This is a genomic window from Pauljensenia sp. C0254C2 (genome assembly GCF_056583835.1).
This window is the reverse complement of sequence record NZ_JBWPJO010000001.1, coordinates 57,672-173,014: the sequence shown is the minus strand read 5'-3', so window position 1 is coordinate 173,014 and position 115,343 is coordinate 57,672. Positions and strand designations below refer to the sequence as shown.

Here is a 115,343-nt window from a genome sequence, read left to right as displayed (position 1 = left end):
TAATGGCGATGTCGCAACTATTGCATGGCTCGGCTACGATGCTCCGGACTTGTCAGATGTTGCCTCCACATCTAAAGCACACGCAGGTGCCGACAGGCTCAATTCTTTCGTTGAAGGAATCCAGGCCTCGCGTGAGGCAGGCGAATATGGTGACCCGCATCAGACTGTTCTCGGCCATTCGTATGGCTCGACTACTTCCGGTATGGCAGTGAAGGACACGAGGACAGGAGTAGTTGACGATCTCGTGATGTTTGGCTCCCCTGGATCGGGTGTGCAGGACATCCGTGAATATAACCTGCCCGCTGATTCAGGAGGAGATCCGGGACCGCATGCGCACGTCTCGCACGCCCAATACCGAGATCGAGTGCAAGGGATAGGACCGGACTTTTCCTTCGGCAAGAACCCGAACAAGCTTGACGGCATCGAGCATCTCGCAGATTCCACTGCTAAGCCTGATACCTTCTGGGAATGGGTCGACCCGTTTTCGCAGCACAGTTCTTACTTTGAAGAAGGGTCTGCGACAATGAATGACTTCGGCCGTGTAATCGCGGGAGTGAAGTAGATGGTGTTCGCAGCACGTACAAGACTGCACGCTCCGAGCATTCCCTTTCTATCCGTACTGATAATTGCAGCGTTGACAGCAGCGTCGTGTACCACAAAGGAGCAAACAGTGACTAACGAGTTCTGGGATGGCAGCGCCCCCTTTGAGAAGCGCCAGACAATTGAAAGCGTTCAAACGGAAGTTCTCCCCGCCTTTAAGCAGCTTCTCGACGAACTCTCCGAATCCGGAGCTGGGTCTTTCTCTGAGCTCAAGGGGCCTTCTTTGGACGGACGAACGACAGAGAAAGAAACCGGAGCCATCGTTGGCTTTGAGGTCAGCACTGCAGTCCTGGCCGGCAACGCAATTCCTGCTGACAGCGCGCGTGAAATCGGCGACCGTGTCCTCCCCCCAGCAGGTCTGAGCCACTTCACCGATATCACGCCTCAAGATGCCAAATCGGACACCACATTTAACTGGCACGATGAAGAAAACGGTGGATTCGTCGAACTGACGATTCTTCCCAAAGGCGATCTGACGATCTACTACGTCTCCGGAAATCGCCCCTCTGACGGCTCAACAACACAAGCCGGACAATGGATCGACGGTGCTCAGTCAATTGCGGGCGCCAACTAACCCTGATCCTTGCGGTGAGCTTTTAGACTCGAGATATGAGTGAAAACAACGCCGACTTGGAAGCTCAACTCGCACAGGCTCGCGCTCAGGCGGCCGAAGCTGAAGCACGCGCCGCCCGAGCAGAAGCTGAGGCCGCCGCAGCCCGCCTCGCCGCACTGGAAGCACAGGGCGGATCAGTGCAGGCGCCCGCAGACCCAGCTCAAAACCCCGCCGAGAACGCACAGGACGACAACCCGCCTTCTGACAAGCCCCACGACGTGCAACCGCACGCTGACGAATCTGAGCAGGAGCAAGAATCCGCCGACAAGGACTCAGCAGCAGACAAGGACTCAGCAGCAGACAAGGACTCAGCAGCAGACAAGGACTCAGCAGCCGACGCGCCCCAGCAGGCACCAGAAGGCACGACGGACAACGCGCCCGATAGGCCTCAAGAAGACACGACGCCTCCTGCCTCTTCACCTTTGGCTGACACTATCAGCGCCGCCTACGCATTCGCGGACACCACATCGGCTCCAACCATCACGGTCGGTACGCTGCTAGACGGCGACACTCACCTACCCCAGGCGACCGCCACAATACCGCTGTCCATCCTCAACCGTCACCTACTCGTAGCCGGCGCCACCGGCTCTGGCAAGACTCGCACCCTCCAGCTCCTGGCAGAAGGACTGTCAACAGCGGGAACCCCGGTCGCCCTCGTCGATGTCAAAGGCGATCTGACCGGCCTTGCCGAAAAGGGTACTGCCAACGACAAGCTTGCTGCGCGCACGACCGCCAACGGGCAGGACTGGCAACCGGCTTCCTTCCCCACACAGTTGCTCACACCGGCAGGCTCCAACGCCCCTGTTCCCGGCGCGATGGTGCGCACACGCGTCAGCGATTTCGGGCCGCTGCTTCTGGCCCGCGCGCTCCAGCTCAACACCACGCAGGAGCAGGCACTTCAACTGATTTTCTCGTGGGCCGACACGAACGGTCTGGAACTTGTTGACCTCGGTGACCTGCAATCAGTCATCACATTCCTCACTTCCCCTGAAGGCAAAGAGGAGCTCAGCGGGATCGGCGGCGTGTCCAAAGCGACCGCCGGTGTCATCTTGCGCACGCTGACCGCCCTTGCTTCCCAGGGGGGTGACCAGTTCTTCGGGGAACCCGCATTCGACACGGCTGACCTGATGAAGGCCGACAGTGACGGGCGCGGGATTATCTCCCTGCTGGAAGTAGGCGACATGTCCCGCCAGCCGGCCCTGATCTCCGCGCTGATCATGTGGCTGCTCGCTGACTTGTTCTCCAGCCTCGACGAGGTCGGTGACCTGGACAAGCCACGCCTGACATTCGTCTTTGACGAAGCACACCTGCTGTTCACCGATGCGACCAAGGAGTTCGTGCGTCAGGTGGTCCACACCGTGCGCCTGATCCGTTCCAAGGGCGTCAGCATCGTCTTCGTCACCCAGTCCCCCACGGACATCCCCTCTGACGTGCTCGCACAGCTCGGTTCGCGCATCCAGCATGCGCTGCGTGCCATCACACCGGACGATCAGCGCCGCCTCAAGGATGCCGTCAAGACTTTCCCCACCACTGATCTGGACTTGGCGGAGATCCTGACCACGCTCGGCACAGGTGAAGCGGTGGTGACGGTACTCGACCCGAAAGGCCGCCCCACACCGCCCGCACCGTTTAGCATCTGGGCTCCCGCATCGGTTATGGGAGAGGCGTCCGACGCGACGATCTCTGCGTTGTTGTCGGCCTCGGATCTGGTCGCCCGCTACGCCACACCTGTTGACCCGCGCTCTGCCACCGAAGAGCTTGCTGAGCGCACCCAGAAAGCGATCGACCAGCGGGCCGCAGAAGAAAAGCAGGCCGAGCTGGAAAAGGAACAGGAAAAGGCTCGCAAGAAGGCCGAACGAGAGGCGGAAAAGGAGCGGGCCCGCTGGGAGAAGGAAGCCCAACGTGAGCAGCAACGCGCTCAGAAAGCCCGCGAGCGCCGCCAACGATCCATGGAATCGGCACTGGCCAACGTGATCAAGTCCGCCGGCACTCAGATTGGGCGCGAAATCACCCGCAGTATTTTCGGCACGCGCCGCAAGTAAAGTCACGCCGGTCATGCCGCCCGCTTTGAGTCGCCCTCGTCCGCTGGCAATAATTGACGAGGGCGACGCGCGCACGCGAAGAAGGAGAAGATCATGCGTATAGGTTTCGTTGGATCAGGATCAATGGCAGGAGCAATTGCTCGCGGAGCGGCTCACAGTGAGGCCATCGACTCCCTGATGTTTTCAGATGCCGGCTCCGGCAGGGCAGCCGCACTGGCCGATGAGCTGGGCGGACAGTCTGCGACCAATGAGCGTATCGCCGCCGAATGCGACATCGTCGTCCTGGCCGTCAAACCCTACGCGATTCGTGAGGTGTGCACCGCGCTGGCTCCAACAATCGCCGAACGCGGCGGGGTATGCGTGGCGTCCCTGGCTGCCGGCACGCCGATTGATACGCTCAGTGCAGCGCTGGGTGATGTTCCGATTGTGCGCGTCATGCCGAATGTGAATGCGCAGATCGGCCAGTCCATGAGTGCACTGTGTGCCAACAAGGCTGCCTCGACTACCGCCGCCTCCTTCACCACAAATGGCACCTACCTTGACGCCGTTCGCGCACTGATGAACGCGGTGGGCACCACCCTCGTCATTGACGAAGACAAGTTCGCAGTATTCAGCGCACTGGCAGGATGCTCACCGGCTTGGGTGTTTCAGGTCATTGAGGCGCTCGCGCGCGCCGGTGTGAAATACGGCCTGTCGAAGAGTCAGGCGACCACCATTGCAGCCCAGGCGGTTGCCGGATCTGCCAGTTTGGTCCTTGACCGAGCCGAAGACGGCATCGTGCCTGCTCAGCTGATCGATCAGGTCTGCTCGCCCGGTGGCACCACCATTGCAGGACTGCTCGCAAGTGAAGAAGCAGGCCTGTCGAATGCACTGGTCGCCGCTGTCGATGCGGCAGTCCAGCGCGACGGTGAGTTGAGGTAGACACCACTGGATGCTGGACGTCTTTGGTGGCAAGCGCCTTAACCTCGTAGGCTAAGAGCAGAGTTATACGCGTATCGGATGGAGTCAGACTCTTATGACCACACAGCAACCCCTGTCATCGCGACCGCACCTGGGTCAGGTGCCCGACAAAGTGACAGCAGATGGATTAGAGGACAAGTGGGGCGACCGTTGGGAAGACGCCGGAACGTACTCATTTGATCGCACGGCCACGCGTGAACAGGTCTATTCGATCGACACTCCTCCGCCCACCGTTTCCGGATCCCTGCACGTGGGGCATGTCTTTTCCTACACGCACACTGACGTGGTTGCCCGCTACCAGCGCATGATGGGCAAGGAAGTGTTCTACCCAATGGGGTGGGATGACAACGGCCTGCCAACTGAACGCCGCGTTCAGAATTATTTCGGCGTGCGCGTCGACACGTCACTGCCCTACGACCCCGACTTCCAGCCCCCGCACACCGGTGGCGGAAAATCCATTAAGGCTCGCGACCAGCAGCCGATCAGTCGCCAGAACTTCGTGGAGCTGTGCGAACGCCTGTCCATCGATGACGAGAAGCAGTTCGAAGCGCTGTGGCGTCGCCTCGGCCTGTCGGTCGACTGGAAGCAGCATTACCAAACCATCGGCGCACATGCCCGCAAGGTTGCCCAGGCAGCGTTCCTGCGTAACCTGGCGCGCGGCGAGGCCTACCAACAGGAGGCGCCCGGCCTGTGGGACATCACGTTCCAGACCGCCGTGGCCCAGGCTGAGCTCGAATCACGCGAATACCCAGGGTTCTACCACCGCCTCGCATTCCACATCACTGACGAGGGGGCCGCACGCCAAGCCGCTGAGCAGGGTGCACCGGTTGAAAACGGTCGCGATGTCTACATTGAGACCACGCGACCCGAACTGCTGGCAGCCTGTGTTGCCCTGATCGCTCACCCTGACGATGAGCGCTTCAAGCCGTTGTTCGGCACCACGGTTACCTCGCCCGTCTTCGGTGTGGAAGTGCCTGTCCTTGCCCACCCGGAAGCGGAGATGGATAAGGGCGCGGGCATCGCGATGTGTTGTACGTTCGGTGACACCACTGACATTGACTGGTGGCGCGACCTTGATCTGCCGTTGCGAGCCATTTTGCGCAAAGATGGCCGCATCGCAACCGACGTGCCCGAATGGATCACGGATCCCGCCGGCCGCCAGGCGTATGAGGCGATGGCCGGAAAGACCACGTTCTCAGCGCGTCAGGAAGTGGTTGACCGCCTGCGTGAGTCCGGTGAAATGAGTGGTGAACCCACTCCGACGCAGCGTCAGACAAACTTCTTTGAGCGCGGCGAAAAGCCTCTGGAAATCGTCACGTCCCGCCAGTGGTACATCCGCAACGGTGGGCGCCCATGGACGCATGGATCAACGGGTAAGGACTTCAATGAGGAGCTCATTGAGCGCGGGCGCGCATTGGACTTCCACCCCGAATTCATGCGGGTGCGCTATGAGAACTGGGTGGGTGGCCTCAACAATGACTGGCTCATCTCCCGTCAGCGCTTCTTCGGCGTGCCGTTCCCGCTGTGGTACAGGATCGACGAGGATGGCACAACGCTGTACGACCAGCTGATCATTCCTGATGAAGCTGACCTGCCGATCGATCCGTCCAGCGACACGCCCCACGGATACACGGAGGATCAGCGTGACCAGCCCGGTGGCTTCGCAGCCGAGCTGGACATTATGGACACGTGGGCGACCTCGTCCCTGTCCCCACAGATTGCAGCCGGCTGGCTGGAAGACGAGGACCTGTTCACCCGCGTTTACCCGATGGACCTTCGCCCGCAGGGGCAGGACATCATCCGCACGTGGCTCTTCTCCACGGTGGTGCGTGCCGCACTCGAATTTGGCGAACTGCCCTGGCAGCACACGGCTTTATCCGGCTGGATCGTCGATAAAGACCACAAGAAGATGTCGAAGTCGAAGGGCAACGTCGTCACGCCGATGGGCCTGCTCGAAAAGTACGGGTCGGATGCGGTGCGCTACTGGGCGGCTTCCGCCCGTCTGGGTGTGGACTCAGCTTTCGACGAGTCGCAGATGAAGATCGGTCGCCGCCTGGCTATCAAGGTTCTCAACGCCTCGAAGTTCGCGCTGACGATGGGCGACGATTCCGGTGAGGTGGATCTTGATGCCTCGCATGTGACGCAGCCACTTGACCAGTCTGTTCTGGCACACCTGCGTTCCGTCATCGACACTGCCAGCAGCGCATTTGCCGCCTACGACCATGCGCGTGCCCTCGAGGTCACTGAATCATTCTTCTGGACGTTCTGCGATGATTACGTGGAATTGGTCAAGGAGCGTGCCTACAACCACGACGGCGCATGGTCGGACGAGGAAGCTCAGTCGGCACGCGCGACGTTGGCCCTGGTCATCAACGCTGTTGTGCGTCTGCTCGCGCCCTTCCTGCCCTACGTCACGGAAGAGGTGTGGTCGTGGTATCAGGAAGGCTCCGTTCATCGCGCGTCCTGGCCTACCCTCGATGAGCTGTCCGGCCCCGAGGGTGACCCGACTGTTCTGGATGCTGCGTCGGCAGCGCTGATCGTCATGCGCCGCGTCAAGTCGGAAGCCAAGGTTTCTCCGCGTACGCCGTTCCTGGCTGTGACGGTGCAGGCTCCTGCCGACATGATTCCTGCCCTCGAAATGGTGGAATCCGATCTGCGCTCTGCCACGAAGGTGACGGGTACGCTGACTCTTGAAGAATCCGCGTCAACACCCGACAGCGGCGATGATTCGCATGAGACCCACAGTGTCAAGGTTGCTGACGTGACCCTGGGTGAGCCTCCGGCCAAAAGAAAGAAGTAGTCATGGCGCACAGCTCCAGCGAGCCCGATTCGAATGCCGATGAACAGGTAGTCGTCGAGCCGGCAGGACAGGAGTCTCCCTCGTCAATTGGTGTGGAAGAGGCAACGTCTGCTTTCACGTCGTCTCAGCTCCGCCTGCCGTCAGGAGACTCGATTGACGCGGGCGAGAGCGAGGACGAGAGCGAACCTGTCTCAACCGATGCACTCGAGTGGCGGGCGCCTGTCCTGGTCCGGATCGACGAGCACACCACGATTCCCTACCTGCTGCAGCGCAGGGTGCAACGCTCACCGCGCAAGCCGATTATTGAGCGCAAGCTCTCGATGGGGGACACGTGGCGTCCGATGAGTGCCGCGCACTTCTACGAGGATGTGCAGCGCACATCTGCCGGCCTGATTGCAATGGGGCTCGAACTCGGTGATCGGGTCGCCGTCATGTCGCATACGCGCTACGAGTGGACGCTGTTGGATTTTGCCTGCTGGTGTGCAGGACTGGTGCCCGTTCCGATTTACGAGACGTCGTCGATCGAGCAGATCGCCTTTATCCTCAGAGACACGCAGGCGCGCGTGGCGATCACTGAGACCATCACGATGGCGGAACTGGTGCGTGCCGCGGCCAGCTCGCAATCTCAGGATGTCACCGTGCTGTCGCTGGATTCCGAGGCGATCCAAACCATCCAGGATGGTGGCGCTCAGGTTCGGCGCACAGTGCTGACTGGTCGCATGGCGCAGCTCACCACCGATTCGATTGCCACGATCGTGTACACGTCGGGCACGACGGGACGGCCCAAAGGCACGGTGCTCACGCACGGCAACTTCACTGAGCTGGCGGTGAACTCGCACCGTTGGATGCCGGAGATCGCGGCGGGTGACGATTCACGCCTCTTATTGTTCTTGCCGTTGGCACACGTGTTTGCGCGTTTCCTGCAGGTCTTCCAGATTTCAGGTGGAGGTGTGCTGGGGCACAGCCCTGACACGAAGAACCTGCTGCCGGATCTCGCTTCGTTCAGGCCGTCCTACCTGCTGGTTGTGCCGCGAGTGCTGGAGAAGATCTATAACTCGGCGGACGCTCAGGCGGGCTCGGGCCCTCAGCGCAAAGTATTCCGTTGGGCTGCACATGTGGCGGTGGAATACTCGCGCGCGTTGGATACTCCTGAAGGCCCCTCGCGTTCGCTGCGTTCCCAGCGCATGGTGGCTGACAAGCTGGTGTATCAAAAGCTCCTGAAGCTTGTGGGCGGCAATGCCAGCTACATTGTATCCGGCGGCGCTCCCCTGTCCACGCATCTCGCTCACTTCTATCGCGGTATCGGACTGCCTGTGTTGGAAGGCTACGGCCTGACTGAGACGGTTGGGCCGGTGTCGGTCAATACACCGCGTCTGACCAAGATTGGCACGGTCGGACCGCCGCTTCCGCCGCTGTCGATCAAGATCTCTGATCAGGGAGAAGTCCTCATCAAGGGGTGTTCGGTTTTCCAGGGCTACCACAATATGCCCGACGAGACAGCTCAGGCGTTGACTGAGGACGGTTGGTTCCGCACCGGTGATCTGGGGTCGCTGGATCGTGATGGGTATGTGCGCATCACAGGTCGAGCCAAGGAGCTGATCGTGACGGCAGGCGGCAAGAATGTTTCACCTGCCACGCTGGAAGATCCACTTCGTTCTCATCCGCTGATCAGTCAGGTTGTGGTCGTAGGTGACAAGCGTCCGTTCGTCGCTGCTCTCATCACGTTGGATGAGGAGATGTTGCCGGTGTGGTTGAAAAATCACGGCCTGCCAGCGATGTCCGTTGCTGAAGCCTCGACCAATGTGGAGGTACAGGCGTCGTTGGAGCGAGCAGTTGAACGTGCGAACGCACATGTGTCGCGTGCCGAGTCGATTCGAGCGATCCGCGTGCTGACCTCTGACTTCACGGAAGCTAACGGCATGCTGACGCCCTCGCTCAAGGTCAAGCGTGCGGTTGTGACCAAGCGCTTCGAGGCTGTCATCAACGACATCTACGGCGGACCGCTTGAAGAGGACCAGGATAAGTAGCGTTCGTGTGCTTCTTGCCCGCGCTCTCGTGCAGGGCGCGGGCAAGAAGCCAACCGTTTGCGATGTTCGCGCAGTCGCAGGTCAACGGGTCAAGGTCCTAGTCAACCGGTCAAGGTCAACGCACCGCCGCGCGTCAACCCGTCAAGGTAAGAGGGCCGCTCACTTCGCACAGCCGACCGTTGAACATCGACTTTTCCGCACTACATCAACGTTCTCATATCGTGAGATGTTGAATCCTACGCCTCATACCTTGACTGGTTGACGATTCAGCCCTTCAATTACCTTGACCCGTTGATCAGCAGATCATCCAAGCCGCTTTCGGCTGCACGCAGCCGCGGAATATCACGGCCACAGCCAGATCACGATGCTCAGCCGCCCCCAATTCACGCTGCTGATGGGTTGACCTCTGTCACGTACTCACCCACGCCACGCGACCACCCAATTCACGCAGCTGATGGGTTGGCCAGCCGCCCCACTACCACAGCACGCCCGATGAGGGGCCGGCCGTCTGCATCATGATCGACCGCCACGGCGCGATCGGCCAAACCGCCGCTAAATGGCTTTGAGTGAGAGGTTATCGTTCTTCTTGGCCTTCATCATCATGAACGCCAGTGCACACGCACCTGCCGCGATGCCGATCAGGTCGGTGATCGGCTCAGGCGACATCATGGATAGGCCTGCGCCCAGGAACACTGCTCTCATGAGCAACGGTACCTTTTCCATAAAGAAGCCTTCGACGGCGATCGCCAGCAGGAGCACGCCTGCAACAGCCGTGGCAGTTACCTTCATACCCTCCAGCCAGTTCACGTCCTGGAGCAACAGAACCGGGTTGAACACAAAGATGAACGGAATGACGTATCCGGCCAGGGCGAGTTTCATCGACTGGAAGCCCGTGCGCATCGGGTCAGCCCCCGACAGGCCGGCAGCGGCGAAGGAGGCCAGGGCGACAGGCGGCGTGATGTTGGCGAACAAGCCGAAGTAGAACACGAACATGTGTGCAACCAGCGGAGGCACGCCCAGCTGACCAAGCGCAGGTGCAGCCATCGTTGCGGTGATGATGTAGGTCGGAATCGACGGCAGGCCCATGCCCAGAATGATCGAGGCCACCATCGTCAGCACCAGTGACAGCAAGATTGATCCTGCGCCGAATGCTACGATTGCATTCGCCAGTTTGACACCGAACCCCGTCATCGTCACAACACCGACGATGATGCCAACGGCCGCGCAGGCCACAGCCACGGAGATTGCTGTTTTGGCACCATTTGCCAGCGCTTCGATGATGTCTTTGACTGACATGCGCGTAGCCGGGCGAAGCTCTGCGACCACTATGGTCACCAGAATCGTCAGCAGCGCAGAGAACAAGATGGTGCGTCCTGAGAAGAACAGCATGTAGATCAGGAAGAGCAGCGGGATGACCAGGTGACCGCGTTCTTTCATGACGTCTCGCACCAGAGGCAACGAGTCACGAGAAATACCCTTCAGGCCTTCCTTCGTTGCCCTCAAATGCACCTGCGCGATGATGCCCAGGTAGTACAGCAAGGCGGGGATCAACGCGGCAATCGCGATTTCACTGTATGGCATGCCCAAGGTCTCAGCCATGATGAATGCTGCAGCGCCCATAATCGGCGGCAGGATCTGGCCGCCAACAGATGACGAGGCTTCCACCGCGCCCGCAAACGTCGACTTATAGCCCACGCGTTTCATCAGCGGAATCGTGAAAGCACCGGTTGTTACCACGTTCGCCACGGCGGCACCGTTGATCGACCCAAGGAAGCCGGAGGCAATAACCGACACCTTCGCGGGGCCACCACGGGATTGACCGGCAATAGCCAGCGCGATGTCATTGAAGAACTCACCCATGCCTGACTTCTGCAGGACCGCTCCGAACAGGATGAACAGGAAGATGTAGGTAGCGGACACAGAAATTGCCGTGCCGTAGATTCCTTCGGTCGTCAAATACAGGAAGTTGAACGTGTCGGAAGGATAATACCCGCGGTGACGGAAGATTCCGGGGAACAATCGCCCGTACAGCGCGTATATCACGAACGCGATCGCCAGCAGCGGCATGGCCCAGCCGGTGAGCCGGCGCGCCGCTTCAATGACCAAAACAACCAGAATCATCGCAAAGACAAGGTCTGCAGTCGAGGGCTCACCGAACCGACGCACAATCCCGTCGTAGTTGGTTATCACGTAAACGGCCGTCGACAGCGCAGCCAGGGCCAGGATGATGTCATAAAACGGGACTCGCGAGCGCACGCCCTTTCGGATCGGCGGATACAGCAGGAATGTCAAGAACAAGATGACGCCGACGTGGATCGATCGGTGGATCAGCACCGGCGGCGCACCGAAGTAGGCGGTCCACATGTGATACAGGGACAGGGCGACTGCGACGGCTGTGATGAGAATGGCCATCGGTTTCCACTCGACCTGGCGAACGCGCGATTCCCGGTCAAATTCTTCAAGCACGTCTTCGGCGTGTACATCAATGTCGTGCGTGTCGACACTGACACGTTCGTCGTCACGTTTCGACCGGGTCGGGTGCGTCTGTGAGGGGTGAGCCTGTGTGGTGTGTGAGTGAGACATGGTTCTACTCCTGAATTCGTAGTCGCACGAGGGCATGATGTGGCAGATCCGTCGGGGCGATGACATGAGTTCCGACGGTGAGCGTGGTGTGAGTATCGTGGCTATGCGCCCACGTCAGCTCCGGAATCGTCCGGTTGATTCCTTCGGTGTGGATGACACCGTCTTTGACGGTGGTCACGCCTCCAGGGTCGGCCGGCACCCCCGCTCCGTATGATTTGATGTCGATGGCGTCAAGCTGCAGGTGGTCGCCGTGGACGGTGTAGTACTCGACCCACGGTTCCTTCTCGATGGAATGGATCCATTTCATCGTGATCGGTTCGTCGTCAGTGGCGGCGAATCGGAAATATTCCTGACCGGTTTCCTGATCTTCAATGATTATCGAGGGTGCGGCATGGAGCGCGGCTGCATACGCACCGCACATTGCACCCGTCGCGACGAGGGCGATGCCGACGACGGCTGCCACGATCCGCGGGCTCTTATTCAGACTGTGCAGTGTCTTTGGATGCATCTTTGCTCACCGCCCCCTGTTCTGTGTAATAGCGCAGTGCTCCAGGGTGGATGGGGACTGCTGCGCCTTCATCGAAGCTGTCCAGCGTGATTCCCATTGCAGCCTTGTGAGACGCGTGCAGGGTGTCGAGGTTTTCAAACAGAGCTTTCGTCATTTTGTAGACCTGTTCCTCGTCCAGGTCCGGAGAGACGAGCAGCTGGTTCATAATCGACGCGGTGAGGACGTCCTCTGCCTGCGAGTATGTTCCGCCAGGGATCGCGCTCTGGTCGAAGAAGGGATACTTCTCCTTGAGCCTGGCGAATCCTTCACCCTCGATGGGGACGATGACGACGTCTTCGGTTGTCGCAAGGTCCATGATTGAGGAGTTTGGCAGGCCGGAGGTAACGAACGCTGCGTCAGTCTGGCCGTTCTTGATCTGGTCGATGGCGCCCGAGTATGACAGGAAGTCTTCCTGGATGTCGTCATACGTCATGCCGTATGCATCCAGAATCATCTGCGCGTTCAGTTCCACACCGGAGTTCTTATCTCCCACGCCGACGCGTTTGCCGCGCAGGTCCTCCACCGATCGGATCCCGGTCCTGGCGGTGGTCACGATCTGGACGTAGTTGGGGTACAACGCTGTTAGTGCGGTGAGCTCACTGAGCTGGCGGCGTCCTTCGAATGGGCCGGTTCCCTCGACAGCTTGTCGTGTTGCATCGCCCATGACGAAGGCCAGTTCGGCGCGCCCTGAGGTGATGAGCGAGATGTTTTCCACGGATGCGCCCGTTGCCTGTACGGATGCGTCCGATCCTAGTTCGTTGCGGAAAATCTGAGCCATAGAGGCGCCGATCTGGTAGTACGGTCCAGACGTGCCGCCGGCGGCGATAGTGATGAATTCGACGGATCCGCGTTCGTGCGAAGGACCTGGTGCTATGCAGGCAGTCAGTACCAACGCCGCGGCGGCCATTATGGCTCCAAATCGTTTTCTCATGACGTCCCCTTCCGGGCTTGCTGATGTGTCCGATGAGGTGGCTGTGTGACGGTTGGATTCGCCTGCGCCATGCTGACATACTGGCTCGGTGAATCCTCATGTAGCCAGTTACTTCCCTGTCCTTCAGCTCACATATTTCTTTCGGACAATACCCCTGTTATTATCTTCACGTCAAGAGAAATTTTAGAATTTCATTGCCGTATCTCGAATCGCAGAATTCGAAATACGCAAAAATGCGGCAGATATCGCTGAGGATATCTGCCGCCTTGCGCGTTCCTGGTGCCGCGGATTAGGACATGGACACGGAGGCGCTCGCTGCTACTATCGCAACAATGATGAACCATATGATCATGAGAACAACGAACACGATCAGTGATGCCAGGAAGCCGTTACGCGACATGCGCGAATCGTTCGGACGCTGATCCTTCCAGACCAACCACAAAACCAGGCCGACAATCGGGACGAAGAATCCCAGGACCGCCCATCCGATGCTGCCGGTGTCCACAGGATTTGCTCCCTGCTGATACTGGCTCGCCTGCTGGTACTGCCCCGGCTGGCCGTATGGCGATGGCTGTCCAGCCTGGTACTGCTGAGACTGGGATCCGTACGCATCGGAGCCGGACGAATTGTACTGATTCTCCTGCCCATAATTAGGGTTATCCTGCCCATAATTAGGGGGAGTATTGGTGTTTTGGCTCATTGCCATTGCCCTCATATCCTCGAAAGTGTATGACGTGATTACAGTTCTGACGAACTATCTCTATGATACGGTCACTGGCCCCACTTTGTGAACGATGTCATTTACGTGTTACGCCCCGTTCACTCCTCGTTTCCAAAATTGCGCTTGATGTGTTCATGATGTCGGATAACCTCGCGCACCATAAAGGCCAAGAACTTCTCCGCAAAGTCCGGATCCAGCCCGCTTTCTTCCGCCAAACGCCGCAATCGCGCCACTTGCCGCGCCTCACGCGCCCGATCTTCAGGCGGCATATCGTGCTCCGCCTTGATGAACCCTACGCGCTTCGTGCAGCGAAACCGCTCCGCCAGGATGTGGATGAGCGCAGCATCAATATTGTCGATCGTTTCGCGTGCCTGGCTGAGTTCTACAGGAATAGCGGGCTGCGTGCCGGCACTGGCGGCACTCGGGTCAGATGTTTGGTTCATATCAGCACTCCCCTCGTTGTCTTACGTGCTGCGTCGTCTTCGACGCGTGCATGTCTTCCTGCCGGGCACACCCGCTCCGGCAAAGGCGGCTACGCGCTTTGAGTCTTCGCCTCACCAGGGGCATACAGTTCCGCGTCCCCCTCGCCGGTGACGACATCGCGGGTAATGACGACGGTGCCGACATCGTCGCGACTGGGTAGTTCAAACATCAGGTCGGACAGCGTCTTTTCCATAATGGTGGACAGGCCGCGCGCGCCCGTACCTCGCCTGTTGGCTTCAGAGGCGATCTCCATCAGCGCGTCCTCGGTAAATTCCAGCGTCATGTCGTCCAGCTCAAACAGGTGCTGGTACTGGGCGACGAGGCATGCCTGCGGCTCGGTGAGGACGCGAACCAGGTCCTGCTCGGTGAGCAGTTTCGTTGAGGTGAGGATCGGGAGCCTGCCGATAAATTCCGGAATCATGCCGAACTTGTGCAGATCTTCGGGCGTGACTGATTCGTAAATGTCACCCATTTCGGAAGAGGATTTCAGTGACGAGGCAAAACCTGTGGAGCGCTGTCCAAGGCGCGCCCGCACGATCTCCTCGATACCGGCAAATGCGCCGGCCGCGATGAACAGAATGCCGGATGTGTCGATTTCGAGGAACTGCTGGTGCGGATGCTTGCGACCGCCTTGAGGCGGGACGGATGCGACGGTCCCTTCAATAATCTTGAGCAGTGCCTGTTGGACGCCCTCGCCCGATACGTCTCGCGTGATCGACGCGTTTTCGCCCTTGCGGCCAATCTTGTCGATCTCGTCAATGTAGATGATGCCGCGTTCAGCCTTCTTGATGTCGCCGTCGGCTTCCTGGATAAGTTTGAGCAGGATGTTTTCAACGTCCTCGCCCACATACCCTGCCTCCGTCAGCGCAGTGGCATCCACAATCACGAACGGAACGTGCAGCATGCGGGCAAGTGATCGGGCCAGGTGGGTTTTCCCGGTTCCGGTTGGACCCAGCATGAGAATATTGGACTTGGTGCCCTGCATATCCTCATCGTTTCCGGCTTCCCTGGAGCGCACGCGCTTGTAGTGGTTGTAGACTGCTACGGATAGTGCGCGCTTGGCGCGGTCCTGACCGATGACCCACGAGTCAAGGAAGTCGAAGATTTCGCGCGGTTTGGGTAGCGGGGTCTGCGTGGGCGCGCTGTCAGTCTGCAGCTCTTCTTCGATGATTTCGTTGCACAGTTCGATGCACTCGTTGCAGATGTACACACCGGAGCCGCCGATCAGCTTGCGCACTTGTTTTTGTGTCTTGCCGCAGAACGAACACTTGAGCAGTTCTGCCCCATCCGTCAACCGTGCCATGACGCGCCTCCCATTCGATCCGCACACCTCCATGCGCGTGTTTCTAGCCTAATGGAGCCATCCGCAGTGGGCGAACCGGCGCGCGTGGGAACGCCCTCGCCAATCATGTGAGGTTTCCCGGTCGGGTGTCACATAATTGACGAGGGCGACTTGTTCACGAACAACTCGGCGCGCTGGACAAAGTGACTGGCACCACCTGCTGATACATGCGAGCAGCACCGCGCGTATCTGAGCCAGCGATACTACGCGCCGGCGATCAGTTACTGGGCTTTGCGCGGCTCGAGCACCTGGTCGATCAGACCGTACTCGCGGGCCTGCTCAGCAGTGAGGATCTTGTCGCGTTCAATGTCGCGGCGTACCTGCTCCGAACTGACGCCTGAATGCTTCGACAGGGTGTCTTCGAGCCACTTGCGCATGCGGTCAATCTCATCGGCCACGATCTCGATGTCCGAGGCCTGACCGTGCATGCCTTCCATCGCAGGCTGGTGAATCAGGATACGAGCGTTCGGCAGTGCGAGTCGGCGTTCGGGCGCGCCCGCGGCCAGCAACACGGCGGCAGCCGAGGCGGCCTGCCCCAGGCACACGGTCTGGATCTGAGGCTTGACGTACTGCATGGTGTCGTAGATGGCGGTCATCGCAGTGAACGAGCCGCCGGGGCTGTTGATGTACATCGTGATCATTGAATCGGGATCCTGAGACTCCAGCACGAGCAGCTGAGCCATCACATCGTCAGCCGACGAATCGTCAACCTGAACTCCGAGGAACACGATGCGGTCCTCGAACAGTTTGGCGTACGGATCCTGGCGCTTGTACCCGTAGGCGGTGCGCTCCTCGAAGGTGGGCAGCACGTAGCGGGCCTGCGGCATCTGACGGGCCATTGCGTCAAAGTAAGGAGCAGTGCTGGACATATCAGTTCTCTCCGTTCTGCGCGTCGTTGGCACGGTGGCCGATCTCCTGCGGTGTGGAGACGATCTTGTCGGCAAATCCGTATTCGATTGCTTCCTGAGCGCTGAACCAGTGGTCGCGGTCGGAATCCGCAAGGATCTGCTCGACGGACTTACCGGTGCGCTCAGCGGTGATTTCCGCCAGTTCGCGCTTCATCTTGAGAATCAGTTCGGCGTTGATGCGAATGTCGGTGGCCGAACCACCGGCCCCGCCTGAGGGCTGGTGCATGAGGACACGCGTGTGCGGGGTGATGAAACGCTTGCCGGGTGCGCCTGCGGTGAGCAGGAACTGCCCCATGGACGCTGCAAGACCCATGGCCACGGTGACAACATCCGGCTTGACGTACTGCATGGTGTCGTAGATGGCCATGCCGCCGGTGACCGAGCCGCCGGGGCTGTTGATGTACAGGTAGATGTCGCGGTCGGGATCTTCAGCAGCCAGAAGCAGCATCTGCGCGCAGATTGCGTTCGCATTTTCGTCTTCCACTGCACTTCCCAGCCAGATAATGCGTTCCTTGAGCAGACGCTGGTAGACAGCATCTCCGAACGAGCTTTGAGGCTGCGCGCCGTCGGCGCCTCTCACGCGCTGTTCACTCACTTGACGTCCTTCCATCGGGCATTTTTCATCACTGATGTCCAACCTACCGGTTTCGCACTGTGCCGTCGGCCTGGATTGGCACTTTTCGCTGACGGCGCACGTTCACGCGCACTCATGCACGCTCTTGCTGCTCACTTCATGCAGGCGGGGCAGGAACGCTTCCTGGTTCCTGCCCCGCGTGTCAGTGGTGATCCGCTACTCGATCACTTCTCGTCAGCTTCTGCTGCCTCTGCGTCTTCAGTCTTGGCTGCATCGTCGGCCTCAGCTGCATCCTCAGCCGCTTCGTCTGCACCTTCAGCTGCATCATCGTTAGCTTCTTCATCACCAAAGAACTCAGTCAGGTCGATGGCCTGGCCGTTTGTGTCCTTCACGGTGACCAGACGCAGGGCCTCGATGATGGCCTTGGTGCGGGTCAGTCGTGCAACCACGGTCTGGACTTCCTCGGGCGAAGAGATCAGCTGGTTGATGTCGATGCCGTAGGTCTGCGACATCTGCATCAGGTAGTCGATCAGTTCGCGTTGGGAAACCTGGACTTCCAGTTTCTTGGCCAGTTCGTCGGAGAGGATGTCGCGACGGAACTCGAGTTCGAGCTCTTCGCGGGCTTCCTTCTTTTTCTTGGCGGTGGGCTTGTCACCCAGCTGCTGCTTAACGGCCTCGTCGATGACGGATTCAGGCAGGAGGATCTCAACCTTATCCAGCAGTGCTTCGACCAGACGGTCGCGTGCGTCCAGCGCCTGCTGAGAACGCTTGGTCTGCTCAGCCTGCTTCTTCATGTCCTCCATGAGTTCGTCAGCAGTGTCGAATTCGGATGCCATCTGGGCGAATTCGTCATCAACCTTCGGCATTTCACGCATCTTCACGGAGTGAACATGCAGAGCCACTTCAGCTTCTTCGCCGGCGTGGTCTCCGCCCTTGAGCTTGGACGTGAAGGTCACGTCGTCACCCGAGTGCGTGCCGCGCAGAGCCTTGTCCTGGCCATCCAGCATCGTGCCGGAACCGATTTCGTAGGAAACCTCGGACACCGAATCCACCTCTTCACCGTCGACCGTTGCGGTCAGGTCGATGGTGACGAAGTCGCCGGTCTTAGCCTGGCGCTTGACGGACTTCAGCGTGGCGAATCGGGCGCGCAGGCGGTCCAGCTCGGTCTGCACGTCTTCGTCGGTAACATCCGCCGGGTCAACCTCAACGGTCATGTCATCGGTAATTTCGGGCACTTCGAAGGCGGGAACGATGTCGACCTCGCCGGTGAAGACGAGCTTGCCGCTGATCGGGCCGCTGGTCGCCGGAATTTCGGTGACTTCGATGCTGGGTTGAGCCATGGGGCGCAGTTCGTTTTCCACGACCGCCTGCGAGTACAGGCGAGGCAGAATCTCGTTGACTGCCTGCTCGATGATGGCGGCACGACCAAATCGCTGATCGATAATGCGCGGCGGAACGTGTCCCTTACGGAAACCGGGGATATTCGCCTGCTTCGAAATTTCCTTGTATGCCTTGTCCATCTGAGGCTTGATTTCTTCATGGTCGGCCTCAACGGTCAAGCGCACCTTGGTGGGCTCGAGGGTCTCAACAGTGCTCTTCACGTGTGTGCACTCCAACGTCTTGTTTCGATTTCAGCCCGTATTTCGGGCACATGACAACCCCTCGATTCTACGACAAGTCCCAGGCGTTGTCTGCAAGGGATCCGTCATATGTGGGATGAATCTACCGAATGTGCGACACGCACCACTGAACGTCCCCATCGCAACGTAATCTGCGTCACAGTAAAGGTATGGCTCCAACGACCTTAACTTTCGTGGGCGCAGCTGGAACCGTGACCGGTTCCAAGCATCTTCTAACCGTTGACTCCCCACGAGGCGAGCGACGGATTCTCATCGATTCAGGCCTGTATCAGGGCGAGAAAAAACTCCGCCGCAAGAACTGGTCTGATTTTCCAGTCCCGGCCGATTCCATTTCGGACATTCTCCTCACTCACGCACACCTGGATCACGTGGGATATTTGCCACGCCTGGTCAAGCAGGGCTTCAGCGGCACCATCTGGGCCACACCGTCCACTATCGACCTGGCACATATCGTTCTGCGAGATTCTGCCTACCTGCAGGAACGCGACGCCGAGCATGCACGCACCTACGGGTATTCCAAGCACCGTCGGCCGTTACCGCTGTATACGGTCAACGACGTTGAGGACACGCTGCCACTGATGCGAGCTGTCGATTTCGACGCTGACATTGACGTGGGCGGGCAGGTCAGTGCGCACTGGACGCGCGCCGGCCACATCCTCGGCTCAGCTTCGATCCGCGTCCACACACCTGGCGGTGACGCGCTGTTTTCCGGTGACCTGGGCCGACCCACGCACCCCGTTCTGCGCTCGCGAGAAATTCCCGAGGGTGCCCCGACGGTTCTGCTCGAATCAACATATGGAGATCGTGAACACTTTGAAGCTGATCCAGGACACGAAAAGCACGAAGTGTTCCGTGACGCCATCTGCCGAACCATCGATCGCGGCGGCTCCGTTCTGGTTCCAGCGTTCGCCGTCGACCGCACTGAAGTAGTGCTGAAAGTACTATCCGACATGGTCACTGCCGGCCAGATCCCCTCGGTGCCAATCTACGTGGACTCCCCCATGGCGCTCGCCTCGCTTCGTCTTTACCAGGCTGCCAGTGCGCGCGGCGAACTCAATGATGAAGTGGGAGGCCTGAAGCTGAGCAACCTGAATCTCATTGAGGTGCGAGACCAGGAACAGTCGCAAAAACTCAACGATCCTAAGGAGCCTTCCATCATTGTGTCGGCCTCCGGCATGCTCACCGGCGGCCGCGTCCTGCACCATATCGAGCACATGCTCCCCCAGGCGATTCATACCGTCGTGTTGACCGGCTATCAGGCGGTAGGCACACGTGGGCGCGCGCTCCTGGACGGCGCACGCGAACTGAAAATGCATGGCGCGTGGGTGAGCGTGCAGGCCGAGGTGATTCGCGACGAGGAATTCTCCGTACACGCAGATTGCTCGGAGCTGGTGGACTGGGTACGCGATCTGGTGCCTCAGCCTCGTTCAGTGTGGTGCGTGCATGGCGAAGATAAGGCTGCACAGGCGTTAGTCGATTCGCTCGATCAGGAGCTGGGCGTACGCGCCCGGGTGGCCGTCCCGGAGAAGACCATCGAGTTGAAGAAGTGACAAAGCGTCCACTCCCCCGCTTCTCAGTCGACCAGAACCGACCGGAACAGAACACGCTTTTTTCCTACTTTTGTGTCCTTTTCGTAACTTTTCTCATCGCAATTGACTGACGTGCGTCGTGGCGTGCCATACAATAATGTCTGCGACTAAAGTCCTATATGCGCCAGAGTGCATACAGGTGGCGGACCGACGATGGTACGCCGCGTCGCGCATCTGTTCTGGGATTCTCCGTCGAGGGCGGCGCGTCCTCTGTGTCACGAAAGGTCACCATGAGTATTCCTACCCTTCACACATCGTCATCACATGCAGCAGCTGATGACTACGTAGCGCCATCACGTACCGTCCACCTTGTGCGCATGGCGGGCCTGCTGGGAGGCCCGCTCCTGGCTGTACTGGTGTACTTCATCATGCCCGACAATGCCGCCGACATCGCAGCACAAGGCCTGTCCGACGACAAGCTCAGCACCATGAATCTTGACGGCCTGCCCATCGTGGCCGCGGTCGCGATCCTCATGGGCATCTGGTGGATGACCGAAGCCATCCCGCTCGCCGCCACTGCCCTGATTCCAATGGTCGTCTTCCCTGCCCTACAGGTCGATTCTTTTTCCGGAACAGCCGGACCGTACGCCTCGGACACGATCTACCTGTTCATGGGTGGATTCATCCTGGCGCTCGCCATGCAGCGCTGGAACCTGCACCGACGTATCGCGCTGACCGTGGTCAACATGGTCGGGACGAAACCTCGCCAACTGGTCGCAGGATTCATGATCGCGACTGGCTTCCTGTCAATGTGGGTGTCCAACACCGCGACCGCCGTCATGATGCTGCCCATCGGAATGTCGGTGCTGCAGCTCGTCTCCCAGCTCGAAGGTTCCCGCCAGGCAGATTCTGAGGATCTACCCGCCGACGCTGAATCAGTGTCCGGCACAGCTCGCGACGCCACAAAAGGTGGCGTCGTGGCAGCAATCGTTCAAAAAGGTAAGGATGCCTCGGAAACGATCAGTAAGCAGACGCAGCTATATCACTCGAAGTTCGCCATTTCCCTCATGCTCGGCATCGCCTATTCCGCTTCGATCGGCTCACTGGGAACCATCATCGGCACTCCGCCCAACTCGCTCCTGGTGGCATACCTGAAGGAAAACCACGATATTTCGATCGGTTTCGGACAGTGGATGCTGGTAGGTGTCCCACTGGCGGTGACGTTCCTGGCGATCGGATGGTTCCTGCTGACATATGTTCTGTTCCCACCGGAAATCTCGGAAATCCCCGGAGGTAAGAAGCTCATTCGCAGTGAACTGAAGAAGCTCGGCCCGATGGGCAGCGGCGAGTTACTCGTCGGCATCCTCTTCGTGGCCGCCGCCATCTTGTGGGTGTTCCTGCCCTTTTTCCTGAAGTTTTTCGGCATTCAGATCAAGGGGATCGACACCATTATCGGCATGGGGATCTCCTTGCTGCTCTTCATCATTCCGGCAGACCCGAAGCGAGGGGTGCGTTTGATGAACTGGGAGTCAATGAAGGACCTACCCTGGGATATCATCCTGCTGTTCGGTGGCGGTCTGGCTCTGTCTGGCCAGTTCTCTCACACGGGCCTGTCAAACTGGGTAGGCCACTCAGTTGAGCAGTTGCGCACCCTGCCCATCATCGTGATTTTGTTCGCGATCACGGCGCTCGTCCTGGCTCTGACGGAGCTCACCTCCAACACCGCAACTGCTGCCGCGTTCCTGCCGATTATCGGCGGCGTCGCCATCGGCCTTGGGTACGGCGATATGAACATCCTGCTCTTCGTGATCCCGGCTGCGTTGGCTGCCACGTGTGCGTTCATGCTCCCGGTCGCCACGCCTCCAAACGCCATCGCGTACGGGTCGGGTTACGTGCGCATCGTCGACATGATCAAGGCAGGTTTCTGGTTTAACGTCGTCGGCATCTTCCTGGTGATGGGCACCGTACTGGCTCTGGCGGTCCCGATCTTTGGTCTAGCTTTAACGCCTTCCGTGTAGCACTCCGGTCGCCCTCGGCAATCACGATGAACGAGGGCGACCGCGGCGCCGTGTCGAAACTCCAGCTTGAATCATCGGGCGGATGACCGCGCGCCACTTTAATGACGGTGTGTCATAATCATGGCATGACACCGACCTCCCTGAAAAGTGCGTCCACTGCGCCATCTCAGTCATCAACACTGGCGCACCCCTGGATCGCACTCGTTTTCCTGTCTCTGGCACTGTCACTGATCGTTATGGACGGCACCATCATCAACGTGTCTTTGCCGACAATCATGCGTGACCTCGAGCTCACATTCACGCAGGCTCAATGGCTGACAACGAGCTACGCGCTGATTTTCTCGGCGCTGCTGATCACCGTGGGACGTCTGGCCGATAACTGGGGACGACGCAACATCCTTCTGGCAGGGATCGCCATCTTTGTTATCGCATCAATCATTGCCGGCACGGCGCGTACTTTCACTCCTCTGCTCATCGCACGTTTCCTGCAGGGCACCGGAGCGGCGGCCGTTTCTCCAACAACACTCTCAACTGTCAACGCGACGTTTACAGGCAAGAGGCGCATGATTGCGTTCGCCGTGTGGGGGTCAGTTATTTCAGGGATGGCCGCTGTTGGTCCTCTGCTGGGTGGCTGGATCACGACGAGCACCACCTGGCCGTGGATTTTCCTGATCAATGTTCCGATCGGCATCATCGTTGCGCTCGGCTGCATTTTCTTCGTGCCCAACACTTATGGAGAACGCTCCGAACACGGTTTCGACGCGGGCGGGTTTATCACCTCGTCAATCGGTTTCGCCGCTCTGGTCTACGCACTGATTCAGGGGCGTGACCTGGGCTGGTGGAAGCCGATCAATGAGGACTGGACGTCATGGCCACTCTCGCCTGTGCCGCTGGCGGCTGCTCTGGCCGCCGTCCTGCTCGGCTTTTTCATCTGGTGGGAACGGCGACAGCTGCGAGTGGACGGGCCGCACCTGCTGAATCTGAATCTTTTCAAGCTCCGAAGCTTTTCTGCAGGGAACGTGGCCGCTGCGGCAATCTCAGTGGGAGAATTCGGTCTGCTCTTCGCGTTGCCTTTGTACCTTCAGAACGTCCGCATGCTCACACCGCTCCAATCAGGCGGTGTCCTGGCTGCAATGGCTGCAGGCGCCTTTATCGCAGGTGGCTCAGCATCCCCACTGGGGCGTCTCTTTTCTGCAACGTGGGTGGCGCGCGCCGGACTGGCCATAGAATCCATTGCCGTATTCAGCCTGGCGATCAGCCTGACAGCCCACACGCCCATCGCAGTTATCGTCACAGCACTGGTTGCCTACGGTTTTGGTCTGGGGTTGGCGTCAGCGCAACTCACATCCGTCATTCTGGTTGATGTGCCACCCAGCACGTCGGGGCAGGCATCCGCCACCCAGTCCACGACACGTCAGGTCGGTACAGCGTTGGGAATTGCTCTGGTTGCAACGTTCCTGGCTGCGTCGGTGAATTCACAGGTACAGGGAAGCCTCGACGATGTGCCGCTGCCCGAGCAGGCACGTCACGGCATCGAAGCGTCTGTCGCACCTTCAGCTGGCGCTTCCATTCGGGCGCTGACTGACTCGGACGGTTCAGAAGGCGTTCCAGCGGAACTGACCGATCAGGTGATCGACAAACTGTCGGAGGCTTTCAGCGTCGGAACGTCGCGCGCAATGGGAGTGGCCGGCGCAGCCCTCGGACTGGGATGTGCACTGACGTTCTTCCTGCCTGGCGCCCGCAAGCCCTCAGGCGAATAGGGCACGTGGCACGGGGGGTTACCTCGCGTCACACGGCGGCGCTTCTGCGGATACTTGTTCGACACGCCCGCTTAAATCGCTACACTATATCAAATGCATCCCATCTGACAGCGACGATCGCTGTGGCGTAGAACAAGAAATGAACGGAGTATGTATGACCGATCCCCATTCACGGCCACAGAGCCCGATCCGTCGGATCGCACTGATTACAAACCCTGTTGCAGGTTTGGGATCGTCGATGGATGCGGCACGGCGCGCCACTGAGTTTCTGGCCAATCGCGGCATCGATGTGGTCTCCATTGCCAGCTACCTGCCACTGACGACGAGCCTGCGCACTCGCGAATTTGTCGCTGACCCAACCATTGACGCGATTGTGGTGTGCGGCGGAGACGGGCTGATCAACCTTGCATTGCAGGAGGTGGTCGGCACAGGCAAACTCTTCGGTGTCATACCGGCTGGCACCGGTAACGACCTGGCACGCGAATATTCCATTCCTTTCGATCCCAGAGCAGCCGCATCACTCATTGTGGACGGCCACCACGACAGCGTTGATGTGGGCCTCATGAGCCACGCGAACGGGGAAGAACGCTACTTCGCAACAATTATGTGCGCGGGCGTGGATTCAATGATTAACGATCGTGCCAACCAGATCAGATGGCCGAAGGGTAATTCACGCTACCTGCTGGCACTGGGCATCGAGTTCGCACGCCTACGCCCCCTGCGCACAACGATCCGCATCGACGGCAAAGGCACACATCACGTCCCGACAATTCTCAACGCCATTGCCATTACCAAGACGTATGGCGGCGGCATCATGATGTGTCCGCATGCTAACCCCCGCGACGGCCTGCTGTCGATCAGCCTGGTGGAAACGCTCAATCGCCTCGAAGCGATCAGCAAAGTTCCGAAGGTCTTCCTGCACCGCCTGGAGGAGGTACCGGAGGTCCACATGTACCGTGCCCACAGTGTTGACATCGAAGTCAGCGGCCTCGATGCATTTGCTGACGGCGAGCGTCTCATGCCCATGCCTTTGCACATCGAATGCGTGCCGCGCGCCCTCAACTTGATCATGGCGAGGTAGAGCGGCGCACGCAAGTCGCCCTCGCTCATTGTGACGAACGAGGGCGACTGTGGCAGATCAGTGAGTTTGCGTCGAATCGGTGGGGCTGGCTCACTATGCTGCTGCAGACCAACGGCCAGCCACCGAGAGGCACCCTAGCTTTCAGCCCACGGATCGACGACTATACGGATCGGGCTACCTGTCTTATTGCGCATGATGTCCAGGCCTTCTTCCAGATTCTCCAGCGAGATGATCTGAGAGACCGATTCGGACAGATCCAGTCGCCCAGCCTTGACGAGTTCAGCAAGCAGGAAGATGTCCACTACTTCGTAGCCCAGGTGTCCTATGGCCTGACGGCGCTTGACGCCAAAATCGTACAGGCTCCCGCCGTGGAATTCCTGGCGTGACAGCCCGACCAGCACGGCGCGCCCCCTGTAGTCCAGTGACTGCACTGCCTGCTCGAAGGTCACCTGAAGACCGGCAGCGTCGAACGCAACGTCAATCATGCGCCCGCCCGTCGCTTTCTTGATCTTGTCCATCAGTTCGGGGTCGTCGGATCGGAACGTGAAGTCAGCGCCCAGACGTTTGGCTCGATCAAACACACCCTCGTTGATGTCGATACCAATGACAGGGTACGCACCCGCCAGCCGGGACAGCTGGACGATGTGGGTTCCGACTCCACCCAATCCCCACACGGCAACGGCGTTGCCCATCGAGACCTTGCCGGTGTGCTTGACTGCTCCGAACGGGGTTGCCACGGCATCAGCGAGGATCGCGGCCTGTTCCATCGGCACACCATCGGGCACGCGGGTGAGTCCTTCAGCGTTGGCCACTGTGTACTGCGCCCATGCACCGTCATAGTCAAATGCCATAATGCGCAGGTTTTGGCATGAGCCTCGGTTACCTCGGCGGCATTCGCGACACTTCAGGCAGGGCATACCCGACTGCGGGATGACCTTGTCGCCGATCTCCCAGCCCTGCACATTCGATCCCATCTCTGCGATGGTGCCCGAGCACTCGTGGCCCTGCGTGATTTCCGGCATTTTCATGGGAAAATCACTGTCGATCAGCGCCATATCCGAATGGCAGATTCCACAGTAGGCAACTTTGATGAGGACCTGGTTCGGACCGGGTTTGGGAATCGGAATATCCTCGATCGTTACGGTGCGATCTGAATGCAGACGCTGGGCGCGCATCGTGCCTTCCATTGCTCTCTCCTTTTTGCGCGCAGCGCCGTGCCCTCGTGCGCATAAAAAGACAGGCGTCTGTGCCTGCAGATGCGTTGACAAGGTTGTCGCCAAAGCTCACACGACGTCACGCGGACATTATGTAGGAGGATTTCTCCTATGAGCACAGACTAACCCATGACCTGCGGTTATTGGGTCTTTTGGCCTATATCGCAGATGCGAGTTTCGACGAAGCGATGCGTGAGCCTGCCTCGACAATAACGAAGAAGCCTCCTGCAACCAACGCGATCGTGCCGCCTGCTGACAGGCCACACACGACCGCAAGCCCCAGTCCAACTACGGCAATAATGGTAGACGCGAGCGTGGACAGTGCGACGAAACGCGGCGTCGATGCGACGCGCCCCTTCAAGACGGTGGGTGCGGCGGCGATTAAGGAGATTGACACGACGGTGCCGACCGCCGGAATAATGACCGTCACCGTCGCGATAATCAGACCCAGGGTAATCAGGCGCATCAGGTCAGGCCGCCCTCCGCTGGCTCGGTAGTTCACCGCGTCGAAGCTGACTGCTACCAGCCGCCCGCCCATCAACGCCCACACTCCCCCAGCGACAATAAGGACGAGGGCGGCCGCGATAACGTCGATGCGCGTACATGCCAGCAGGGATCCTGTCAGGAAGCCATCGATTCGCAGCGGCAGGGGCGCGAACCACTTATTGAGGAAGTAGCCAGAGGCAAACCCCACGGTGAGCGTGATTCCGGCGGCCGCCTGCGAGGAAATTCCTTTCAGGGCCGATACGCCATGCATCAACAGCGCGAGGACGAGTGAGGCCAGGCCAGCACCGATGAACAGTCCCAGAGACAAAGCCTCATGGCTGCTCGAGACCAGCGCCGCGCCGACCACGCCGATGACGGCGCCCGGGAACGCGGCATGGGTGATTGATTCAGTGAAGAAGATGCGCTGGCTGAGTACGGCGAGGGATCCGACCAGGCCGCACAGAGCTCCCACAACGATTGCTTCAACCAGCGGCAGGGCGATGATGGTCCACATCGAGATCATGGGCGCACTCCCTGAATCGGGTGGGCGACAGGCTGCGTCGCGTGCCCGGTGTCCAGTGCGCGCATGCACATGCGGTACAACGTGCGCACAGCCAGTACCAGCCCGAACATGGCACACACACTGAGCGAGACAGCAGCCTGCGGTGAGATTGGGCGCGAAACCGGCAAGTTCATAACATGCATCCCCAGGACCGCCCCGCCGACGCCGACCGCAATCCCCACGGGAATCATCCACCCGACGGTGCGGGCGACCAGTCGAGCGCTTGCCCCAGGGATCACCAGATATCCGATCACCAGCAGGACGCCGATGGCGGAAGCGGCTGATACAACAACGGCGGCGATCGCGGTGTTGAGAACAATGTCGACAAGGAGGGTGTTGACTCCCAGAACCGGAGCGGTATCGCGGTCGAAGGCGGTGATTACCTGGCCGCGCCACGTCAGGGCGACGATCACGATGGCGAGCAGGCAGAAGAGGACGGACTGCGCCAGGCGCGCATCGGTCACGTCCAGCAGTCGGCCGAACATGAGCGCTTCCAGCTGGCCGGACATGTCGCCTTTTTTCAGCGAGATCACCACGCCCAGTGCGAAGAAGGTCGTCAGAATCGTTGCGGTGGATCCCTCGGAAATGTGGCTGCGCTGCCCGGCCCACACCAGTGCTGCGATGACTGCGCATGCACATAGCGCAGCTCCGGGCACGATCATGTCGATGCCGCCATAAAGGGCACCTACTACGATGCCAGGGAAGACGCCGTGAACCAGTGCTTCTGCGTTGAACTCCGCACACCGCACGTTGACCAGCACGCCGACCACTCCGCTGGCGCAGGCCAGGATAATCAGCAAGACAAATGGCCTGAACGTGTACGGAGCTGACGCAATAAATCCCCATCCAGGTAGTGGCTGCAGAAACTGCCGTAGACCTTCAAGCCATTCAGCCCACATGCTCGGACTCCTGTGTCGCTATGTGCGCGATGCGAGCACGCCGATCAGCGCGGTGTTCCTCTTTACCTGCGCTGGTCGCTGCGAGTTCGACGGGCACCGACCCGCCGTATGCCGTTGCCACCAGCTCCGGTGTCAGTACCTGTGCGATTGGCCCGAATGCCACTTGCCTGCCTGCCAGCAGCAGTGCCCGTTCACAGGTAGCGTCAGCCAAGATGAGGTCATGCGTGGAGATCACGACGGCTACGCCCTGGTTCTTGGCGTTGGTGATGATGGAGAGCAGGGCACGGCGGTTCGGCTCATCCAACCCGTTGAACGGCTCGTCGAGCAGGATCATCGCCGGCTCAGCGACCAGGGCTCGCGCCAACAGGATGCGCTGACGCTGCCCGCCAGACAGGTCACCGAACCGGACGTCTCCACGATCACTCATCCCGACATTGGCGAGGGCGTCCTCGATGCGCTGTTTGCCGGTCGATCCGAGCCGCCCAAACAGTTTCCGCTGACCTCGGTATCCCATCGCAACTACCTGGCGAGCAGTGATGGGGAATGTGGGGTCCAAGTTGAGCTGTTGCGGGACGTATCCCACTGTTGAGCCTGGCGGCACTCGAAGGTGACCGGCGCTGACGCGGACGGATCCGATGATGCCGCGCAGCAGCGTGGTCTTTCCTGACCCGTTCGGCCCGATCAGTGCCAGCGCTTCACCTGCCTGGATGCTGCCATCCACTCCGGTGAGCACTGTCTTATTGCCGTATGCCAGTGAGCAGTTGTCGAATTCGAGTGCCGCGCCCATAGCCTTTCCTTGCTCCGTTGCCTATTTTTCTGCGAGCGTGTCAGGCAGCTGTGGTACGTTCCCGTTCCACGCCTGGACCAGCGTCGTCACGTTGTGAGTGATGGAGCCGACGTAGGTTTGTCCTGCCGACCCGTCGGGTCCGAGGGAGTCGCCGTATAGTGCGTCGTCTCCGACGATTGCTTTGACACCGGCGGCCTGAGCAACTGCCTCGATTGACTTCGAGTTGTTGGAGTTTTCTGCAAAAAGCGCAACCGCTCCTGAGTCCTTGACCTGTTGGGCGGCTTTCTTGATGTGGTCAGCGGTGGCGTCCTGTTGGCTGTTGAAATCCGACAGGGCTGCGCCGATGAACTTCACGCCGTAGTCTTTGGAGAAGTATCCGAATGCGTCGTGAGAGGTGAAGAGGACGCGGTGCTGAGGCGGAACCGAATCGATCGCTTCACGCACCCATCCGTCCAGGTCGGTCAGGGTCTGCGTGTACTGCGCAACGTGCCGGTCGAAGAGGTCCTTGTTGTCAGGCGAGGCTTTGCCGAGGATTTCACCGATATTGCGCACCTGGATGGCGGCGTTCTTCGGGCTGGTCCACACATGCGGGTCGTACTGAAACTCCGGTGTTGCGGCACCATCTTCAGGCGGGAACGGCCACTTTTGCACATCGACCTTCTGCGAGCCGCGATCAATGGTGTAGGGCAGGTCGCTTTCACGCTTAGTCACCGAGGCAGGGTCGTCGACTTCCGCTGCCGTCAGAACTCCCGATGTCACTCCCATGATCCCGTGGAAGCCAGATGCCTGGATTGCTGAGTCAAGGAAGTGTTCCAGGTCGACGCCAGAAACGAACATGATGTCGGCGTGAGCAAGGGCGTCTGCCTGTGCCGGGGTCATCTCGTGTTCATGTGCCGAGGCATTCGGGGCGAGTAGGCACGTCAGGTTAATCGTGGTGGCGGCTGACTGGGCTGGCGCTCCTAAGGCATGAGTGGCGCCCTGTGCGTCAGTTTTGTTGAGCGCCAGCGTCGAGTGCTCATCGGCGTTGCCGGCGATCTGCGTGACGTAATCGCACACTTGGGTGGTTGTAGCCACCACATTCACTGTGTTGGAGGAGCGTTGTGCGCCGGATTGACCATTCGCGGCGGTCGCTCCTGACATGTTCGCCTGGGTATTGCCACAGCCTGCAAGACTAGCCGCCGCCACGGCGACCATCGCTGCTCGAAGGCACGCAGTTCTCTTCTTCACTCTTTCTCCCCTTATGTGTGATGCCGCTGGTCGTATTCCCTTCCAGCCCTTAACGATAACGGCTCTCACTATACGCCCAAGTTAGGTTTTCGGTCAACCGAATAATATGTTTGGTTCAATACAATATTTGATGGGTGTGGGAGTGTCAACGTGCAGATCAGGAGGCAACACAAGAGCACGGCAGCGTGCTGGGTACAGGGGTCTCACTGCAGTGTGTACAGAGGCACAAAGTGCTGAAGTCAGAGGCCTCGCCGCGATGGATACAAGGGGGTAACCGATGGATTCACAGGAAGAGGCAGTGGCCAGCCACCCTCGAAAATTCGAGAGGAGCGGAACGCAACGGGGACAGCTGAAGAACCCAAGAAGAACGGCACATTCGGAATGAATGACAATAAATCGAAAATGGTCGGGGTGACAGGATTTGAACCTGCGACCCTCTGCTCCCAAAGCAGATGCGCTACCAAGCTGCGCTACACCCCGGTCGGTTTCTCACCGCTTGGAAATGATAATGCATCCGCTGAACGAAAACCAATTCTCGCACTCAATCCGGATTGTGGGATAGATCGTGGTTTTTCGATTTCACTTTTCAGCCCCGGCACGTTACGATCGATTCGTTCACGTGAACAGTCACGCCCATCGGCGCTGGCATCGCGGGCGTAGCTCAATGGTAGAGCCCCAGCCTTCCAAGCTGGTCATGCGGGTTCGATTCCCGTCGCCCGCTCCACTTAGACATCGGATTTGATAAGCACCCCTTTGCGTTAGCGAGTATCGCTTAGGGGGGTGCGAAAAATCGCTTGCGTTAGCGGGTTTGGGTTTTGCGTTACCTAGTATCGTGTTTTCCCTGTTCGAATAGGGTTTTGGGGGTTAACTAGCTAACGGATGGCAGGTGGCGTTCGCTGTAGTGCTTGCGATGGTGGTTCTATTTCTATTTTTAATTGGATCTATTTGCGTCGCCCGTGCTTGGCTCTTAGTCTAGTTCTGCTCTGTTGTATATGTAAGTGGCGATGAAAAGTAGCGCAATGATTAGCAGTAGGCTGCTGGTGATTGGCCAGATCCACGGTGCCTCGAGTGTGTCCTGAGCGAGGTTGTTTATTATGGGGGCGAGGCCAAGGGGAGTTTTGTCGCCCTCCTGGACAAATATCGCTGACATCGTTATTAGTAGGTAGGCTCCGAATCCGGCCGCAAGGGGTATGCCGATGCCTGGTTTAACAGTGGCTGCGGCAGTCTGTATTACGTGAATGAGAATGATTTGTAGCGCCCATACCAAACTAGCCAATATGATCGGGGCGGGATTGGCGCCTGGGAATAACAGTGACGTTCCTGCCCAGGCTAGGGTAGCGCTGAAGACGGCAAGGAATAGGGTAGATAGCCAGCTGCTGATAGCAAAGCTGATGAGGTAGTGTGAGCGCTGCACGCTACCAGGGAAAATAAAAGGAATGTCACCATTGCCGGTAAGCACACTGCAACGAAAAGAGTTCATTGCAACGAGGATTACGGTAAGAATTTGGGTAAGGTTCTTTATCCATCCCGCGTAGGCTTGCAGCCAGGAAGGTTCAGGTAGCGACTCTATTAGCGTGGTTACTTCTGATCCGGCCAGAAATCTGATGATTCGCGGCGTGTATTGGGTAAACAATCCTTGGGTGAGAGCAAGGATAACGAATACCCCACCTATCATCCATGTCCCATAAGAGCGTAGGATCCAGACAGCTTGATAGCGCCAGATCAATCTGAAACTCGAGGTATTCACGATTTTTTACCGCCATCCTTAGTCAGTTTGGTGAAAAGTTCATCTAAGCCGCTAAAGGTGGGGTGAATCTTTGCGGCAGAGTCGAGGCTGTAGATAGCCTCCGCCACGGCGGTGGCAACGTCTGAACGCACCGTGACATCAAGCGTAACGTGTTTAGTTTGCTGATTGACCAGCTCGCCTAACTGTCCTTGAGCTAGCAGGCTACCGCGATGCAAGATCCCCACGTGGGTAGAGACTTTAGCGACATCGCTGAGGATGTGGGAGGAAAATACTATCGTTACCTGCCCGGTTAACTCGCGTAGCAGCCCCAGAACATCTGCTCGCCCGATCGGGTCAAGAGCGCTGGTTGGTTCGTCTATCAGTAGTAGTTTCGGGGCAGTAACGAGTGCTGCTGCTATTCCCATCCGTTGCTTCATGCCTCTAGAAAAGGAGCCAATTCTTCCGGGGGCTTTGTCGAGGTTAACCAGATTGAGTAGTTCGTCGCTTCTTTCGGCTGCAAGGTCTGGGGAGATTCCACCAAGGCAGGCGAGAGTGATGAGCGCATCCTTGGCTCTAAGCCAGGGGCTAATCTGGGGGACATCAGTCAGGTAAGACACGCCAGGGATCGGTTTGACCGGAAGTTTGCCTCGACTAACTCCCAGCACGGTGGCGCTACCACTACTGGCTCCGGCCAGTCCTGCAAGGATCCTCATGGTGGTGGTTTTACCAGCCCCGTTCGCTCCCACAAACCCATAACAGGAGCCGGTAGGAACTCGAAGATTTATGTTGTTTAGTACTTGGTGCTTACCGAAGATTTTGGACAAATCTTTAGTACAGACTGCTAAATCCATGTTCATTCCTTCGGATACAGCTTGCTCACCACTGAACTCGCATCAACCTGGTGATGCTTGGCTGTAGCTTTCTGTTCATATTCACGCTGCACCTTAAGCTGTCTTTGTTCGTGAAAGTACATAACCAAAAAGACGATTGGCCCAATCACTTGGCCAAAGATGATAACCAGGAGCCACACTAGGCGATTTAAACCGGCAATGTGAGTTCGCTTATCACGCAGCAAGCAAATCAAAGACCAGACCACCGCTACCAGTTGCAATCCTATAAGGATGCAAACTCCTATCAATGCTGGGGTCGGCAAATCCAACAGTTTATCTATAGGGTTCATTACTTGTCTCCTGAATTATGTAGCCGGGTTTTTACCCTAGCTAACGCGGTTTTTATATAAGCGAGTTGGCAAGCGCCAGCAACGAGGGGCCATAAAGCAACAATGGGCACCATCGACCGGCGGCTCATTTCCTGCTTGTCACCAGCCCGGCGCATTGCTGCAAGCCAGGCTATGGACAAGGCTTCAACACCCAACAAATCAGCCTGATTGGCCAAACGTACGGCATCTTCGGATTCTGGGTCATCGCGCCGAAAGACCTGTGGCGCTAGTGCTGCAACAGTCGTTAAAACCACTGGAGCTAGCGCAGCCTGCTTGCCGCTAATAAATCTTTCAGACCCTCCGAGTGTTGACCGCTGGAGGAGAACCTGATCTTTGCGACTGAGCAGTACCGCCAAGAACCCAACCCCAATCCCACCGGCAATAGTGGTGAGCTTAATGCCGCGCTTTAGACGTGTGGGGACGTAGCTGGCCAAGTCCGGTAGAGAATCATCGGGTCGAATTAGCCCTAAACGCACACCAACAGCACCCAGATTAACGTCCCAACCCAGTCCGTATTTTCGAGGAATGAACAAGCGCGGATTCTCTGGTTCAAAACCATCCAGCGCAGCATCAGAGCGCCCCAACCACAGCCCGGAGACAGGTATCCCCAAAACTCGCGCCTGCCCTTCTATGTCCTTACCGAACCACTTCATCACCGTATTCCTTTCCGCGTTGTACGCTTCACAGCACAATCAAGCGCCTCCCACTCAGAGCGCATCTGCAATAAGCGATTCTTCCCAGATTTTGCGAGCTTATAAATCTTCCTCGGCGGCCCTACCGGAGACTCCTCCCAAGCCGTAACTACCAACCCTGATTTACGGAGGCGTGCAAGCAGCGGATATAACGTGCCCGTAGAAATCTCCAACCCCGCTTCTTCACGAAAACGCTCTACAAGCTGCCCCCCGTAAGAAGGACGAGACGAAAGTAATCCAAGGACAATCAGTTCAACAGCGCCCTTGCGTAACTGTGACTCAGACACAACCCCTCCTTGCTTAACCATGTTCCTTGTATAACATACTACCGCGTGTCTAAAAGGCTAGCAACTACTTTTCGCTAGGACTTCAGGTCTGATAAGTGCTCTTTTGCGTTACCGAGTATCGTGTTTTCCCTGTTGAGCGTTATGGCGTTTGAAATGTTTCTCTGAATGTGGAGTGTTCTACCTAATTCATCCTAGTGTTCATGTACACTATAAACACTAGGAGGTGTTCGTGGATATCATCGTTAGTAATGCAAGTTCTGATCCGGTTTACGCTCAGATTAAGAATCAGCTCAAGGCGGCAATAATCAACGATCAGGTAGCGCCCGGCGACAAGCTGCCGTCGATCCGGCGTTTGGCATCACAGCTTCGCGTGTCGGTGATTACTACCAAGCGCGCCTATGACGAGCTAGAGCTAGAGGGTTTCATTGATTCCGTACAGGGGCGAGGTAGCTTTGTCGCTTCTAAAAACACTGAATTACTCAAGGAAGAGCAGCGTAAAAAAGTCGAAGACTACTTGAAATCCGCCCTCACCTCGGCTCGGATTGCTGGCTTGTCTGTTTCTGATCTGAAAGAGCTGATTGATTTATTAGGAGAATCCGATGAATGTGATTGAAATCAACGGACTAGTTAAAAAGTATCCGGGATTTACGCTCGGTCCGCTTAACCTTGAAGTTCCCCAGGGGGCAATTGTGGGTTTCGTGGGCGAGAACGGTGCTGGTAAATCTACGACGCTGCGTTTGATTTTAGGTCTTGCTCACCCTGATGCCGGCACAATAGATCTGCTAGGGCAGCCTACAGGTATGGGTAACCCACAAGCGCATGAGCGGGTGGGGGTAGTTTTTGACGATATTAGCCTGCCAGATAGTTTTACTGTTAAGAATGCTGGCGAGCTTGGCAAGCGCCTGTACAAGAGTTGGGAATCAGAAACATACGCTAGTTATCAGCAACGTTTTGATCTCGCTTCGTCTAAGCGAGTTGGTGACCTTTCTCGTGGTATGCGGATGAAGCTGGGGTTAGCGATGGCGCTTTCCCATGCAGCGGATTTGCTGATTTTTGATGAGGCTACCAGTGGTCTAGATCCGGTGATTCGTGATGAAGTGCTTGATATTATGCTCGAATTTATCGAAGATCCAACCCATTCGATCCTGTTTTCGTCCCACATTGTTTCTGATATTGAAAAAGCCGCTGACTACGTGGCTTTTATCCGTGAGGGCAAATTGAAGTTCATGGAACAAAAAGACGAACTTTTAGATTCTTGGCGAATCGCGGCGTTGACCAATGAACAAGCAAACCAGCTTGACTCCGCGCAAGTATTAGGGCGTCGCCGTCATGATTTTGGTCAAGAAGTCATCGTGCGCACCGGGGCCGTTCCTGCTGGTGTACAAGCTACTAGACCGACGATTGAGGACATCATGGTTTACACGATTAAAGGAGAAGATCAGTGAGGGCCGCTTTTTATAAAGATCTTATTGCCAATCGTACGTACATAGCTGTTTTAGGTTTGGTGCTAGTCGTAACCTGCGCTCTAGGAATATATGCGAACCAGTTGATTATCTTTCCGTTCATCTTTGGCATGATTGGAATGCTTTATTTTACGGCCACCTTTGCTCGTGATGCTGAATCCAAGGTGCACCGAACGATTCTTGCCGGACCTATCAGTAGAAACGAACTCGTTAATTTAAATTTTCTGATTACACTCGCTCTTGGGGTAGTGGCTTTCGCGGTTACAGGTGTTCTTGCCTATTTAATGGTTGAGATGCCTTGGAAAAATACTGTTTTGGTGGCCAGCTTTGCCTTTGCGGTCACTTTGTTGTTGACCATTATTCAGCTACCACTGTTTTACAAATTTGGTCCGGAAAAAGCCAAGCTTTTTCTGGTCGCGGTATTCATCGTGGTATTCGCCGGATCATCCTTTGTTGGTTCCAACAAACAAGCAATCTTCGAATGGGTAGCAAAAGCCTTAACCCTACCCCCACTCACAAACGCAGGAATACTACTGACCGCGACGATCGTACTTACCGCAGTATCCCTATGGATAAGTCGAAAGATCATGGCAGGTAAAGAATTCTAAGTTAGTAGAGTCCGATTTTGCATCCAATGTTGACACCCTGCCTTCTTTTCAAAGCCCCACCGTGATTTCTTTCCCGGTTCTAAAGATGAACCGGATCTGGTTTGCGCCAATACAGCGTGGTTGATTAGGGCGTTCCATTGACAGGACTGGAAATGTTCGATGGGTTTGCCGGCTAGCTGGGAGTAGGCGGTTTTTGTGATGTGTCGGGGCATCGTTGACAGTTTGTTGACGGTGTCCCGGTCTTTTTGTGTGTGGGTGTGTCACGTCATTGTTGACAGGTGTGACGGTGCTGGTGTGTTTTTTTGGGCTGGTAGTTGTGTGTGGGGTCGATGGTGTGTTCGGCGATGATTTCTCCGGTGGTGCGGTCGATGGTGATGGTGTCGTTGCCTGCTATGAGGATGAGGACTGGGTGGTGTGCGTAGGGTCTGCCGATGCCGAGGCGGAGGAGTTTTCCTGAGTGGCGCATGGTGACTTTGCCTGCGATGGCGACACTGTCGTGTCATATTCGCCAGATCCTCTCGAATAGCTCGGTGGTGGGGTGTGCGGGTGGTGTGGTTGTGTACACGGTGTGTGGGGTGCGCCTGTTGAAGACTCTGTGGGGGCGTTCGTGGTTATAGATGCGGGTGAATGTGTCGAGTTGGTTGTGCAGGCTGGTGATGGTTGGGGCTGATGGTTGGGCGGCGAGCCATTTTTCGAGCGTGTAGTGGTAACGTTCGATTTTTCCTTATGTGGTGGGATGGCCGAGGAGCCCGTTTTTCTGAATGATGCACAGGTCGTGAAGGAGTTGTTCAAACGCGTTGGGCTGGCGGTTTTGGGCGCGTGCTCCGCGCGCGTGGCGCGTGCTGTAGACCATGGCGTTGTCGGTCAGTGTGGAGCGCGGGTACCCGTAGGTGCGCGTCGTGGTGGTAAAGGTTTCCACCACGACGGGGCCAGTGATGCGCGGGTGTGCGCTTGCGTGCAGGAGGAACGTGAGTGGTCATCAAGCCAGGAGATGATCTCAACTTACTCGGTTTGAATGTGCCAGTGCGTGAAGTCGGATTACCACATTTCATTAGGTGCTGCGGCTTCGAATCGTTTCCATGCTGATCGTGGTTTCTTGTGGGGCTAAGGCACAACGCAGTTGTGCTTTTTGAGATTCTCCAGATCGTGCTCACGCTGGGGCGTTCGTGTTCGTCAAGACGCGCCCATATGCTTTCAGCCCCACCATCAAGACCTTGCTCGATCAGCGTGGCGCGTAAACCCAGCACGTGATCCACCACGTGGAGTGGGCATTGGTGGGGGCGACGGTGGGGTCTACGTGAGCGGGGCTGCAGGCCTGTCAGGCCGTCTTGTTGGTAGCGCCGGATCAGGGTATAGACCCATTGACGTGAAACCCCGAAACACTTCACGGCCTCGCTGATACTCATACCTGCTTCAACATCGCTCAACACGATTACTTCGTTCTTATTTGTTTCAATCATGTGTCAACGATGACGCGACACACCTGTCAACTATGTATTGAAACCAGACAAACAACGAAAAACAGGGTTACCCCCTCGTTCGGTGCGTGAAGGCGTCACTGACGCTGCGGCAAAAACGGAAAGCACGCGGTCTTCTGAAGCGGGCAATTCGCATGCTTCGAGTGGCACTTCACGATATCCTCAAGGCATGTTATTTGCCTTTTCAATTTCCCCGTCCACGACGGACAGCCCTGACGGTTCGATGGCGCATATCGTAGCGCGCGCCGTCAAAGTCATTCGTGACAGCGGCCTACCCCACGAAACCAATTCGATGTTCACCACCATCGAAGGCACATGGGATGAATGCATGCCAGTGATTCGCCGCGCCTGCGAAGCAGTGGGCGAAGTCAGCCCTCGGGTCTCACTGGTGCTGAAAGCAGACCTGCGCCCCGGTCACTCAGATGAGATGAGCGGGAAAGTGCAGCGACTCAACTCCCAGCTCGACAAGATCGACGGACAGTAGCTCCCCAAGGGAGCACCAAAGTGCGCAGTCACGGACGCGCGCGAGCATGAAGCTATGGCCGATACCGTGGGAACATGAGCATCCCTACCGACACGCCCCAGTCCCGGCCATTCACGATCCGCAAGGCCACACGCGCTGACGTTTCCGCACTGCAGGAACTGTCCATCACGACATTTACACAGACCTTCGGTTATCTGTACGCGCCCGATGACCTCCAGGACTTCCTCGAATCGACCTATTCGCCCAACGCGCTCACAACGCTGCTCACTGGCCCCCAATGCGCCGTCTGGCTGGCGTTCGATGCTGGCGATGGTGGAGACACTAATCCCGACGCGCAGGAGACCTCTCAACCGGTCGCGTATGTGCTTGCCGGATCATGCTCATTTCCCCACCCTGATGTGCGCTCCGGCGACGGGGAGATTAAGCGGCTCTATGTCAGGCAAGGCCTGCAGAATTCAGGCCTGGGCACACAGCTCATGTCCATCGCCGTCGACTGGCTTCTTGAGCGTCAGCCGGACGCCTTATGGCTGGGCGTCTGGTCACGCAACGACCGCGCGCAGCGATTCTATGAGCGTTTCGGCTTCACGCACGCGGGGGAATACCGATTCAAAGTCGGCTGCCACCGCGATCATGAATTCATCGTTAAACGGGCGCTGCATGCCTCACTTCGTCAATGAGGCATGAAATGGGCCCACCGCCTTCAACAGCGGTGGGCCCGAGCTCATACTTTCCGCAGACTACATGCGCTGGATCATCTCCAGCTCACCTGCATCAGCCCTCAACTGTCACAGCGCCACTTTCAGCGTCGATGTCAAATTCGGCCAAGTCTCCGCCGGCTTCGTTTTCGAGTTCAACTTCGAAGTAGAACTTGTTGTCGTCATTGTCGTCGAAGTCAGCGGATTCGAGGTAACCATCGGGACGCTCGGCCAGAGCAGCCTTGACCGCATCTGCCAGCGAGATGATTCCAGCATCCGTGACATGCTTGTCATCTTCATCAAAGTCGTCGTCGATCTCGTTTCGCACGACATTGCCGCTTTGATCAATGACGTAGATACGGCCTTCATTACCCTCAACAACCTTCACTTTCCACTCGGAGCGCTGGTGGTTGGTTTCCAGAGAATAGGCGCGGCCACCGTTCACACCCTCAGCAGCCGCCACAGCCGCCAGAGCCTGCTCGTTGGATGAAACACCTGATGCCGCAGAGGCCTGATCGTCATCTCCAGATTCGGCGGTGTCATCAGCATCATCATCACGGTCATCGTCCGAGGAAGACTGAGTTGCCTCGCTCGTCGCAGTAGTTGACGTGGGTTCAGATTCAACTGGTGCGGGGTCATTTTGGGAGCTGCAGGCTCCGAGAGTGAATGCCAACGCGATCGCAGGGACAAATGCCAGTTTTCGTGTGGTTTTCATGCCTTTATCCTGTCAAGTACTCTCCCACTTTTGCAAGCGATCACGCCAGATTCACGGCGCGCGAAGCATTGCTGCCACCCTCAAACGGCGCCAGTGTGCGCAACCCTCGACGTCCGCATGATTATGCATACCTATCAGTAAGTTTCGCTATTTGGATGCCGTTCATCCGACCTTGCGCAAGGTATCCACCATACGAACACTTTTCCACGAGGGCGATTTTTGGCCTAGCGTGTTCACATGCAAGGTGACAGTCGACTTCTTTGCTGATTCTCGACTGACTGCTTACTCAACGAGGGGGAACGTATGTCTGATTCTGCTGCGACGCCAAAAACTGGCAGCCACGGCAAAGCCGATCCACACCTTCGACGCAACCTCAAGGCTCGCCACCTCAACATGATCGCCATCGGAGGCGCAATTGGAACGGGCCTGTTCGTCGCATCAGGTGGCACCATCACCGGCGCAGGGCCAGGTGGCGCACTGCTGGCGTACGGCGCAATCGGCGTCATGGTCTTCTTCCTCATGCAGTCACTGGGCGAGATGGCCACATACTGCCCCTCCTCCGGTGCGTTCGAGGTTTACGCGACGCGCTACGTCTCGAAGTCTTTCGGCTTTGCGCAGGGATGGAACTACTGGTACAACTGGGCGATCACGGTGGCAGCCGAACTCGTTGCCGCCACCATCGTCATGCAGTACTGGTTCCCGCCGGATCAGGTTCCACCGTGGATCTGGTCCGCCATCTTCCTGCTGATTCTGTTCACCCTCAACGCGTTCAGTGTGCGCGGTTTTGGTGAATCTGAATTCTGGTTCGCCGCCATCAAAGTCGTGACCGTCTTGATCTTCCTGGCGCTGGGTGTGCTGATGATCGTCGGTATCTTGGGAGGCGAATCGTCCGGCCTGACTAACTGGCAGATTGGCGAGGCGCCCTTCGTCAACGGCTTCTGGGGAATCATGGGGGTCTTCATGATCGCCGGATTCTCATTCCAGGGAACAGAAATGATCGGCATCGCAGCCGGCGAGACTGAAGATCCGGAGAAGAACGTTCCCAGGGCTACGCGAGCGGTCTTTTTCCGCATCCTGCTGTTCTATATCGGCGCGATCCTGGTGATTGCCTTCCTCATCCCCTACACCGACCCGTCGCTGCTGCAGGGCGCAAGTGCAGACGATTCCACCGCACAAGGCTTCACCGAGGCCGTCACGAAGTCACCTTTCACGTTGCTCTTTGAGCGAGCCGGCATCGCCGGTGCTGCAGGTGTAATGAATGCGGTCATTTTGACCTCGATTCTGTCTGCAGGAAACTCCGGTGTCTACGTCGCCACTCGCATGCTCTACTCAATGGCGAAGGAGCGTAAGGCGCCTCGTCTGTTTGGTCGTGTCACCTCACACGGTGTTCCCCTGGCTGCTCTGGCCGCTACGTGCCTGATCGGCGCAGCATGTTTCGCCACATCTCGCGTCGGTTCCGGCGTTGTCTACAGTTGGCTGGTGAACGCGTCCGGCCTGGCCGGTTTCATCACGTGGATGGGAATCGCATGGTCACACTTCTGTTTCCGTCGCGCATATAAGGCTCAAGGGAAGGACCCGAAGGATCTGCCCTACCGCGCTCTGCTCTATCCTGCAGGTCCGCTCATTGCGTTGGCGATGTGTGCGATCGTCGTGGTAGGTCAGTCCCTCGACGTGATTGCCGGCGAATTCTCCGTCATCAAGTTCATCGGTATCTATATCGGGCTGTTCTTCTTCCTCGCCATTTGGGGCGGACATAAACTGGTGACGCGCTCGCGCGCAGTTGACCCGATGAATGCCGACCTGTCGCGGACAGCGCAGTAGTTCCACCGTTCCCTGTCCTAACAGAATCGGCCTCGCGTTCGACGCGAGGCCGATTCCTTATGCGCTGTTCTGTGTGCGCTGTTCTGTGTGCTCTGTTAGACGCCCCACCCTTTTGAGATTGATTCTCACTATGTTAGTGTTGATACATATTGATAATCGTTCTTAACAGGAGGTCTGATGCGCCATTCACACACGTTCACTCGGCGCCGCGGCGTCAAAGCCCTTGCGGCAGCAGCACTGCTCAGTGTGGTCGCCTCACTCAGCAACGCCATGCCGTCGCCGGCATCCGACACACTCACCCTTGATCACGGTCACGTCGATATTTTTCACCTCAGTGCCGCCTCCTCAGGCGGAATCGACCTCGACGTGAAAGAAGACGTTACGGGCGCAGGCGTCCGTCACGCCCCTGAAGATGTCACATTCGTCGTCAAGGAAGCTGCAAGAACAGCGATTCCATCCGATGCGGGTGTGCCCGGTGCACCAGAGGCGTATGTGCTTCCGCAAAAGCAGGATTTCAACCTGCTGTGGCCGGGATGGGACATTTTGGCGTTGGGAGATTCCTACACGGGCGCGAACTTCGACATTTCGTATTCAGGTCCCCAGGGAGGTCGGATCGCAGCGTGGATGACACCAGCCTTCGGTGCGCCTCAGTCAGTACTGACCGACAAGTCCCTCGCTTTGGATCCTGCCGGCTCCACTATCGAGCAGCCTTATCTGGCGCATGCGCACGTCAACTGGCTGTTTACACATGCCGGTACCTACATGCTCAAGGTCACCGCGCGTGCCACGCGCACCGATGGCTCTCAGGTTCACAGCACCCCACATACGTACACGATCGTCGTAGGACATGCACAGCCTGCCTCAGATTCACAGGGCACTGATGAACCTGGCTCGAAGCCGGGCGAGGGCGAGGCAGCCACGACACCTGCAACCCCTGAAGGGGACGAAAGCACCTCCCCGGCAGGTGACGACGCGCAGACAGGTGACGGCACGCAGACAGGTGACAGCACGCAGTCAGGCGACGGCACGCAAACGGAAAGCAGTTCACAGACGGGCACTGGCTCACAGGCACAGCCTGACTCGCCAGCAGCCGTCTCGAAACCGCACGCAGACTCACCAGCACACAATGGCTCAGCAGCACAACCAACTCCGAAAGCGGAACCGGAGAAGTGCATTGCCACCGAAATCACCCGACCGGCCACCGAAGCGGAGATTGCGCAGGCACAATCTGCTCCCCACGGTGATTCCACAGTCGCCACAACAACCCTGCACTTTTCGGTAGGCCCGAACGCTTCAGGAGATGCGACCGATGGACACTTCGACCTCGGCGTCGGCATCTCCAACGGGCGTGCCGTGGCACTGCTCAAAGACGATCGCAGTCAGCCCGCATCGTGGGTCAATCCGTCGAGCCTGACGTTTGCCGTGGGAGGCGCCGCATATCTCAAAGCACCCTCAGCATTGTCATTTCTCACCACCGCAGGAACGCCCGTGTGGATGATCGGCTCCACACAGCAGCACGGTGTGCCGTGGCTCGGCATGAACTCACAGCGCCCCGAACTGTCAGGCGCCACAACCGGTCAGGTGCGATGGACACTCGAGGATGTGCAAGGTCCTGGCCGTCTGGGCGTCTTCTTCTCCGGAGGACTTGGCGGCGGAGTAGGCGAAAAAATCTTCACCGCTCCCGGTGATTCCTTCACACTGCCAGCCAACACTCACGCGCATCCGAACTGGGTCTTCACAGCTCCTGGCCATTACTCCGTGACCATCAGCCAGACACTCACCCCCACCAATGCCGCAGCTTTCGCAGCCTCAGGCGTCCATGTGGATGAGAACGGCCAGCACGTCGTCACAGAAATCGTGGGCCGCACCCCCTCCGGAAAAGCATGTGAGTTGCCGGAAAACGCCACCAGTCTAGCGTCAACCGGCGCCAACAGCTTTCTGGCTCTTGCCGGCCTCGTGCTCATCGCGGGCCTGGCTGGTCTGGGCATGCACCACGCTGCTCGTCGCACACGCTGCGATCGCTAGATGCCGCTGATCGCCATGTTCCACACATTACGACGAGGGTGGCCAGCCCACCTGCATGCTGCAGCACACACCTTTCGCATCACAGGTCGCGCACTGCTGACACGCACGGTGGTCGCCCTCGTCACTGCGGCATCTGTCGCCACGATAAGCGCGTGCAGCGGCATCGGACGCGCGCAAGCAGGTGCCGATCAAACCGGCACGCTCAAAGTCGTGACAACCACAGGAATCCTGGCTGACCTGGTGCGTCAGGTCGGCGGTGAGCGCGTGTCGGTTAATGCACTGGTGCCCGATGGGGCAGATCCGCATACCTATGAGCCCTCACTGCGCGACATCCGCGACGTCGCCTACGCTGACGTGGCATTTTCGAACTACCTGCTGCTCGAAGAACATGCCATAATCCGCGCGCTCGACGCCAACCTGCCCTCCCAGGCACGCTCGGTGTCCATCGCGGAAGTTGCCGCGGCATACGGTGCGAAAGTACGCCCGCTGGTCGAAGATCGCGCACTGGATACGGTGTGGCTCGGCATGCGGGTAAGCGGCAGCGGGGAGAAATACGGAGCGGATCGAGCATCGGAAATATCCCTGTATTGCACCGGCGCAGACCTACCCGAAGGATCGGTGGCGAGCGCGTGGCTGACCACCACGTTCGGTGCGCCCAGCATCGCCTTTACTGCGGGCGGGCAGACAGAGACTTCACAGACACATGCATGCTCAGATGATCAGATGCGCCTTCCCGCCCAGGCGCACCAGCACATGAGCTGGGGTTTCACAAAGCCAGGGATCTACCGCCTCACGCTGGGAGCGACCATCCGCCCCGGGCGCGGCCTGCCTGACAGCAACCTGCGCAGTGGGACGCTGGTCGTGGCTGTGGGCATTGACCCCGGTGAAATTGCCGCGCGCGAAAGGCGCACCGTCGTCGATTCTGGCCATGCGGATGTGACCGTGGATCTGGAACGCGGTGACGTGACCCTCATGGCTGATTCACACGCGGGCGGGGATTCGAGCCTGGAGCGGATCAACCTGGATCGCGCCGTCGTCTCAGTGCCGCCTTCCACTTTGACCTCTATTCCGGCAGATGGCTTCCGATTCCTCGGCCATCCAGGCGACCCGATTTATCTGCTGCCGCAGGCAGTCCTCGGTAAGCATGTGCACGGCGAGATCGACCCGCACCTGTGGCACGACGTATCGAATGCGCGCGCATACGTGCAGGTCATTCGCGACGAACTGATGCGCGCTGATCCCGAAGGGGCCGCAACCTACCAGCGCCGCAGCGCCGCCTACCTCAACGAGCTGGCTGACCTGGACACCTATATGGCCCAGACGATTGAGCAGATCCCACCCGAACGACGCCACCTGGTCACCACTACTGATGCGTTCGCTTATCTTGCCGACGCGTACGGGTTGGACGTGGCGGGCTTCCTGGCTCCCAATCCGGCCACAGAGCCATCCCTCGCTGACCGCCAAGCACTCCAGGCAGCGCTCAGTGACCTGAAGATTCCCGCCGTTTTCCTGGAGCCGAACCTGGCCCGAGGGCGCTCACCGCTGCGCACGATTGCAGAGGAATCAGGCGTGAAAGTCTGCCCTCTGTACGGCGACACGCTGGATTCACGCGCCCCGACCTACATCGACATGATGCGCGCGAATGCAGATTCGCTGCGCACATGCCTCTGCCCTGCTGATTCAACGAAAGAGTAACCGTGACACAATCCCTGATTTCACGCCTGACCAGTGCCGCCCTGGGGGCCCTCGCCGCCACTGCCTGCCTGGCCCTGCCCGCCTTGTCTGCGCCGATGGACGAGGCTGACCCTGCCCTGGATCAGACGGTTAAGGCAGATGAACCCGTTTCCACTGATCCGACCGTGATTTCGCGCGGACACGTTGACATCGGTCCGCGCGTCATCGACGGCACGTGGCAGATCCTGGCGCGCGATGATTCGGCTGCCACACCACTGTGGCGCACCCTGGATTCGGTTGCCATCCACGTGAGCGATGAGTCCATGATGGATGTGCCGGATACAGACGATTACGCCTTTCTAGAAGGCGCGCAGGGTAAGCGCGCCTGGGTGATCCCGCAAACTCAGCAGGTCGATGTGCCCTGGGTCGGGTGGAACACGCAGGATTCGGAGGCACTGAAGCGCATGGGAACGGGCGCCACGATGACGGTTGAACGTGTCGAGGGGCCGGGCCGCATGTGGCTGTTCCTGCAGGACGGTACGTTCGGAGCGCCGCGTGTGCTGGCGGATTCGGGGGCGAACAGCGCTGACGGATCAGCGGGCAGCACACCTGCCGGTGAGGTATGGATGGAAGCCAATACTCATGTCCATGCCAACTGGGTATTTTCTGAGCCGGGCGTGTACCTGGTTCATCTGCGTGTGGCAGCTGACGACGGTGCAGGAAACGCGTCGTCTGACGCGACGGCCCAGGCTGTCATGCGTGTCGCTGTCGGCAGCCAGACTGATCCGCACGACGCCCTCAGGGCTGTGCCCGCAACTGCAGATCCTGCCGATTCTCAGAATGCTTCCGACCAGTCCAGAGCAGGCGAACAAGCTGGCGACAATTCTGCATCCACTGCCGAATCGGCACCGCCCGGTGTTTCCTCACAGGACCAGTCGGCTCTGAAGGGGCCACGGGACGTGTCTGATTCGAATACGTCCGCTCCCCTGTGGATCACCATCATTGCAGCCGTCGTGCTGATTGGTGCCGGCGTGGCGTGGCTTGTGAGCAGGGCGCACAGGAAGCAGCGCGCAGGCTCATCCCTCGTCAATCCGCAGGATTCAGAAAGGACCACTCGATAGGCATGACTCTCACGGTACCAACTGCTGCGGCGGACAGGTCACCGGCAGGCGATGCGCTGAGCGTGTCGGGCCTGAATGTGTCACTGGCGGGCCGTTCGGTTCTGCACAATGTCTGCTTCACTGTTCCTCCCGGCTGCCTGATCGGTCTCATCGGCCCGAACGGTGCCGGCAAGACCACACTGATGCGCGCATTGCTCGGATTGGTGCCGATCAGCTCCGGCAGCGTTCAAGCCGGAGGGACGCATCTGAGTGCGCCGATGATCGGGTACGTTCCTCAACGCCATGAATTCGCGTGGGAGTACCCCATCAGCGTGCGCCAATGTGTCGATATGGCTGCGCGCCTCCACCCCGGCGAGGGATCGCGCACGCTCCGCATGATGCGGCGTTTCGATTCCATCGCACGCCGCGAGCGCCATGAGCGCGTCTCGCGCGCCCTGGATCGAGTCGAGCTGTCGGATCTGGCTTCCCGTCCAATCGGACAGTTGTCAGGCGGGCAGCGCCAGCGCGTCCTGGTTGCCCGGGCACTAGCCGGTAATCCGCAGTTACTGTTCCTCGATGAGCCGTTCACGGGGTTGGACATGCCCACCCAGGAACTCCTGACTGATCTGTTTCAGCGGCTGACCGGCGAAGGCTGCACCATCATGATGAGTACGCATGACATTGCCTCCGCGCTCCATACGTGCGATCAGCTGCTGCTGCTCAATCGCACGGTGATTGCGCACGGCACTGCCGCTGAGCTTGCTGATCCGACGTTGTGGGTGCAGGCCTTCCACATTCGCTCCGACAACCCGCTGCTGCGCCTGTTGCCGGCAGAACGACTGGAGGACGCATGCTGACGCTCAGCGAGTTTTGGCAGGATCTGCACAATCCCCTGTTGGCTTTCCTGCCTCGGGCGCTTCTGATCTGTGTGTGCTGCGCCGTAGTCTGCGGTGTTGTCGGATCCTACGTTGTGCTGCGAGGGATGGCGTTCATGGGTGATGCAGTTGCCCACTCTGTGTTCCCCGGCCTTGCCATCGCGTTCGTCCTTCAGGGATCTCTGGTACTGGGAGGTGCGATCGCCGGCATCGTCACAGCGGTGCTGGTCGCTCTGCTGTCGGGCAATCGGCGTTTGAAGGAAGATTCTGTCATCGGCGTACTGTTTGCCGGCGCGTTCGCTCTGGGTCTGCTCATCATGTCGAGGGCGCCTGGCTACGCCGGTTCGCTCCAGCAGTTCCTATTCGGTTCCATCACCGGCATACCTGCATCCGATGTTCCCGTTGTTCTGGGTGTGAGCGCTGGGATCATGGTTGTGGTTGCGCTGATGCATCAGCGTTTCCTGGCGGTTGGGCTGGATCGGGAAAGTGCTCGCGCAGCCGGAGTGCAGACGCTGGCTGTGGACGTCTTGCTGGCTGTAGTGATTTCGCTGACGGTTGTCATTTCGGTGCAGACGATCGGAAATGTTCTGGTGCTGGCATTGCTAGTGACGCCGGCAGCCACCGCACGTCTGCTCACTGATCGCCTGGGCGTGATGATGCTTCTTGGCCCTGCCATCGGGGCGCTGTGCTCGCTGATCGGCGTGTATCTGTCGTGGAGCAGTGATCTGCCGACGGGGGCGACGATTGTTGTCACGCTGACAGTTGTTTTTGTCGTGGCGTGGGTTCTTGCTCCGCGACATGGACTGACAGGCCGCCACAGGCCACGCCGCGTAACCGCATCACCTGCCGCCGCCTAAGCGCCCGCGCCAACAAGGCTTCACGGCTTCGAGACTGCTAGGCGCCGCTGAGACCGCACTCGGCACGCGAGTGCGTAAGGGTTAGTCAGACTGCCCGCGTTCCAGTTCACGCAAGGTGTCAGCCAGGGGGAACCCTTCGTCGGGTTCAAAGCAGAAAGTGGCACTGCCATTGGGGTCTACGCCAATGCTCGTGGTAGGTTCCACTCTGATCAGGGTAAAAGTCCCCACGGATTCCAGAGTTGCCGAATCTCCAGCCAGTAGCACTACCTGAATACCGCCCTGCGCGCTTCCGGCATTCAGATATGTCTGCATAAAGTGATCCTGTACCTGCGGCGCAGTGATCGTCGCGGTGTAATTGCCGGCGTTGTCCAGCCACAGCGGCGCATTCTCACCGATCGTCAGTTCAATTCCATTGTCACACACTATAGTCTTGCTCCCGTTTTGTCCGTGATTTCCACCGGTGATTGGCTCTGAGTCTGATTGCGACTGTTGATGGGGGCTCTCGCTTTGTCCTGTTTCTCCATCAGAGCACCCGGCAAGGGCACCCATCGCGACTACGAAAGCGCATGCCAGGAGGGCCTGTCCCCTGCTCCCATGTCTACTTCGCATATCCATCTCCAACCGCGATCGAGCCGTAATACTTTCCAAAGTCTTCCCAGGAAATGGTGATTTCACCGGTGGGAGTTGTTCCTCCACCTTCCAGATAGTTGTGGCCCCATGGATTCACAATCGTGACCGTATCCGCTGTCGCGCTCTTGACCTGATAGGCGTGCTGTCCCACAAGTTCGACGTTGACGTCCCGTCCGCTGGAGTCTGTGGCATGGACCACGGCGGTATTCCTGTCCGGATGGAATTGTCCGCTTGTCGTTGCTGTCTCCGCAGTAACAGGCTTGTCAGCTTCAAGCGCACCTCTGACTTCCATCTGATCCCAGGGCTTATATCCTTCTTTGAAGAACAGGAAGCCGTTCGACTTATCGATGACGTGATAGTCCCCGCCGGACAGTTCCTTCGTGGCAGGGCCAGGCCATCCACCGGTGATGCCGCCATTGTTGCCAGGCATCGTTCCGCCCTGATGCATTTGCCCATAGGCCGACTCAAACAGCGAATACACATTCGCTTTCCCGTCTTTTCCACGGGCTCCACTCGCATATACGTCATCAACGAATTCAGTTCGTTTCCGACTTTCGTCAGGATGAAGCGGATCATCATAGATCGTCACAAAATAGCCGTCGAGTTTTCCATTTTCATCGTAATGGGGCTTGATCATGTTCCGAAGATGCTCACGCCCTTCTGTCGAGTCATTAAGAGCTATTAATGCCGACAGCAGCCCGTTCCCCTGACGCGCAACAGCTACGATCGTTGCCAGTTTCTCCAGGGGCGGAGCCGCATCAATTTGCGCATCGATTGTGAGCGCCTGGTGATGGAGTTCGTCGGCTTTTCGTTGAAGCGCTGAAACCGAGGCTCCATATCCTACGAAGGCATCGCCTGCCTGGCCGATTCCGTCCACCACATGCAACGCCTGTTTTCGAATCTCTTGATGCGCGCTGTCGAACGATTCGCGCGCTTCCCCTTCCCATGCACGTATTCGGCCAGGAATTCCTTCCAGTTCCTGAGTATTCGTTTCCATCACTTGTGCGGTGGTTTCCACACCTGAGGCTGTTGCGTTAATGGCGGCGGCATCTCCCGGAATATCACCGATAAGAAGAGAAAAGAGCGGCATGGCGATCACGACCTGAATTTGTGTTGACGTTCTGGGTCATATCTGAAACTCCGGGCCCATTGCCCGTCCGTCTGTTCACTTTGCTTCCTGGCAGTCGCAACGGCCTCAGATGTCTTGTTACACCATTGCCCGACTTCCCCAACACGTGTCTGTGCGGCTTGGGAAAATGCTTCGTATGCATCGCTCAGCTCCGGCTGACCAAGCACCCCGATCCCAGGGTGAGCTGGCGTCTTGACAGTGGAGAACGCAGAAAACAGCTGGTTCAGATCGTTCGACAGCTGTTTCATTTCTTCGGGGGACATTGAAAAAGTCATCGTCGATCCTGTCCGGTTGCACTGGCTCTACCGTCACGACACTGAGGTGGATCATGTCTCACATCACACTATCATACAAACTCTAGACAATACAAGTGTTTTCGGTGAAAACAACCGGCACACCTGTCGCTTCAGCTATCTCATTCAATACGCAGATGTCCCTCATCTGGACTGCTCTATCACACACAGAGCATTCCAATGACTCGACTGGCTGACACAAAGTCGGCGTATGATCAGTTCACACGTTGTACCCCAAGGATGCGAAACCACCATGGATGTCTTTACCCAAGCAATCACTCCCAGTGCCACAATTACCGGCTATGCTCTGTCCGCAAGCGAGGAGCTGTCCACAGGTCTTCGCCCTGCAGTCCTGATTTTCCCTGGCGGCGGTTACCAGTTCTGCTCGGACCGGGAAGCAGAGCCAGTAGCGCTCGCCTACGCAGCTGAAGGATTCAACGCATTCGTCGCCCGCTACGCAGTGGGTCAGGACGCACCGTGGGAGCAGTCTTTTAACGATGGGCAGGAATGCATGCAATGGGTGCGTCGACACGCACGCAAGTATGGCAGCGACCCTCATCAGATCGCTGCAGTTGGCTTTTCGGCGGGTGGCCACCTGGCGGCATCCATTGCAACGACGCGCGGTGACCGGCCGGACGCCCTCGTCCTTGGTTACCCCGTCACGCGAGCCGAGTTCGGCCCTTTGATGGGTAAGGAGATCCTCGATGTGGTCGATTCAGTTGACGAATCCACTCCTCCCACATTCGTGTTCACCACTCAAAGCGACGGCCTGGTTCCCGCTTCCAATACGACTGATCTGGTCAGCGCGCTGATGGCGCACAACGTGCCCGTGGAGGCGCACATGTACCTTCTGGGTGCTCACGGCCTCAGCCTGGCGAAGGCTCACACGGCTAACGGGCAAGCGGGAAGCACAGATGAGGCGGTTGCGCAGTGGTTCCAAGCTTCCGTTACATTCCTGCGGCGCATTTTCTCCCCCTTCCCGCTCGAGGGTGCTGCGATGACGTGGAAGTCCTATACAGATACACGCCGAGTGGGGATCGACATGCGAGTCGATCGCCTCCTGGCAGTTCCTCAGGCACGCGCGATCCTGCAGAAACTGGCACCTGAGCTTTTGGCATTCGTGGAAGCACATCCGGCGTCAGCGCACATGTCTGCACGCATCCTGTTCGAACAGGCACCCGACCGTTTTCCTGAGGACACGATCCGTCAGGTCGAAAACGAGCTCACCGCTTGCAACAGGTGAAGACTCCGCGTATTCAAGCGAAAGCCCCGTAACCTCAAGGCTACGGGGCTTTCTGTGGGGTGGCTGACGGGGCTCGAACCCGCGACGTCCTGGACCACAACCAGGTGCTCTACCAGCTGAACTACAGCCACCACTGCCGCACCGACCGGTGCAACGAATGCTTACTCTATCAGAGTTCACGCCGGACCTGAAAATTCTCACGCCCCCTCCGATGGTGGCATCGAACACGTCCCGCGCTCCCTGCTGCACGCTCCACCGTTCGCAACATCACCGTCAACAATTCGGAACATGTCAGTGAAAGTCCTGCATCAATTCTGCAGCATCGATCCTGATCGCCGCACGTCCACCTCAGCACCCATGTTTTGCCTAGTATCATGCGGAAAAGACCGCTTCTTAAGCATATGTAAAAGAGACGAGCGATGTCGATCCCACGTCGCGCACGATCAGGTCACCGGAACGCAGGAATCATCACCCTCAGCGCATTGATATCGCTTGGCCTTCTGGTCGGGTGCTCCAGCGGAGGCGGTGCCACTAAGAGTGATGACAATGCCAGTGGCGGCGGCACAGCATCTGCCGATGGTGAAATCCCCACCTATGACCCGATTGCCATCGTCGCTGAAGAAGTTCTGGTGTGCGATAACGGCGAAAAGCAGATCACGGCATACGACCTCGAAACAGGCGAACCCACAATGGACCCCGTGGGCGGCGAAGAAAGCTGGGTTCAGACGTTCAGCGACGGATACATCGTCTACGACTCCTCAGCAGATGACGAGGAAGCCGAACATACAATTTACGCCTACGACGGCACAGAAAAGGGTACCTTCAAGGGATTCAGTGAAGAGCTTGCCGATAGCGTGGTCAGTCATTCTCTGGTTCCGTCCTCGGCGATGTTTGCCCATCGGGAAGATGGCCCTGCCAGCGTCGACGCCAAGGGAAACGTCGTGACGATCAGGCACGACCGCGATAGCCTGTTCGCCACCACTGGCTTTAACTTCGACGATATGGGCGAAGTCAAAGCCGTGGCAGCCGACGGAAGATTCGTTGTGATGAGAACTGATGACGGGTACTTCATCGTCACCCCCGACGGAAAGACTCAGCACGAGATTCCCGGGGAAGATTTCAGGGTCTTTGATGGGCACATCGTCATCGACGAAACCGGTCCTGAGGCTCGCCTGCTGGTCCCCAATAAATAGGCCAAAGCGGGTTGCTTAGCCCCACCCCCACTGGTCGAGCTCTTCGTCGTCAACACCGAAATAGTGAGCGACCTCGTGGATGACCGTTGTTCGTACCTCGTCCTCGACTTCTTCGAGCGTGTCGCACACGGCCAGGGTGGGGCGACGAAATATGAAGATACGATCCGGCAGCATCCCGGCGTAGTCGCTGCGCTCAGTCAGAGGCACGCCATCATACAAACCCAACAGGTGCAGAGAATCTTCGGGTGGGTCGTCCTCGACAATGAATGCAACATTGTCGATTGCTCGCCACAGTCTTTCGGGGATCTCATCGACTGCACGCGCCACCATCTGTTCAAACTCATCAAAGCTGGCGTCAACGCTCACGCCGGCCCGCCCTCACAGGATCTTGCGGGCGCACCTGCCCGCAGCACCACAATGCTCACCAAAACGCGCGCATCGCAATAGCGTCAGCAAAGTTGTTCATGGCGGCAGGTGACGAGGCAAGATACAGGTCCGCATCCACCAGTGACACTTCCATCACCCTGAACGAGCCCTGCCCGTCGGGAACAAGGTCAACCCGGTTGTACAGGAACAGCTCGTCGCGGCCCATCCGATCACGCACATACGAATGCAGGATGGAGCGGATCAACTCGCCCCACTGCCACTGCTCGGCACTCGCGTCACGCGCCTCGACCACTGATTCACGGAACACAGGTGCCGACATGGTGTCCGGGGACAGCATTGCGGTTTTTTCAACCGAGTGCGAAACCAGGCCGTTGAAGAACAGCAGCGAGATCTCACCGTGAATATCGATGTCCTCCAGGTAGCGCTGCACCATGACCGAACGGCCCTCCGACAGCATCGTCATCGCGTGCATGATCGCGGCCTGACGCTGCTTCGTGTCGTTGGCGGAGTACCGACCCACATCGCGCACACCCGAGGACACAGCCGGCTTCACGACGAAGTCACCCGAGGCGGGAAAACGTGCATGCACCTGATGCTTCGACAGGTTCTGTTCCGGCTCCAACCACATCGTGGGAATCACCGGAAGGCCACGCTTCTCCAACTCAATCATGTAGTGCTTATCCGAGTTCCACTCCAGCACATCGGGGTGGTTGAGTAAACGTGGAACCGAGCGGCTCCACTGGATGAAGGCATCACGGTCAGTGGCGTAGTCCGACACTGAGCGGACCACGCTGACACCGGCATCATCCCAGTTCACGTTCGGGTCGTTCCACACTGCAATGTGCGGATCGGTACCTCGCTCGACCAGTGCATCAAGAAGTCCGACATCATTGGTGTACAGGTCAGGCATCTCCGCTGACGTTACGAGCGTTACCTTCGGTTTCGACATGACTCCACATTACCCCGATCGGATCTCAGCGAAGCCCAAGCGGGCGTGCAAGTGCTTCGCGCAGCAAAGTATCGAGCAGCTGACCGTAATCCACTCCGGAGCTCTCCCACATGCGCGGGTACAGCGAAATGGGAGTGAACCCCGGCATGGTGTTGATTTCGTTCACGGTAATGGCGCCGGTTGAGTCGTTGAAGAAGAAGTCAACGCGTGAGAGTCCTTCACCACCCACCGCGGCAAACGCCTGGATCGCAACATCACGGATCCGGTCGGCGTCTGCCTTCTTTAAATCTGCAGGACACTTGAGCGTGGCAGCTTCCGCGTCCACGTACTTGGAGTTGAAATCGTAAAACTCGCCGTCAGGCACGATAATCTCACCCAGAACTGCGGCACGAGCCGGAGCCCGCTCCCCTGTCTCAGCGCGGGTGGCCAAGACGGCGCATTCAACTTCGCGCCCCTGCAACATTGATTCGACGATGACGCGCGGATCGTGTGCGTGTGCTTCTTCGATCGCCTGGTCCAGCTGCTCCCACTGGTCCACACGCGTGATACCGATGGAGGATCCAGCGCGACATGGCTTGACAAACAGAGGCAATCCGAGGGCACGGATCCGCTCGTGCGCATCGTCCTTGTGATGCGACCACTGCTCAGCCGTCACCAACTCCCAGCGCCCTACGTCTACGCCAGCCTGGCTGAGCACTGTCTTAGTCAGGTGCTTATCCATGCACACCGCAGAAGCTGCCACACCGCATCCCACGTAGCGCACGCCAACCATCTCCAGGAGCCCCTGGATTGTGCCGTCCTCACCGTAGGGGCCATGCAGCAGCGGGAACACAACGTCGATTGCTCCCAGATCGCGTGCCGTCCGCAGGCCCTGGCCACCCTCGTCACTGTCTGACAGTTCAAAGAGGTGTCCGTGCGGCCCCCACACCACGTGTGCGCCCGTCGCGGTGACTTCGTGCCCATGCCCGTCGTGGAATTCAAGGTCATCAGGGTTGTCACTGACGCGCACCCACTGGCCATCCTTCGTAATGCCCACCGGCACAATGTCCCACACGTCGCGGTCGATCGCTGAAAGGATCCCTGCGGCAGTGGCGCACGAAATCTCGTGTTCGCTTGATTGTCCTCCAAAAACCATGAGGACACGGGGTCGGGCTTGAGTCATCATGGCGTTAAGCCTACCGCCGTCCGCCGCGTTTATTGACGAGGGCGCCCCCTGATGCCTCGGCTCACAGCAGTTCGATGCGCCACCCGTCCATCTTCTGAGGGCGCGACATGAGCATCTGACCCATGTGCTCAATGGAGTCACCGTCATGGACCACGCGCACCACGCTCTCCGTGATCGGCATATCCACATCGTGAGCGCGAGCCAGCTGCAGGATCGGATGTGCGGAGCGCACACCTTCCACCACGCCGGGAGACAGTTCGAGCGCTTCGTCCAGGGAAGCTCCGCGCCCCATGCGCACACCCAGCGAGTAGTTACGCGACAGTTTCGATGAGCAGGTCGCCACAAGGTCACCGATACCGGCAAGACCGGCGAAGGTGTCGGCACTGGCTCCCAGTGTCGTACCCAGACGGGTCATTTCAGCAAGGCCGCGGGTGATCAGTGTGGCACGCGTGTTGATTCCCAGGCCCATTCCCTCGGCGGCTCCAATGGCAACGGCGATGACGTTCTTGACAGCACCGGCGATTTCGCATCCAAGTACGTCGCCGCTCACGTAGGGGCGGAATGTTGACGTGTGGCAGGTGCGTGCGATCATCGTGGCGCGCTCGATGTCCTCACATGCCACGACCGTTGCCGTCGGCTGACGGTCGGCAATTTCGCGCGACAGGTTCGGACCGGACATGACGGCCACGCTGGTCGGTGCGAAGCCGGTTGCCTCGCAGATCACTGAATGGACTGTGCGCAGCGTGTCCAGTTCAAGACCCTTGGCCAGGGACAGCAATGTGGCATCGGGGTCCAGTGCGGATGTGGCCTGTTCCAAAGTGGCGCGCACCGCCCCCACGGGCACGGCGATGCATACCAGGTTCGAGTCCTGAATGCACTGCCGGATGTCGGTTGTCGCGTTAATCGCATCGGACAGTGTGACACCAGGCAGGTAGGTTGAGTTTTCATGAGAGTTGATGAAGTCGACGACGCCCTCGTTCCTACCCCACATCGACACGGTGAGGCCGGCCTGGCTCAGGATGTGCGCGAAGGTTGTTCCCCATGCTCCGGTGCCCAGCACGCTGGCGTGGGTGAAGCGCTGTTCAGGTGCGCCTGCCCGTTCCTCGGAGCTGTCCGCCGGAGGCGTGTGGGAGTGAGCGTCGTAGCCGGTCGTTGCGTGAGGTGTCATACATCAACTCTACTGCGTGGGCACTCAGATCGCGGTTGAGCCACAAGTACGAAAAATGGGAGATAAGCTTTCGGGTACTGCCACATGCGCACGAGTGCGCATAAGCGACGCCCTGTAAGGAGATTGTGATCATGGTGCTGCCCGGACCGTACAACGAGGGATCAAAACGTGACAGTGCTTTTCTGCCTGCTGTCGCAGCTGGGATTGCCGCAGCCAGCCTCCTTGTCGCCGGTTGTTCATCAACTCCTGACGAGGGTGCCTCAGCATCCGGTGCCAGCGAGCATTCTCAGCAAAGCACACCCGACACGCCGCAGACACCGAATGAATCTGATGTTTCCAGCTCCGACAGCGACACGGATTCATCCGCGACACCCAATGAGCCGGAAGCGAACCTCTCAGACGAAAAAGATGCAACGTTGCCAGTGAACGTCGATCAATGGATTGACGGTCCCACTCATCAGGAATCCGCTCCTGTTGAAGGCAGCCAGCTCATCTTCCATGACATGCGAGTGGGAGAACATGAGAACTTCTACCGGTTCGTCATCGAATTTTCAGGTGAGGGCCTACCCGGCTGGTACGTTGACCGTGCGGCTCAGCCTCTTGAGCAAGGACGCGGATTGCCGCTGAAAATCCGCGGCGCAACCTTCCTGGATGTGGGCATCGAGGGCACTGCCATGCCGCTGGAGGAAGAAGATCAGAACGTGTATTACTCGGGGCCTCCTCTGCTCAATATCGGGCCGCTGTCGATCATTGAGGACGGCACATTTGAAGGGCGCACGCATGTTGTGATCGGCATGGATCAACAGCGCGTCTATCAGATTGGAATTCTTGAAGACCCGATGCGAGTGGTAATCGACATACGCAAATGAGCCGCCTCATCGCTCAGGTGGTCAGCGGGCAGCGGGCGGAAGAGTCATCCTCGTCGATATGAGTACACGGGGCACAGGCGCCGCATTGCAATGAAATCAGCGTCCCTGGACGCCCCTGCGCCAGTGCCCGAACCGTCCCAGCGTCTTCTTGGCTGGCCCCTGCATCTTGTCAGGATCCCACGGCTGTTCAGGAGCCTTCTCTCCGCGCAATTCCTCTACGCCACGAGTGATGGCCTTCTGGATGCGCTCAGTCGCTTCCACCACCGCTTCGCGGTCCTGCGATCCCTGATCGGAATACAGGTCGGAAAGGTCGACCGGTTCCATGATTGTCATGCGCACTTTGCGCCCGGGACGAATGTCCAGCGCCTTCGAGTAACGCTCCAGGATCGCCTGGGGACCCCACTGTGCAATCGGGATGACCGGGCAGCGAGTATCCAGGGCAAGACGCGCAGCACCCGTCTTGCCACGCATCGGCCAGTACTGCGGGTCACGTGTAAGAGTGCCTTCAATATAGATGCCAACGCACTGACCCGCGTCGAGCGCCTTACGGGCCCCTGCCAGCGAGTCCACAGAATGCGAGGAATTACGCAGCACCGGCACCATGCCAAGTTTCTTCATCACAGCGCCCAGCACCGGCACCTTGAACAGCTCGTTCTTGGCCATGAAGCGGGTCGGAATTCCCAGCTCACCCAGGACAAACGCCACGCACACCGGGTCGGTGTTCGAAATATGGTTCGGGGTCACCAGGAAGCCGCCTGATTCGGGCAGGTTTTCTTCCCCCGTGACATCAAAGTTGATCCACGTGTGCATGATCGGTGAAACCGCCGCCACCGCATTCTTGTACAGGCCTTGAATTCTGCTCACAGTTCACCAGCTTAATCACAGGGGTCGGTCAATAAGGCGTCTTCAATCCGAGCTGTCGGTGCCGCTTGGTTCTTGGGCACTGCCGAGGAGTCGCTTCAGTCGTCAACGTACTGGACGCGGGCGTCCAGCTGGCGCAGTTTGGTCAGGAAATGCTCATATCCGCGCGAGATCACGTCGATGCCGGCCACGTGGGACGTTCCCGTCGCAGCCAATGCTGCGATGAGGTGGGAGAAACCGCCACGCAGGTCAGGCACGGTGATGTCAGCTGCCTGCAGCGGCGTCGGTCCCGAAATCACTGCGGAATGGTAGAAGTTACGCTGACCAAAACGGCAGGGAGTCCCACCCAGGCACTCTCGATACACCTGAATATTCGCCTTCATCTGGCGCAGCGCCTGAGTGAACCCGAAGCGGTTTTCGTACACCGTCTCATGGACGATGGACAGCCCGTCGGCCTGCGTCAGGGCGACAACCAGTGGCTGTTGCCAGTCCGTCATGAACCCGGGATGGACAGCCGTTTCCAGCGCGATCGAATGCAGAGAACCACCAGGATGATAGAAGCGGATACCCTCCTTCTCGATGTCGAAGGCGCCGCCGACCTTCCTGAAGGTGTTGAGGAATGTGAGCATGTCGGGTTGGCGCGCACCCTGGACGTACACATCGCCGCCGGTTGCCAGTGCTGCCGCGCCCCACGATGCTGCTTCAATGCGGTCGGGCAGCGAGGTGTGCCGATATCCAACCAGTTCCTTGACACCTTCAATACGGATGGAACGGTCGGTATCCGGTGAGATGATCGCGCCCATTTTCTGCAGCACGTTGATCAGATCCATGATTTCCGGTTCAACGGCCGCGCCGCGCAGGATCGTGACGCCTTCAGCACGAACCGCGGTCAGCAGTGTCTGCTCGGTGGCTCCCACTGATGGGAACGGCAGGTCCACGACTGTTCCGCGCAGCCCTTCGGCTGGCCGTGACATATGGATGCCGTCGGATCGTTTGTCGACAATCGCACCGAACTGGCGCAGGATCTGCAGGTGAAAATCGATGGGGCGTCCCCCAATGTTGCATCCTCCCAGCTGTGGGATGAACGCTTCACCCATGCGGTGCAGCAGCGGGCCGCAAAACAGGATCGGGATGCGTGAGGATCCGCCCAGAGCATCGATGTCAGAGCGTTGAGCCACTTCAACGTTCGAGGGGTCAATTCTCATGATGCCGCGGTCCTGGTCGAAGTCGACGTGCGCGCCATGCAGGCGCATAAGATTCGACACCACATCCACGTCACGGATCAGCGGAACGTTGTACAGCTCAGAGGGTGTGGTCGCAAGGAGGGCTGCAACCATGGCCTTAGGAACAAAGTTCTTTGCCCCTCGCACGGTAATGCTGCCCGTGAGCGGGTGTCCCCCTTCAACTTCAAGTATCGACGTCATCTGAAGCTCCTCGTGGAAGAATCCGTATTGTCTCACTCTATGACAGTCGAGTGCGCAACGGAGTCTCAGGGAGCGCACTGCTAGGAATCTCTCACTGCTCCTGCTCGTCGCTGGGGCGAGCCGACACGACTGTTTCCTTCGGCAGGGTCCGCACCGGCAGGGTGCGCGGCTTGAAAGAGGGGCGGCGCGCCTCGTACGCTTTGATGGCATCTTCGTTGCGCAACGTCAATGAAATGTCGTCCAGGCCTTCGCGCAGACGCCACGCCGTATAATCGTCGATGTCGAACGTGCAGGTGAACGAGCCGCATGTCACGGTGCGGTTCCCCAGTGACACGGTCATCATGACGCCTGGTTCGTTGCGGAGAAGCTTCCACAGTTGCTGGCAGTCGCCTTCGCTGATCTGCCCGGCCAGCAATCCCTGTTTGCCCGCGTTTCCTCTGAAGATGTCCGCGAACGAGGGGGCCAGAACGACTCGGAACCCGTAATCTTTGAGCGCCCACACCGCGTGCTCACGCGAAGAGCCAGTGCCAAAATCAGGGCCTGCCACCAGGATCGTCCCGTGTTCGTAGGCCGGGTTGTTCAACACAAAGTTCGGGTCTGAGCGCCACGCTGAGAACAATGCGTCCTCAAAGCCCGTGCGGGCAACGCGCTTGAGGTGGACGGCCGGAATAATCTGGTCGGTGTCAACATTCGACCGTTCGAGCGGCACGCCCACGCCACTGACGGTGGTGAATTTTTCCATCTCACTCTTCTTCCACAAGTGTTTTTCTACGATTGCTGGTCCGGTACGTAGGCTGCCATCTGCCCGGGGCTCGTGCGCTGCGCGTAAGGGCGGTGCGCGCGTCGTTCCGGTCAGGCCTGCGGTTCCAGGTCGTCCGGGCTGGACAGTGTTCCGCGCACGGCAGTCGCCGCTGCCACCAGTGGCGAGACGAGGTGGGTGCGTCCACCTTTGCCCTGGCGTCCTTCAAAATTGCGGTTCGATGTGGAGGCGGAGCGTTCACCAACCGACAGTTGATCGGGATTCATCCCCAGGCACATCGAGCATCCGGCGTTTCGCCACTCGGCTCCAAAGTCCTTGAAGATCTTGTCCAGGCCTTCATCTTCAGCCTGCAGTCGCACGCGCGCTGATCCTGGGACGACGAGCATTCGCAGGCCGTCAGCTTTGTGGCGCCCGTTGATAATCTTCGCCGCAGCCCGTAGGTCTTCAATACGTCCGTTGGTGCATGATCCCAGGAAAACAGTGTCGATGGGGATCTGCCGCATTGGTGTTCCTGCACGCAGATCCATGTATTCGAGGGCTCGTTCAGCTGCATGCCGCCTGGCTGCGTCACCCATGTTCTCCGGATCGGGCACGCTTGCTGACAGCGGGACGCCCTGACCGGGGTTCGTTCCCCATGTGACGAATGGTTCGATCTCTTCAGCTTCCAGCACCACTTCGGCGTCAAATACGGCGTCGTCATCTGAATACAGTGTGGACCAATATTCCACAGCCTCGTCCCATTGCTCACCCTCGGGCGCGTGGGGGCGACCCTTCAGATAGTCGAATGTGGTCTGGTCGGGAGCAATCATTCCGGCGCGCGCACCGGCCTCAATGGACATGTTGCATATGGTCATGCGGCCTTCCATTGACAGTGCGCGAATGGCTTCGCCTCGGTATTCGAGGACGTATCCCTGCCCGCCACCTGTGCCGATCTTCGCGATGATCGCGAGGATGATGTCCTTGGCTGTCACACTCGGTGACAGCGTGCCGTTGATCGTGATCGCCATTGTCTTGAAAGGGGCCAGCGGTAGTGTCTGGGTAGCCAGGACATGCTCGACTTCAGAGGTTCCGATGCCAAATGCGAGGGCGCCGAATGCACCGTGTGTGGACGTGTGCGAATCGCCGCACACGATTGTCATACCCGGTTGAGTCAGACCCAGCTGCGGGCCGACCACGTGCACGATTCCCTGATCCGAATCTCCCAGTGAATGCAGGCGAATGCCGAATTCTTCGGCGTTGGCTCGCAGCGTGTTGATCTGAGTGCGCGAGGTAAGGTCTGCGATCGGCAGGTCAATGTTGACTGTCGGAGTGTTGTGGTCCTCTGTCGCGATGGTCAGGTCCGGGTGGCGAACCTTGCGCCCGGCCAGGCGCAGCCCTTCGAATGCCTGAGGGCTGGTGACTTCGTGGCACAGCTGCAGGTCGATGTAAAGAAGGTCCGGGGCACCGTTCTCGCCTTTCGTCACAACATGGTCTGCCCACACTTTTTCAGCCAATGTGCCGCTCATGATTCCTCCTTCACGTGTGTCATCACCGTCAGTTCCCTCTGATTCAGCGAATTTTCAGCACCGCCGTCGAACTGGGTGCATAAATACGTCGACAGTGTCTATGGTTAGACACAACACGTGTCTGCAGATTTTGAATCTCAGGACTTGAGATGAGAGGATCACTATATGGACGACGCATCTTCATCAGGCGTCGGGGTTCTCGACAAGGCGACGCTGGTTCTTGACACACTCGAGGCAGGCCCTGCCACTCTTGCCCATCTCGTCGCCGCCACTGGCCTGGCGCGGCCCACTGCCCACCGCCTGGCTGTAGCTCTCGAATTTCACCGTATTGTGGCCCGCGACATGCAGGGTCGATTCGTCCTGGGGCCGCGCCTGAAAGAACTGGCCTCCCAAGCGGGCGAGGATCGTCTGCTGTCAGCCGCTATGCCCGTTTTGATTGCACTGCGCGATCACACCAAAGAATCCACGCAGCTGTATCGCCGCCAGGGCGAATCACGCGTGTGTGTGGCAGCGAGCGAACCGCCGATGGGTCTGCGCGATTCCATTCCTGTCGGCGCAACACTGTCCATGAAAGCCGGATCCGCCGCCCACGTTCTGTTGGCCTGGGAAGAGCCGGACCGCATGCACCGCGGCCTGTACAACGCTTCCTTCAGCGCGACGATGCTGGCACAGGTGCGTCGCCGCGGGTGGGCACAATCTGTAGGTGAGCGCGAAGCCGGCGTCGCGTCGGTGTCCGCTCCGGTGCGTGGACCATCTGGGCGCGTCCTCGCCGCGATCTCCGTGTCCGGCCCGATTGAACGCATGGGACGCCAGCCTGGTCGTCAGCACGGTCCGTCAGTGGTTGCTGCTGCCAACCGCCTGTCCGAGTACCTGCGTTCAGTTGAGGAAATGGAACTGTAGGGCGCTGTGAAAGTCGCCCTCGTCTCTGACTGCTACCCACCGCGACTGGGCGGGATCGAAACGCAGGTGGCGGGGCTGGCTCGAGCGCTCACTGCTGCCGGGCACGACGTCACCGTCATCACTGCCACACCACTTGGATCTGAACGCGGCGATCACACGTCAGTTGAGGACGGGGTACGCGTTCGCCGCCTCACGATGCGTCTTCCGTGGGACATTCCCATTAACCCATTGGCGAGGGTGACTCTCACGCGCGCTCTTCCTACTTTCGACGTGGTACACATCCACACCGGCGTGGTTTCGCCTTTCGCGCGGATGGCAACGAATATCTGCGCGCGCCATGAGATCGCCTGCGTGGTGACGTGGCACTGCATGCTTGACGATCAGCGCCTGTGGTACGGGTGGGCGAATCCGCTGGATGACTGGCAGCGTGCCGGCATTGTTCTGAGCGCCGTGTCGAGCAGCGCAGCTCGGGCCGTTGAACGCTGCGCGCGCGGGCCTGTATCGGTGCGAATTTTGCCCAATTTCATCACCGCTGAACCCTGGGAGACCACCCGAGTGTCCCATGCAGCGCATGCCGGGCTGCTCCAGGCAGAACGGGCACGAGGGCGGGCGGCGATGCCGGTGCCGCTACCGTCCTCACGACCGTCGAGACCGCTGCGAGCGGTGACTGCTACGCGACTGGCGCCACGCAAACGCATCACGCAGCTGGTCGAATGCGTGGTGGCAGCTCACGAGCACGGCGCTGACATTGAACTGCGAGTCTTTGGCGAGGGGCCATTGCGTACCCCGTTGGAAAAGCGCACGGCGGATGCCGATTACATTCACTGGTGCGGACGCAAGTCGCCAGATGAACTGGCCGATGCGTACCGCGAGGCTGACGTGTTCGTCTCCCCTGTTGTTCACGAGGCATTCGGCATTGCTGCATTGGAAGCTCACGCCAGCGGCCTGCCTGTTATTTACCGCAGCGGCAACGGAATCGCTGACTTCTGTACCGACGGTGTGGACGGCGTGATGGCCGGGAGCGATGGTGATATCGCACGCGCACTGTTCGACCTGGCAGTCCAGCCACACAAGTTGGCTGGCCTGCAGCATGCAGCTGCATCTCAGCCGACGCAGCTGACGTGGGAGCGTGGAGCACGAGTCGTCACTGATCTGTACCAGGATGTTCGCTCTAACCATCATTCCTGTCGTTGAGCGCTTCGGTGTTTGTGCGTGCAGACGATGCCTTGAAGGCACAGGCCCGCACATGTGGATCTGCTTGTGAGGTGCTCAGACATTGATCAAATTGATCCGAAGAACAGTTTGAGCAGTACAATCAGGGTTTAAGCCCTTAGTATTCGCTTCTTCCGGGGCACGGATCCTGGAGATTGGAAAAGGGATCCGAGCGTACTCCGTACACCGAAAGTGAGCGGAGGAGGAAATTGGTATCCGGTGAAGGAAGACAAAATGAGCCATGTGCCAGGCGGAAAAATCCGAATGTCTCTTGACGCATTCATAGCTGAATACGGTTGCCATGTGGATCGGATCGGCAAACCACGAGGCACATGGTTGGCTGTAGCACCTGACGGTGTGCCCGTCTCATTCGAGAGCCGTTCGCTGCCGCACAGCGCACTCAAAGAGCCGCACTACTCATACAAGCTCTCCAGTCTGCCGGAAGGCTACTCGATTGAAGTCAGCACAGCGCCGCCATGGTTTGGCTATTCTGGCGGCGCGACACAGTTACAGATCCTTGACGCAGACGGCGAACTGCTGACAGTCTTGGAAGCACTCATCAAAGGGGTCTTGTCGTGATGTCGTTCAACAGCCTTAATGAACCTTTTTTCGAAGAGCTGCAGCAACTGGCGCACTGCAGTAACGCTCATTTCATGCGTAATGCGCTTCACCCATCCTCAATCAGTATCAGCCATTGCGGGGATCCGCTCTATCACCTTGTCCAGCTCAATGAAGGAAAATTCGCATACGGGCTCAGCTCGCGAAACGAACCCATTTCGTTCAGGCTTTTCTCGCCGGACCTCGGCCTCATTACACGCTGGTTCATCTACCAGGCAGGAACGGCGTACCGCTCGGAAAAGCACTATTCGCTGGCTGATCTTCCCTGGTACACGGATCAGCAACGGCCCGGGTACTCTCTGGTGGAAGTAGCTCGAAACACCTACACGCTCAAGACTCCAACCGGCCACGTTCTGCCTATCCGGATGCATGACGACCTCGTCAACAGATATTCACCCACAGTGGAGTTTTCCTACATATGCGATATCCCGGTTCGCGATCTTCTCGACTTCTTCTTGGAGCCAGAGGGTGCCTCCAACCTGGAAGCAATCGTTGCGAATGAAATTGCCCGTAAAGAAAGCACGAAGCGATGCCGTTTCAAAGCCTTGATGAACCTTTTTTCGAAAAGCTGAGGCCGCTGGCGGAAAGTTCGGACGCTCTTTTCATGCGCAATGTGTTCCATCCTCGTTCGATCAGTATCAGTCATGCTGGGGATCCGATCTACCACTTGGCTCAGCTTGAGGATGAGCAGTTCGCATACGGAGAAAGTACGCGAAACGAGGATATCCAATTTACGTTCTTTTCCCCGGATCTTGACCTAGTGACACGCTGGTTCATCTACCAGGCGGGCGAATCATTCCGCTGGGCGCAGCGCGGCTACGCGTCCTTGTACTTTCCGTGTTACACCTATGAACAGCGGCCCGGATACGAACTGGTTGAGGTAGAAAAGTACACGTACACTCTTAAGACGCCAGCTGGCCAGGTCCTGCCTTTCCATATGCATGACGATCTCGTCAACGACTATTCAGAGACTGTGCTGTTTTCTTATATCTGTGATATTCCGGTTCGGGATCTTCTTGACTCTTTCCTAGATCCTGATGGTCGCCCGGCTTTGGAAGCCTTTATCGTCGAGGAATAACGTGTGTGAGGAAGGTTGTAAAGACTGTGTCGTTGATGAGTCTTGATGAGCCGTTTTTCGAGGAGCTGAGGCTGCTGGCGGAATGTCGTAATGCTCTTTTTGTGCGTAATGTGTTTCATCCGAACTCTGTCAGTCTCAGTTACAGTAATGGGGATCCGATTTACCACTTGGCTCAGCTTGAGGATGGGCAGTTCGCGTATGGAGGCAGCTCGCGGAATGAGAGGATTTTCTTTTCGTTCTTTTCCCCGGATCTTGACCTGGTGACGCGCTGGTTCATCTACCAGGCGGGCGTATCTTTCCGCTGGGCGCAGCGCGGCTACGCGTCCTTGTACTTTCCGTGTTACACCTATGAGCAGCGCCCCGGATACGAACTGGTGGAGCTGGAAGCCCGCTGGTACACGCTGAGAACGCCGGCTGGTCGGGTTTTGCCTTTTCGTATGCATGACGATCTCGTCAATGACTATTCAGAGACTGTGCTGTTTTCTTATATCTGTGATATTCCGGTCCGGGATCTTCTTGACTCGTTTCTGGATCCTGATGGTCGTCCAGCCCTCGAAGCATTCGTTGTCGAGGAATAGCGGGTGTGAGGAAGGTTGTAAAGGCTGTGTCGTTGAAGAGTCTTGATGAGCCGTTCTTCGAAGAGCTGAGGCCGCTGGCGGAGAGTTCGGACGCTCTTTTCATGCGTAATGTGTTTCATCCGAATTCAGTCAGCCTCAGTTTCAACAACGGGGATCCGATCTACCACTTGGCTCAGCTTGAGGACGGGCAGTTCGCATACGGAGAAAGTACGCGAAACGAGAAGATTTTCTTCACTTTTTATTCCCCGGATCTTGACCTGGTGACGCGCTGGTTCATCTACCAGGCGGGCGTATCTTTCCGCTGGGCGCAGCGCGGCTACGCGTCCTTGTACTTTCCGTGTTACACCTATGAGCAGCGGCCCGGATATGAACTGGTGGAGGTAGAAAAGTACACGTACACTCTTAAGACGCCAGCTGGCCAGGTCCTGCCGATGCGTATGGATGACGATCTGGTCAACGACTATTCAGACACAGTGCTTTTCTCCTATATCTGGGACATCCCGGTCCAAGACCTCCTCAACTCTTTCCTGGACCCCGACGGCCGCCCGGCGCTCACCCGATTCATTGAAGACTAGAAGCGGGTGTCTTCGGATCCCGCCGCAGCGTGGAAGGCGATCGGGGTGACCGCTCAGCAGATTAGCTGGCCTCGTGCGGCGAGGCGGATGACTGCAGCGGTGAGGCGGCGACGGCGCTGACGCAACCGCCGCCATGTACAGCCTCTTACTTGCGGTACAAACTCTTGCGCCAGTACTCCGGCTCAGAGGTGACCTGAATGTCGAGATTGCGGAAAATTCCTTCATCCACGGATCCCAGAATCGTGGTGGTGTGAACCTGGCATCCGCGCAACTGTTTGAGATACTCCAACGCCTTCGCAGCGTTCGGATCAGTATCAGCCGACACGGACAGCGCAATCAGCACTTCATCTGTGTGCAGGCGCGGGTTGCGACTGCCCAGATGCTCAGTCTTCAGAGTCTGAATAGGCGCAATTGAGGAGGGCGCCAGCAGGTCGATCTTCTTGTCAATCCCCGCCAGCACCTTCAACGCGTTCAGCAGCATCGCGGCCGAACATCCCAGCAGTTTCGACGTCTTCCCTGTGATGATTCGTCCGTCATCGAGCTGCAGCGCACTGGCCGGCAGATGCGTCTTTCTGGCCAGCTCCAGTGCGGGAACCACCACCGGGCGGTCCTGACGCGTGATGCCCAGTTTGCTCATCACAATGGCAATGCGTTGAGATTCAACTGGATCCTTGACATCACGCTTTTCAGCGACCAGAGCCTTGAAGTAACGGCGGATCACTTCCTGTTTGGCAGCTTCGCGGCATACCTCGTCATCGCTGATGCAGTAGCCAGCCATGTTGACACCCATGTCTGTGGGCGACTGGTAGGGGCTCGCCCCGACAAGTTCTTCGAGCAGTTGACGCAACAACGGGAAGACTTCCACGTCACGGTTGTAGTTAACGGCCTGTTTGCCGTAGGCAGCCAGGTGATAGGGGTCAATCATGTTGACGTCATCCAGGTCAGCCGTTGCCGCTTCATAGGCCAGGTTCACCGGATGGTCCAGTGGCAGGTTCCAGATCGGGAAGGTTTCAAACTTTGCGTATCCGGCCTTGTTCCCTCGAGCAAATTCGTGATAGATCTGCGACAGGCACGTGGCCATCTTGCCCGATCCCGGCCCCGGGGCCGTTACGACGATCAGGTCGCGGCTGGTTTCGACAAAGTCATTACGCCCGAAACCCTTTTCCGATACCACCGTGTGCACAGCAGCTGGATATCCCTCGATAACGCGGTGACGCGCCACCTTCAAGCCCAGTTTCTCCAGCTTGCGTTTAAACGTCTTGGCCGACTTGTTGTCATCTTCCATCTGCGTCATCACGATGTTGTCAACCAGGAACCCACGTTCGCGGAACACGTCGACCAACCGCAATACGTCCTGTTCGTAGGAAATGCCCAGGTCGGCGCGCACCTTGTTGCGCTGGAGGTCTTTGGCGTTCAAGACGATGAGGATTTCCAGGTCGTCCTTGAGCTGTTCCAACATAGCGATCTTGTTATCCGGTGTGAATCCGGGCAGGACACGCGAAGCGTGCAGATCATCAAAAAGCTTGCCACCCATTTCCAGGTAAAGCTTGCCACCTATTTCTTTCCTGCGAGTGGCGATGTGGTCGGACTGTAAAGTGATGTATTTTTCGCGATCGAATCCACTACGGGCCATGAGTCCTCCAAAGGGGGTGTTTCACCGACAAGCCGCCGACAAGCGGATTGCCACCCGGCGACCCTGAAAAAGAGGAAGGACGGACCCGCTGTCAGGTCCGTCCTCCAACGTTTCGTACCCCTAATCGGATTTGAACCGATGTTACCGCCGTGAGAGGGCGATGTCCTAGGCCGCTAGACGATAGGGGCTCTGTTCAGTTATGACGCACTTGTACCCCCAATCGGATTTGAACCGATGTTACCGCCGTGAGAGGGCGATGTCCTGGGCCGCTAGACGATGGGGGCCTGTGAATGGACGGCAAGAAAATGGCCGAATCCGCTGGGGTACCAGGACTCGAACCTAGACTAAGTGAACCAGAATCACTCGTGCTGCCAATTACACCATACCCCATGGCGTTGGTTGCACTCACAGTACTGAAACTATGCCTGCAACGAAAGAAAACACTACCCGACGCGGGCTCTCCTGACAAATCCTACGGACGTGGAACAGCTCACCTACCGCGGCCCTACGTCCACAATATGCAGGACAACCCGGTTCGCCTCGTCGGTCGCATCCACGTCCACGACGGCCACGATGCGCCAGTCGCCATCACCGTTGGGATCATCCAACGTCTGCTCAACCAGCCACAGGTTCGACCCCACCAGTTCGTCAGGCACGCCAACTGCCAGTAGTTCAGCCTCGCTCGGATTTTCATTCAAATTGACGAGGGCGCCTGACCGCGCATTCTGATCAATCCCGATCCAGTCGTACTCCGCCCAGTATCGTTCCAGCGCATGATCCCAGCGCTCCTCATCCCATCCGCACCAGCTGTCCAGACGCGCCAGAGCGTCCACATCGTCTCGACTCATCAACTCCACGCGTTCGAACAGTGCGCGCAGCACGGCGGTGCGCATGGCATGACGGTTGGCGCTGAAAGCAACTGTTCCGTCCTCGCTGGCTCCAAACGCGACTTCCTGTCCTGACGCATCATCCTCACCCTCCTCGCGACGCTGCCCAGATGCCAGGGATTCCCATTCGTCCAGCAGAGAAGAGTCAATGGCGCGGATGAGGTGCGAGAGCCACTCCATGATCGCTGCCACTTCCTCGGTGACAACCCGGTCGGGCAACACCTGCCGCAATGAACGGTATGCATCGGTCAGATACCGCAGGATCACGCCTTCGGAACGCGCCACGTCATAGCGGGAGACAAGCTGCGTGAATGTCATCGCGTGTTCGATCATGTCGCGCACAACAGACTTGGGTGAGATGTGCTGGTCCCCGACCCACGGATTCGTCTGCACGTAGGTACGGAACGCGTCTTCAAGCAGATCAGCCAAAGGTTGCGGCCATGTCACCTCGGCCAGTGCTTCCATCCGCTCGTCATATTCGAGGCCCTCTGCCTTCATCGCGGCCATCGCCTTCGAGCGCGCCATGCGCTGCTGAGCGGCCAGCAGGGGACGAGGATCTTCCAGCACTGATTCGACAACTGAGACGACATCCAAGGCGTATGTGGGTGATTGCGCGTCCAGCAGGTCCAGCGCTGCCAGCGCGAACGGCGAGAGGGGCTGGTTGAGTGCGAAGTCATCAGGCAGGTCACGCACCAGACGCACACGCGCCATCCCATCAGATTCAGCCTGCTCAGTGGAGACATGGTCGATGACGCCGGCCTGCCGCAAGGAGCGGTAAATGTCTGCGAGTGCGCGCATATGCGGATTGGAGTCGCGCGGCGGGTCGTCGTTCGTGCGAGCCAGTTCAATGAGGTGCGCAGCGGGATCATGACGCTGCCCTGCCAGCACGTTAAGCACCATCGAGTGACTGATCGCAAAATGTGACTGGAGACGTTCGGGTTCTGCATCACGCAGACGTTCAAACGTTGACCTCGTCCATGAAATCTGACCCTTCGCGGGTGCTTTCGTGGAGCGTTTAGCCGACTTCTTGGCGGCCTTCTTCGCAGCTGCCTCATCGCGCGCCTGACGGGCCGCTTCCTGCGCGGCGCTGAGCCGAGCCTTTTCGCGCGCAGCCTCCACCTCATGTTCGGGAGCGAGAACGCGGACAAATCCAACGGTGTCGTATCCCGTGCGCCCTGCTCTGCCGGCAATCTGATGAAATTCGCGTGCCGACAGGTGGCGCATGCGCCGCCCGTCGAATTTCACCAGCGACGTGATCAGCACGGTGCGGATCGGCACGTTGATCCCCACACCCAGCGTGTCAGTGCCGCACACAATAGCCAGGAGTCCCTGTTGCGTCAGGCGCTCGACGAGTCGGCGGTAGCGCGGCAGCATCCCCGCATGATGCACACCGATCCCCTGTGCGAGCAGTCCGCGCAACTGCTGCCCGAATCCGCGTGCAAAGGAGACAGTCCTGAGGATGCGGCTGATCTGCTTCTTTTGATCGTCGCTGATCAGGGAGGCCCGATCAAACGCGGCAGCAGTTGAGACGGCGTCATTTTGCGAAAAGTGCACAATGTAGACCGGCCAGCGTCCCTCTTTCAGGAGGCGCTCCACGCAGGTGCGCACGTCCTCGACCACATAGTCGAACTCGAGTGGCACGGGTCGTTGCGCATTGTCGACGAGGGCGACGTCCCGACCGGTGCGTTCTTTCCACTGTTCCTGAAAACGGGTGGTGTCACCGAGTGTGGCCGACAAGGCAATGAACTGTGGGGCGGTCAGTTCCAGCAGCGGCACCTGCCAGGCCCAGCCGCGCTCCGGGTCGGCGTAGAAGTGGAACTCATCCATGATGATCATGTCGGCATCGAGCGCATCGCCCTCACGAAGGGACTGGTTCGCCAGAATTTCGGCGGTGCAGCACACAATCGGTGCAAGCGGGTTGAGCGAGACATCCCCCGTGACCATGCCGACGTTGTGCGCACCGAACAGCTCGACCAGGTCGAAAAACTTTTCTGAGACCAGCGCTTTGAGCGGTGCCGTGTAATAGGAGCGGCCCGAATGAGCCAGGGAAACGAAATGTGCGGCCAGGGCGATCATGGATTTACCTGAACCGGTGGGCGTGGCTGCGATGACGTGATTGCCCATCACGATCTCCAGCAGTGACTGCTCCTGATGCGGGTACAGGGGTCTGCCCGTTGATGCCGCCCACGACTGGAACGCGCGCACCAGTTCATCGGGGTCGTCCAGATGTCCGGCATCTTCCAGGTCGTCGAGCAGTTCGTTCAGCGGGGCACTCATACACGCCATTGTGTCATTACTTGCCGCAGTCTCACATGGAGGATGACGCAAACATGATATCCGCGCCCTGTGGAAAGATGAGAACCGCTTTGTTAACTAAAGTGCCCATCACGCGATGAGATGAGAGAGGAGCTCGACGTGGAAATTGCCGATATGATCAAGGTCGTTGCGGATTGGATCACCGGTCACATCACCATGTGGATCCTTATTGGTGTCGGTATCTACCTGACAGTTCGCACCCGCGCCGTGCAGGTTCGCCTCTTTGGTCACATGGTCAAGACCGTGGGGTCATCCCGTCAGGACTCCAAAGGCGGGATCTCATCATTCCAGGCTTTCACCATTTCACTGGCAGCCCGCGTCGGCGTCGGCAACGTCTTCGGCGTAGCCGCAGCACTCCTGCTGGGCGGACCAGGCGCAATCTTTTGGATGTGGATCGTGGCAGCGGTTGGCATGTCCACCGCATTCGTGGAAGCGACCCTCGCGCAGGTCTTCAAGGTGAGGGACGCTGATGGTACGTATCGCGGTGGCCCGGCCTACTACATGCATCTGGGTATGAAGAGCAAACCCCTGGCGAACATTTTCGCCATCATCACGCTGCTCACCTGCGCATTCGTTATTACATCCGTTCAGTCCAACGCGATTGCGGAGACAATGGCCGCCGCCACTCCGATGAGCAAGTGGGTCATCGCAGCATTCCTGCTGGCATTTGCAGCACCTGTCATCTACGGCGGCATCCGCTCCGTGGCTCGGGTGACCGAGTGGATGGCACCGATCATGGCTCTGATATATCTGGTGATGGTCTTCATTATCTGCATCATGAACGCAGGCGAGATCGGCAATGTGCTGTCGATGATTTTCCGTTCCGCATTCGCACCTCAACCTGTGGTGGGCGGCCTGGCCGGCGGCATCATGGCTGCAGTGATCAACGGTGTTCAACGCGGCCTGTTCTCCAACGAGGCCGGTCAGGGCACCGCGCCGAACGCGGCCGCAACCGCAACCGTGTCCCACCCTGTCAAGCAGGGCCTGATCCAGTCTTTGGGTGTCTTTGTCGACACAATCATCGTGTGTACGGCAACCGCATTCGTCATCCTCATTGCAGGACCTTCGGTGTGGAGCGCTGAAGGCGTCAACCCCTCGAACCTGACTGCTCTGGCCGTTGCCGACAAGCTCGGCGCGTGGACCACCGTGCCGATGGCACTGATGATCTTTGTCCTGGCGTTCTCCTCCATCATCGCGGCCTACGTGTACTCCGATGTCAACATGGCGTTTGTGACGAAGCGCCCCTGGGCCACGTGGATGGTGCGCACCGTGTCAGTGGCCTCCGTCGTCATCGGTGCAGTTGCCCAGCTTCCATTGGTGTGGAACGCCGTGGATATTGCAATGGCGATCATGACAGTGACGAACCTGGTCGCCCTCGTCGTTCTGGGTCAATGGGCGTTCGGAGCACTGCGCGACTACGAGGACCAACGCAAGGCGGGCGTCAAGGATCCGGTGTTTGTCGGAGTGGATAATCCGCACCTTCCTGCGGACGTTCCCACCGACGTGTGGACCAAGTCGCGTCAGGAGTAGGACGCGTCATCCAGGAAGATTCAGGCGTAATGTGCGTTACAGTACAGTATGCGCATTGCACACTACATTGATCCGAATTTCCACTCCCCCGCCTGGGGGATCCTGAATGGTAATTGCACAACAATCACTCGCCTGGCGGGCGCGCCTTTCGAGGGGGAGCTGACTCCCCCGCTGCAGGCCACGAACTACGATGTGACGTCGGTTCACCTGCTCGCTCCCACTGAGGTAGCCACGGCCAAGGTGGTTGCTGTCGGGAAGAACTACGCTGACCACATTCAGGAGATGGGCGGGGAAGCACCACAGGAGCCACTGCTGTTCTTTAAGCCATCGACCGCCATCATCGGGCCTGGTGAGACGATCAAGTACCCCTCGTGGTCATCAAATGTGCATTACGAGGGGGAGCTGGCTGTCATTATCGGGTCGACATGTTCACAGGTCGCACCCCAGGATGTGCCGGCACATATTTTGGGGTTCACCTGCGCCAACGATGTGACAGCGCGCGATAAGCAACGCAGCGACGGGCAGTGGACGCGTGCGAAAGGCTTTGACACCTCGTGTCCTCTGGGTCCGTGGATCCTGATTCCTCAGGCAGATGATGAGTTCTCAGTCGGCGACGCTCATCTGCGCACCGTTCTGCGTGACACAGTTGTGCAGGACGTCTCAACTTCTTTCATGATCCGTCCGGTGTACGACTTGATCTCGTTCATCTCCCAATCCATCACCCTCAAGGCGGGAGATGTTGTACTGACAGGCACGCCAGCAGGGGTGGGGGAGCTACAGCGTGGTGATACGATCAGTGTCGAAATAGACGGGATTGGAACGCTGACGAATCCGATCGCCTGAGGCCGATACCTCACACGTAAGTTCCGGTCCTGACTTTTTCGCATCCCATTGGTCACGTTGAAGGAAGCAATCGTGAGTTCCACTGAGCCAATCGCACCCAACGCTGGGGCACCACATGCAGTACAGACACAGAAGGAACAGGGCCTGTCCGTTGAGATGGCCGGCCTGGATGTCATTCCTGAGTCGGATCGTAAAGGCAAACCATCAGATCTGTTCATGCCGTGGTTCGCTGCGAACATCTCCGTTCTGGGAATCTCATGGGGCGCATGGGTGCTCGGGTTCGGCATTTCCTTTACACAGGCCGTTATCGTCTCCATCGTCGGCATCACGTTCTCATTCCTGACCTGCGGCATCATCGCCATCGCAGGTAAACGAGGATCCGCCCCGACGCTCGTTTTGTCGCGCGCAGCATTCGGTGTGAACGGCAACCGCATTTCCGCCGCGATTTCATGGATCCTGACGGTGGGCTGGGAAATGTTCCTGTGCATCATTGCCACGCAGGCGTCCGCAACGGTGATGGGCGCCCTCGGCATGCACAATCATGTTGCCGCGCAGATCATTTCACTGGTACTCGTTGTCGCCATCGCAGGCGGTGCCGGCATCCTCGGGTTCGACACCATCATGAAGGTGCAGACCTGGATCACCTGGTTGACGGCGATCCTGACTGTCATCTACCTGGCATTGACCATCCCCACCATCGATCTCAGCGCGATCTCCGCTCTGCCGTCCGGCCCGTTCTCCGCAATGCTCGGCGCACTGTGCATGCTGCTCGCCGGTTTCGGATTCGGCTGGATCAACGCGGCCGCCGATTACTCGCGTTACCTTCCTCGTCGTGCCTCCACCGGCGGCGTGGTCGGCTGGACCACCTTCGGTGCCACGCTGCCCACTGTTGTCCTCGTGATCTTCGGTCTGTTGCTCGTTGGGTCCGATGAGTCGCTGGGACAGGCAATCGACCTGGATCCGATCGGCGCGCTGACCACGATTCTGCCGACCTGGTTCCTCATTCCGTTCGCCCTTGTCGCGATCCTCGGCCTGGTCGGAGGCATCGTCATGGACATCTATTCGTCGGGCCTGTCGCTGCTGGCGACGGGTGTGCCCATCAAGCGTCCGGTTGCCACCGCTCTGGACGGCACCATCATGCTGGTTGGCACAATCGCCGTCGTGTTCTTCTCCGCGAACTTCATTGACCCATTCACCGGCTTCCTCACCACGCTCGGCGTGGTCATCGCGGGCTGGGGTGGCGTCATGATCGCTGATATTCTGCTGCGTCGCTCCGACTACAACGAACCTGATTTGTTCCGCTCCTCCGGCGTGTACGGGTCCGTGAACTGGGGCGCGATCGCTTCCCTGGCTGCTGCAACATTCGTGGGTTGGGGCCTGGTGGTCAACAACGCCGCCAGCTGGCTGTCATGGCAGGGCTACCTGCTCGGCCCGATCGGTGGCCGCGAGGGCGACTGGGCGTACTCGAATATCGGGATCCTGCTGGCCATGCTGATCGGTTTTGCCGGCTATTTGCTGACCAGTCGTTCGCGTGTGCGCAAACAGGAAGAGGCTGGTGCCCGCACTTACGCTGACGGCGCTCAGGAAAGTGAGGACTGACCATGTCTGACGAGTCGATCCGCAGCGTTCTTCTGGATCAGCAGGCCCAGGACGGGGCCCGCACTATTGCGGAGCTGTCGGGGCGTGACCACCATGACCTGTTCGTGGTGCTCGGCTCGGGTCTGGCACATGCACTGGATGCTGTGATCGACGCGCCGGATTCTCAGTGCCGCTCGTTCGCGCTTTCCGACATTCCGGGGGTTGAGGCTCCCGTGGCTGATGGACACGTCAACACGATCCACTCGGTGCGAGTCGGCGCGTTGAATGTGCTTATTGCTCTGGGTCGTACGCATTTGTACGAGGGCGTCTCCCCCGCGTGTGTCACCGCATGTTCGAGGGCGGCTGCCGCAACCGGTGTTCACACTGCCCTGTTGTGCAACGCGAACGGATGTGTGCGCCAGTGGCAGCTGGGCGACGTCATGGCCATTGATGATCACCTGAATTTCTCAGGATATTCCCCGTTTAACGGGCCAATATTCGTGGATGTGACCAGCGTGTGGAATCGTGAACTGACCGATATCCTCGCTCAGCATTGTCAGCGCCGAGGTATCTACGCATGTATGCGCGGACCCGAGTATCAGACGCTTGCCGAGGGCCGCTGGCTCATGTCGACGGGTGCCGACTGCGTGGGCATGTCGACGGTGATGGAGGCGATCACTCTGCATGCGTTGGGTGTGCGCGTGTGCGGTATGAGCGTCGTATCCGACCTGTCGTTTGCTGACGCCCCCACTCACCCGAACGCAGTTGTTGAGGCAGCCGCAGCTGCCTCAACAACGATTGAATCAGGTTTCAGAGCGATCTGTTCTCAGGAGTAGATCTTCTGCATGTGCTCTTCGATTTCTTCCAGAGACTTCTTTGAGGTCTCCGGCATGATCTTGAACAGCACGACTGCGATCACGAGGTTCATCACACCGTAGATGGTGTAGGTGACTCCCCCGCCGAGCGCGTCCATCATCTTCGGGAACGTCCATGTAATGATCGCGTTCATGATCCACAGGCAGAAGACCGCGAATCCGTTCATGACGCCACGCGCATTGGCCGGGAACATTTCACCCAGCATCGTCCACACAACAGTTCCGTTGGTGGACTGCACGATCAGCATAAAGACGCCCATCATGCCCAACACTGCGTACGGTGCCCACGAGGGAGGCTCGCCGCCACCCGTGATTGCCGGTGCAATGGTGAACTGGAAGAAAGCGGCAATGGCCAGCAGGCAGATGCCCACACCTGTGACGTCGAAAATCAGCAGCTGGCGCCTGCGGAAACGACCGATCAGCAGCAGGCCCAGTGCCGAGCCGATCACTGACATGACACCATTAGCGACCTGCGCGGTAATCGCGGCGGACGTTCCCATCCCTGCGTAGGACAGAACCTTCGGCGCGTAGTACATGATGGTGTTCACGCCGGTTGTCTGGTTGACGATTGCAAGGAAGATGCCCACGGCCAGAAGCTTGCGCAGCCACGGGATCCGCATGATCTCACTCAGACTGAGTTTCTTCTCAGCGACCTGGCGTTTGCGGGCCTCGATCATTTCGTTGATTTCGTCCTCGATCGGGCCGTCCTTTTCAGGGTCACGAACGCGCTTGAGCGTGCCGATCGCCTCGTAGACCTGTTTCTGGATAATGTGCCAACGGGAGGATTCGGGCATCAGGTGCATGCCAATCCACAGGAACACTGCGGGCAGAGTACATAGGACGATCATCCAGCGCCATGCCGAACCGTTGCCGGCGCTGATCGTCATCTGCATCATGAACTCGTGGATAGCAGACTGGTCGTTCCCGACCTGCTGGGCGACCAGTTCGTTCAACGAGTCCCATTCGTAGGTGCCTGGCGCAATCGCGCCCGTCGGGTCAGCCTTGACGGTGAGCTGAGGGCCACCGTGAGCCGAATTGATCGCCGCGTTCATGCTGAATGCGAGGAGCTGGCCGGTGACGATCATGAGCTGATCGACGGCAACAATGGAGCCTCGAATACGTTTGGGGGCACTCTCTGCCAAGAACACCGGGACAGTTGCGGACGCGCCGCCAACTGCCAAGCCCAGAATGAGGCGGAAGATGTACATGATCCACACGTTGGGTGAGAAGGTGTTGCCCAGCGCACCAATAATGAACAGGATAGCCAGCATGATGATGTTGTGGCGACGACCGAATTTATCCGACAGGCGTCCACCGATCAAAGCGCCAAATGCAGCACCGATGGTGAGGACGCCGCCGATGGCTCCTTCTTCGAGCGGTGTCAGTTCCAGGCCGCCAGCACCGGCAGGCATGTACATGTACGGCAGAGCACCTGAGATCACACCGGTGTCGTAGCCGAACAATAGTGAACCGAGTGTCGCCACTGCTGTCAGTGCGACGATTCCTCGTTTCGGTCCTGAGGGCGGAGTTTTCTCCGCCATCTCCTTGATTCGTTCAGGCGTGTAGTCCGCGTAGGACAGCTCTGCCTCTTGCCTCTTGTCTGCCATGATTCTCCTCTTCAGCGAGTAAAGTGTGGCTGCACCGCCACCAGTCGTAGTACCTGGATCACGCCTGCAGGGCGTTGTCGTGGTCGAACGTTGTGACAACATCAACTGGCGCTACTTCATGCCATGTCCGGTCTTCAGCCGACTTCTCAATGGCATCATCAACTTCAGCTGCAGCCCATCCATCACCGGCAGAGGGCCCGTACTGCTTGTTGTCGAGCACACCTTGAATGAACTGGGCAGCCTCGACCACTTTCAGGTCATCGAAGCCCATTGATGTTCCTGCTCCGGGCTGGAAGCGGCTGAATCCGGGGTAATCTGGGCTGGCCATAGCGTCGACATATCCTTGCTGGAATCCATGATCGTTTCCGATGCAGATCTGCAGTCTGTTCAGATCTTCAAAGTTCCACCGCAATGAGCCTTCGGTGCCGTAGACCTCGATAATGTATTCGGCGCGCGGTCCCACGCTCACGCGCGAGGACTCCATCGTGACCAGGGTGCCTGATTCGAGGGTGCCCAGAACTGCAACATAGTCTTCGTTGCCGACCGGGCCTTTCTGGTCGGATACCTGCACCGTGGCATGTCCCATACCCTGTTCAAGGGGAATCGGACGCTCCGTGATGAACAGTCCTGTCTGCGCTGTAACAGCGGTAAAGCGGTCCTTCAAAACGTACTGCACCAGGTCGGCTCCGTGTCCGAGCAAATCGAGGATGACTCCTGCTCCGGCCTTTTCCTTCGCGTAACGCCACGTCAGCGGCCCGTCGGGACTCGAGGCATAGTCTGCAATCAGCCACACGCGGGCATTCGTGATACGACCGATTGCGCCCTCCGCAACGATCGCGCGCGCCATTTCAATGGCAGGAGCATGGCGGTAGTTGAATCCGACGGAGGTAATCAAGCCTGCAGATTGAGCCCCTCGCGCAATTTCTTTGGATTCTTGAGCGGAGATCCCCATCGGCTTTTCGATCCAGAAAGGTTTGCCTGCCTCGATCGCGGCCATCGCGATCTCGTGGTGAAGGAAGTTGGGCGCACAGATCGACACAACGTCGACCTCCGGGTCACTCAGAACATCTCGGTAGTCCTCCACAGCCTTTTCAAATCCCAAGTTGTCAACTGCGAACTGACGGTTGCTTTCCACAACATCGCAGCACACCACCAGCTTGATATCTACTTCAATTTCCGGATACTTCTCCCGCAGTGCTTTGAACGACCGTGTGTGAAGACGCCCCATCCATCCCAGCGAGATCACGCCTACGCCGATAGTCTTCCTGCTCATATCTGCTCCTTCGCGTTGTGGTCATCTCATCGACCCACAGTGCAACTGCGACTGCCATAATCGCATTTGTTACAACAAGCCAAGACTAAATCAAATTTGCGGTAAGCACAAGAGCTAATTTTGACAGGATTACGTACCGAGTATCTGACGTGCATAAACAGGTATTTGTTAAGGCTTACTCGCGTCGTGTCGGAGGAAGCGAGGATGTGATCGCCTGGATTATTCTGTGCGCATTCGCCTTCGAACACGCCAGATTGACGCGAATCCAGTTCTCGTATCCGGTTCCCAAAGTCGCACCGGCATTGACACCCACCCGAGCATTCTCACGCAGGAAGGCGGCAGGACTATGCACGCCTGACCAGTCATACGCATCCAGCCCCCACCATGTCAGGTATGTCGCTTCAGGACTGACAAAGTCGACCAGAGTGTCTGACAGTGCTTCATGCGCGAGCGTCATATTCGACGCAACCTCCTCACGCACCACGTCCTGCCACGGGTCACCGTCGCGGTAGGCAGCAATTGTTCCGATCGCCCCCAATGAGTTTGTCAGGTGACTAATCTCGCCACAGGAGTCGTCCCATTGTTCAAGCAAAGCGTCATCAGTCACGATGATTTGTGCGCAGGGAAGTCCCGCAATGTTCCATCCCTTCGATGCAGCTGTCGCCGTAATCGTGCGCGCCGCCACCTCATCATTCAGGCGCGCAAATGAGAAGTGACTCGTGGGATCTGTCAGGACCAGCGGACTGTGGATCTCATCGGCAAAAATCATCACATCCGTATCGCGAATCGCTTCCCACAACGCTTCCAGTTCGTCACGCCGAAAGGCACGCCCCGTCGGATTCCACGGATTGCACAAGATCAGCAGTGCACCACCCTGACGGGCTTCTCGGCCGATCGCTTCCACATCGAGTTGCCATTCACCCCCACTGCGCCGGTCTCCCTCGTCACTGAATGGAACACGAACAGCGGGGACTTCAACGATGGGATGCCCAGCGACACCGGGCATCGTCAGGAAGGGCATGTAGGCAGGGGTCGGTACAATGACTCGGCTCCCCTCGGGGATCATCGAGCGCAACACGACATCAAGGGCTGGCAAGACGGACTGGACCGTGCGCACGCATGTTGGATCAAGTGTCCAGCCGAATCGGCGTTGCTGAAAATCGACGAGGGCGTCTCGCACCGCGCCATCCAGCCATGACGGCTGGTATCCGAGCAGGCCGTCATCAATCGCTTTCTTCATCGCCTCGACAACCGGTGGAGCGGTACCAAAATCCATCTCAGCGACCCATGCACCCAGTGTTGGCTCACCGCTGGCAGTGCGAATGCCTGTCCATTTGAGCGATCCAATGGTCCAGTTCTCTTCAGGTGAGCGGTCAGGCAGCACAGGTTTCATGGAACATACTCCTTCATTCATTCAGCACCATGCTAATGCTCTTCACGCACTTCACGCCCGTCACTCGATGCTGTCCCCGTCGTCTGCTTCTGTCCCCCGCCACCGGACTCAGTGTCGCTGCCTGTGCGGGTACTCGCTCAATTGCTTGCGCGCACCTGACATTTGCAGTGAACCGTGTCATATGCATTGTCAGACTGACAACGTTTTGTTCTTCCTCATTGTCACCTTCCTGGACGCGCCTTAAAATGGATGGTCGGCCCTCGTTGATCAGCCGTTCAGATTACTGTGTGTGAAAGAAGGTTAAGTGGCGACTTCACGCTATTTCACGGTACCGGGATCAGATCGACAATACGACCGCAACAGAATGCTCATTGCCATCCTTATACCACTGGTCATGGCACTGCTTCAGGTTTCAGCAGTCAATACGCTGCTCCCCGCTATCCAGGAGACGTTGGGAGCCACCTCGTCAGGCATTCAGTGGGTGCTGGCTGGCTACGCGCTGGTCTACGGCATCATTTTGGTGCCCGCAGGACGTATCGGTGACCTTGTCGGACGCTCCATGATGTTCGTCATCGGGCTGGCGATTTTCAGCGCTGGCTGCCTGGCCTGCGCACTGGCAACTGACACCGTCATGCTGAACGCCATGCGGATTCTTCAGGCGGTGGGAGCGGGAGTATTTTCGCCTCAGGTCAACGGAATGATCCAGCAGTACTTCGATGGACGTGCGCGCGCCAAAGCTTTCGGCCTGATGGGGTTGACCATTTCTGCATCGGTTGCAGCCGGACCGCTAATTTCCGGCGCTACGGTAGCGATCTTTGGCAATGATCCAGGGTGGCGCTACGCGTTCGCGATCAACACTCCAATCGGCCTGCTCGGACTTTTCCTTGCCTTCCGGTGGCTGGCCTTCTCAAAGGAGCGACGCACCATCGGCCCGAATCGCAAGAAAGCACGCGAAGAGTACCGCCGTCAGGAAATTGTCGCGGGGCGTCCTGCTTCGAAGCGACGCGGTCGCACCCTGGATCTCGACCCTGTCGGCATGATCACACTGTGCATAGGCGTATTCCTGATCATGATGCCGTTTACGATGCACGCGTCCTGGCGAATGTGGCTGCTGCCTGCCGCCGTGCTTGTTCTGACTGCATGGGTGTGGTGGGAATACACCTACGAGCGCCGCGGCCACATCCCGATGGTGAACCTCAAACTGTTCAAGATCAGCTCATTCAGTTACTGCACGGCAATCTCCGCACTGCAGTTCCTGGGCTCCACCTCCATCTTCGTGCTCATCGCACTGTTCGTACAGCAGGGACTGGGGCAGACTGCTCTGTTCACCGGCCTGATCGGCCTACCCAACGCCGTGATTTCAGCCTACTTCGCGGTGTTCGCTTCACGCCACGCGATCGAGAAGGGTCGCGTGCTGCAGGTCGTCGCGCTGCTGATCGTCATCGGCTCGGTTCTGGCCACCGTCGCTGTAGCGTACGGTGTGGCCAATCTGGGATGGCACCCGGCATGGCTGACTCTGCCAATCACGCCCGTCGGTATCGGACTGGGCATGATGGGCTCGGTCAACCAGACTCAGTCCATGCTGGAAGTTCCAGCGGCTCACGGAGGTACGGCCGGTGGCATGGTCCAGACCGCCCAGCGCATCACGACTGCCATCGGTAATGCTGTTGTCACTGCCGTCTTCTTCGCCAGCGGAGCTGCTGTGGGACATACGCCCAGCGAATGGTTCCGCGGCTTCGCCTCAGCCCAGGCTCTGGTCGTTGGATTCATTTTGTTGGCAGTGATCGTCGCAGTGGTCTACATGATACGAGGGCGTCGCTCCATACCTGGCACATCGCAGGCACAAAGGACGATCCGCAACCGGTGACCTGGTGTTTTCCTGGGCACCGTTTCAACGGTAGAATAGGCAGCACTATGACTGTCACGAATGCAACTGGACGCGATATTCGCCTCCGTTTTTGTCCTTCACCAACTGGCACTCCGCACGTCGGAATGGTACGCACCTGCCTGTTCAACTGGGCGTATGCGCGTCACACCGGCGGAACGTTCGTCTTCCGCATTGAAGATACGGACGCGCAGCGTGACTCCGAAGAGTCCTACCAGCAGATCCTCGACTCCCTGGAATGGTTGGGACTGGACTGGGATGAAGGTATCGGTAAGGGCGGGCCGCACGCGCCCTATCGTCAGTCAGAGCGTATGGACATCTACCGTGACGTCGCACAGAAACTGCTGGAAGGCGGATACGCGTACGAGTCGTTTTCAACGCCCGAGGAAGTTGAGGAACGTCACCGTGCCGCTGGCCGAGATCCGAAGCTCGGCTACGACGGTTTCGACCGTGATCTGAGCGAGGAGCAGAAAGAGGTGTTCCGTGCTGAAGGCCGCAAACCTGTTCTGCGTATGCGCATGCCGGATGAGGACATCACGTTCACGGATCTGGTGCGCGGCGATATCACCTTCAAGGCGGGTTCGGTTCCTGACTATGTCATCGTTCGTGCCAACGGTCATCCGTTATACACGCTGGTCAACCCTGTCGACGATGCGCTGATGGAGATCACACACGTCCTGCGCGGTGAGGATCTGCTCTCGTCAACTCCTCGCCAGATCGTGCTCTACCGTGCACTTGAGGAGCTGGGGATCGCCTCATTCACGCCGCGTTTTGGCCACCTGCCTTATGTGATGGGTGAAGGGAACAAGAAGCTGTCCAAGCGTGACCCGAAGTCGAATCTGCTGCTGCACCGCGAAAACGGCATGATTCGTGAAGGCTTGCTGAATTACCTGGCATTGCTGGGCTGGTCGATCAGCCCGGATAATGACATTTTCTCCGCTGAGGAAATGATTGAGGCGTTCGACATCGAAGATGTCAACCCGAATCCGGCGCGCTTCGATCAGAAGAAGTGCACCGCCATCAACGCCGAGCACATCCGCATGCTCGACATCGACGATTTCACCCGCCGCATCGTGCCGTTCCTTCATCGCGATGGCGTAGTCAGTGCGGACACTTTCGATGCACTCACCGATGAGGAACAACGCCGCCTGGTTCCTGCTGCCCCGCTCATCCAGACACGCATTCAGGTGCTCTCTGAAGCGTCCGGCATGCTCGGGTTCCTGTTTGTGGCTGACAAAGATCTTCAGATCGATGAAAAGTCGCAGGGCAAACTCAAAGATGATGCGGCAGATGTCCTCAGCCGTGCCATCAAGGAGTGCGAAAAGGTTACTGAGGCTGACTTTGGGACGGAAAAGCTGGAAGAAAAGCTCCGCTCGGCCCTCGTCGATGAAATGGGAATTAAGCCGCGCCTGGCGTTCACACCCATGAGGGTGGCTGTGACCGGCAAGCAGGTGTCTCCCCCGTTGTTTGAGTCGATGGAAATCCTTGGTAAGGAATCCTCGCTCAAGCGTCTGCGTCACCTGCGTGACGTACTTGCCCAGTAGGTCAGGGCTCCGGAGCTCAGGGATTGAGCATCTTAGCGGCGCGGGGCAACGGGAATCGCGCCCGCCTAGTCGAGCGCGATGAGCGGAGCGAATTCGCCTTTTGTCAGTTCTGCCAGATCAGTGGCGGCAACCAGTACGGAAAATCCGCGTTTGCCGCCGCTGACCGCGATCGCATCGTAGGCGAGCGCTGACTCGTCGATGAAGGCGCGGTGCCGGGTGGTCTGTCCCAGCGGGGAGATTCCACCGACCACATACCCGGTTCGGCGCTGCGCGACAGCAGGATCTGCCATCTTTGCCGAGCGAGCGCCCGCTGCACGCGCAATGAGTTTGAGTGACAGGTGGTGGTCTACTGGAATCGCCGCCACGACGAACTCACCGTCGGAAGTTTCCACCATGAGGGTCTTGAAGACCTGCTGTGCCGGCAGATCAAGCTGGTCGGCGGCTTCTCCTCCATATGAGGCTGCCGACGCGTGGTGCTCATAGTGCAGGGGCGTGAAGTTGACTCCTGCCTGCGTCAGCTCCTCGACAGCTCGCGTCGGGCCGGTGCCGTGATGCTTTTTCTTCGCCATCGTCAGATGATGCTCGCGTCAGGCGAATCGACGACCTCTTTGCCGAAGGGGAAGCATGTCACGGGGATGAGTTTGAGGTTGGCAATTGCCAGCGGGATCCCGATGATGGTGACGAACTGTGCGATTGCGGTGGTGATGTGTCCGATGGTGAGCCATAGTCCTGCCACGAGGAACCACACGACGTTCATGAATGTTGAGCCTGCGCCGGCGTCCGGCCGCTTGACGACCTCGCGGCCAAATGGCCAGATCACGTAGGACGCCATACGGAAACATGCCACGCCGGCTGGGATCGTGATGATAAAGATGCACGCGATGATGCCGAAGAAGATGTATTCGAGGAAGAGCCAGAAACCGGCCAACAGGAACCAGATGATATTCAAGAGTGTGCGCACTGTGATCTCCTAGAGTTAAACCCGCTCATTTTACCTTATCTGCTTCCTTTATTGTCCCACGGCGTTCTTCTCCAACAGAACCGGCTACATAGCGAGGACAAAGTGCGTAGTATCGACCAAGTGAGCATCAACGACAACATTGCCCGAGTCCGCGACAGAATCGACCGTGCCTGCGAAGCTGCAGGCCGATCCGATACTGCGACACTCGAGCTTGCTGTCAAGACCCAGGACGCACAAACCTGCCAGGCTGCGGCTCGTGCTTTGTACGAGGCAGGCCTGCCTGTCCTCCTCGGACACAATCGCGTTCAGGAAGCCCGCGCTACCGCGGAGGCGATCCGCACTGTTCCGGGCGCCAGCATTCATCTGATTGGCTCATTGCAGACCAATAAGATTAACCAGGCGCTGGCCTGCACCGACTTGATCGAAACGGTTGATTCGCAGCGTCTGGTCGATCACCTCGATAAACGTGCCAACGGGCTGCGCCCCGTGTTTATCCAGGTCAACGTGTCTGGTGAAGACTCCAAGAGCGGGTGCCGACCTGATGATGTTCCAGCATTGCTGGATGCGATCGAATTGTCCAGCGCGCTCACGCTCGAAGGATTCATGACGGTTGGACTGAATTCGGATCACGAATCTGACGTGCGTCGCTCATACTGCTTGCTGCGCGACATTCGTGACGCTGCCTCCTGGCACCTGGGTGTACCTGAACCTGATCTGCAATTGTCGATGGGGATGTCACGCGATCTGGAGTGGGCAATTGCAGAAGGTGCCACGATCGTTCGGATCGGAACCGACGTGTTCGGCCCGCGCCCTCGTCGCGACTAGCCTGCTGCCGGATCGTGGTCTTTCACACCGGAACCACATAGCGGAATGATGCATGAAGCCGGACCTCGACCACTCGAGACATACTGACGGTATGCCGCATAGTTGGCGGCTGACGTGATTTCACAGTAAATTCCGCGGTGCGCAAGGTCGCTGTGTGCACGCACAATGTCCTGCTCATGTACGGCAAGAAATTCAATCGAGCAGGCGCGCGCATATCTCATGATTTGCTCAACCCGTGCAGGCCTTGCAATTGCGATTCCATCGGCAAGCGTCGCTGTGGCATGGAAATCGCTGAGATTCTCACCTGCCGCCATACGGCGCAGCGGATCACAGCGCTCACTTTGCACCGCCACAATATGCGGAAAATGATCGATGCATCCTGATGTCATCAAATGTTCAAGCGCCTTAACCGCGCCGATCAGTAGCGTGCCGTTGCCAACCGGAATGAGCAGGACCTCAGGGAGCCTCCCGCCACACTGCTCAAAGATCTCGTACACATAGGTCTTCGTGCCTTCATAGAAAAAGGGGCTGAAAACATGCGACGCATAGAACGCATCATCGCGCTCCCGAACGTAGGTTCGCGCGACATCTGCGCAATGATCGCGCGAGCCTTTCACAATGTGCACCATCGCGCCAAAGGATTCAATCATCGCGATTTTCTTGTCGGATGCCGCTTCCGGCACGAAAATCTCGCACTCTATCCCCGCTCGTGCAGCGTAGGCTGCGATCGCGCATCCGGCATTTCCGCTTGAATCCTGCACCACGCGCGTGATTCCAACCGAAGCGCACCACGTGATCAGCGCGGCCGCCCCTCGATCCTTGAATGACAGGGTCGGCATGGCGTATTCCAGTTTGCCGAGGACACCCTCGTCAATGGAGACGAGGCCGGTCATCCCCTCCCCCATGCTGACGCGCTGCCATGTGGAATCATCTGACCCAACTCCGATCATCGACGCACGATACCGGAACTGTGACCACTGCGAGGAATCCACGGTGTCGAGCGCGAACGGTTCCAGATCGCCGTGCAGATCCCACAGTCCGCCGCATCGACATTTTATCGAGGTCGCGGGCGTCGCCTCCGCGGTGCTGCCGCACCGCACACACTGGTAGTACATAGTGACAGTTTACGGAAGACGGTACGTCCACTCGTGGGTCGCGAACTTGGTACGGCACCGGTTCTCAGCGATCTCAATATCATGCTGCGTGATTTCGCCGTCCGTCGCGTGGTACTTGTCGCGGAAATGCCCCAGGAACACATCGATGATGTCTTCGCGCGCCATACCGGTCTGCGAGCGCATGGGGTCGACTCTTTTGACCGCTGAACGCGTCCCCTTATCGTGGATCTTTTCTTTGCCGATGCGGATCACTTCCAGCATCTTGGCTGCATCAATGTCATACGACATCGTCACGTGGTGCACCATGTAGCCGTTCGCGAATCGTTTCTGCGCTGCACCGCCGATCTTGCCTTCCTCGGACGCAATGTCATTGAGCGGTACGTACCGCGCTTTCACGCCGACCTTTTCGAGGGCTTCCATCACCCATTGGTCAAGGAATTCGTATGACTGGGCGAACGAGAGTCCGTCGACCAGGGCGGTGGGAACCACAAGCGAGTACGTCACACAGTTGCCGGCTTCCATAAACATTGCGCCGCCCCCGGTGATGCGGCGGCACACTGTAATGCCGTATTTGTCGATACCGTCCTGCCACAGTTCGTTGGCATAGGACTGGAATGATCCGATCACAACAGCCGGATCGTCCCATTCCCAGATGCGCATGAACGGTTTGCGGCGCCCTTCGGCGACATCCTGAGCAAGCGTTTCGTCCATCGCGACGTTGACCATTGGAGGCACCACCGGCCCGTGGATGACGTCGAAGTCAATGTCATCCCAGCTCAGTGCTTTACCCAGTGCACGCCGCAACGCGATGCCAACGCCTTCAGGAGTGATGCCCAGCAGGTTGTCGCTGGGCTGCAGGGCTTCAGAAACACGCTGAGCGGCCTGTGCCGCGCTCATGTCGGCTGGGGCGCTTTCCAGGGCATCGCGCATACGCGTCAGTGCGCTGTCTGGTTCCAGGAAGAAGTCTCCTGACAGTTGCACATCGCGCAGTATGGCGTCCGAATCCGTCTGGTCGACTTCCACGTCGAGGACGACGAGTTTGCCTCCAGGAACTTTGTATTCTCCATGCATGTCTCTATTGTCGCTGTTCGGAGCGATCCACGCTCGGCAACCGCAACGCGAAACCGGTCATTTACTCAGCGGGGCAGAAGTCCCCAGCGGTATCCGTCGAAGAGTGCTTCCCATGACGCCTCGATAATGTCGGTGCCGATTCCAACTGTGGACCATTCGCGCTCCCCGTCACTCATGGTGATCAGGACGCGGATCGTTGAGGCCGTCCCGGCGTGATGCTGGTCGAGGATATGCACCTTGAAGTCACTCAGTTCAATCACCGCGGCTTCCGGTTTGTACTGTGTGAGTACGGCGCGCAGCGCACGATCAAGGGCGTTGACCGGACCATTTCCTTCGCTGGTGTGGATGTAGCGCGCGTGGGTGCGGATCGTGACGGTAGCGCGTGTGCTCGAGAGTGGCTGTCCCTCAGCAGGTCGCTGACCCGTCGACACATCCCACGATTCAACGTCCACGAATGGGGGCAGCATTCCAACCTCGTTGCGCAGCAGCAACTCGAAGGAGGCGTCTGCGCCGTCGTACATATAGCCGTCCGCTTCGCGCTCTTTCACAATGCGAGCCAGTCGTGTGGCAAGGTCAGGACTGGTGAGGTCAATGCCCAGTTCCTGCGCTTTCAGTTCGATCGATGCACGTCCCGCCATCTCCGATACCAGCATTCTCATGCCGTTGCCTACCTGCTCGGGATCGATGTGCTGATACAGGTCAGGATCGACCCGAATAGCTGATGCGTGCAGTCCAGCCTTATGCGCGAAGGCGGAAGCCCCCACGTATGGAGTACGCGAGAACGGCGCAATGTTGACGATGTGTCCGATGCTGCGTGCCGTTGAGGTCAGGTGCGTCAGCGCGTGGCCACCAAGCAGGTCAAACCCCATCTTGAGCTGCAGGTTTGCGAGACAAGCCAGCAGGTCGGCATTCCCGGTTCGCTCTCCGTAACCATTGATGGTCCCCTGGATCTGTCGCGCGCCTGCCCCGACAGCTGCCATCGTGTTGGCCACTGCGCAGCCGGTGTCGTTGTGGGCATGTATTCCCAGCACCACATCTTCATGTCCGTCATTGACGAGGGCGTCCCGAGCCTGTTCAATCATCTGCGCAATAGTGGCAGGCAGATTTCCGCCGTTCGTGTCGCAGGGAATGACGGCTGCCGCGCCGGCACGTGCCGCCTCGATCATGACCTGAATCGGGTATCGCTCGCGTGAGTCCCACGCCAGGCCATCAAAGAAGTGCTCCAGGTCGACCATAACGGTGATGGGACGCCCCACCGCGTCGGGTGACGACAGGTAGGAAACGGTGTCGCGCACCATGCGCAGATTCTCCTCTAGCGTTGTGCGCAAAGCACTGGTGACATGTCTGGGATCGGATTTGGCAACGACAGTGATGACGCTGGCGCCGCTGTCAACGAGCCCCGCAATCTGAGGGTCTTTGCTGGCCTTCATTCCGGCTTTCGTCGTTGCTCCGAACGCGACGAGGGAGGAATGTGACAGGTCAAGGCGCGCTGCCTGCCTGAAGAACTCGGTGTCTTTCGGGATCGCTCCGGGCCATCCGCATTCAATGAAGTCGATCCCCAAGCGATCCATAATTCGCACGCATTCGATCTTGTCAGCAACTGACAGGCTGATGCCTTCCTGCTGGGCACCGTCACGCAACGTGGTGTCATATGTGAATACGTGCTCTTTCATGGATACAGTGTGTCAGTTCCGTGGCCCGTGACCTAATTCATGACGAGCATCGACCACAATGCGGGCTGTCTTGAGGCGCTGAAAAATGGCCTAACCGTCTACACTGAACGGATAGAAGCTGAAGGGGGGTGTGCCATGTTCGGGATCAACGGAGCTGAATTCGTCATTCTTTTACTACTGGCGGCGTTGCTGCTGGGACCCCGATCGGTGGCACAGGCTCTGCATGGTTTGAAAAAGGCTCTGACAATGTTTCGGCAGTGGTCGGCCCGGCTTCGAACCGACGCGTTAAGCGAATCATCTGCCTTGACGCCTCAGGATCTGAAGAATCTGCAGATGTTACGCGAATTTGACCTGTCGCAGTACTCCCCCAAACAGATGGTTCGAGAAGCTGTCCAAGACGAAATCAACGAGTGGATGAAGCAGGCAGGCCTGTCAGCCACCTCACTCAAGGACGCCGCGCAGTCCGTGCCGGATGGGACGCCCTCGACCAATGACACGAAACTTTCAATACAGCAATTGGATGCAGATAATCCCACTGGAGGTACGCCATGAGGCCCAGCCACATCGTCATCATTATCGTCGTTCTCATTATTTTGTTTGGCGCCTCGAAGCTTCCCGATATTGCGCGCTCGATCGGGCAGTCAGCCAAGGTTCTCAAGAAAGAGATGCGCGAGCTGTCTGACGACGATGGCTCCACGCCGGTTGCGCAGCCCCAGTCCCAGGCTCCGCAACCGCAGGTTCCGGTTCAGCAGCCCCCGGCCGAGCAGCCGCAGGCTCCCATGCCGCAGCACGGCACATCTGCGCAGGCTCCCATGCCACAGTACCCGCAGCAATCTCAGCAACCGCAAACCGGCCAGCAGCCAGACAACGGCACGCCTGAGAGCCCAGCGCCCTCCCAGAACTAGCTCCGAGCTGCGGGCATGAAGAAGTCCAATCCCGCAGGCCGGATGCCCATCAGCGCCCATCTGCGTGAACTGCGCAAACGCCTTGTGATGGTGCTGGTGGGAATCGTCCTGGGAGCCATCGCAGGATGGTACCTGTATGACCCCGTCATGGCGTTCATGACAGAGCCGCTGCGCGCTCTCGACTCGGCGACCACCCAGATTAACTTCCACACGATCGGCGCTGCGTTCGATCTGAAACTGCAGGTTGCGATCTGGATCGGCACGATCATCACGTGCCCGTGGTGGATCTTCCAGATCGGCGCTTTCATCGCTCCCGGCCTGCGCAGACGCGAAAAACTCTATATCACCGTCTTCGGCCTGGTCGGCGTCGTACTGTTTTGTGCGGGCGCTGCAACCGGCGTGTGGGTGGCGCCCAAAGCCGTCCATATCCTGCAGTCCTTCATACCCGACGGCGGCGTTTCCCTGCTGCAGGCCTCCAGCTACGTCAGCTTCTACATGCGCCTGGTCATCATTTTCGGCCTGTCGTATCTGTTCCCGGAGGTCCTGGTTCTGCTCAACTTCCTCGGCCTGCTGCCGGTTCGCGCAATGCTGCGCGCATGGCGATGGGTCACCATGATCTGTTTTGTGTTCGCCGCAATCGCCAATCCACTCCCCAGCCCGTGGCCGATGACAATCCAAGCGTTGGTGCTGATCGCGCTGTATCTGCTTGCCGTCCTGGTGTGCTGGATTCGCGAGCGCTACATCAAATATGGCCGCAGGCTCCGCCCTCGTCCATCCGCCCAGTCCTCCAACGACATTGGCGAGGGCGTCTCACTCCCACGCAGACGGCGGATTCCACGCAAACGCGTAGACTGACCGTAGGTCACACATGGCGCACTGAGCAATTGAATCGGTGCCGACTGATCGGCATCCGCTACCGGAGGAGATGACATGGCAGACGCTGCAAAAAGCCCTGAAATGGCGGCCTGGTTGAAGGACGTCGCTGAGTCCCTCAAAATTGAAGACAACCCGCTTCCTGGTGCTCAGGAGGCTTTGCTGGATATGACCAGCAGTGTTGCACACGGGCCGAGCCGTCCAGGTGCTCCGCTGACGAATTTCCTGGTCGGATACGCTGCCGGAAAACTCGGCGTGGATGCAGCTGAGGCTGCGCGCGCGGTTGCCGAGCAGGCCGACACCTGGCAGATGAAGTAAGGTCTCAGGTTTCGTCCTCAGCTTTCGACGCCGTTTCGTCGATGAATCCGCGACGCGGCATGGGCGCTTTCCCGCTTTCCGAGAAATGCACCAGCTGCCACGGCGGTGCAAGCGTCAGATACGTGGCGACCACTTCCTGAGCGTTCGCCGTCATTCCTGTGCGCAGCCACGCCGTAATCATCGCCATCATGTTGTGAAGCTGCTGGGAAACAGCCATTTCGATCCACAGTTGCGACGCGTTCCATTCCAGGCGTTGCGCAAAATCGGTCACATACTGGCTGAAAACTTCTTCCAGACGCTGCGCGAACAGTGAGCGCACAACCGAAGGCGCGTTGGTGGCGAAAATCTTGTGATAGATCTCGGGCTGTTGGCTGATTGTGCTCATCATCCGCACATACACGTCAGTCAGGCGTTGGCGCGGATCCTGTGTCACCGACGACAGCAAAGTGGCGAGGTCGGCGAAATCAGGCTGGAGCTGGTCAATCAGATAATTCGCCAGCAGGTCAGCTGGTGTGGGCGCATGCTTGTAGAAGGTTTGCCGCGCGACGCCGGCGCGTGCTGTCAGCTCTGAAACCGTAATCTTGTCCGCAGGAGTGGTGCGAGCCAGCTCGACGACTGCGTGAACTAGAGCAGCGCGGGTGCGCTGATAGCGAGGGTCTTCTTCAGGACTGCGCTGTTTTGAAGCACGACCAGTAGCGCTCACGCATCCTCCTTGGCACCTCGGTCCTGATTGCGCATCAGGCGCTTTTAAGTGACCATACACAATTCCCGACAACATGGGTTGATGCGCTCAGCAGGAGCGGCAAGGCGATCAAGTAGTCCGTGGTCCGCCATGTCGGTAATGGCGTCAACGGGGACCACTTCGTCGGGGGTTACACACGCCGAAAAACACCTAGGAAACGCCCCGCCATTTATGCAACACAGATGCCATCATATTCATCACTTCGAATGGCGTCTTATCAGGCATTTCGCAGTCTTCAGGCATAATTGGATTATTCGTTATTTGACAGGTGTCAGCTAGTGAGACAAAGGGGTTGCAGTGAAAGCAGTCAAGACCGCGTCGGGACCGTCCCGACGTTCGTTCCTGCAGTGGTCGGCAATCGCTGGGGCCAGCGTCGGTCTAGTGGGATGTTCAAACTCCAACGTGCAGTACTCCCACACAGACGATTCAGGCACACTCGTCCCCAACGGCACGGGACGCCTGGATGTCGACAAGACAGTTTCGTCGGCATGCATCGTCAACTGCGGTTCGCGCTGCCCACTACGCCTCCAGGTCAAGGACGGCACGGTCGTTCGCGTCCTGCCGGACAACACCGGCGACGAGACACTGATGAACCGCAATATCCTGGCATGTGTGCGCGGCCGCAACATGCGTGAGCGTATCTACAACCCCGACCGTATCAAGACACCGCTGCTGCGCGTGGGAGCCAAGCGCTCCGACGGCGAGTTCAAAGCCATCAGCTGGGACGAAGCCATCGACCTGATCGTTGAGAAACTGCGCTACACCTATGACACCTACGGCCCCGAAGCGATCTACAAGAACTATGGATCAGGAGTGTGGAACGCCCTCGTCGCTTATTCGGGAGGCTGGCACCGCCTGTTCAATCTGCTTGGCGGCCACCTGAACTACTACGGAAACTACTCCTACCTGCAGATTTCTCAGTGCACAAGGTACGTGTACGGTTCACCCGATGAGCAGATCTCCAACTCGATCGAAGATTGCATCGACAATTCCAAACTCATCGTGTTCTGGGGCAACAATCCTCTGGAAACACGAATGTCAGGCGGCGGCATCGCCTACACGGCAACGCGTGCGAAGAAAGCTGGCGTGAAGATCATCGTGGTTGATCCGCGCTACTCCGATACAGCCTCCCTGATTGCGGATCAGTGGATCCCGATCCGTCCCGGAACCGACGCCGCCCTCGTCGCTGCAATGGTGCACGTCATGCTGTCCGAAAACCTGCACGACCAGGCTTTCCTCGACAAGTACTGCATCGGGTTCGACGAACAGCACATGCCCGAGGGCGCCCCGAAGAACGCCTCCTACCGTTCGTATGTGGAAGGCAAAGGCGAAGACGGGATTGAAAAGACTCCGGAGTGGGCCGCACAGATTACGGGGATCCCGGCCGACACCATCCGCAAGTTTGCACGTGAGGTGGCCACTTCCACGCCCGTCAACATCAACCAGGGGTGGGGTCCGCAACGCCACGCCAATGGTGAAAACCAGGCGAACTCGATTTATCTGCTGGCCTGTGTGACCGGCAACGTCGGTATTCCCGGCGGCGGTACCGGCGGGCGTGACGGTTATTACTGGCCACTGTCCCAGTGGCTTGACGACGGGACGAACCCGGTGGAAACGTCGATCAGCTGCTACAAGTGGACCGACGCGATTGACCACGGACCGGAGATGACGGCTCTCAAAGATGGTGTGCACGGCAAGGACAAGCTCGATGTCGGCATCAAGTTCATGGTGGTGTACGGCTCCAACATGCTCTCCTCGCAGCACGGCGATATCAATCGCACGCGGGAAATCCTTGACGATGACACCAAGTGCGAGTTCATCGTCGGGATGGATAACCAGATGACAGCGTCGATGAAACTGTGCGACCTGGTGCTGCCTGATACCACCACTGCTGAACGATGGGATCTGGTTCCCAGCGAATACACCGGTGAGCTCGCCTACGAAATTATGGTCGAACAGGCTATCGACCCGCTGTATGAAGCTCGCAGCTCGATCGAGGTGACCACGGAGATCGCCGAACGTATGGGTATTGGTGAAGAGTTCGCGCACGGCAAGAAAACCACGGAAGACTGGGCGCGCGACGTTCACGAGATGACACGCAAGGATCAGCCGCAGTTCCCGACCTTCGACGAACTGCGCGACATGCGCGTCTACCGCTATAACCCCGACGAACATGTGGTGCCCCTCAAGGAGTTCCGCGAAGATCCGGAGGCCAATCCGCTGGAGACGCCGTCGGGCAAGATCGAACTGTATTCCAGCCAGCTGGCCGAGATGGCCAAGACGTGGGAGTTCCCCGATCCACTACCCGGTGACCGACTGACTCCGATCCCCGAATACGTCCCCACTCGTGAGGGCGTCGAGGAGGCGCGCACCAACAAGAAGTATCCGCTGCAGGTCATTGGACACCACTACAAGTCACGTACGCACTCGACGTACGGCAACCTGTCGAAGAACCGCGAGGCTCACCCGCAAAAGGCATGGATCAATATTCAGGATGCCCGCAAACGAGGGATCGCAAACGGCGACCAGATCCGCATCTTCAACGATCGCGGCACAATCCAGACGCAGGCGTTCGTTTCAGCGCGCATCGCACCAGGCGTTGTCTCTGTTCCGCAGGGCGCATGGGTTGAATGGGACGAGAACGGTGTGGATCACGGCGGTGCAGTCAACGTTCTGACATCTCAGCACCCCACTCCCCTGTCGAAGGGCAACGGTCAGCACACGAATCTTGCACAAGTGGAGAAGGTGTGAGGCACATGGACGTGACGCTGCCATTCGCGAAGCCGGCTTCGACAACGCCCGTGAGGCTGCCCGTATAAGCGGCGGCTCCGCACAAGCCCCACGACCTACCAACCACAGATTTTCACAGACTTGACCGTTCAGTACTGAACAGATCACCACGAGGAGGACCGATGGATCAGGACGCGATCCCACAGCCAGGCAGGCACGACACGGTTGATCAGCCGTTGACGCAAAAGGACGCCGGTTACGGATTCTTTTTCGATCAGAACATGTGCAATGGGTGCAAAGCCTGCCAGATCGCATGCAAGGACAAACATGACCTGCCTGTCGGCATGAACTGGCGCCGCGTGATCGAATACACCGGTGGCACGTGGAGCACCAACGAGCAGGAAGGCACGTTCACGCCCAACGTATTCAGCTACTACACCTCCATCTCGTGCAACCACTGCGAGAACCCGATCTGTATGCGCGTATGCCCCACCACTGCGATGAGCCGACGCGACGACGGCACCGTCTACGTTGATCAGAGCAAGTGCGTGGGATGCCGATACTGCCAATGGGCATGCCCCTACGGCGCGCCGCAGCTCGATTCACGCACCGGTCACATGTCCAAGTGCGACCTGTGCTATGACTACCGCGAGCAGGGTCAGAACCCGGCATGTGTCGACGCCTGCCCGACCCGCGCGCTCGGATGGGGACCGATCGAAGCTCTGCGCAAGGAGTTCGGGTCCGAATCAGGTATCGCACCCCTGCCGGATCCGTCGATCACGAAACCGCACCTGGTCATCAAACCGCACCGTGATGCCCAAAAGTGGGATGAAGGCACCGGTATGATCCAGAATCCTGAAGAGATCTAGACCCGTTACATCGGCACGAAGGAGCATCATGCACATCGGCGAACTCCCCATGATCATATTTACTGTCGTGGCTCAAATGTCGGTCGGAGCATTCTGGATTCTCGGCCTCATTCAGTTGATCGGACGGCGCTCAGGCATGAGTAACACCACGATTGACCGCATCACGAATGCCGGCATGTATGCGGCCGGCCCGCTGTTGCTTTTCGGTTTCTTCGCGGCGTTCTTCCACCTCAATGATCCCTTCCATGCGCCCTTCACACTGCTCCATATCGGATCCTCGTGGCTCTCGCGCGAACTCATCTCCGGGGTTCTGTACGCCGGTCTCGGCGCCTGTTTCGCGATCGCTCAATGGTTCAACATCCTCAGCCGCACTGCCCGCGACACCCTCGCAGGACTGACCGCACTTGCCGGTCTGGCTCTGATCATCTCTATGACGGGTGTCTACTACTTCACCGAAACGGTTCCCGCCTGGCACAACATCTTCACGTGGGTTTCCTTCTTCTCCTCAGCGTTCTTTACCGGCTCCCTCGCTGTTGCGCTAGCCTTGTTCATCGCATGGAGTATGCAGTCCGGCAACGCCGCCCCCGCACGCAAGCAAGTCCGCGAGCCAGCTCGTGCAGGTGCTTACGCCGGCACTTCGTCCGTCCTCATTGACGAAGGCGACTCACCCATCACCGACGCTTCACCGAATTCTTCAGCCACGCAGCCAGCGCCACAGGCTCGCGCCGGCAAGAAGACAGGCCTGGTGACCAAGGTGCTGGATATCGTCAAACGTGGCGTGTTCCCTGACGGCCAGCTCTCCGATGAAACCGTGACACTTGCGCAGCGTTCCATGCGCCTGTCCACCGCGATCGCAGCCATTGCCGGGATCGTCCTGATGGTCGCCTACCCCTTCTACATGACGTCTCTGGGATTAGGCAGCGAAGTGGAACGCACCGTCGCTCACCACATTGCCTCACACGGATACCTCGCAATGCGCCTGGTGTCACTGGCCGTTGTGGTCGTGCTGATTGTGCTGGTTGTGCGCAAACAACTGGAAAAGGCAACCAGCCCGTCCAAGCCGCTGGTGTGGCTGCTTGCCGGAGCTTTCGTCCTGGCCGTTCTGACCGAGCTACTCGGCCGCGGTCTGCACTACGAAGGGCTCGTCCGAGTCGGAATCAACACCGTCTTCGGATAACATGACGTATCCGACACGCTGATTCATCCACGATAAGACACTGATGCTTGATACTGATTCACTCGACGCTTTCAGCGCCGCCTTTTCCGTACTTGGCGCTCTGCACCGCGTGCCGGCGCGCGACACGACGGCACGCAGCATTCAAGGCATGCTCAGCGACTGGCCGCTACCTGCCAGCGGCGCTTCAGCAACGGGTATTGACCTGCTGCGTACCAGCTGTAACGAAGATGAGTATTCGCGTTGGTCGGATCAGGATGCGCTCTACGGCATCTCCGCGCGTGCACAGATCCCACCCTACGAGTCTGTTCACCGCGGCACTGACGGCCTGATCTTTGGCGTGGAGACTTTGCAGGTGCGTCAGTATTACGCGGCTCTGGGCTATGAGGCGCCACGACTGGGCAAAGAACCCGATGACCACATCGGTCTTGAGCTCGACTTCATATCAAAAGCGCTGCTGGTCGTACTCGATCACCTTGAACAGGGCGACAGTGATCAGGCAGAAGACGCCCTCGTCCTTGCCGCATCTTTTACGTACACGCACCTGCTACAGTGGGCGCCTCAGATGCTGGAAAGTGCGGTCGAGCTTGCCCGGACACGTTGGGTACGCGGCCTGATCGAGCTGACCGGTGGCACGCTCGAGCAGTGGAAACAGGCTCTTGAAGATGACGGTCATCCTCTCGAACGCTATGTGCCGGATGAGACTGCCCTGCACGAGGGCGACCTGACTGCATGCCAGGACGCACAGCGAAGCGGTGGCCCGGTGCCGGTGAAGATTCAGCCGGCACCGTCGCACTCCGCCTCACACAGTTGGCTGAGCGACCTGTGATGACCGCTTTCGATCCGTTGAGCGCGCCTGACGCATCCGATGTGATCAGCCGGGGCACACGAGTGGGCACAGTCGCCTCTGTTTTGTCGATGCTCTTCGCATCCACACCCGAGACAGGCGTTCTGCATAACGTTGCGAACCCCGAGATGCTGCGGTTGTGGCCGCTGCGAGATGACGACTCACTGGAAGCGGCGCGACAACTTGCCGCTGCCGATGAGAATGCCCGCCAGATTCGCGATGAGTATCTGCTGGTTCTGGGCTTTGGCGGCCCTATCCCGATGACGGAACGCGCTGCGGGGCTGGCGCAGCGTAATGCGTGCGCAGACCTCGACGCTTTATATGCCCGCCACGAATTCCCGACCGTCATGTTGCGCGATGTGCCTCTTGATCACGTGGGCGTGGAGATCGCCTTCGCCGGGCACCTGGCGACTGCTCTTGCCCTGGCGTGGCGCACGCGCGAAGCCGCCGCATGCGCGCAGCAGGCTCACAGTCTCGGCGATTTTCTCGATCACCACCTGGGCCCACTTGCAGCGCGTGTCATTCACGGGATCCGCACACAGTGCGCAACTGCGACGTATCGTGCGGCGGCTCTTCTGCTCACTGGGATGCTCAAGGAAAGCGTGGCGCTCGCCGATTTTGCCGTGCACGCGGATCCAGGCCAGGCGACTTCCAGCGAAACCGACATCTCATGAGCGCGATGCAGGCGGTGCTGCGGTGGCTCGGCGCCTTCGATCCGGCGCACCGCCTGGTGCTGGTGTGTGACCAGGAGGCGGTTCCCCCGATCAGCTCTGGAGATGCGGCCCTGGTGTGGGATAGCTGCCTACACACCGTGACCGCTTCTGATACAGCACAGCTGCTGGTCCAAGGTGCCGAGGCTGTTCACTTCGTCCCCTGTTCGGAGCACCCATCGCAGTGCCAGGATACTTTGAAGCATTTGCGCAACATTTTCGGTGACCTGCTCGGCGCCTATAAGACTCCCCGACGCGCAGCCCATCGTCCACGTGTCACTTGGATGGCACACGTGCAGATGCCCCGACGTGCCCTGCTTCCTGTGCCCTCGGATTCGGCGCTGACAATCTCAGCAAGCAACGAGTGGAGAAGCTTCGAAGCTTTCCATGAGTTGGCTGACCAGCGCGCCATCGTCCGGCCCGCGGTATTCGCCGATACCGACCGGGTGCACATGCTGCGCTGTTCGACGTGTTCGGCTCAGGTCGTTCACTGTCAGGTCAACCAGTCCGCAGGCATCGATGCCTCTCAGGCGTTCCACGATTTTTCGGCGCTGTGTCCGGCATGCCAGGTCGCTGTCCATTACTGTCCCGCGCACACCACTCAGGACGAGCAGGGCGCGGCGCTTCTCGCACCTTTCGAAGCTGACGAACAGCGACGCGAGCAGACTGACCTGACGCCATGCACAAAATGCCACAACTTGCATCCCGCGTCGGAGGGCGCTCTGTGCGCGCTGTGCACATTCCGCATGGCGCACCCCTTTGATGCCGCGATTCCTCGCGACGTGTGGGGAACCTTCCCTGAGGACGTGCGCACGCAGTTGCGCGGCATCTGAGCCGCATGGTCGTCTAGCCTGTAGAGTCCCGCAATGCGGGGGTTTGCCGTACCACTTCCGCAAATGCGGCATTAGTGACGAGATAGTTCCGCTATTACCCGATAGGATGATGAAGATGAATTATCGTATCTCGGAAGTGTCAGAGCTGTTGGGAGTCTCTGACGACACGATCCGTCGATGGATTGACGATGGACGCATCGAATCAGCCGAAGGCTCGTCACCCCGTGAGATCACGGGCGAGTCGTTGGCGCGTTATTTGATGTCCACTAACAACCTGTCAGGTAGCCACACGGCGTCGAGCCGTAACCTACTCAAAGGCCTGGTTCTGGAAGTCGAATCAGACAAAGTCATGAGCCAGGTCGTCATGCAGTGTGGCCCCTTTCGAGTCGTGTCACTGATTTCAACCGAGGCAGTACGAGACCTCGATTTGAAACCTGGCGTCATCGCGCGTGCGCAGATCAAAGCAACGAACGTCGCGATCGTCAAGTAACTCGCTCGCGGCCATGCCGCAATGAAAGGATGAACAATGCTTCGCAAATTTGGTACCAGCTTTGCGCTGCTGGCAACGGCAGCATGTGCACTGGCAGGATGCTCCGGTGGCGGCTCAACAGAATCTGAGCAGTCCGAACCCGCAGCTGCCCTTCAGTCAGAAACTTCGCAAAGCTCCGAGGCCGCTTCCGCGTCAGAGGGTCAGAACTACGGTGACATCACTATTTTCGCCGCAAAATCTCTGACGAAGTCCTTCACCGAACTCGGTGAAGCGTTCGAGGCGGAGAACCCAGGCTCGAAAGTGACGTTCAGCTTTGACGGCTCGCAGAACCTGGTCGACCAGATTCACCAGGGCTCCCCCGCCGACGCATTGTTCACCGCCGACCAAAAGAACATGGACAAGGCCGCTGAAAATGGCGACGTCGAAGCTGATGCCTCCTACGCCACCAACACGCTGGTCATGGTGGTTCCCAAGGGCAACCCCGGCCAGGTCGAAGGCTTCACTACCGAGGCGCTCGAAGGTAAGAAGCTCGTGGTGTGCGCCGAGGGCGTCCCATGCGGCAACGCCACCAAGACTCTGGCTGAAAAGAACGGCGTCACTTTCCAGGCCGTGTCCGAGGAGCAGAACGTAGGCGACACGCTCGCCAAGGTTGAAACCGGTGAAGCTGATGCCGGACTCGTGTACAAGACCGATGCCATGTCATCAGACAAGGTTGACGTCATTGAGATCGAGAATGCCGATCAGGTTGTCAACGATTACCGCGTGGCTCTGATGAAGAGTGCGAAGAACAAGGAAGGCGGACAGGCGTTCATCGACTTCATCCTCTCCGACAAGGGTCAGCAGGTCCTCGACGCCTACGGATTCACTGCTCCGACTACGAAGTAAGCAGTACATACCGACATCCATGTGTGACCCGCTTCGGCGGGCCACACTCACGTAAGGGGCATTCGTGAAACTGAAATACGCGCCGTGGCTGACGGCACCGGGGATCCTGGCCGCACTGTTCCTGGTATTCCCGCTGCTCACGATCTTTGTTCAGACGCCGTGGACTGATTTTGGCCGCTTCATTTCCACTGATATTTCTCAGGATGCCCTCTGGCTGTCACTGAAAACGTGCGGAGTATCGGTCGCGCTGTGCGTGTGTCTGGGCGTTCCCCTCGCATTCGTCCTGGCGAATCTGCCGGATGTGTGGTGGACGCGGTTGCTGCGCACAATCGTCACCCTGCCGATGATGTTGCCGCCGGTGGTGGCTGGCTTGGCGCTGCTGCTCACCTGGGGGCGGCGTGGCCTGCTCGGCCAGCACCTGTCGGTGATCGGCATCGAAATCGGCTTCACCTCCATCGCGGTTGTCATGGCGCAGACCTTCGTCGCCATGCCGTTCCTCATCTCCTCTCTTGAGGGTGCGATCCGCACCCGTGGAAACGAATACGACGAAGCCGCCCGCGCGCTCGGCGCCTCGCGTACCCGTACGTTCTTCCACGTCACCTTGCCCGTCATGTTCCCGTCGATCCTGTCAGCAGCTGCCATGTCATTCTCTCGCGCGCTGGGCGAATTCGGTGCGACGATCACATTCGCAGGCTCGCTGCAGGGCACCACCCAAACCATGCCGCTCGCCATTTACCTGCAGCGTCAGTCCTCCACAGAAGAAGCGCTCGCCCTGTCAGTCGTCCTTCTCACCATGGCAATCGTCATTCTGTTCGGAGCGAATCTCCTCGCTGTGCACCTTCCCGGTGTCCGCCCTGCAACCGAGCGGAAACCATACAGCGATCACGCGCAGCGAATTGACGAGGATGCCCTCGACACTCCCCTTCCCGACGAAAACAAGACGGACAGCGTTGACCACTCCAAGGTGGATTCGACCACTGCCACTGCTGCGCGTCCCTCATCGAGCACGGACATCGATGTAGATGCGGAAGTGGCTCAACGTGGAGTAATGCTGAAGGTGCACATTCCCGGCGGTCAGATGACGGCCGTCATGGGGCCGAACGGTTCAGGCAAATCGACGCTGCTGGGGCTGATTTCTGGCACAGTGACTGCGTCCAGCGGTGGAGTCACGTTCTCGCAGCCGTCACCCAGGATCGTCCTACTGCAGCAAAAACCGTTGCTGTTCCCACATATGAGTGTGCTCAAGAACGTGGAGTTCGGGTTGGGTTCGTGCGGAGCGTCGCGCGCCGATGCACGCAGGCGCGCAATGGCTGAGCTGCGGGCGGTGCGAATGGATGGACTGGCGGATCGTCGTTCCACGCAGCTGTCGGGAGGCCAGGCTCAGCGGGCTGCCATTGCCCGCGCCATGGCGTTGGATCCGGACATTGTGCTGCTCGATGAGCCAATGGCCGGGCTGGATGAGCGGTCAGCGCAGTCGGTGCGCACTGAGCTGGAACGCCGCATGCGCACCTCTCCCTTTACCGGCGTGCTGGTAACGCATGATCCAGAGGATGCCGAACAGCTCGCTGATTTCAACGTGCTGATTCGCCACGGCCGTGTCGATCGTGCAGAATCGGTCGACTCCGCTTCCTGAGCATCCAGCCGGGGCGTTGGACCCTCCATTACCCAGCCAACTGGCGTCCGGCCATTGCTTGAACGTCCATCGGGTCAGCGGCTAGCTGCCTGGCGCACGACCCAGCGACTATCGTTCAGCCAGCGTCAGGCTCAAATCCGGGGCGATACCAGTCGCCCGACCGCCCGCCAGCCTTGTGGATGATCTGGCAGTTGGTGATTCTGGCTGAACGATCAACGCCTTTCACCATGTCAATAATCGCCAATGCGGCCACCGAAACAGCGGTAAGCGCCTCCATCTCCACTCCCGTGCGATCTGCAGTTCGGACCGTTGCGCGAATCAGCACCCGGTCCGCGCCCAGTTCAAGATCCACTTCGCAGCCGTGCACGCCGATGACATGAGCCAACGGCAGCAAGTCAGGCACCTTCTTTGCCGCCGCGATTCCCGCAATGCGCGCCACTGCCAGCACATCGCCCTTGGGGACGGTTCCGTCGCGTAGCGTCTGCATGATCTTCGGTGAGCACTCAACCTCGCCAATAGCTGTTGCTTCTCGAACGGTTGGCTTCTTGGCGGTGACGTCCACCATGAAAGCACTGCCGTCTTCATTCAGATGCGTCAGTTTCATCGCGCCCTCCCTAACCACATCACATCAACCAGATCGCCAGCCTCCACCTTCGCACGTTCAGCCGGCACGCGCGCCAGAGCGGCTGCACCGGCAAGGGAGGCCACAAAATGAGACTTCGAGCCGCCGTGGCTGGACGGGTAGATCAGCACGCCATCAGGTGCGACAGTGCCACGCTCGTCCCTGTTGCACTCCCCAATCGTAACTTTCCGCTCGCGGGCAGTGACCGGCAGAAACTGTACGCGGCCAGGTTTGCGTGACCAACCGGTACCTGCGCGAACCGTGGTAAACAGTGCATCAAAATCGACGGGAGGCTCACCGGCGAGCGCGCGCATCAGCGGCACGGCAAACAGGTGCCAGGAGACGAAAACGCTGACGGGATTGCCAGGCAGGCACAGAATCGGGATGCGGCGCGCAGAATGACCCGCAGGCTCGAGCACACCACATCCCTGGGGCTTACCCGGCTGCATCCCCACCTTCACGAACTCCACGCCGTATGCCCGCAAAGCGGCTTTGACCACGTCAAACGCGCCGGCCGAAACGCCGCCTGCCGTGATGAGCAGGTCAACCTGGTCGAGGATATCCTGCAGATCCCTCATGAAATCTTCCACTGTATCGGCGTGGAATGCGCGGACCAACGGCACCGCACCGGCTTCACGGACCATGCCTGCCAGCAGGATTGAGTTGGAGTCCGGGATCTGTCCGAGGGCAAGGTCAGCTCCAGCCTCGCGCAGCTCCTCCCCCGTCGTGATCACTCCGACACGCACCTGTGAACGTACCGCCACCTGCCCGTATCCCACAGAGACGAGGGCGGACAGGTGAGCTGCGGTCAGGTGCGTTCCTGAAGGATAGAGCAGGTCGCCCTCGTTGATGTCCTCACCGCGTCTGCGCACATTTGCGCCTGCAGGAACTGTCGCGGTTGGAACAATCCGGGCGGGCGGATCTGGCGCCATGTTGGCTCCGGCGTCCTGTGTGTTTTCAACCGGGATCACCGCGTCGGCGCCCTCCGGCATCGGCGCACCTGTCATGATGCGTATGGCGCAGCACGCGGGAAGAACTGGAATATCAGTGCGGCCGGCGGGAATATCGTCTGAGACACGCAGTGCGTGGCCCTCGCGTACCTCGTCAGCACGCACGGCAAAACCGTCCATCGCGGAGTTTGTGAACGGTGGGACGGCGAAGCGTGCGCGGATGTCCTCAACCAGAACTCGCCCCAGAGCTTCGTCGATGGGAACAGTACTTTCCGGAAGAGGCTCGCCCAAGGCCACCACGTCGCGATAATGATCGGCAACGTCTTTCATCTGCTTGTTCCTTTCTTCTGCGCGTGCGGTTCCTTACGGCATTTCAGGCTTACTCCGGGTGACCGGAGATGCGCGTTGAAGTCCGCCGCTTAAATGTCATGTCCCGTAGTTGCCCCGCAGCTGTGTCGATGAACGCGACACGTCCCAGCAGGAGCTGCCCGTATCCGGCGGCAAGTTTAGTCACCTCTCCTACCATAAGGGATCCGACCATCCCGGTGATCGGACCGATGACAGGCGAGCTCGCTCCCTCTGGGACCACGTCTTCTCGCGGCGCGCACGCATACAGGTCAGTGAGGCGAACCTCGACGGGTACGCCCGCTGTACGCGCAGCAGGACCGCTCCAGAAGGTTGAGACTTGCCCGGCAGCTCCCAGCACGGATCCCCACACTTCAGGTTTACCCAAGCGTGTGGCCGCCGCGTCGATGAGGTAACGGGTGGCGAAATTGTCCGTGGCGTCAACAATGATGTCGAATGACTCGAACAGGTCATCAACATTTTCAGCCGTCAGGCGCAGGTGGTAACACGTCACGTCCACGTCCGGATTGAGATCAGCGATCCGTCGCGCTGCACTGTCTGTTTTCGCTTGTCCGAGCTCGCTCATGGAGTGAATGACCTGGCGATGCAGATTCGACGTATCCAGTACATCGGAATCCACGATGCCGATGTGACCAATGCCGGCACCTGCCAGATACATCAGCACCGGCGAGCCGAGCCCTCCGGCCCCGATCACCAAAACCGACGTGCCCAGCAGTCGGCGCTGGCCTTCTTCTCCCATGCCGTCGAGCAACATCGGGCGCGCATAGCGTTCGCGTTGTTCGTCGGTCAGTGCCGTGCCGGCTCGTCCAAGCGGTGTGATCATCACCCACCTACTGTACGCGAGTCGAATTGCTGATGAGCTGGCGCTGCAACGCTTACCGTGTCAGACCAGTCGCCCTCGGACATGCGCGTAAGAAAACGCGGAGCGGCGGTGCCCGACGGACGGGTTGTTGGCCTCTTCGAGGCGCGTGAGTATGATTGCCTTCATGCCTCATGTTGCGGTGGTCACGATATCTGACAGGTCTGCGGCCGGAGTGCGAACCGACCGTTCCGGGCCGCTCGCACAGAAATTGCTGAGCGAATATGCGCAAGTCAGCGGTGTGGTCATCGTCCCTGACGACGCTGACGCAATTACCGCCGCGATCAGGGATGCTGTTGCCGGCGGAGCCAACGTCGTGTTCACCACGGGCGGCACAGGCTTTTCCACGCGTGACGTCACTCCCGAGGCGACCATGCCACTGTTGTCGAAGCGGGCCGAGGGCGTCGAGGCGGCTTTGCGTTCCAATCCGGAGGTTCCAGCTGCCGCGTTGTCACGCGGGGTGTCAGGCGTCATCGAGTGTGAGGGGCGGCGCGCTTTCGTTGTCAACGCTCCTGGGTCAACGGGCGGAGTGCGCGATGCTGTGGCCGTAGTCGGCCCGCTGATCTCGCACATCACCGAGCAACTTGCTGACGCTGACCACACGGCGCCCGCCGAGCAGATCGGCCAGTCGGCTCATCAGCGTGCCACCCATGCGATCCAGAGCCGCGGGGTCAGCGACGGTTCAGATGCGCGCGTTGTGATCGCAGAAGTCACGGATCAGCCTATCGATGTGACCGCGTTGCAGGAAGCGGTGCGCGATTCTCAAGCAGGTGCCGTGGTTCTTTTTGATGGCCGGGTGCGCAACCATGATGACGGCAAGGGCGTGGTGTCGATTGACTATGAAGCGCATCCCGATGCCGGCATAGTGATTGAACGGATTGCCCGAAGATGTGCGCACGGGTCAGGTGCGATCAAGCTGGCGGTTCAGCATCGCTACGGTCACCTTGAGGTGGGTGACGTGGCGTTTGCGGCTGCGGCGTCGGCGGCGCACCGGCGCGAGGCGTTCGCCCTGCTGGAAAGTGCGGTTGAACAGGTCAAAGCCGAGTTGCCGGTGTGGAAAAAGCAGGAGTTTGTCGACGGCTCACACGAGTGGACAGGCAGCGCGTAGGGAACGTAGGGTGCGAAGGCTGCGCGCGTGACGCACAGGTCCCGTCCTCGCTCTATCCAACAGCTGCGCACGTGGCGCGAAGTCTTGAGCTACCGGAATCCTGACGGCGTGCGTGTGCCAACAGCTGCGCCCGTGGCGCGGAGTCAGAATTATCCGCCGGCAAATGGTGGCAGCACTTCGATCTGAATGTTGTCTCCGAGCTGACAACGCTCCGCCTCGCTGATGGTCTGACCGTCGATAATCAGAGCACACACCCCGACGAGGTCTGCAAAATGCACTGACTTTCCTACGGCTAAGCAGGCCCGCAATTCGGCCGCGTCTATTGACTGCGGCACGTCAACGGTTTCGGTGCGCGTGCCAGCTGCTTCTGCTGCACCAGCGAAATACGTGACGTGAGCTCGAGTCATTTATCCTCCGATCGCGCTCATGGGGCGGCGCGGTTTCAAGAAGTCTGGGTCATTGATCCCGTGACCCGGTTGTTTACCCCACATGGCAAGTCGCCACGTCTGCGCGATGTCCTCGTCGGTGGCGCCTGTGCGCATCATCGTGCGCACATCAGTTTCTGAGCGGGCAAAAAGACAGGTTCGGATATTCCCATCTGCGGTCAGGCGTGTGCGGTCACATTCGCCACAGAAAGGTCGTGTCACTGACGCAATGATGCCGAATCTGCCGCCTGGGTGATCGGCACCTGACATCACATCCCACTCTTCTGCCGGGGAGGCTCCTCGTTCCCGATCGGGCCGATGAGCCAAATCAAAGTGTGGGCGCAATGTGTCCAGAATGTCGTCGCGAGTGATCATATCTTCGCACTTCCACGATCCACGCGGTCCAAGTGGCATGAATTCGATAAAACGCAGTTCGTATCCGTTACGCAGCGCGTGCCGAAGCAGCTCTGGCGCCTGATCCTCGTTCACACCCGGCATCAGCAGCGCGTTCAACTTGACTGGACGAAGGCCGGCCTGGGCAGCCGCAGCAGCTCCCTGAACCGCATCATCGAATCGGTCCCGTCGGGTCATCATGCGATAGCCCTGGCGAGTCGCCGAATCCATTGAAATGTTGACTCGCTGAAGGCCGGCGCGCGCCAGAGCTTCAGCTCGGTGCGTTAGGCCCAGACCATTGGTCGTCATGGATAGATCTGGCCGCGTCCCTTTCCAGGTACACAAACTCGCCGCGTATGACACAAGTTCTTCCAGGCTGCGGCGCATCAACGGCTCGCCGCCGGTGAAGCGTATTTTTTCTATTCCGCACTGCTGAACGCCAATATGGATCATCCGTTTGATTTCATCATCTGTGAGGATTCGGTCAGGGGAAGAAAACTCCACACCTTCTGCAGGCATGCAGTACTGGCATCGCAAATTACACCTGTCAGTTACCGAGATGCGTAGATCTTTGGCGACTCGCCCAAACTGATCGAGTAACACGGGAACATCCGGGCGCTTTGCCGGATCAAGACGTGCCTGCATCAGTGGCATATTCAATGCGATGCTCAAGAAACCTCCTCCGCAATGCACCTAGTGTAAGGAGCCTAGTTTAGCAGCGCAGATCAGCGAACTCTTTGCGCACAACTAAGGCAGTCTGCTCGGCATCAAAGATCAGACCGCGCCTCCCGCCCGTCATCGGAAAGCAGGTATTCTTCGAGCGTTGCGACTTCTTCCCACGTGTCCACGTCAAACCCGCATTGCGACTGATCCGGTACGCCGACAAGATGCGCATCTGAAAACGCTCGCCGCAAGGACTTGTTGCGCACGTGATCGCGCATGACATCTTGCAGGAATTCGGATCGATAGATTCCCTGGGTGAGTTGCAGAATGTCGCCTTCTGGCGTGTGCTGAACCGGTACTGCACCGTCGCATGATTCTGCTTCGAACGCTTCTAGCAGCGCCGGGAATAATCGCGCCGACAGTGGTGCATCACACGTCATGAATGCCACGAGGGCGCCCTCGTCAATCGTGAGCGCATGGAATCCCGCAGCATAACCGGCCAGCGGCCCGCCAAAAGGCGGATCCTCGAGTATGCGAATGACGCTGGGCGGCACTGACACTTCGGGGGGCGCCACGACGACGATGCGTGCGCGAGGGGCGGTGCGGCTGATTTCGGCAAGCGCATGATCGAGAAGCCTCTTTCCCGCGACCATCACGTCCGGTTTGGACACTCCACCCATGCGGGCTGCGGTTCCGCCTGCCAGCACGAGAACGCCTGCAAGATGATGCATGCTCATGTCGGGCTCCCCTTGTTGGCCATGCGCAGTGGACATGCGGGCAGGCTCAGTAGTGGCTTTGGGTTGCGAACTGTCACGTTCATGTTACCTTCCCGGCTGAGGACCAATCCGGGAAAACTCCTTGGTCGCGTGTCATCTGACCAATCCGAAGATGGACACCGTCCAATCATGAAAATGTACTCAGCGCCGTGCCACCATCCAGGCATCCCCATAAGGAGCAGAGCGAAATCTAGGACACTCCAGTACAGGGCACTGATCGTCCCCCGATACGCCCACCACAACGCATGGAACTCAAAAGCAACAGAAAATGTCCTATAACCTCAAAGGTTCCGGTGGCCTCACTCTTTTTCATATGCTGCCGTTCTTTCTTGAATGGCACGCAGCTTTTCATGATCGAATTTGGGCGTGCGATCGAAATTGACGATTCCGTTTTTCTCTTGGAAAACATCTGTCAGCTGGGTGTAGCAGTACCCAAACATGTTGCTGTCGCAGCTGAGAACTTGTACTAATCCCTCGAATCGTTCGTAAAACTCCTCCAGACTGTTCACCCTATCTCCGTAGCCCCACGATTCAGCTTGATCGTTGTTTCCTCGTCGATTTCTTGCCTCTTCCTCATTCCACCAGATGCCGCCAAATTCCGACACGAAGAAGGGCTGGCCGTCGTAATCAATCGAAAAACGCCCATCTGCAAAGGGCATCGTGTTGTCTTCCAAGACCACTCGATTGACATACGGTTTTCCGTCTTTCAAACCTGCTTGTTCACGTTTAAACGCTGCAGGATCTTGCTCATAAGAATGCGAATCATAGATATCTGCGCTGCGGACTCTATGCGAATACCCGGATGCATCAAGCACGGGGCGAGTCGGATCTGCCAGCTTTGTGGCCCAGTACATTCCCTGCGTGACATCATCCAGCACTGTGATGTGATCATGCAGCACTTGGTGCGTCTCATTTAATGGGCACCATCCGATGATACTTGGGTGTGAAATATCCCGGTTAAGTGTTTCAATCCATTGCGTAACGAACGACGCAGTAGGCTCCTGATTGTATCCAAGAGGTCCTCGACCAGAAACTCCCCAGTCTCCGAATTCTCCCCAGAGAAGATAGCCGTACATATCGGCCCAAAACATCATGCGCTCTTCGAAAACCTTTTGATGAAGCCGCGCACCGTTAAACCCGGCAGAAAGAGCCAGTTGAATATCTTCGACAATTGCATCATCACTCGGTGCAGTCATCAAGGAATCTGGCCAATATCCCTGGTCCAGGACCAGTCTCTGGAAAATCTTCTTCCCATTTATCCGGAACTCGTTGCCCTTAATTGAGATAGAACGAAGACCGCAATACGACGAAATTTCATCCCTGATCGATCCGTCCTCGTTTGCCAGCAGTATCGTCAGTCGGTATAGTTCTGGATCTCCCGGTCCCCATATACGAACTTTTTCAGCAGGAATCTCCACTACGACTTTTGGAGATAGATCCTTCCCAACTGCTACGTGGGCCGACGCGACAAAGTCTCCCTCAGGCTCACTCACAACGACCTTCAGTTGACCATCACATACGCTCCTCGAAACCGAAGCTGTCACTTCAAAGCTCTGCGTTCCCATATTCGGAAACACCTTAACTGACTTAATATGCTCCCGCGGGACGCCTTCCAGCCAAACAGTCTGCCAAATTCCTGTCGTACGCGTGTATTGGCAGTGTGTCGAGTCATACCACGTAGCCTGCTTTCCGCGAGCCTGAGGCATGCCGCGTAAGTCGCGAGCTCGAACAACAACAGTCGCCTCTTCACCGGCACCAACCACACCATCCAAGTCTGCGTCGAATGGTGTAAAGCCGCCCCGATGCCGTGCCACCTCGACTCCGTTAACCCAAACCGTCGTATCGTGATCGACCGCTCCGAAATGCAAAACCGGTCGGATATCATCGTCTTTCCATTCGGATGGAACTGTCAGCGTTTTTCTATACCAGACCGCGTTCAAGAAATCAGTGTTTTCAATTCCCGACATTTTCGACTCAGGCGCAAATGGGACTTCGATAGAATCAGCTAACTGCCGATCCAGCAAACCCCGCTCACGGCCAGAGTCTCCAGGGTCAACCTCAAATTCCCATTGACCATTGAGATTGACCCAATTCTTCCGAGCAAACTGAGGTCTAGGGTGTTCAGGCTTACATGACCCACTCTCCTTATCTGCGGGCCCATCTAGGAGTGCGGCCAATTTTCTTGCTCTTTCACGCACGTCATCCAGAGATGTTTTTTTCTCAGCCTGCTTATTCACCATTTCAAATTCCTCTCATATTTCAATCGGCAAATTGTGAAATTCTTTAGCTATCTCACGATGATTCTCTAATGATCATTTCATGTTGAACCACAAAAGAAATGCCAGGCCCCACAGTAGTAACCGAGCTATAACTTGCCCTCTCCAGAAATCGGTCATCACCAACTGCCAGAAACAATGCAAGACGTGCAAGGGAGTCCAAATCAGGAGAAATAGTAGTAAGTGAGGGCAACGAGCTTTCACTCTCTGGAATATTGTCCCACCCGGCTACACGCACTGTCTCACCGACCCGAATGCGTTGTTCACGAAATGCATCCATAGCACCCAGGGCAAGAAGATCATTTCCTCCAATAACGACATCTCCAACTTTCCCCAGGGATTTTTCGGACTGGATCAATTGTTTTGTCAACCGATATCCCTCTTCGCGACTCCATTCCGCACTGGAGACGAACAACCTCCTATCAGGAGAAATCTGCGCTTTGTCCAACTCGGCGGCGACGCCTATGAGGCGTTCAGATCCGGTGGACGACGCACCATGTTGAGCCCCTAAGAAAACAACTCTCTGCGTGTTCTTTCCGATTAGATGCCTTGTCAGTTCAGCAGCACTAGCCACGTTGTCAATCGATACGTGATGCATTGCCCCACGATCGGTAACTGCTTCGCCTAGAAGAACAACCGGCATATCATCTCGTTTTACTAGACGCTTCGTCGTATCGGGTAAAGTTGGAGAAATAATCAAGGCATCTATTGATCGTGATAATTGGCCTAACACATAGCGACGCTCTATTTCACCATGTTGTCCACTCAATTCAATTTCTATAGTATAATCTGCTTGATTTGCAATGATATGAAACTTTTCTGCCAACCTTGCGAAATATGGGTTAGTCAAATGTGGTATTACAAGCCCTATTCTTCTGGTGGCATGACCTCTAATATCGCGCGCGGAAAAATTCGGAATGTAGTTGAGATCTTTCACTGCGGCCATTACTCGATCTTTGGTGTCAGGGCTGACGCATGGTCTTCCGTGCATGACATTCGATACCGTTTTCCACGACACACCTGCGCGCGCTGCCACGTCTTTGATGGTTGCTCTTTTCACTTTAGGGCAGGTACTCCTGGTTCTCTAGGCGCTCATCAATGAGCGACATTCAGACTCTCCTCGGTGCTGTTTCATTTGACCTCACTGCAGTCAAGTGCCATACTCTCACGTGAGAATTCAATCTGCAATCCCATTGCAGCTTTTTCCGCCAATCAACGTTGATCAGGAAGGTGGCATGTTTGGCCGTGGATGATCAGGACAATATGCTTTCTAGCAGTGGAATCTCACGGCGCTCTTTTATAAAGGGTTCCGCTTTAGGCTTGTTCGGTTTGGGTCTTAGTGCACTCGGCTTAACATCCGGTCTTTCTGGTTGCTCGTCTTCAGCATCGCAGAAAGTAACGGTGAGCGTGTGGGACTTGTTCAGCGGAGCGGATGGCGCGAATACGCGCGCGATGATCGAGTCAATCGTCCAAGAACATCCTGGCCTATTCGTTGCTCCCACTACTCTCAGCTGGGGAAACCCTTATTACACCAAGTTGGCGATGGCATCGGCTTCTGGCGCACCACCTAGCACTGCGATCATGCACGTTTCGCGCATGCCTGGTTTCGCACCTGGAGGCCTTATTGAGCCGTGGGACATGAAGCTGTTTCAAGAATTTGACGTAGGTCCGGAGTACTTTACTGATGCGCTATTTGGCGCAGGAACATACGAAGGCAAGCAGTTCGCTATTCCTCTCGACACCCATCCTTTTATTACTTTCTACGACCAGGATGTCGCAGACAAGGCCGGTGTGCTCGGCTCCGATGGACGACTCAAGGTCGATTCAGCCGAGGCCTTTTATGAAGTCGGCGTCAAACTGGGTGAGGTTATCGGTGGCCCGGGCGTGGCGTTCGGTTTCCAACTCGACACTGCGCAAGCATGGCGTCTTTTCTGGGGACTTTATAACCAAACCGGTGGTGGATATGATTTTTCTGCCGGACAGCGGGCACAGCTGGACATTGACAAAGCGGCCCAAGTAGTTGAGGCCGTTCACATGTGGATGGACGGCAAGTGCATGGCAAAAGACCAAGACTATGGCGGAGCTTTATCTGCTTTTAACGGAGGCAGGAATGCTCTGATTTTCTCCGGGGTTTGGGAGTTAAACGGATTCATTGAAAACGTACCTGCGCTTGCAGCCTCACCGACTCCCACTATGTTTGGTCAACCTGCCAACTACGCCGACTCGCATACCTACGTTTTGCCGACTAATCGCCGCATGACTGACGATCTTCGCCAAAAGACCTATGAATTCGTTGCAGCAATGCTGAAGTTGGGCGACCGCTGGGGCAAAGCCGGCCACATTCCTGGATATCTGCCTTCTCAGGAAAAGCCGGACTATCAGAAACTAGAGCTGCAAAATCAATATGCAGATGCAGCACAGACCGTGATCTTTGATCCACCTGTCTGGTATGCCGGGGCAGGAACTGACTTCCAAAATCGCATGTGCCAACACCTGATTGAAGGATTCCGAGGCACCACCGAGCCAAAACGAGTAATCGAGCAAATGCTTGAGACCGCATCGTCAATTGCCCAGCAACCTAATCCAACCGAGTAAAGATCGTCATGAAAACACAATCAAAACTAGCTTCCCGCGGAACAGTTTGGTTCGCACTTCCGTATATGGTCGTATTTACTCTTTTCCTGATTACTCCTATTATCTGGGGAATTTGGATGAGCTTCACGAACCAATCGCTAGCCTCACGAAACGTTAAGTTCGTAGGTCTTCAGAATTATATTGAAACCCTCACAAGCGCCGAAATGTGGTCCAGCCTTGGTAATACTATCTTTTTCACCCTCATTTCGACCATCCCTCTGGTGATGCTCTCCTTCATCCTCGCTTACCTCGTTGTCACAGGTTTACCTGGCCAATGGCTCTGGAGACTCACATTCTTCGCTCCGTACCTCCTGCCGGTATCTGTCGTTACCGCGATGTGGGGAGTGATGTATGCAAATGACTTTGGATTTATCAACGGGCTTTTACAGCATCTGGGAATTGATCAAATCGGCTGGCTCAGCGACAACCAAGTGGCAATGTGGTCAATTGCCCTTACGACCGTGTGGTGGACCATAGGATTCAATTTCCTCCTATACCTGTCAGCACTGCAAAACATACCCGATCAAATCTACGAAGCAGCGCAAGTTGACGGCGCTGGATCATGGAGACGTTTGATCTCAGTGACACTGCCCCTTATGAAGTCGACAACAATCATGATCGTCCTATTGCAGATTCTTGCATCGCTTAAAGTCTTCGATCAGATTTTCCTGATGACCGCTGGTGGACCAGATGGTGCGACACGTTCGATTATTCAGTACATATATGATGTCGGCTTCAGCGGATACCGCGTCGGGTACGCTTCAGCTGTTTCTTATGTTTTCTTTGCTCTGATCGTGCTTGTGTCAATCATTCAAATCACCATCGTTAATCACAAACCAGAGGAGCAACGATGAGCACTACCCAAACTGCTAACAAAAATGGTATGAACGATTTATCTCAGACGTCATCGACGCGTCGTTCTCCCCGCTTGGTTAAGTCTTCTGAAAACTCTAAGGCGCGTTCCTTAACACTGGGAAATTCTGCGGCAGCGCAAATTTCTGCTTTTGCAGCACTAGCAATTGCCGCTTTGGCATGGGCCATACCAATTCTTTTTGCGCTTCAGATGTCTTTCAAAAAGGAAACCGATGCCTCTGCGGCACCCCTTCAGTTCTGGCCTTCGCAAGGATGGACTTTTGAAAACTACATAGCGGTGTTTAAAGCAGGTGATATTCCATTATGGTTGTGGAATTCCTTCATCGTTTCTGCAGCCGTCACCCTCATTACGCTTCTTGTTTCTGTTCCAGCAGCGTACGTGTTTTCTCGTCATGACTTTCCGGGTAGAAAGATATTCTTCGCGTTGACAGTTGCTGCGATCATGGTTCCGCCACAGATCCTCATTGTTCCGCTATTCGAACAGATGAGGTTTATGCGACTGTCAGACACCTTGGCAGGTGTTGCGTTGCCACAAGTGGTGGCACCGTTAATGGTTATCGTGATGAAGAACTTCTTCGATCAGCTGCCCGTAGAGCTAGAGGAAGCTGCCCGTCTAGATGGTGCCTCGAACTTCAAGATTCTCACTTCTGTGGTTCTTCCGCTATCTCGCTCGATTGTTGTAGCCGTGGCCATCTTTGTTTTTATTGGATGCTGGAACAATTTCCTTTGGCCATTTATCATTACGAACTCGCCTGACCTCATGACGATCCCCGTTGGTCTGGGTACTGTC

Annotated in this window: 107 protein-coding genes, 6 tRNA genes and 1 pseudogene (2 of these 114 cut by a window edge); 57 read left to right on the top strand and 57 right to left on the bottom strand. The window is 58.1% G+C overall.

Features of this window, described 5'->3' with window-relative positions; genetic code table 11:
- The 6 genes from AC1DA5_RS00825 to AC1DA5_RS00800 form a co-directional block, all read left to right on the top strand.
- A protein-coding gene (locus AC1DA5_RS00825; protein WP_070727471.1) for an alpha/beta hydrolase crosses the window boundary here: on the top strand, positions 1 to 562 show its 3' end. 1,079 nt of this gene lie to the left of the window's left edge; the window shows 562 of its 1,641 coding nt (coding positions 1,080–1,641); its start codon lies off the left edge, out of view; it ends in the stop codon at positions 560 to 562.
- 108 nt (positions 563 to 670) lie between these two features.
- Complete coding sequence (locus AC1DA5_RS00820; RefSeq protein ID WP_070727467.1) at positions 671 to 1,174, top strand: DUF4853 domain-containing protein; 504 nt, start codon at positions 671 to 673, stop codon at positions 1,172 to 1,174.
- Positions 1,175 to 1,209: 35 nt separating this feature from the next.
- Positions 1,210 to 3,255, top strand: a complete 2,046-nt coding sequence (locus AC1DA5_RS00815) for a helicase HerA-like domain-containing protein (protein ID WP_480289035.1) — start codon at positions 1,210 to 1,212, stop codon at positions 3,253 to 3,255.
- 93 nt (positions 3,256 to 3,348) lie between these two features.
- Complete coding sequence (proC, locus tag AC1DA5_RS00810) at positions 3,349 to 4,176, top strand: pyrroline-5-carboxylate reductase (RefSeq protein ID WP_480289034.1); 828 nt, start codon at positions 3,349 to 3,351, stop codon at positions 4,174 to 4,176.
- A gap of 94 nt (positions 4,177 to 4,270) precedes the next feature.
- The gene (valS, locus tag AC1DA5_RS00805; protein ID WP_480289033.1) at positions 4,271 to 7,015 is read left to right on the top strand and encodes a valine--tRNA ligase; all 2,745 of its coding nucleotides are present in this window, start codon (positions 4,271 to 4,273) and stop codon (positions 7,013 to 7,015) included.
- A 2-nt stretch (positions 7,016 to 7,017) separates the two neighbouring features.
- Positions 7,018 to 9,042 carry an AMP-dependent synthetase/ligase gene (locus AC1DA5_RS00800; protein WP_285014487.1) on the top strand — a complete coding sequence of 675 codons (2,025 nt, stop codon included), beginning with the start codon at positions 7,018 to 7,020 and terminating at the stop codon, positions 9,040 to 9,042.
- Between the two features lie 552 nt (positions 9,043 to 9,594).
- Here the strand turns inward: AC1DA5_RS00800 and AC1DA5_RS00795 are convergent.
- From AC1DA5_RS00795 to tig, 9 genes are all read right to left on the bottom strand, one after another.
- Positions 9,595 to 11,625 carry a TRAP transporter permease gene (locus AC1DA5_RS00795; protein ID WP_083314525.1) on the bottom strand — a complete coding sequence of 677 codons (2,031 nt, stop codon included), beginning with the start codon at positions 11,623 to 11,625 and terminating at the stop codon, positions 9,595 to 9,597.
- Between the two features lie 4 nt (positions 11,626 to 11,629).
- The gene (locus AC1DA5_RS00790) at positions 11,630 to 12,133 is read right to left on the bottom strand and encodes a DUF1850 domain-containing protein (RefSeq protein WP_083314524.1); all 504 of its coding nucleotides are present in this window, start codon (positions 12,131 to 12,133) and stop codon (positions 11,630 to 11,632) included.
- A complete protein-coding gene (locus AC1DA5_RS00785; protein ID WP_070727449.1) occupies positions 12,102 to 13,103 on the bottom strand; it encodes a TAXI family TRAP transporter solute-binding subunit in 1,002 nt (333 codons plus the stop codon). Before AC1DA5_RS00785 ends, AC1DA5_RS00790 begins: the two co-directional genes overlap by 32 nt.
- A 289-nt stretch (positions 13,104 to 13,392) precedes the next feature.
- Complete coding sequence (locus AC1DA5_RS00780; RefSeq protein WP_083314523.1) at positions 13,393 to 13,809, bottom strand: hypothetical protein; 417 nt, start codon at positions 13,807 to 13,809, stop codon at positions 13,393 to 13,395.
- Between the two features lie 113 nt (positions 13,810 to 13,922).
- Entirely contained in the window at positions 13,923 to 14,267 is a 345-nt protein-coding gene (locus AC1DA5_RS00775; RefSeq protein WP_058236360.1) for a chorismate mutase, read from the bottom strand.
- Between the two features lie 89 nt (positions 14,268 to 14,356).
- Positions 14,357 to 15,610 (bottom strand): ATP-dependent Clp protease ATP-binding subunit ClpX, encoded by a 1,254-nt coding sequence (gene clpX, locus AC1DA5_RS00770; protein WP_058236359.1) that lies wholly within the window; start codon positions 15,608 to 15,610, stop codon positions 14,357 to 14,359.
- Positions 15,611 to 15,870: 260 nt separating this feature from the next.
- Positions 15,871 to 16,518: an ATP-dependent Clp protease proteolytic subunit gene (locus AC1DA5_RS00765; protein WP_058236358.1), complete on the bottom strand. Its 648-nt coding sequence runs from the start codon at positions 16,516 to 16,518 to the stop codon at positions 15,871 to 15,873.
- Position 16,519: 1 nt separating this feature from the next.
- Entirely contained in the window at positions 16,520 to 17,152 is a 633-nt protein-coding gene (locus tag AC1DA5_RS00760; protein WP_480289032.1) for an ATP-dependent Clp protease proteolytic subunit, read from the bottom strand.
- 203 nt (positions 17,153 to 17,355) lie between these two features.
- Positions 17,356 to 18,732 carry a trigger factor gene (tig, locus tag AC1DA5_RS00755; RefSeq protein WP_480289031.1) on the bottom strand — a complete coding sequence of 459 codons (1,377 nt, stop codon included), beginning with the start codon at positions 18,730 to 18,732 and terminating at the stop codon, positions 17,356 to 17,358.
- 188 nt (positions 18,733 to 18,920) lie between these two features.
- On the opposite strand from tig, the gene AC1DA5_RS00750 reads away from it, so the two are divergent.
- From AC1DA5_RS00750 to AC1DA5_RS00735, 4 genes are all read left to right on the top strand, one after another.
- A complete protein-coding gene (locus tag AC1DA5_RS00750) occupies positions 18,921 to 20,321 on the top strand; it encodes an MBL fold metallo-hydrolase RNA specificity domain-containing protein (RefSeq protein WP_480289030.1) in 1,401 nt (466 codons plus the stop codon).
- Between the two features lie 269 nt (positions 20,322 to 20,590).
- Complete coding sequence (locus AC1DA5_RS00745) at positions 20,591 to 22,318, top strand: SLC13 family permease (protein ID WP_070727568.1); 1,728 nt, start codon at positions 20,591 to 20,593, stop codon at positions 22,316 to 22,318.
- 125 nt (positions 22,319 to 22,443) lie between these two features.
- Positions 22,444 to 24,078 carry an MFS transporter gene (locus tag AC1DA5_RS00740; RefSeq protein WP_480289029.1) on the top strand — a complete coding sequence of 545 codons (1,635 nt, stop codon included), beginning with the start codon at positions 22,444 to 22,446 and terminating at the stop codon, positions 24,076 to 24,078.
- A 154-nt stretch (positions 24,079 to 24,232) separates the two neighbouring features.
- The gene (locus AC1DA5_RS00735) at positions 24,233 to 25,159 is read left to right on the top strand and encodes a diacylglycerol kinase family protein (RefSeq protein WP_193600044.1); all 927 of its coding nucleotides are present in this window, start codon (positions 24,233 to 24,235) and stop codon (positions 25,157 to 25,159) included.
- A 134-nt stretch (positions 25,160 to 25,293) separates the two neighbouring features.
- Here the strand turns inward: AC1DA5_RS00735 and AC1DA5_RS00730 are convergent, their stop codons facing one another.
- From AC1DA5_RS00730 to AC1DA5_RS00705, 6 genes are all read right to left on the bottom strand, one after another.
- On the bottom strand, positions 25,294 to 26,346 hold the full coding sequence (locus tag AC1DA5_RS00730) for a zinc-binding dehydrogenase (RefSeq protein WP_480289028.1): 1,053 nt from the start codon (positions 26,344 to 26,346) through the stop codon (positions 25,294 to 25,296).
- 184 nt (positions 26,347 to 26,530) lie between these two features.
- The gene (locus tag AC1DA5_RS00725; protein ID WP_058236351.1) at positions 26,531 to 27,382 is read right to left on the bottom strand and encodes a metal ABC transporter permease; all 852 of its coding nucleotides are present in this window, start codon (positions 27,380 to 27,382) and stop codon (positions 26,531 to 26,533) included.
- Positions 27,379 to 28,320 (bottom strand): metal ABC transporter permease, encoded by a 942-nt coding sequence (locus AC1DA5_RS00720; protein WP_285014466.1) that lies wholly within the window; start codon positions 28,318 to 28,320, stop codon positions 27,379 to 27,381. The genes AC1DA5_RS00725 and AC1DA5_RS00720 overlap by 4 nt, the downstream gene beginning before the upstream one ends.
- Positions 28,310 to 29,107 carry a metal ABC transporter ATP-binding protein gene (locus AC1DA5_RS00715; RefSeq protein ID WP_285014465.1) on the bottom strand — a complete coding sequence of 266 codons (798 nt, stop codon included), beginning with the start codon at positions 29,105 to 29,107 and terminating at the stop codon, positions 28,310 to 28,312. The genes AC1DA5_RS00720 and AC1DA5_RS00715 overlap by 11 nt, the downstream gene beginning before the upstream one ends.
- Positions 29,108 to 29,128: 21 nt before the next feature.
- Positions 29,129 to 30,301 carry a metal ABC transporter substrate-binding protein gene (locus AC1DA5_RS00710; RefSeq protein ID WP_082628482.1) on the bottom strand — a complete coding sequence of 391 codons (1,173 nt, stop codon included), beginning with the start codon at positions 30,299 to 30,301 and terminating at the stop codon, positions 29,129 to 29,131.
- A 436-nt stretch (positions 30,302 to 30,737) separates the two neighbouring features.
- A tRNA-Pro gene (locus AC1DA5_RS00705) sits at positions 30,738 to 30,814 on the bottom strand.
- Positions 30,815 to 30,984: 170 nt separating this feature from the next.
- On the opposite strand from AC1DA5_RS00705, the gene AC1DA5_RS00700 reads away from it, so the two are divergent.
- Positions 30,985 to 31,058, top strand: a tRNA-Gly gene (locus tag AC1DA5_RS00700).
- Positions 31,059 to 31,301: 243 nt separating this feature from the next.
- Here AC1DA5_RS00700 and AC1DA5_RS00695 read toward each other — a convergent pair.
- From AC1DA5_RS00695 to AC1DA5_RS00675, 5 genes are read right to left on the bottom strand one after another with little or no spacing between them, the layout of a single operon-like run.
- Complete coding sequence (locus tag AC1DA5_RS00695; RefSeq protein WP_285014464.1) at positions 31,302 to 32,081, bottom strand: hypothetical protein; 780 nt, start codon at positions 32,079 to 32,081, stop codon at positions 31,302 to 31,304.
- The gene (locus AC1DA5_RS00690) at positions 32,078 to 32,911 is read right to left on the bottom strand and encodes an ABC transporter ATP-binding protein (protein WP_285014463.1); all 834 of its coding nucleotides are present in this window, start codon (positions 32,909 to 32,911) and stop codon (positions 32,078 to 32,080) included. The genes AC1DA5_RS00695 and AC1DA5_RS00690 overlap by 4 nt, the downstream gene beginning before the upstream one ends.
- 2 nt (positions 32,912 to 32,913) lie before the next feature.
- A complete protein-coding gene (locus AC1DA5_RS00685) occupies positions 32,914 to 33,240 on the bottom strand; it encodes a PLD nuclease N-terminal domain-containing protein (protein ID WP_092648400.1) in 327 nt (108 codons plus the stop codon).
- Positions 33,240 to 33,932, bottom strand: coding sequence for a DUF5808 domain-containing protein (locus AC1DA5_RS00680; protein WP_285014460.1), 693 nt, complete (start codon positions 33,930 to 33,932; stop codon positions 33,240 to 33,242). The genes AC1DA5_RS00685 and AC1DA5_RS00680 overlap by 1 nt, the downstream gene beginning before the upstream one ends.
- Positions 33,932 to 34,279, bottom strand: coding sequence for a PadR family transcriptional regulator (locus AC1DA5_RS00675; protein ID WP_257590396.1), 348 nt, complete (start codon positions 34,277 to 34,279; stop codon positions 33,932 to 33,934). The genes AC1DA5_RS00680 and AC1DA5_RS00675 overlap by 1 nt, the downstream gene beginning before the upstream one ends.
- 208 nt (positions 34,280 to 34,487) lie before the next feature.
- On the opposite strand from AC1DA5_RS00675, the gene AC1DA5_RS00670 reads away from it, so the two are divergent.
- The 4 genes from AC1DA5_RS00670 (at position 34,488) to AC1DA5_RS00655 (ending at position 36,786) form a co-directional block, all read left to right on the top strand.
- Positions 34,488 to 34,871 carry a GntR family transcriptional regulator gene (locus AC1DA5_RS00670; RefSeq protein ID WP_480289027.1) on the top strand — a complete coding sequence of 128 codons (384 nt, stop codon included), beginning with the start codon at positions 34,488 to 34,490 and terminating at the stop codon, positions 34,869 to 34,871.
- The gene (locus tag AC1DA5_RS00665) at positions 34,858 to 35,703 is read left to right on the top strand and encodes an ABC transporter ATP-binding protein (RefSeq protein ID WP_285014458.1); all 846 of its coding nucleotides are present in this window, start codon (positions 34,858 to 34,860) and stop codon (positions 35,701 to 35,703) included. Before AC1DA5_RS00670 ends, AC1DA5_RS00665 begins: the two co-directional genes overlap by 14 nt.
- Positions 35,700 to 36,329 carry an ABC-2 transporter permease gene (locus tag AC1DA5_RS00660; RefSeq protein WP_285014456.1) on the top strand — a complete coding sequence of 210 codons (630 nt, stop codon included), beginning with the start codon at positions 35,700 to 35,702 and terminating at the stop codon, positions 36,327 to 36,329. Before AC1DA5_RS00665 ends, AC1DA5_RS00660 begins: the two co-directional genes overlap by 4 nt.
- A gap of 286 nt (positions 36,330 to 36,615) precedes the next feature.
- Positions 36,616 to 36,786, top strand: coding sequence for a hypothetical protein (locus tag AC1DA5_RS00655; RefSeq protein ID WP_480289026.1), 171 nt, complete (start codon positions 36,616 to 36,618; stop codon positions 36,784 to 36,786).
- Between the two features lie 42 nt (positions 36,787 to 36,828).
- Here the strand turns inward: AC1DA5_RS00655 and AC1DA5_RS00650 are convergent, their stop codons facing one another.
- The 3 genes and pseudogenes from AC1DA5_RS00650 to AC1DA5_RS00640 form a co-directional block, all read right to left on the bottom strand.
- Positions 36,829 to 37,047 carry an integrase core domain-containing protein gene (locus AC1DA5_RS00650; protein ID WP_480289074.1) on the bottom strand — a complete coding sequence of 73 codons (219 nt, stop codon included), beginning with the start codon at positions 37,045 to 37,047 and terminating at the stop codon, positions 36,829 to 36,831.
- Positions 37,048 to 37,053: 6 nt separating this feature from the next.
- Positions 37,054 to 37,251, bottom strand: coding sequence for a hypothetical protein (locus tag AC1DA5_RS00645; protein WP_480289077.1), 198 nt, complete (start codon positions 37,249 to 37,251; stop codon positions 37,054 to 37,056).
- Between the two features lie 223 nt (positions 37,252 to 37,474).
- Positions 37,475 to 37,789: pseudogene (locus AC1DA5_RS00640) on the bottom strand (helix-turn-helix domain-containing protein); the annotation flags it as partial.
- Between the two features lie 187 nt (positions 37,790 to 37,976).
- Here AC1DA5_RS00640 and AC1DA5_RS00635 point away from each other — a divergent pair.
- Together AC1DA5_RS00635 and AC1DA5_RS00630 are read left to right on the top strand one after the other, a co-directional pair.
- Positions 37,977 to 38,291, top strand: a complete 315-nt coding sequence (locus AC1DA5_RS00635; protein WP_058236347.1) for a thiamine-binding protein — start codon at positions 37,977 to 37,979, stop codon at positions 38,289 to 38,291.
- Positions 38,292 to 38,365: 74 nt separating this feature from the next.
- Positions 38,366 to 38,968, top strand: coding sequence for a GNAT family N-acetyltransferase (locus tag AC1DA5_RS00630; protein WP_285014453.1), 603 nt, complete (start codon positions 38,366 to 38,368; stop codon positions 38,966 to 38,968).
- 94 nt (positions 38,969 to 39,062) lie between these two features.
- Here AC1DA5_RS00630 and AC1DA5_RS00625 read toward each other — a convergent pair whose 3' ends face one another.
- Positions 39,063 to 39,701 carry a PepSY domain-containing protein gene (locus tag AC1DA5_RS00625; RefSeq protein ID WP_285014451.1) on the bottom strand — a complete coding sequence of 213 codons (639 nt, stop codon included), beginning with the start codon at positions 39,699 to 39,701 and terminating at the stop codon, positions 39,063 to 39,065.
- A gap of 303 nt (positions 39,702 to 40,004) precedes the next feature.
- Here AC1DA5_RS00625 and AC1DA5_RS00620 point away from each other — a divergent pair, with 303 nt between their 5' ends.
- The 6 genes from AC1DA5_RS00620 (at position 40,005) to AC1DA5_RS00595 (ending at position 48,053) form a co-directional block, all read left to right on the top strand.
- On the top strand, positions 40,005 to 41,522 hold the full coding sequence (locus AC1DA5_RS00620) for an amino acid permease (protein ID WP_480289025.1): 1,518 nt from the start codon (positions 40,005 to 40,007) through the stop codon (positions 41,520 to 41,522).
- Between the two features lie 177 nt (positions 41,523 to 41,699).
- A complete protein-coding gene (locus AC1DA5_RS00615; RefSeq protein WP_285014449.1) occupies positions 41,700 to 43,547 on the top strand; it encodes a TIGR03773 family transporter-associated surface protein in 1,848 nt (615 codons plus the stop codon).
- A complete protein-coding gene (locus tag AC1DA5_RS00610; RefSeq protein WP_480289024.1) occupies positions 43,548 to 45,242 on the top strand; it encodes an anchored repeat ABC transporter, substrate-binding protein in 1,695 nt (564 codons plus the stop codon).
- Between the two features lie 2 nt (positions 45,243 to 45,244).
- Positions 45,245 to 46,342: a choice-of-anchor M domain-containing protein gene (locus AC1DA5_RS00605; RefSeq protein ID WP_058236343.1), complete on the top strand. Its 1,098-nt coding sequence runs from the start codon at positions 45,245 to 45,247 to the stop codon at positions 46,340 to 46,342.
- Positions 46,343 to 46,344: 2 nt separating this feature from the next.
- Entirely contained in the window at positions 46,345 to 47,178 is an 834-nt protein-coding gene (locus tag AC1DA5_RS00600) for an anchored repeat-type ABC transporter ATP-binding subunit (RefSeq protein WP_058236342.1), read from the top strand.
- Positions 47,172 to 48,053, top strand: coding sequence for an anchored repeat-type ABC transporter permease subunit (locus AC1DA5_RS00595; protein WP_070727062.1), 882 nt, complete (start codon positions 47,172 to 47,174; stop codon positions 48,051 to 48,053). Before AC1DA5_RS00600 ends, AC1DA5_RS00595 begins: the two co-directional genes overlap by 7 nt.
- Positions 48,054 to 48,134: 81 nt before the next feature.
- Here AC1DA5_RS00595 and AC1DA5_RS00590 read toward each other — a convergent pair whose 3' ends face one another.
- Together AC1DA5_RS00590 and AC1DA5_RS00585 are read right to left on the bottom strand one after the other, a co-directional pair.
- Entirely contained in the window at positions 48,135 to 48,476 is a 342-nt protein-coding gene (locus AC1DA5_RS00590) for a hypothetical protein (protein ID WP_058236340.1), read from the bottom strand.
- A 175-nt stretch (positions 48,477 to 48,651) separates the two neighbouring features.
- Entirely contained in the window at positions 48,652 to 49,782 is a 1,131-nt protein-coding gene (locus AC1DA5_RS00585) for a hypothetical protein (protein ID WP_480289023.1), read from the bottom strand.
- A 534-nt stretch (positions 49,783 to 50,316) separates the two neighbouring features.
- On the opposite strand from AC1DA5_RS00585, the gene AC1DA5_RS00580 reads away from it, so the two are divergent.
- Positions 50,317 to 51,348, top strand: a complete 1,032-nt coding sequence (locus AC1DA5_RS00580; protein WP_285014441.1) for an alpha/beta hydrolase — start codon at positions 50,317 to 50,319, stop codon at positions 51,346 to 51,348.
- 55 nt (positions 51,349 to 51,403) lie between these two features.
- Here AC1DA5_RS00580 and AC1DA5_RS00575 read toward each other — a convergent pair.
- Positions 51,404 to 51,479: transfer RNA gene (locus AC1DA5_RS00575), tRNA-His, on the bottom strand.
- Positions 51,480 to 51,767: 288 nt separating this feature from the next.
- Here AC1DA5_RS00575 and AC1DA5_RS00570 point away from each other — a divergent pair.
- Positions 51,768 to 52,541: a hypothetical protein gene (locus tag AC1DA5_RS00570; protein ID WP_480289022.1), complete on the top strand. Its 774-nt coding sequence runs from the start codon at positions 51,768 to 51,770 to the stop codon at positions 52,539 to 52,541.
- Between the two features lie 15 nt (positions 52,542 to 52,556).
- On the opposite strand, the gene AC1DA5_RS00565 is transcribed toward AC1DA5_RS00570, so the two are convergent.
- The 4 genes from AC1DA5_RS00565 to AC1DA5_RS00550 form a co-directional block, all read right to left on the bottom strand.
- A complete protein-coding gene (locus AC1DA5_RS00565) occupies positions 52,557 to 52,907 on the bottom strand; it encodes a metallopeptidase family protein (protein ID WP_257525408.1) in 351 nt (116 codons plus the stop codon).
- A 55-nt stretch (positions 52,908 to 52,962) separates the two neighbouring features.
- The gene (locus AC1DA5_RS00560; protein ID WP_058236335.1) at positions 52,963 to 53,877 is read right to left on the bottom strand and encodes an ATP-grasp domain-containing protein; all 915 of its coding nucleotides are present in this window, start codon (positions 53,875 to 53,877) and stop codon (positions 52,963 to 52,965) included.
- A 25-nt stretch (positions 53,878 to 53,902) separates the two neighbouring features.
- Positions 53,903 to 55,042 carry a D-alanine--D-alanine ligase family protein gene (locus AC1DA5_RS00555; RefSeq protein WP_058236334.1) on the bottom strand — a complete coding sequence of 380 codons (1,140 nt, stop codon included), beginning with the start codon at positions 55,040 to 55,042 and terminating at the stop codon, positions 53,903 to 53,905.
- Between the two features lie 61 nt (positions 55,043 to 55,103).
- Complete coding sequence (locus tag AC1DA5_RS00550) at positions 55,104 to 56,210, bottom strand: NAD(P)H-dependent glycerol-3-phosphate dehydrogenase (protein WP_082628479.1); 1,107 nt, start codon at positions 56,208 to 56,210, stop codon at positions 55,104 to 55,106.
- Between the two features lie 131 nt (positions 56,211 to 56,341).
- Between AC1DA5_RS00550 and AC1DA5_RS00545 the strand changes: the two genes are divergently transcribed.
- Positions 56,342 to 57,079, top strand: a complete 738-nt coding sequence (locus AC1DA5_RS00545) for an AMIN-like domain-containing (lipo)protein (RefSeq protein ID WP_058236333.1) — start codon at positions 56,342 to 56,344, stop codon at positions 57,077 to 57,079.
- A 96-nt stretch (positions 57,080 to 57,175) separates the two neighbouring features.
- Here the strand turns inward: AC1DA5_RS00545 and AC1DA5_RS00540 are convergent, their stop codons facing one another.
- From AC1DA5_RS00540 to leuC, 4 genes are all read right to left on the bottom strand, one after another.
- Complete coding sequence (locus AC1DA5_RS00540; protein ID WP_141757377.1) at positions 57,176 to 57,943, bottom strand: lysophospholipid acyltransferase family protein; 768 nt, start codon at positions 57,941 to 57,943, stop codon at positions 57,176 to 57,178.
- A gap of 95 nt (positions 57,944 to 58,038) precedes the next feature.
- Complete coding sequence (murA, locus tag AC1DA5_RS00535) at positions 58,039 to 59,364, bottom strand: UDP-N-acetylglucosamine 1-carboxyvinyltransferase (protein WP_058236331.1); 1,326 nt, start codon at positions 59,362 to 59,364, stop codon at positions 58,039 to 58,041.
- 91 nt (positions 59,365 to 59,455) lie between these two features.
- Complete coding sequence (gene leuD / locus AC1DA5_RS00530) at positions 59,456 to 60,106, bottom strand: 3-isopropylmalate dehydratase small subunit (protein ID WP_058236330.1); 651 nt, start codon at positions 60,104 to 60,106, stop codon at positions 59,456 to 59,458.
- 110 nt (positions 60,107 to 60,216) lie between these two features.
- The gene (gene leuC, locus AC1DA5_RS00525) at positions 60,217 to 61,629 is read right to left on the bottom strand and encodes a 3-isopropylmalate dehydratase large subunit (RefSeq protein ID WP_058236329.1); all 1,413 of its coding nucleotides are present in this window, start codon (positions 61,627 to 61,629) and stop codon (positions 60,217 to 60,219) included.
- 165 nt (positions 61,630 to 61,794) lie between these two features.
- On the opposite strand from leuC, the gene AC1DA5_RS00520 reads away from it, so the two are divergent.
- From AC1DA5_RS00520 to AC1DA5_RS00490, 7 genes are all read left to right on the top strand, one after another.
- Positions 61,795 to 62,529 (top strand): IclR family transcriptional regulator, encoded by a 735-nt coding sequence (locus AC1DA5_RS00520; protein WP_058236328.1) that lies wholly within the window; start codon positions 61,795 to 61,797, stop codon positions 62,527 to 62,529.
- 6 nt (positions 62,530 to 62,535) lie between these two features.
- Complete coding sequence (locus tag AC1DA5_RS00515; RefSeq protein ID WP_058236327.1) at positions 62,536 to 63,723, top strand: glycosyltransferase family 4 protein; 1,188 nt, start codon at positions 62,536 to 62,538, stop codon at positions 63,721 to 63,723.
- A 252-nt stretch (positions 63,724 to 63,975) separates the two neighbouring features.
- Positions 63,976 to 64,320: a glycohydrolase toxin TNT-related protein gene (locus tag AC1DA5_RS00510; RefSeq protein ID WP_058236326.1), complete on the top strand. Its 345-nt coding sequence runs from the start codon at positions 63,976 to 63,978 to the stop codon at positions 64,318 to 64,320.
- A gap of 74 nt (positions 64,321 to 64,394) precedes the next feature.
- Positions 64,395 to 64,931, top strand: a complete 537-nt coding sequence (locus AC1DA5_RS00505) for an Imm61 family immunity protein (RefSeq protein ID WP_157843497.1) — start codon at positions 64,395 to 64,397, stop codon at positions 64,929 to 64,931.
- A gap of 32 nt (positions 64,932 to 64,963) precedes the next feature.
- On the top strand, positions 64,964 to 65,437 hold the full coding sequence (locus AC1DA5_RS00500) for an Imm61 family immunity protein (RefSeq protein ID WP_157843496.1): 474 nt from the start codon (positions 64,964 to 64,966) through the stop codon (positions 65,435 to 65,437).
- A 5-nt stretch (positions 65,438 to 65,442) separates the two neighbouring features.
- Entirely contained in the window at positions 65,443 to 66,015 is a 573-nt protein-coding gene (locus AC1DA5_RS00495) for an Imm61 family immunity protein (RefSeq protein WP_154955690.1), read from the top strand.
- 5 nt (positions 66,016 to 66,020) lie between these two features.
- Entirely contained in the window at positions 66,021 to 66,590 is a 570-nt protein-coding gene (locus tag AC1DA5_RS00490; protein WP_480289021.1) for an Imm61 family immunity protein, read from the top strand.
- A gap of 145 nt (positions 66,591 to 66,735) precedes the next feature.
- Here AC1DA5_RS00490 and AC1DA5_RS00485 read toward each other — a convergent pair whose 3' ends face one another.
- From AC1DA5_RS00485 to AC1DA5_RS00465, 5 genes are all read right to left on the bottom strand, one after another.
- Positions 66,736 to 68,223 carry a DUF1846 domain-containing protein gene (locus AC1DA5_RS00485; RefSeq protein ID WP_480289020.1) on the bottom strand — a complete coding sequence of 496 codons (1,488 nt, stop codon included), beginning with the start codon at positions 68,221 to 68,223 and terminating at the stop codon, positions 66,736 to 66,738.
- 115 nt (positions 68,224 to 68,338) lie between these two features.
- Positions 68,339 to 68,411 (bottom strand) — tRNA-Glu (locus AC1DA5_RS00480).
- 23 nt (positions 68,412 to 68,434) lie between these two features.
- A tRNA-Glu gene (locus AC1DA5_RS00475) sits at positions 68,435 to 68,507 on the bottom strand.
- A gap of 34 nt (positions 68,508 to 68,541) precedes the next feature.
- A tRNA-Gln gene (locus AC1DA5_RS00470) sits at positions 68,542 to 68,613 on the bottom strand.
- Positions 68,614 to 68,717: 104 nt separating this feature from the next.
- A complete protein-coding gene (locus AC1DA5_RS00465) occupies positions 68,718 to 71,387 on the bottom strand; it encodes a DEAD/DEAH box helicase (RefSeq protein WP_092648373.1) in 2,670 nt (889 codons plus the stop codon).
- A gap of 153 nt (positions 71,388 to 71,540) precedes the next feature.
- Here AC1DA5_RS00465 and AC1DA5_RS00460 point away from each other — a divergent pair, with 153 nt between their 5' ends.
- The 4 genes from AC1DA5_RS00460 to AC1DA5_RS00445 all read left to right on the top strand — a co-directional run bounded on the left by AC1DA5_RS00460 (position 71,541) and on the right by AC1DA5_RS00445 (position 76,213).
- Positions 71,541 to 72,956 carry an alanine/glycine:cation symporter family protein gene (locus tag AC1DA5_RS00460; protein WP_371935767.1) on the top strand — a complete coding sequence of 472 codons (1,416 nt, stop codon included), beginning with the start codon at positions 71,541 to 71,543 and terminating at the stop codon, positions 72,954 to 72,956.
- Positions 72,957 to 73,004: 48 nt separating this feature from the next.
- Complete coding sequence (locus tag AC1DA5_RS00455) at positions 73,005 to 73,799, top strand: fumarylacetoacetate hydrolase family protein (RefSeq protein WP_092648372.1); 795 nt, start codon at positions 73,005 to 73,007, stop codon at positions 73,797 to 73,799.
- 156 nt (positions 73,800 to 73,955) lie between these two features.
- Positions 73,956 to 75,398 carry a purine-cytosine permease family protein gene (locus AC1DA5_RS00450; protein ID WP_092649076.1) on the top strand — a complete coding sequence of 481 codons (1,443 nt, stop codon included), beginning with the start codon at positions 73,956 to 73,958 and terminating at the stop codon, positions 75,396 to 75,398.
- 2 nt (positions 75,399 to 75,400) lie between these two features.
- Positions 75,401 to 76,213: a purine-nucleoside phosphorylase gene (locus AC1DA5_RS00445; RefSeq protein WP_092648371.1), complete on the top strand. Its 813-nt coding sequence runs from the start codon at positions 75,401 to 75,403 to the stop codon at positions 76,211 to 76,213.
- On the opposite strand, the gene AC1DA5_RS00440 is transcribed toward AC1DA5_RS00445, so the two are convergent.
- The 3 genes from AC1DA5_RS00440 to AC1DA5_RS00430 all read right to left on the bottom strand — a co-directional run bounded on the left by AC1DA5_RS00440 (position 76,204) and on the right by AC1DA5_RS00430 (position 80,525).
- Entirely contained in the window at positions 76,204 to 77,793 is a 1,590-nt protein-coding gene (locus AC1DA5_RS00440) for an MFS transporter (protein ID WP_257525467.1), read from the bottom strand. The genes AC1DA5_RS00445 and AC1DA5_RS00440 overlap by 10 nt on opposite strands.
- A gap of 124 nt (positions 77,794 to 77,917) precedes the next feature.
- Positions 77,918 to 79,132 (bottom strand): Gfo/Idh/MocA family protein, encoded by a 1,215-nt coding sequence (locus AC1DA5_RS00435; RefSeq protein WP_092648369.1) that lies wholly within the window; start codon positions 79,130 to 79,132, stop codon positions 77,918 to 77,920.
- A 175-nt stretch (positions 79,133 to 79,307) separates the two neighbouring features.
- Positions 79,308 to 80,525 (bottom strand): MalY/PatB family protein, encoded by a 1,218-nt coding sequence (locus tag AC1DA5_RS00430; protein ID WP_058236314.1) that lies wholly within the window; start codon positions 80,523 to 80,525, stop codon positions 79,308 to 79,310.
- Positions 80,526 to 80,829: 304 nt separating this feature from the next.
- Here AC1DA5_RS00430 and AC1DA5_RS00425 point away from each other — a divergent pair, with 304 nt between their 5' ends.
- Both AC1DA5_RS00425 and gltX read left to right on the top strand, forming a co-directional pair.
- Positions 80,830 to 82,392: an MFS transporter gene (locus AC1DA5_RS00425; protein WP_092648368.1), complete on the top strand. Its 1,563-nt coding sequence runs from the start codon at positions 80,830 to 80,832 to the stop codon at positions 82,390 to 82,392.
- A 47-nt stretch (positions 82,393 to 82,439) separates the two neighbouring features.
- Entirely contained in the window at positions 82,440 to 83,954 is a 1,515-nt protein-coding gene (gene gltX / locus AC1DA5_RS00420; RefSeq protein WP_092648367.1) for a glutamate--tRNA ligase, read from the top strand.
- Between the two features lie 65 nt (positions 83,955 to 84,019).
- Here the strand turns inward: gltX and ybaK are convergent, their stop codons facing one another.
- On the bottom strand, positions 84,020 to 84,523 hold the full coding sequence (ybaK, locus tag AC1DA5_RS00415; RefSeq protein ID WP_058236311.1) for a Cys-tRNA(Pro) deacylase: 504 nt from the start codon (positions 84,521 to 84,523) through the stop codon (positions 84,020 to 84,022).
- Between the two features lie 2 nt (positions 84,524 to 84,525).
- Entirely contained in the window at positions 84,526 to 84,915 is a 390-nt protein-coding gene (locus AC1DA5_RS00410; protein ID WP_058236310.1) for a YccF domain-containing protein, read from the bottom strand.
- A gap of 120 nt (positions 84,916 to 85,035) precedes the next feature.
- Between AC1DA5_RS00410 and AC1DA5_RS00405 the strand changes: the two genes are divergently transcribed.
- On the top strand, positions 85,036 to 85,740 hold the full coding sequence (locus tag AC1DA5_RS00405; RefSeq protein ID WP_092648366.1) for a YggS family pyridoxal phosphate-dependent enzyme: 705 nt from the start codon (positions 85,036 to 85,038) through the stop codon (positions 85,738 to 85,740).
- Here AC1DA5_RS00405 and AC1DA5_RS00400 read toward each other — a convergent pair.
- From AC1DA5_RS00400 to cimA, 3 genes are all read right to left on the bottom strand, one after another.
- Entirely contained in the window at positions 85,737 to 86,855 is a 1,119-nt protein-coding gene (locus AC1DA5_RS00400) for a pyridoxal-phosphate dependent enzyme (protein WP_092648365.1), read from the bottom strand. The two genes, AC1DA5_RS00405 and AC1DA5_RS00400, sit on opposite strands and share 4 nt — an antisense overlap.
- Before the next feature lie 9 nt (positions 86,856 to 86,864).
- On the bottom strand, positions 86,865 to 87,926 hold the full coding sequence (lplB, locus tag AC1DA5_RS00395) for a lipoate-protein ligase small subunit (protein ID WP_070725093.1): 1,062 nt from the start codon (positions 87,924 to 87,926) through the stop codon (positions 86,865 to 86,867).
- 65 nt (positions 87,927 to 87,991) lie between these two features.
- Entirely contained in the window at positions 87,992 to 89,599 is a 1,608-nt protein-coding gene (gene cimA / locus AC1DA5_RS00390) for a citramalate synthase (protein ID WP_092648364.1), read from the bottom strand.
- 135 nt (positions 89,600 to 89,734) lie between these two features.
- Between cimA and AC1DA5_RS00385 the strand changes: the two genes are divergently transcribed.
- The 4 genes from AC1DA5_RS00385 (at position 89,735) to AC1DA5_RS00370 (ending at position 91,695) form a co-directional block, all read left to right on the top strand.
- Positions 89,735 to 90,151, top strand: a complete 417-nt coding sequence (locus AC1DA5_RS00385) for a twin-arginine translocase TatA/TatE family subunit (protein ID WP_070725091.1) — start codon at positions 89,735 to 89,737, stop codon at positions 90,149 to 90,151.
- The gene (gene tatA, locus AC1DA5_RS00380; protein ID WP_070725089.1) at positions 90,148 to 90,504 is read left to right on the top strand and encodes a Sec-independent protein translocase subunit TatA; all 357 of its coding nucleotides are present in this window, start codon (positions 90,148 to 90,150) and stop codon (positions 90,502 to 90,504) included. The genes AC1DA5_RS00385 and tatA overlap by 4 nt, the downstream gene beginning before the upstream one ends.
- Positions 90,505 to 90,519: 15 nt before the next feature.
- Complete coding sequence (gene tatC, locus AC1DA5_RS00375; protein ID WP_257590393.1) at positions 90,520 to 91,359, top strand: twin-arginine translocase subunit TatC; 840 nt, start codon at positions 90,520 to 90,522, stop codon at positions 91,357 to 91,359.
- Positions 91,360 to 91,434: 75 nt separating this feature from the next.
- Entirely contained in the window at positions 91,435 to 91,695 is a 261-nt protein-coding gene (locus AC1DA5_RS00370) for a DUF6457 domain-containing protein (protein ID WP_058236302.1), read from the top strand.
- Positions 91,696 to 91,699: 4 nt separating this feature from the next.
- On the opposite strand, the gene AC1DA5_RS00365 is transcribed toward AC1DA5_RS00370, so the two are convergent.
- A complete protein-coding gene (locus AC1DA5_RS00365) occupies positions 91,700 to 92,398 on the bottom strand; it encodes a TetR/AcrR family transcriptional regulator (RefSeq protein ID WP_092648362.1) in 699 nt (232 codons plus the stop codon).
- Between the two features lie 336 nt (positions 92,399 to 92,734).
- Between AC1DA5_RS00365 and AC1DA5_RS00360 the strand changes: the two genes are divergently transcribed.
- The 9 genes from AC1DA5_RS00360 (at position 92,735) to AC1DA5_RS00320 (ending at position 102,608) form a co-directional block, all read left to right on the top strand.
- Complete coding sequence (locus tag AC1DA5_RS00360; protein WP_070725086.1) at positions 92,735 to 95,188, top strand: DMSO/selenate family reductase complex A subunit; 2,454 nt, start codon at positions 92,735 to 92,737, stop codon at positions 95,186 to 95,188.
- Between the two features lie 161 nt (positions 95,189 to 95,349).
- Positions 95,350 to 96,036 carry a DMSO/selenate family reductase complex B subunit gene (locus tag AC1DA5_RS00355; protein WP_092648361.1) on the top strand — a complete coding sequence of 229 codons (687 nt, stop codon included), beginning with the start codon at positions 95,350 to 95,352 and terminating at the stop codon, positions 96,034 to 96,036.
- A gap of 28 nt (positions 96,037 to 96,064) precedes the next feature.
- Positions 96,065 to 97,213 carry a dimethyl sulfoxide reductase anchor subunit family protein gene (locus AC1DA5_RS00350; protein WP_257590392.1) on the top strand — a complete coding sequence of 383 codons (1,149 nt, stop codon included), beginning with the start codon at positions 96,065 to 96,067 and terminating at the stop codon, positions 97,211 to 97,213.
- 43 nt (positions 97,214 to 97,256) lie between these two features.
- A complete protein-coding gene (locus tag AC1DA5_RS00345; RefSeq protein ID WP_092648360.1) occupies positions 97,257 to 98,039 on the top strand; it encodes a TorD/DmsD family molecular chaperone in 783 nt (260 codons plus the stop codon).
- Positions 98,039 to 98,731: a TorD/DmsD family molecular chaperone gene (locus AC1DA5_RS00340; protein ID WP_157886328.1), complete on the top strand. Its 693-nt coding sequence runs from the start codon at positions 98,039 to 98,041 to the stop codon at positions 98,729 to 98,731. Before AC1DA5_RS00345 ends, AC1DA5_RS00340 begins: the two co-directional genes overlap by 1 nt.
- Positions 98,728 to 99,600 carry a hypothetical protein gene (locus AC1DA5_RS00335; protein WP_157886327.1) on the top strand — a complete coding sequence of 291 codons (873 nt, stop codon included), beginning with the start codon at positions 98,728 to 98,730 and terminating at the stop codon, positions 99,598 to 99,600. Before AC1DA5_RS00340 ends, AC1DA5_RS00335 begins: the two co-directional genes overlap by 4 nt.
- A gap of 115 nt (positions 99,601 to 99,715) precedes the next feature.
- Complete coding sequence (locus tag AC1DA5_RS00330; RefSeq protein WP_058236836.1) at positions 99,716 to 100,090, top strand: TOBE domain-containing protein; 375 nt, start codon at positions 99,716 to 99,718, stop codon at positions 100,088 to 100,090.
- 36 nt (positions 100,091 to 100,126) lie between these two features.
- The gene (modA, locus tag AC1DA5_RS00325; RefSeq protein WP_092648357.1) at positions 100,127 to 100,975 is read left to right on the top strand and encodes a molybdate ABC transporter substrate-binding protein; all 849 of its coding nucleotides are present in this window, start codon (positions 100,127 to 100,129) and stop codon (positions 100,973 to 100,975) included.
- 64 nt (positions 100,976 to 101,039) lie between these two features.
- Complete coding sequence (locus AC1DA5_RS00320; RefSeq protein WP_092648356.1) at positions 101,040 to 102,608, top strand: ABC transporter permease; 1,569 nt, start codon at positions 101,040 to 101,042, stop codon at positions 102,606 to 102,608.
- A 115-nt stretch (positions 102,609 to 102,723) separates the two neighbouring features.
- Here the strand turns inward: AC1DA5_RS00320 and moaC are convergent, their stop codons facing one another.
- Genes moaC through AC1DA5_RS00305 form a run of 3 tightly spaced genes read right to left on the bottom strand, consistent with a single transcriptional unit; the run spans position 102,724 to position 105,369 of the window.
- A complete protein-coding gene (moaC, locus tag AC1DA5_RS00315; RefSeq protein ID WP_058236293.1) occupies positions 102,724 to 103,212 on the bottom strand; it encodes a cyclic pyranopterin monophosphate synthase MoaC in 489 nt (162 codons plus the stop codon).
- Entirely contained in the window at positions 103,209 to 104,510 is a 1,302-nt protein-coding gene (locus tag AC1DA5_RS00310; protein WP_058236292.1) for a molybdopterin molybdotransferase MoeA, read from the bottom strand. Before AC1DA5_RS00310 ends, moaC begins: the two co-directional genes overlap by 4 nt.
- A gap of 49 nt (positions 104,511 to 104,559) precedes the next feature.
- Positions 104,560 to 105,369, bottom strand: a complete 810-nt coding sequence (locus AC1DA5_RS00305; RefSeq protein ID WP_092648355.1) for a HesA/MoeB/ThiF family protein — start codon at positions 105,367 to 105,369, stop codon at positions 104,560 to 104,562.
- Positions 105,370 to 105,532: 163 nt separating this feature from the next.
- On the opposite strand from AC1DA5_RS00305, the gene AC1DA5_RS00300 reads away from it, so the two are divergent.
- On the top strand, positions 105,533 to 106,513 hold the full coding sequence (locus AC1DA5_RS00300; protein WP_257590391.1) for a molybdenum cofactor biosynthesis protein MoaE: 981 nt from the start codon (positions 105,533 to 105,535) through the stop codon (positions 106,511 to 106,513).
- 149 nt (positions 106,514 to 106,662) lie between these two features.
- On the opposite strand, the gene AC1DA5_RS00295 is transcribed toward AC1DA5_RS00300, so the two are convergent.
- From AC1DA5_RS00295 to AC1DA5_RS00275, 5 genes are all read right to left on the bottom strand, one after another.
- Entirely contained in the window at positions 106,663 to 106,920 is a 258-nt protein-coding gene (locus AC1DA5_RS00295; RefSeq protein ID WP_092648353.1) for a MoaD/ThiS family protein, read from the bottom strand.
- Entirely contained in the window at positions 106,921 to 108,003 is a 1,083-nt protein-coding gene (moaA, locus tag AC1DA5_RS00290; protein ID WP_257590390.1) for a GTP 3',8-cyclase MoaA, read from the bottom strand.
- A gap of 95 nt (positions 108,004 to 108,098) precedes the next feature.
- Positions 108,099 to 108,731, bottom strand: a complete 633-nt coding sequence (gene mobA / locus AC1DA5_RS00285; protein ID WP_257590389.1) for a molybdenum cofactor guanylyltransferase — start codon at positions 108,729 to 108,731, stop codon at positions 108,099 to 108,101.
- A 338-nt stretch (positions 108,732 to 109,069) separates the two neighbouring features.
- Positions 109,070 to 111,010, bottom strand: coding sequence for a glycoside hydrolase family 2 protein (locus tag AC1DA5_RS00280; RefSeq protein ID WP_082628476.1), 1,941 nt, complete (start codon positions 111,008 to 111,010; stop codon positions 109,070 to 109,072).
- Between the two features lie 52 nt (positions 111,011 to 111,062).
- Positions 111,063 to 112,106 (bottom strand): LacI family DNA-binding transcriptional regulator, encoded by a 1,044-nt coding sequence (locus tag AC1DA5_RS00275; RefSeq protein WP_074026145.1) that lies wholly within the window; start codon positions 112,104 to 112,106, stop codon positions 111,063 to 111,065.
- A gap of 185 nt (positions 112,107 to 112,291) precedes the next feature.
- Here AC1DA5_RS00275 and AC1DA5_RS00270 point away from each other — a divergent pair, with 185 nt between their 5' ends.
- The 3 genes in view from AC1DA5_RS00270 to AC1DA5_RS00260 are tightly spaced (at most 8 nt apart) and all read left to right on the top strand, a layout consistent with a single transcriptional unit that may run on beyond the window.
- Positions 112,292 to 113,641 carry an ABC transporter substrate-binding protein gene (locus AC1DA5_RS00270; RefSeq protein WP_082628475.1) on the top strand — a complete coding sequence of 450 codons (1,350 nt, stop codon included), beginning with the start codon at positions 112,292 to 112,294 and terminating at the stop codon, positions 113,639 to 113,641.
- Between the two features lie 8 nt (positions 113,642 to 113,649).
- Positions 113,650 to 114,534 (top strand): carbohydrate ABC transporter permease, encoded by an 885-nt coding sequence (locus AC1DA5_RS00265; RefSeq protein ID WP_092648351.1) that lies wholly within the window; start codon positions 113,650 to 113,652, stop codon positions 114,532 to 114,534.
- Positions 114,531 to 115,343 carry the 5' portion of a carbohydrate ABC transporter permease gene (locus AC1DA5_RS00260; protein ID WP_480289019.1) on the top strand. It continues 138 nt past the right edge of the window, so 813 of the gene's 951 nt are visible here — the first part of the coding sequence; the start codon lies at positions 114,531 to 114,533; the stop codon falls past the right edge of the window. The genes AC1DA5_RS00265 and AC1DA5_RS00260 overlap by 4 nt, the downstream gene beginning before the upstream one ends.

Bases quoted from the DNA above. Each gene is read 5' to 3' on its own strand.
- AC1DA5_RS00550 (WP_082628479.1), bottom strand. From the start codon at position 56,210: ATGACACCTCACGCAACGACCGGCTACGACGCTCACTCCCACACGCCT.
- AC1DA5_RS00350 (WP_257590392.1), top strand. From the start codon at position 96,065: ATGCACATCGGCGAACTCCCCATGATCATATTTACTGTCGTGGCTCAA.
- leuD (WP_058236330.1), bottom strand. From the start codon at position 60,106: ATGGAAAAATTCACCACCGTCAGTGGCGTGGGCGTGCCGCTCGAACGG.
- AC1DA5_RS00765 (WP_058236358.1), bottom strand. From the start codon at position 16,518: ATGTCCAGCACTGCTCCTTACTTTGACGCAATGGCCCGTCAGATGCCG.
- AC1DA5_RS00545 (WP_058236333.1), top strand. From the start codon at position 56,342: ATGGTGCTGCCCGGACCGTACAACGAGGGATCAAAACGTGACAGTGCT.
- lplB (WP_070725093.1), bottom strand. From the start codon at position 87,926: ATGCATGGAGAATACAAAGTTCCTGGAGGCAAACTCGTCGTCCTCGAC.
- AC1DA5_RS00355 (WP_092648361.1), top strand. From the start codon at position 95,350: ATGGATCAGGACGCGATCCCACAGCCAGGCAGGCACGACACGGTTGAT.
- tatA (WP_070725089.1), top strand. From the start codon at position 90,148: ATGAGGCCCAGCCACATCGTCATCATTATCGTCGTTCTCATTATTTTG.
- AC1DA5_RS00720 (WP_285014466.1), bottom strand. From the start codon at position 28,320: ATGTGGGCTGAATGGCTTGAAGGTCTACGGCAGTTTCTGCAGCCACTA.
- AC1DA5_RS00750 (WP_480289030.1), top strand. From the start codon at position 18,921: ATGGCTCCAACGACCTTAACTTTCGTGGGCGCAGCTGGAACCGTGACC.
- AC1DA5_RS00665 (WP_285014458.1), top strand. From the start codon at position 34,858: ATGAATGTGATTGAAATCAACGGACTAGTTAAAAAGTATCCGGGATTT.
- ybaK (WP_058236311.1), bottom strand. From the start codon at position 84,523: ATGGCGAAGAAAAAGCATCACGGCACCGGCCCGACGCGAGCTGTCGAG.
- AC1DA5_RS00455 (WP_092648372.1), top strand. From the start codon at position 73,005: ATGCGCATTGCACACTACATTGATCCGAATTTCCACTCCCCCGCCTGG.
- AC1DA5_RS00450 (WP_092649076.1), top strand. From the start codon at position 73,956: ATGGCCGGCCTGGATGTCATTCCTGAGTCGGATCGTAAAGGCAAACCA.
- AC1DA5_RS00305 (WP_092648355.1), bottom strand. From the start codon at position 105,369: ATGATCACACCGCTTGGACGAGCCGGCACGGCACTGACCGACGAACAA.
- AC1DA5_RS00300 (WP_257590391.1), top strand. From the start codon at position 105,533: ATGCCTCATGTTGCGGTGGTCACGATATCTGACAGGTCTGCGGCCGGA.
- AC1DA5_RS00625 (WP_285014451.1), bottom strand. From the start codon at position 39,701: ATGAAAACCACACGAAAACTGGCATTTGTCCCTGCGATCGCGTTGGCA.
- AC1DA5_RS00580 (WP_285014441.1), top strand. From the start codon at position 50,317: ATGATCAGTTCACACGTTGTACCCCAAGGATGCGAAACCACCATGGAT.
- AC1DA5_RS00440 (WP_257525467.1), bottom strand. From the start codon at position 77,793: ATGGCGGAGAAAACTCCGCCCTCAGGACCGAAACGAGGAATCGTCGCA.
- AC1DA5_RS00435 (WP_092648369.1), bottom strand. From the start codon at position 79,132: ATGAGCAGGAAGACTATCGGCGTAGGCGTGATCTCGCTGGGATGGATG.
- AC1DA5_RS00815 (WP_480289035.1), top strand. From the start codon at position 1,210: ATGAGTGAAAACAACGCCGACTTGGAAGCTCAACTCGCACAGGCTCGC.
- AC1DA5_RS00735 (WP_193600044.1), top strand. From the start codon at position 24,233: ATGACCGATCCCCATTCACGGCCACAGAGCCCGATCCGTCGGATCGCA.
- AC1DA5_RS00465 (WP_092648373.1), bottom strand. From the start codon at position 71,387: ATGAGTGCCCCGCTGAACGAACTGCTCGACGACCTGGAAGATGCCGGA.
- AC1DA5_RS00740 (WP_480289029.1), top strand. From the start codon at position 22,444: ATGACACCGACCTCCCTGAAAAGTGCGTCCACTGCGCCATCTCAGTCA.
- cimA (WP_092648364.1), bottom strand. From the start codon at position 89,599: ATGAAAGAGCACGTATTCACATATGACACCACGTTGCGTGACGGTGCC.
- gltX (WP_092648367.1), top strand. From the start codon at position 82,440: ATGACTGTCACGAATGCAACTGGACGCGATATTCGCCTCCGTTTTTGT.
- modA (WP_092648357.1), top strand. From the start codon at position 100,127: ATGCTTCGCAAATTTGGTACCAGCTTTGCGCTGCTGGCAACGGCAGCA.
- moaC (WP_058236293.1), bottom strand. From the start codon at position 103,212: ATGAAACTGACGCATCTGAATGAAGACGGCAGTGCTTTCATGGTGGAC.
- AC1DA5_RS00520 (WP_058236328.1), top strand. From the start codon at position 61,795: ATGGACGACGCATCTTCATCAGGCGTCGGGGTTCTCGACAAGGCGACG.
- AC1DA5_RS00775 (WP_058236360.1), bottom strand. From the start codon at position 14,267: ATGAACCAAACATCTGACCCGAGTGCCGCCAGTGCCGGCACGCAGCCC.
- AC1DA5_RS00370 (WP_058236302.1), top strand. From the start codon at position 91,435: ATGGCAGACGCTGCAAAAAGCCCTGAAATGGCGGCCTGGTTGAAGGAC.
- AC1DA5_RS00785 (WP_070727449.1), bottom strand. From the start codon at position 13,103: ATGAGAAAACGATTTGGAGCCATAATGGCCGCCGCGGCGTTGGTACTG.
- AC1DA5_RS00680 (WP_285014460.1), bottom strand. From the start codon at position 33,932: ATGAAGTGGTTCGGTAAGGACATAGAAGGGCAGGCGCGAGTTTTGGGG.
- AC1DA5_RS00635 (WP_058236347.1), top strand. From the start codon at position 37,977: ATGTTATTTGCCTTTTCAATTTCCCCGTCCACGACGGACAGCCCTGAC.
- AC1DA5_RS00630 (WP_285014453.1), top strand. From the start codon at position 38,366: ATGAGCATCCCTACCGACACGCCCCAGTCCCGGCCATTCACGATCCGC.
- AC1DA5_RS00595 (WP_070727062.1), top strand. From the start codon at position 47,172: ATGCTGACGCTCAGCGAGTTTTGGCAGGATCTGCACAATCCCCTGTTG.
- clpX (WP_058236359.1), bottom strand. From the start codon at position 15,610: ATGGCACGGTTGACGGATGGGGCAGAACTGCTCAAGTGTTCGTTCTGC.
- AC1DA5_RS00725 (WP_058236351.1), bottom strand. From the start codon at position 27,382: ATGATCTCGATGTGGACCATCATCGCCCTGCCGCTGGTTGAAGCAATC.
- AC1DA5_RS00800 (WP_285014487.1), top strand. From the start codon at position 7,018: ATGGCGCACAGCTCCAGCGAGCCCGATTCGAATGCCGATGAACAGGTA.
- AC1DA5_RS00685 (WP_092648400.1), bottom strand. From the start codon at position 33,240: ATGAACCCTATAGATAAACTGTTGGATTTGCCGACCCCAGCATTGATA.
- AC1DA5_RS00345 (WP_092648360.1), top strand. From the start codon at position 97,257: ATGCTTGATACTGATTCACTCGACGCTTTCAGCGCCGCCTTTTCCGTA.
- AC1DA5_RS00745 (WP_070727568.1), top strand. From the start codon at position 20,591: ATGAGTATTCCTACCCTTCACACATCGTCATCACATGCAGCAGCTGAT.
- AC1DA5_RS00615 (WP_285014449.1), top strand. From the start codon at position 41,700: ATGCGCCATTCACACACGTTCACTCGGCGCCGCGGCGTCAAAGCCCTT.
- AC1DA5_RS00505 (WP_157843497.1), top strand. From the start codon at position 64,395: ATGCGTAATGCGCTTCACCCATCCTCAATCAGTATCAGCCATTGCGGG.
- AC1DA5_RS00675 (WP_257590396.1), bottom strand. From the start codon at position 34,279: ATGGTTAAGCAAGGAGGGGTTGTGTCTGAGTCACAGTTACGCAAGGGC.
- AC1DA5_RS00780 (WP_083314523.1), bottom strand. From the start codon at position 13,809: ATGGCAATGAGCCAAAACACCAATACTCCCCCTAATTATGGGCAGGAT.
- proC (WP_480289034.1), top strand. From the start codon at position 3,349: ATGCGTATAGGTTTCGTTGGATCAGGATCAATGGCAGGAGCAATTGCT.
- AC1DA5_RS00385 (WP_070725091.1), top strand. From the start codon at position 89,735: ATGTTCGGGATCAACGGAGCTGAATTCGTCATTCTTTTACTACTGGCG.
- AC1DA5_RS00795 (WP_083314525.1), bottom strand. From the start codon at position 11,625: ATGTCTCACTCACACACCACACAGGCTCACCCCTCACAGACGCACCCG.
- AC1DA5_RS00610 (WP_480289024.1), top strand. From the start codon at position 43,548: ATGCCGCTGATCGCCATGTTCCACACATTACGACGAGGGTGGCCAGCC.
- AC1DA5_RS00790 (WP_083314524.1), bottom strand. From the start codon at position 12,133: ATGCATCCAAAGACACTGCACAGTCTGAATAAGAGCCCGCGGATCGTG.
- murA (WP_058236331.1), bottom strand. From the start codon at position 59,364: ATGACGTCGATACTTGAAGTTGAAGGGGGACACCCGCTCACGGGCAGC.
- AC1DA5_RS00280 (WP_082628476.1), bottom strand. From the start codon at position 111,010: ATGGTGAATAAGCAGGCTGAGAAAAAAACATCTCTGGATGACGTGCGT.
- AC1DA5_RS00560 (WP_058236335.1), bottom strand. From the start codon at position 53,877: ATGTCGAAACCGAAGGTAACGCTCGTAACGTCAGCGGAGATGCCTGAC.
- AC1DA5_RS00620 (WP_480289025.1), top strand. From the start codon at position 40,005: ATGTCTGATTCTGCTGCGACGCCAAAAACTGGCAGCCACGGCAAAGCC.
- AC1DA5_RS00400 (WP_092648365.1), bottom strand. From the start codon at position 86,855: ATGTACTACCAGTGTGTGCGGTGCGGCAGCACCGCGGAGGCGACGCCC.
- AC1DA5_RS00510 (WP_058236326.1), top strand. From the start codon at position 63,976: ATGAGCCATGTGCCAGGCGGAAAAATCCGAATGTCTCTTGACGCATTC.
- AC1DA5_RS00335 (WP_157886327.1), top strand. From the start codon at position 98,728: ATGAGCGCGATGCAGGCGGTGCTGCGGTGGCTCGGCGCCTTCGATCCG.
- AC1DA5_RS00500 (WP_157843496.1), top strand. From the start codon at position 64,964: ATGCGCAATGTGTTCCATCCTCGTTCGATCAGTATCAGTCATGCTGGG.
- AC1DA5_RS00295 (WP_092648353.1), bottom strand. From the start codon at position 106,920: ATGACTCGAGCTCACGTCACGTATTTCGCTGGTGCAGCAGAAGCAGCT.
- AC1DA5_RS00310 (WP_058236292.1), bottom strand. From the start codon at position 104,510: ATGAAAGACGTTGCCGATCATTATCGCGACGTGGTGGCCTTGGGCGAG.
- tatC (WP_257590393.1), top strand. From the start codon at position 90,520: ATGAAGAAGTCCAATCCCGCAGGCCGGATGCCCATCAGCGCCCATCTG.
- AC1DA5_RS00460 (WP_371935767.1), top strand. From the start codon at position 71,541: ATGATCAAGGTCGTTGCGGATTGGATCACCGGTCACATCACCATGTGG.
- AC1DA5_RS00730 (WP_480289028.1), bottom strand. From the start codon at position 26,346: ATGGAAGGCACGATGCGCGCCCAGCGTCTGCATTCAGATCGCACCGTA.
- AC1DA5_RS00485 (WP_480289020.1), bottom strand. From the start codon at position 68,223: ATGGCCCGTAGTGGATTCGATCGCGAAAAATACATCACTTTACAGTCC.
- AC1DA5_RS00710 (WP_082628482.1), bottom strand. From the start codon at position 30,301: ATGGTCGCCGTGGCGGCGGCTAGTCTTGCAGGCTGTGGCAATACCCAG.
- AC1DA5_RS00690 (WP_285014463.1), bottom strand. From the start codon at position 32,911: ATGGATTTAGCAGTCTGTACTAAAGATTTGTCCAAAATCTTCGGTAAG.
- leuC (WP_058236329.1), bottom strand. From the start codon at position 61,629: ATGAGCGGCACATTGGCTGAAAAAGTGTGGGCAGACCATGTTGTGACG.
- AC1DA5_RS00330 (WP_058236836.1), top strand. From the start codon at position 99,716: ATGAATTATCGTATCTCGGAAGTGTCAGAGCTGTTGGGAGTCTCTGAC.
- AC1DA5_RS00600 (WP_058236342.1), top strand. From the start codon at position 46,345: ATGACTCTCACGGTACCAACTGCTGCGGCGGACAGGTCACCGGCAGGC.
- AC1DA5_RS00570 (WP_480289022.1), top strand. From the start codon at position 51,768: ATGTCGATCCCACGTCGCGCACGATCAGGTCACCGGAACGCAGGAATC.
- valS (WP_480289033.1), top strand. From the start codon at position 4,271: ATGACCACACAGCAACCCCTGTCATCGCGACCGCACCTGGGTCAGGTG.
- AC1DA5_RS00555 (WP_058236334.1), bottom strand. From the start codon at position 55,042: ATGATGACTCAAGCCCGACCCCGTGTCCTCATGGTTTTTGGAGGACAA.
- AC1DA5_RS00265 (WP_092648351.1), top strand. From the start codon at position 113,650: ATGAAAACACAATCAAAACTAGCTTCCCGCGGAACAGTTTGGTTCGCA.
- AC1DA5_RS00340 (WP_157886328.1), top strand. From the start codon at position 98,039: ATGACCGCTTTCGATCCGTTGAGCGCGCCTGACGCATCCGATGTGATC.
- mobA (WP_257590389.1), bottom strand. From the start codon at position 108,731: ATGAGCATGCATCATCTTGCAGGCGTTCTCGTGCTGGCAGGCGGAACC.
- AC1DA5_RS00445 (WP_092648371.1), top strand. From the start codon at position 75,401: ATGTCTGACGAGTCGATCCGCAGCGTTCTTCTGGATCAGCAGGCCCAG.
- AC1DA5_RS00715 (WP_285014465.1), bottom strand. From the start codon at position 29,107: ATGGGCGCGGCACTCGAATTCGACAACTGCTCACTGGCATACGGCAAT.
- AC1DA5_RS00430 (WP_058236314.1), bottom strand. From the start codon at position 80,525: ATGAAACCTGTGCTGCCTGACCGCTCACCTGAAGAGAACTGGACCATT.